Source organism: Novosphingobium sp. CF614 (genome assembly GCF_900113255.1).
GTDB lineage: Bacteria > Pseudomonadota > Alphaproteobacteria > Sphingomonadales > Sphingomonadaceae > Novosphingobium.
Genome location: NZ_FOOR01000003.1, coordinates 57,672 through 173,014, shown reverse-complemented (window position 1 = coordinate 173,014; position 115,343 = coordinate 57,672). Strand labels below are relative to the sequence as shown.

The window sequence follows — 115,343 nt, the reverse complement described above, 5'->3', positions numbered from 1 at the left end:
CGGCATCACCGTGCGGAAGCGGGCGATTGACGCTTGACGAAATCTGGATGTTTGTCCAGATTTGTCCGCACCCATTTCAAGAGGATATCCTTGGCCGATATGATCGTTAAGCGATTTCGGGCCGGCATGCTTGCCGCCGCCGCGTGCTGGGCCATGCCTGCCCATGCCGCCGGTGCGCAGACTTTCGCTTCTCGCTGCGCGATGTGCCATCAGGCGAACGGCGCGGGCCTGCCGGGACAGTTTCCGCGTCTCAAGGGCCGGATGGGGGCAATCGCCGCCAGCAAGGAAGGCCGGGCATACCTCATCAAGGTGGTGCTGTTCGGCATGTTCGGGCCCATCGAAGTCGACGGTAAGCGAATCAGCGGCATGATGCCGGCCTTGGGATCGATGAGCGACCAGGATGTCGCCGATACGCTCAACTTTGCGGTCATGCTGGAAAAGCCGAAAAAGGCCGTGGCGTCCTTCACTGCCGGTGAGGTGAAGGCTGCCCGCGCTGCGGGGTCGTTGACGGCTGCCGGAGTGGCCAAGGCCCGGGCAGCGGCGGCTGCCCGGGGCGCCATTCCATAAGTCGTATCTCCTGCCGGGAGGACAATCTCTAGAAAGGGTCGTACAGGGAAAGCATGGCGATCAACCTGAAGGTGAACCAGAACCGGCACAGCGTTTCGGTGGATCCCGAAAAGCCGCTGCTCTGGGTGCTGCGAGAGGATCTTCACTTGCCCGGCACCAAGTTCGGCTGCGGCGCGGGGCTGTGCGGCGCCTGCACCGTGCTGCTGGACGGTCAGGCGGTGCGCTCGTGCCAGACGCCGGTCGGGTCGGTCGGGGAAGCGGCCGTCACCACGATCGAGGATGTGGCTTCGTTGCCCGCCGGCCGCCATGTCGTGGAGGCCTGGGCGGATCTGGACGTGCCGCAATGCGGATATTGCCAGGCCGGGCAGATCATGTCGGCGACCTGGCTGCTGGGCCAGATGCCGCAACCGAAGGACGATGAAATCGACGCGGCGATGAGCGGAAACATCTGCCGCTGCTTGACTTACCTGCGCATCCGCAAGGCGATCAGGCAGGCGGCGAATGCCCAGGCCAAGGGAAGCGCGGCATGACCGCCCTGGTCGCGGTCAGCCGCCGGTCGTTTCTTTCGGCCTCGTTGGTCGCGGGCGCCGCGCTGTGTTTCCGCGCGCGGCTGACGCTGGCGGACGAAGCAGGGGCCGGCGCCGGTGTCCTCAATGTTTTCGTGCGGATCAATCCGGACAATACCGTGACCATCGGCGCGAAGAACCCCGAGATCGGACAGGGCGTCAAGACCATGCTGCCGATGCTCATCGCCGAGGAACTCGATGTCGATTGGGAACAGGTCCGCATCGAGCAGACTTTGGCCAACGACAAGCTCTACGGGCCGCAGAGTGCGGGCGGCAGTCGCGCGACACCGGTCAACTGGCTGCCGATGCGCCAGGCCGGAGCTACCGCGCGGCAGATGCTGGTCGCCGCCGCGTCGGCGCAATGGGGCGTCGCGGCCGATGCGATCACGACGGGCGGTGGTATGGTTCGCCACGCGCCCAGCGGCCGCTCCGCCACTTATGCGTCGCTGGCCGCCGCCGCGTCGGCGGTCCCGCCGCCGCCGCTCGATTCGGTGCCGCTGAAGCCCGACAGTACCTTCAGGATCATCGGCACGCCCCGACGCGGCGTCGACACTCCGGCCATTCTGCAAGGAAAGCCGTTGTTCGGCATCGATACCGCGCTGCCCGGGATGGTCCATGCTGCGATCGAGGCCTGCCCCGTCTTCCAGGGCACCATCGCATCGTTCGACGGCGACGCGGCACGGGCGGTGAAGGGCGTCCTCGCGGTCGTGCCGATCAACAGCGGCCTCGTGCCCAAGGGCAAGTCCGATGCACTCGCCGTCGTCGCCGACAGTTGGTGGACAGCGCAGCAGGCCCGCAAGCTGCTGAAGATCGACTGGGACACCGCGGCGCAGACCAGGTTCTCCACCCAGGGCTATGCCGCGCAGGCCCTTGCGGCCCAGGGCGGTCCGCCGCAAGGCGACATCCTGAGGAAGGGAGACGTCGCGGCAGCCCTGTCCGGCGCCGCCAGGACGCTGTCCGCGAAGTACGACTATCCGTTCCTGGCGCATGCCACGCTCGAACCGCAGAACTGCACGGGCCTGTTCCAGGACGGAGCGCTGACGCTGTGGGCGCCGGCACAGTCGCCGGCGAACGGGCGCAGGCAGGTCGCCGACATCCTCGGCCTGCCGCCGGAGTCGATCACGATCCACATGACGCGCATCGGCGGCGGTTTCGGTCGCCGGCTGATGAGCGACTACATGGTGCAGGTCGCCCAGATCGCGCGGGCGGTGCCGGGCAAGCCGGTCAAGATGATCTACACGCGCGCGGACGACATCCGCCACGATTACTACCGGCCGGCGGGATGGCACGACTTGACGGCCGGCCTCGACAAGGATGGCCGCCTCGTCGCCTTGTCGGACCATTTCGTGAGCTTCGGCGCCGATGGCGAGCCGGTCCGCGCCGCAGAGATGGAGGAAACCGAATTTCCGGCGCAGATCGTCCCGAACGTCCATTTCGGCGTCACCTATCTGCCGACCAACCTGCCCACCGGCTGGTTGCGCGCGCCGACCTCCAACGCCATGGCCTTCGTCTTCCAGTCCTTTCTGGACGAAGCCGCGGAGGCCGCCGAGGTGGACTTGCCGACGTTCGTCCTGCGCACGCTGGGCGAGGACCGGATGCTGCCGGCGGTGGACCGCGCGCCCCAGTTCAACACCGGCCGCGCCCGCAAGGTGATCGCAGAAGCTTGCGCCTTCGCCGGCTGGGACGGCGGCCGCTCCAAGGGCCGTACCGGCAAGGGCAGGGGGTTCGGCTTCTATTTCAGCCATGCGGGCTATTTCGCCGAAGTCGTGGATGCCACCGTATCGGGGACCGGCGAAATCGGGATCGAGAAGATCTGGGTGGTGGGCGATATCGGAAGCCAGGTCATCAACCCGCTGAATGCCGAGCACCAGGTGCAGGGATCGGTCATCGACGGTCTTTCCCAGGCCATGATCGGGCAGAAGGTGGACCAGGTCGACGGCGCCATCGTGCAGGAGAACTTCGATGGTTTCCCGCTCCTGCGCATCAACGAGGCGCCGCCGGAGGTGGCGGTGAAGTTCGTGACATCGCCGTTCCCGCCGACCGGGCTGGGCGAGCCGGCACTGCCCCCCGTCATTCCGGCGCTCGCGAACGCGATCTACGCGGCGACCGGCAGGCGGATACGCTCGTTGCCCATGCGACTTGACGAGGCTTCGACCTGACAGGTCCATATCGAGCGCATGTCCGGCCGGGCGAAGAGGCATTGTTCAGCCGCCCCGGACGGCATTCCCTGCGCCGGCGAAGGCACCTATCTCGGTATTGACGGCGAGGATAACGGCGAACGCGTCGAAATCGTCAAAGGCGCGCTCGATGCGCGTGGCCGCACGGTGGGGTTCATGGTTGCGAGATCAATGATGCGCCGGGGTCTCGGCGGCATTCTCGCCGAAAGTCCGGTTCTCGATTATTCCTGGCATCGCCGCGTTCACCGTTCCAGCACGTAACGGCCCGGGGCATCCTCGAGCGGCGGAAAGCCGTGACCGGGGGCGCCCATCGATGGGGGCGCGCGATCTTGCGGGCTCGAGCGTTCGGCCAGCCATGCGGTCCAGGCGGGCCACCACGACCCTTCATATGCCGGCGCTTGCTCGCTCCAGGCATCCGGGCTGGCATAGGCTTCGCCGGCCATCCGCGTCGCCATTCGGAATTGGCGATGAGCATGGCCCGGCTCGCTCACGATGCCCGCGTTGTGGCCGCCGGAGGTCAGCACGAAAGTGACTTCGCCCGGATTGAGCAAGTGGATCTTGAAGACCGACCGCCACGGCGCGACGTGATCGGTCTCGGTGCCGACCACGAAGAAGGGCACCCGAATGTCCTCGATCACGACCGGTCGCCCTTCGACCAGATAACGCCCCTCCGAAAGATCGTCGTGAAGGAACATCGCGCGCAGATATTCGGTATGCATCCGTGCCGGCATGCGGGTCGCGTCCTCGTTCCACGCCATCAGATCGTTCGGCGCGTCGGTCTCTCCAAGCCAGTAGCTTTTGAGCAGGCGCGACCAGATCAGATCGCGCGACTGCAACAGCTGAAACGCGCCGCCCATCTGGCGCCCGTCGAGAAAGCCCCGCGTCGCCATGATATCGTCGAGGAACGCGATCTGTGCTTCCGTGGTGAAGAGCTGGAGTTCGCCCGCCTCGGTGAAATCGGTCTGCGCCGCGAACAGCGTGACGCTCGCGAGCCGCTCGTCGCCGTCGCGGGCCATTGCCGCGGCGGCGATCGCCAGCAGCGTGCCGCCCAGGCAATAGCCGCAGGCATGCACCCTCGCGTCGCCGCAGATCGCGCCGACGGCGTCCAGCGCCGCCATGAAGCCGTCGCTGCGATAGGCGTCGAACGGCGTGTCGCGCATTTCGGCACCGGGATTGCGCCATGAAATGCAGAAGACGGTGTGCCCCTGTTCGGTCAGGTAGCGGATCAGTGAATTGTGCGGCGAAAGGTCGAGGATGTAGTATTTCATGATCCAGGCCGGCGCGATCAGCACCGGCTCGGCCCGGACCCTGTCGCTCGCCGGCGCATATTGGATGAGTTCGATCAGATCGTTGCGGAACACCACCTTGCCCGGCGTGATGGCGACCTGCTTGCCCGGGACGAAGGCTTCGCCACCGGCGCTGGCGGGCGACGATCCGATCAGGTGTGCCAGATCGTTGAGATAGTTGCGCGCACCTCTGCCGAGATTCTGGCCCTGCTCGTTCCAGGTCGCCTGGATGACTTCGGGATTGAGCCATGGCAGATTGGAGGGGGAAAACATGTCAAGCCACTGCCGCGCGGTGAAATTGACGATCCGTTCGTTCGCCGGCGTCACGCCGGGTACGCCGCTGGTTGCCCGGTCGGCCCATTGCTCGCAAAGCAGGAATGCCTGCTTGACCAGGCTGAAGGGGAGGTCGCGCCACGCGGGGCTGGTGAATCGGTGGTCTCCCTGGGTGGGCGCGATTTCCTCGCTGCCGAACGCCGCCGCCCCGAGTTTGCCCAATTGCCGCGCGGCATCCATCGCCAGCCCGATCCGCCGGCCGGGCGCGTTGAGCAGGTGGAAGGACCAGTCGAACATCGCCATCCACACCGCCATCGGCGCGACGCCGCCGGTGAGCCTTCCTTCCAAGGCGTGGAAGCGCTGGTCGAGACCGGCCAGCAGGACCGGGCCTTCGCCAGCGGGATCGGCGATACGGCCACCCGGCGGGCCGCCGCCGCGTGCTTCGGCTTCGATGAGGGCGTGCTTCATGACAATCCGACTCCCGGCTCGCGCCATCGGCGTCGGCCCGTGCCGACCCCATCGTTCACGCCGATTCTAAGGCGTCATGCCGCGGTGCAGCATCCGTAGAAGTCCTGAGGCCAACGGATGCTTCGGCCAGCGATCAGGCCATTGCGGAAATCGTCTTGCGAAAGCGGGTGAGCGCAATTCCGAAGAAGACGGCTCCGATCAGGGTGACAGCAACGAACTGCGGCCAGACGACGTCGAAGCCGGCACCGCGGAACAGGATGGCCTGGCCAAGCTCGACGAAATGCGTGGTGGGCGCCGCCAGCATGATGGTTCGCACCAGTTCGGGCATGCTTTCGCGCGGCGTGGTTCCACCCGAAAGCATCTGTAGCGGCAACAGCACCAGGACGGCCAGAATGCCGAACTGCGGCATGTTGCGCGCGATCGTCGCCATGAAGATGCCGAGCGAGGTGGTGGCGAACAGCACCAGCGCCGCGCCGGTGAAGAACAGCGGCAGCGAGCCCGCGACCGGCACGCCCAGAAGCCAGCGCACGACCAAATTGAGGGAAACGGCGGAGGCCACGAGCACCACCAGACCCATCGACCAGATCTTCGACAGCATGATTTCGAGCGGCGTGACGGGCATGACCAGCAAGTGCTCGACGGTGCCATGCTCCCGCTCGCGGATCAGCGCGGCGCCCGTCAGGATGATGGACAGCATCGCGATCTGGTTGATGATCTGGGAAAGACTGCCGAACCACGACTTGTTCAGCGTCGGGTTGAAGCGCGCGCGCATTTCCAGATTTACCGGCGACACGGCCTGGCCGCGATAGTGGTTCGTGAATTCGGTGATCTCCCCCATCACGATCTGCTGGATGTAGCCGCTGCCGGTGAAAGCCTGGGTCATCCGGGTGGCGTCGGTGTTGAGCTGGATCCGGGCCGAGCGTCCGGCCAGCACGTCTCGCTGGAATCCCTCGGGAATATAGAGGGCGAACGTGTAGGAGCCGGAGTCCATGCCGGGATCGATCTGGGCCGGCGCAATCATCACCGGCTTCATGAAGTGCGGGGGATAGAAGGCCGAGACGATGCGCTGCGAAAGCGGGGAATTGTCCTCGTCCACGATCGCGATCGGTGCATTGTGCAACGTTTCGGGCATCGACGACGCCGAGCTGTAGACCGCGAAAGTGAAGGTGAACACGATCAGGAACAGCATGGTCGGGTCGCGCCACAGGCTCCACAGTTCCTTGACCCCCAGGCGATAGATGTTGGCGAGCGTTTGCCGCATGTCAGTGCTCCTGCTTCCTGAGCAGCAGGATCGCGAGGCCGACGATGACCGGCGCCGACAAGGCCAGCGGCCACAGCGAGCCCAGGAGATCGCTAAAGCCCAGCGCCTTGTTGAACACGCCGCGGCTGATCGTGAACATGTAGCTCGCCGGATAGATTTCGCCGATGATGCGGCCGGCGCCGGTCAGCGAGGACACGGGATCTATCATGCCGCCGAACTGCGCGACCGGGATGAGCGTGCCGACCATGGCCAGGAACAGGGCCGCGATCTGGCTCTTGGTGACGGCGGACGCCAGCAGCCCCATGCCTGTGGCGGTGATGCTGAACAGCAGTGCGGAGAGGACCAGCAGGGGAAGGCTGCCGGTGATCGGCACGCCGAACAGGAACACGCCCATCAGGACCATGACGGTGAAGTTGACCATCGCCAGCACCACATAGGGCAGCTGCTTGCCGAGCATGAATTCCGAGCGCGTGACGGGGGTCACGTAAAGGTTGATGATCGAGCCCATTTCCTTCTCGCGAACCACCGCCAGCGCCGCCAGCATCGCCGGCATCATCAGCAGCAGCATCGGGATCACGGCCGGAACCATTGAAGGCAGGCTCGCCACGTCGGGATTGTAGCGGAAGCGGTTCTCCACGGAGATGTCGCTGGTGGAATTCGCGCCGGCGCGCATGCTCGTCTGTTCGTCGAGCCAGTGCTGATGAAGGCCCTGGATATAGCCTTGCACGGTCTCGGCCCTCTGGGGCATCGCCCCATCGAACCAGGCGGCAATGGCTATCTGCCTTCCGCGCAGGAGATCACGTCCGAAACCGGGCGGGATCTCGATCGCGAGCGCCAGCTCGCCGCGTCGCATCCTGCGGTCGAGATCGGCATAGTCGGTGATCGGCCGCTGCTCGGCGAAGTAGCGCGAGCCGGAGATGTCAAGCCGATAGCTCTCGCTGAACGTGCTCTGGTCGCGGTCCAGCACCGCATAGCGCAGCTCGTTGACGTCGGTGCTGATGCCGAAGCCCATCACCAGCATCAGGATCACCGACCCTGCGAGCGCCAGGGTTCCCCTCACCGGATCGCGTTGCAGCTCCAGCGCCTCGCGCCACACATAGCTCAGCATCCGTTGCAGGCTGAACGTTCCGCCGGCGCGTGCGGCTTCATGCGGTGCCGGTATTCCCGCCGGATCCGGCTCGTCGGTCGGATCGGCGCCTTCGGCCTCGACCAGGTAGCCGATGAAAGCCTCCTCCAGCGTCCTCGCCCCGCGCTTCGCGATGAGCCTGGCGGGCTCGTCGCTGTCGAGCACCTTGCCGGCGTGCATCATCGAGATGCGGTCGCAGCGCTCGGCCTCGTTCATGAAATGGGTGGAGATGAAGATCGTCACCCGGTCGCGACGCGAAAGTTCCGCCAGCAGGCGCCAGAAGGCGTCGCGCGCTATCGGATCGACCCCGGAAGTCGGTTCATCGAGGATCAGAAGCTCGGGCTTGTGGATCATCGCGACCGCCAGGCTCAGCCGCTGGCGCTGGCCGAGCGGCAGCGCGTCCGGCAGCGCATCCATGATACCGGCAAGGCCGAAGCGCTCCGCCATTTCCTCGACCCGGCCGGGAATCTGGTCGGGCGCAACATGGAACAGGCGGGCGTGCAGCTCCAGGTTCTGCCGAACCGAAAGCTCGGTATAGAGCGAGAAGGCCTGGCTCATGTAGCCGACCCGGCGGCGTGTCGCGATATCACGCGGATCGACGTCATGGCCGAACAGCCAGGCTTGCCCTTCGCTGGCGGGCAGCAGGCCGGTGAGCATCTTCATCGTGGTGGTCTTGCCGCACCCGTTCGACCCCAGAAACCCGAAGATCTCCCCGCGCTCGATGCGGAAACTGACATGGTCGACCGCCACGAAATCTCCGAAGCGCATCGTGAGATTGTCGGCCGTAATGGCAACGTCGCTTCCGTCCGTCTCCAGCGGCGGGATCACGACCGGCGCATAGCCGCGCCGCTTCTCCTCCGGAAGCAACTGGATGAACGCGGCTTCCAGCGACGCGCTGCCGGTCCGTTCCAGCAGTTGGGCCGGCGCACCGGTGGCCAATACCCGTCCGTCATCCATCGCCACCAGCCAGTCGAAGCGCTGGGCCTCGTCCATGTAAGCGGTGGCGACGATCACGGTCATGCCGGGACGCTGCCGGCGAATGCGGGCGATCAGGTCCCAGAACTGCGCGCGGGCGAGCGGGTCGACGCCGGTGGTGGGCTCGTCGAGGATCAAAAGGTCGGGATCATGGATCAGCGCGCAGCACAGGCCGAGCTTCTGCCGCATGCCGCCCGAAAGCTTGCCCGCCGGTCGCGACAGAAAGGGATGGAGACCCGTGCTTCGCGTAAGCTCGTCGATACGCCGCCGCCGTTCGGCGTTGTCATGGCCGAACAGCCGCGCGAAAAACTGAAGATTCTCCTCGATCGAAAGCGTCGGGTAGAGGTTCTTGCCCAGCCCTTGCGGCATGTAGGCGATGCGCGGGCAGACCGCCTCGCGGTGCCGCCGCGCGGCCATGTCGCCGCCCAGGACATGCACGGTCCCGTCCTGCACGGCGCGGGCGCCCGAGATCAGCGACAACAAGCTGGACTTGCCGACGCCGTCCGGGCCTATCAGGCCGACCATCCGCCCTTCCGGAATGTCGAGATCGACGCCGCATAGTGCCTCGGTCTTTCCGTAGCGCAGATGCAGGCTGGCGACCCGGACAACCGGGCCTGCCCGATCGGCTGCGTGGGGAGTGGCGGCGCTAGTCACGAACGGTGCGCGCGAGTGTCGCCGGCCATTCCGTCCGTGGATCGACACGCACATAGGCCATGCCCGGAAGGCCCGTCTTGACCTGTGTGATGTATTTCCGCAGCAGGGCCGGATCGATACGGGCTTTCACGCGGAACATCAGCTTCTGGCGCTCGCTCTGGGTCTCCACCGTCTTGGGCGTGAACTGGGCTACATCCGAGACGAAGCTGACCTTTGCCGGGATGACAAGGCCGGGCGCCGCATCGAGGACGATCCGTACTTCGCTGCCCAGCCCTACGCGGCCGACCACGGTTTCCGGCAGGAAGAAGGTCATGTAGACGTCGGTGAGGTCGACGAGGTTCAGTACCCGCCCACCGCCGGCGACCACCTCGCCCGGCTGCGCGACACGGAACTGCACGCGGCCGGCGCGGGGCGCGCGCAGGTCGCTGTCCTTGATGTCGGCTTCGATCCGCTCGATGGTGGCGCGGGCGGCATCGACCCTGGACCGGGCACCGATCACCTGGCTGCGGGCCGTCGCTATGGCCGAATCGGCGGACGCGCGCTGCGCGCGGGCCGCCTCGAGCGTCGCGGCCGCGCTCTCGACTTGGGTCTGATCGTCGTCGCGGTCCTGGATCGAGGTTGCGCCCTCGCGCGCGAGCGTTTCGGAACGGCTGAATCGCTTGCGCGCGGCATTCAACTCGGCCTCGCGCTGCCGTACTGTCGCCTGCGCGGCGGCGCGCTCGCTCTGGCGCTGCGAAATATCGGTCTGCGCGATCAGAACCGCGTTCTGTGCCTCGGCGAGCTGGGCCTGGGCCTCGGACTTCTGCGCCTGGAGCACGTCGGTATCCATATGCGCGACGATCTGCCCCGCCCGGACAAATTGGCCCTCGTCCACCAGGATGTCGCGGATCCGGCCCGGCGACTTGGCCGATACGTCGATCTCCACCGCCTCGATGCGGCCATTGCCGCTGGCGATGCCTTCGGGCAGGCCGGAGGGCTTGAGGAGCTGCCAGATGACGATGACGGCAATGACGACGGCGGCCGCGATGCCGCCCCGGATGAACCACGTTTTCAAGGCCCTGTTCATTTCCCCTGGCCTCCGCCTTGGCTTGCATTGATGTCGAACACCGGATCGGCCGCGAAGCCGCCGCCTAGCGACGAATAGAGCGCGATGACGCTCGCCAGTTCGGATCGGCGGAGCTGGACGAGCGTTTGCTCCGCGTCGAACAGGTCGCGCTGGGCGTCCAGCACCTCCAGATAGGTGGACCGGCCATTGTCGAAGCGAAGCTGGGCAAGCCGCGCGCGCTCCCGCTGCGCCTCCAGCAACAGCGCCGTGCTGTCGATCTGGAGCGCGAGTTGGCGCTTGCGCACCAGGGCGTCGGACACGTCACGGAAGGCCGTTTGCACCGCCTGCTCATATTCGGCGACCGCCTTGTCCCGCCGCGCCTCCGCCACCCCCAGATTCCCTTTCAGGCGTCCGGCGTTGAACAGCGGCAAGGTAATCGTCGGCGTGAAGCTCCATACCTTCACGCCGTCCTTGAAGAGATCGTCCAGCGAGGGACTCGCCGCGCCATAGGCGCCCGTCAGGTTGATATTGGGAAAGAAGGCCGCGCGTGCCGCGCCGATATTGGCGTTGGCGGCGATGAGCTGATGCTCAGCGGCGAGAATATCGGGCCGGTTGGCCAGAAGCTCGGAAGGCAGGCCGGCCGGCAATGTCAGATCCGGCCAGGACCCCGCGAGCCCCGCCGATTCCGGCGCCATGTCCACGGTGCGCCCGACCAGCAGGGCGAGCGCGTCGCGGTTGATGCCACGATCCTGGTCGAGCGCCTGCAATGCCGTCTGGGCCTGGGCCAGCAGGGCCTGAGCCTGCATCATGTCGAGCTTGGAGCCCGAGCCCACCTCATAGCGCCGCCGCATGATCCGCAACGATTCCACGCGGGTCTCGATCGAGCGGCGGGCCAGCGCGGCGCGCTCCTCATATTCGCGATCGAGCAGATAGCCGTTCGCGACCTGGGCGATGAGATCGGTCGCGACCGCGCGTCGCGACTCCTCGGATGCCAGATACTGGGCGCGGGCCGCCTGGCGCAGGTTGCGCAGGCGCCCCCAGAAATCGAGCTCCCAGCCCGCGCTGAGCTGCGCGCTGACCTGCTTTTGGTCGATGGGCAGGGTGCCGCTGCCGGGCAGGTTGAAGAGCGAACGCCCGCGCGTGCCCGTGCCCACGGCATCGAGCTGCGGATAGAGCGCAGCGCCCTCGATCCGCCAGGACGCCCGCGCCTCCGCCACGCGCGCGGCGGCGATGCGGATGTCGCGGTTGTTCGCCAGTGCCTGCGTGATGAGAGATTGGAGCTGGGGGTCGCGAAAAAAGTCCCGCCAGCCGATCCGCGCGATCGAATTTCCCGGCGATGCCTGCTCCGCATAGCGATCGGGAACCGGTTGTGGCGGACGGACATAGGCGGGCGCGAAGCCGCAGCCGGCCAGGACTATCGGCATGACGGCACAAGCTCCCGCAATCCCGCGCCTTGCGTGCCGGAGCCTGGTGATCGCTCGAACGGCCATATGCCCCTTCCCTGTCCCTGGTTCGGATTTCATGGAGCCGGTTCCCACTCAACCACGGGCAGCAGGTTTCATAAGTGCCGCGAGGTCCAGGCTGGCCGCGGCGCTTTCGCGACCGGGCTGAACGGGCTGGCGCCGAACTGGGCGCAGTTCACGCCGCACTTCACGCCGCCGGTCCGGGCGACCTGCGCAAGCGCGGCAAACCGATCGAAGGGGTAGCTCATGGCGGGCTCCTTTCCGAATGAAGGTTGTGATGGCGCAGTCTCGCCGACCATGTTGCACTGCGATATGAGGGATAGTCCTTAGCCTCGGCCGGGCGCGGGTGGGCCGGCGGGCTACCGGATTTCACGCCATGTATTGCCCGCCGTTCACCGACAGGGTCGCGCCGGTGATGTAACCTGCCTCCTCGGCGCACAGGAAGGCGACGCAGCGCGCGATCTCTTCCGGCTCGCCGAGCCGGCCCACGGGGATTCTGGCGGCGATCCCGGCAAGGATGTCGGCGGGCACCGCGCGGACCATGTCGGTATCGGTATAGCCCGGCGCGACGGCGTTGACGGTCACGCCGCTGCGTGCGCCTTCGAGCGCGAGTGCCTTGGTGAAGCCGAGTACGCCGGCCTTGGCGGCGGCATAGTTGACCTGCCCGAACTGCCCGGCCTGGCCGTTGATCGAACTGATGCTGACGATCCGGCCCCATTTGCGCGCGCGCATCCCAGCGAAGACGGCATGCGCCATGTTGATGCAGCCGATCAGGTCGACGTCGATCACCTCGCGCCATTGCTCGGGCCGCATCTTGGCGAAGCTCGAATCGCGCGTGATGCCGGCATTGTTCACCAATACGTCGACAGCGCCGAGTGCCGCCTCCACCCGGGCGATGCCATCGGCGCAGGCCTGATAATCGGCGACCGACCATTTGAACGCGGCGATGCCGGTTTCCTGCGTGAAGGCGGCGGCACGGGCGTCATCGTCGGGATAGGTGGCGGCCACGGCAAGGCCCGCCCCCTGGAGCGCGCGGCAGGTCGCGGCGCCGATGCCGGTGGTGCCGCCGGTCACGACGGCGACGCGGCGGGGTTTGGGTGCGGAAGCCATTGCCATGCTCCTGTGCGGCGCTCGCGCGTCTCGGTCGCCAGCGTGCTACCGCAGCGCAGCAAGGCGTGGCATTGGGGATGTTACGGAGATCGCCGCGCGCACCGGCCAGGCCGCGGCAAAGCCGATATCGCGCTAAATCCGCCGGTAACGGAAGTACCACACCACAAGAGCAAATTACAAACAAGATGTTGATTTTAAATCAAAGAATATCTTATATATGGGCAGAGAAATATCTTATATATGGGCAGAGATTCGAGAATGTAATCACCGGGTAATCACCAATTTTGACACAAAATCGCGCTTCTGCGCCCCGTTGGCGGGGATGGAAGTATGAACGCCATGATTTGGCAGACGCCCCGACAGAGAGCGGCACGCCGGTCTGCGCGCTCATGCGAAAATCACTCCATCCATCAGCTTGCGCGCGGTGCGCAACATCGCGGCGCTGGCGACGGCTCCACTTTCATCCACTTCCATGACGCAGCTGGTTTCGCCCGTGGGATGCTCGACCGACATCAACTTGCGCCGGCCCTTCGGCACCGTCGCCACATCGGCTGCAGGAGACCCCTCGATGAGGCAGGCCGTGGCGACGCTGATTGCGCCGAGCACGCCGATCGGGGCATGGGCGCGATGGGGAATAAAGCTGCGCACCGTGACCGCGCCGCCATTCCGGGGCTGGGCGACCACCATCATCTTGGGCATGGGCTTTGACCTGCCCCACTGAGGTGGGCCACCCGTCGAGCGCTTGAGCACGCGGGTGAAATGAAAGCGTCTTGAGCCCGGCTACCGATCCGCAGGCTACCTAACCCATGAGGCTATGTTACGGGAAGGCGGACGACGCATCGGAAGCCGAGATGCGCCGTCGAGGTTTCGACCGTCTCCGGCTGCCGCGCCGCGGGGCGATAACGGCGGCAGTAGTTTTCGGCGCACAGGTGCGATCCACCTTTGATAACCTTGCGCCCAATCCGCGTGCCCGGCTGCTCGGGATCGTAGCTGTGGAAGACCTTGCCGCCCCTCGGATTGTTTATTGCGCAGCACGACGGCTTGCGCCTGTCGCTGCCCGGATGTGACGCTTCTGACCACCAGTCCTGAGTCCATTCCCACACGTTGCCGACCATGTCATACAAACCGAAGCCGTTCGGCGCAAAACTGCGAACGGGAGAGGTACCCTCCCATCCGTCGAGGCTCTGATTGGCAAAGGGGAACAACCCCTGCCAGTAATTTGCCAGCATCGCGCCGCTTGGGGCCAACACGTCGCCCCAGGCATAGTCGCATCCCTCCAGCCCACCGCGCGCGGCATATTCGAACTCAGCCTCGGTTGGCAGCGCTTTGCCGGCCCAGTCTGCAAAGGCCTCGGCGTCGGAATAGGCGATATGGACGACGGGATGGTCGTCAAGATCGGCAATACTACTTCCGGGTCCGGCCGGATGACGCCAGTCCGCACCGGGTATGAAACGCCACCAAGCGGAGGGGTCGCCAATTTCGACGGGCTGGGCAGGTTTGACAAACACGAGCGATCCGGGCGCTGCCAGCGATGCGGGCATGCCGGGATACAGGCTCGGATCGGGTGCGATCTCTGCCATCGTCACATGGCCAGTTTCCGCAACGAAACGTGCGAACTCGCGATTTGTGACGAGCGCATCGTCGATCCAGAAATCGTCAACCTTTACCCGGCGCGGCGGCGCCTCTTCGGGATAGAAGCGGTCTGAACCCATTGTGAATATGCCGCCTGCTACCGGCTTCATGCCGGGCGGAGCAAATGGAACGGTATTGAAATTTCCAACCATCTGGATCCCGATCCTTCCATTCGGTCAGGTAAATTTTGATGAACGCCCTTTTGCGGACAGGCACGCCGCAATATGTAAACGGAGAATTTTAATTAGAAAACGTTTTCATTCGTTGAGGTATCGGCTAATTTGCGGTTGCCGGGATCGCTATGTCGGCGAGGGAAAGGGCGTATGAGCGAGATCGACGAGGCGGCAGCCATTGATGCCGAAGAGCGCGCGTTGACGCTCGACCATTTCGACACGGAGGACGCCTGGTGGCTCGGCTGCCACTTACGTGCCGAAGCGACGCGACGTGCGGCTGCAGTCGCGATCGAGATCCACCGCGGCACGACCCGGCTGTTCACCTCGGTCCTGCCGGGCGCGACCGACGACAACCTGCAATGGATCCGCCGCAAGATCGCGGTCGCGGCGCGGTTCGAGCGATCGACCTACGCCGTCGGCATCATGATGCGGGCTAGTCCGGGCATGTTCGAACGGTTCGGCCTCGATCATCGCAGCCATACCATCGGCGGCGGCGCCGTGCCGATCCGGGTCGCGGGTACGGGCGTGGTCGGGGTGGTCGCCGTCAGCGGGCTGCCGCAGGAGGAGGACCACCGCCTCGTCGTCGAATCGCTGAGCGCACTGCAATCCCGGCAGCGCGGCGGCGACGACCGCGCATCGTGACGCCGTGATCGGGGGGCGGGGGGCGATGACGGTCGTCCGCTGGGGCATCCTCGGACCGGGGGCAGTGGCGCGCGATTTCTTTGCGGGCGCGCGCGGTTCGGCGACAGGCACAATAACCGCGATTGCCACCCGCAACGTCGACAGGCCCGGGTTACGCACCGACTTTCCGGGCGCGCGCGTTCTGCGCGGGTACGATGCGCTGCTGACCGATCCCGATATCGACGCGATCTATATCGCGACTCCGCACACGCTGCACGCCAAATGGGCGGTTGCGGCGGCCCGTGCCAGAAAACACGTGCTGTGCGAGAAACCGATGGGTGTCACGGCCGCTGAGGTTGCAGGGATGTTCAATGCGGCAGCGGCGGCGGGAACGTTCCTTGGTGAGGCGTACATGTATCGGTCCCACCCGCTGACGATGCGCATCATCGACCTCATCCAAGCAGGCGAGATCGGCGATCTGCGACTGATCCGGTCGAGCATGGGTTTCATCGCGCCGTCTGGGGATCCAGCGTCCCGCCTGTTCTCGCCGACGTTGGGCGGAGGAGCAATCCTCGATGTTGGCGGCTATCCGCTGTCAATGGCGCGGCTTCTGGCGGGCTGCCAAATTGGGGCGGAGCCGATCGAACCGACCACGCTGCGGGCGGTGACCCATGTCGGTCCGACCGGGGTCGACGAATGGGCATGTGCCGTACTGGCGTTCCCAAACGACGTGCTAGCCGAGTTGTCCTGCTCCATCTCGCTGCGTCAGGACAATGTCCTTCACTTGATGGGGACCGCTGGGCGGATGGAAATCGATCAGTTCTGGTTCGCCGGAGGGAAAAGCGGGGGCGTCGCGACGATCCGTTCCTTTCGTCACGATGGAAATCGCCAAACCTTCGCGGTTATCGAGCCGCGCAGCCTGTATTCGTTTCAGTTTGAGGCCGCCAACGATGCGATCGGCCGGCGTGCTTCGAGCTTCAGCTATCCGGCAATGACGGTTGCCGACAGTCTGAACAATGCGCGCTCGCTCGACTCCTGGCTAGCGGCACGCAGTCCGGTGGTTTTAACGAGCTAGCGAGACCGGCAGGGCCGGGTGAACGTGCGACCGGCCGATCATCAATGCAAAGCTTTACATTTCGTGCGCCCTGAATTACGAAAGCCAAGATGCCCGGCTGGGTGGCGCTACACACGGAGGATCATACCTCCGGTTGGGGAGAAGGTGGTATGAAGGGAATTGGATTTGACGCGCGCTTGAGGTTGCTGGCTTCTGCGGCGCTGGTTACAGGACTTGCCGGGCTGCCGACGACAGTGCTCGCACAGGCGGGCCAGGCGGCATCTTCGACCGGTGGCGGCCCCCACGCCCAGGGCAGCGCGGTGTTGCTTGATCAATCGCAGCTTGATGCGACGTCCGAGCAAGCAGGTGTTCCTGACGTCGACAATAGCGGGACCAATGATATCGTCGTGACTGCGCAGAAGCGGTCGGAGCGCCTTGTCCAGGTTCCTGTCGCCGTGACCGCGGTCAGCGGCGCGGCGCTTGCGAGCCAGCAGATCAACGACAGCCAGAGCCTGTCGCGCATCGTTCCGTCGCTGACGTTCCAGCAGGGCGCGAACCCCACCAACACCAGCTTCCGTATTCGCGGCGTCGGCACTGCCTTGTTCAGCCAGGGCACCGAATCGGCCGTGTCGGTCGTCGTCGACGGTGTCGTCACTGCGCGCGCCGGGCAGGGGTTCAGCGACCTGGTCGATGTCGAGCGGGTCGAGGTGCTGCGCGGCCCGCAGGGCACGCTGTTCGGCAAGAACGCGACCGCCGGCGTCGTCAACGTCGTCACCGCGCGACCGGGCAAGGATTTTGGCGGACGGATCGACGGCACGATCGCCGAGCATGGCGAATATCGTCTGAAGGGCACCGTCACCGGGCCAATCAGCGACACGCTGCGCGCGCGCCTGACCGGCTTCTACAATGATGTCCGCGGCACGCTCTACAATGTGTCGACCAAGAACTACGACAATTCGAGCAAGAGCTGGGGTGCGCGCGGCAAGCTCGAATGGGATGCGACGCCGAACCTCAACCTGTTGTTGACCGGCGAATATCGCAAGACCGAAACCAATTGCTGCCAGCGCGTCTATGTCCGGATCGACAATCCGATCGTCCAGCAATTCTTGACGCCCATGGTCGCCTCGGTCAGCAATCGCCTGTCGAACAATGACGGCGCCACCTTCGCCAATCCGGTGCAGATCAACGCGGCGCTCGAGGCGAACTGGGATCTGGGCTTCGCGACGGTCACGTCGATCAGCGCCTTCCAGCGCTTCACCCAGACCGACCAATATGAGCCCGACCAGGTCGAAAGCGATCCCGTGCGCTTCAGCGGTGCCGGCGCCTATTCGCAGTGGAACAATAACCTCGTCCACAACGCGTTCAACAACTACTCGGAAGAGCTGCGGCTCGGTTCGAACGGCAATTCCGACCTGACCTATGTCGTTGGCGCATATTATGCGCATTTCGACCTCGATCGGTCGGGTTCGCGCCGCCGCTTCAAATGTCCGTCGGGCGTCATCAATCAGGTCTGCACGGTGCCGACGACGTCGGATTCGGCGTCGTTCAGCGGCACCTATGAGTCGGACAATGTGGCCGGCTTCGGCCAGGTCGATTGGCGCGCGATCGGCGGCCTGCACGTGATCGGCGGGCTGCGCGTGACCTACGAGACGCAGACCGCGACCGGCCGCTCGCAGACCGCGCTGTTCGCCGGCGATACCGCGTTCCCCGGTGTGACGGCGAACAGCGGGACGCGGACGCGTTCCGATACCGCAGTCACGGGCCGCGGCGGCGTCCGCTATGAGTTCGATCGCAACCTTCAGGCCTATGTGACCTACACACGCGGCTACAAGGCGTTCGCGATGGATCTCGATTTCCCGACCAACTATGCGACCAACCCCGGGGTCAACCCGGAGCATGTCAATGCCTATGAGGCCGGCGTGAAATGGTCGGCGCCGGGCGGCGCGTTCAGCATCAGCGCGGCCGTGTTCCGTTCGGACTATAGCGACCTTCAGGTCCAGGCGATCCAGTCCGACGCGGTCACGGGGGTGTTCAATGCGATCCAGGTCAATGCGGGCAAGTCGCGCTCGCAAGGCGTGGAACTCGAGGCGACGGTGCGTCCGTCGCGCGAATTCTCGGTTGCGATGAACTTCAACTATCTCGAGGCGACGATCGACGTCGATGGCCAGACCTGCGCCTTGCAGCAGCAGGCCGCCGCGCAGGTGTACACCGCCAACTTCCCGGTCAACACCTGCTATCTGCGGCGTACGACCACCAACGGAGTGACGACGACTTCCTCGGCGATCATCGACGTGCGCAACGGAAGCCTGCCGCTCGCGCCGAAGATCCGGTTCGGCGTCACCCCGCGTTACGAGCGGGACTTCGACAGCGTCGGCCTCTCGGGCTTCGTTCAGGCGAGCCTGAATTACCAGAGCGCCGTGCAGTTCCAGCTCAACCAGGATCCGCTGACTAAGCAGCCGGGCTATGCGCTGGTCGATCTGTCCGTGGGCGTGTCGGACATCGACAAGCAGTATCAGCTGTCGCTGTTCGTGCGGAACCTGTTCAACGAGAAGTACCTCACCAACCTGCAGCATGCGACGTTCCTCGCGACGGCGGCCAATCCGTTTGATTTGAACGGCTATTATGCGAAGGACGCCGATCGGTATTTCGGCGCGTCGATGTCGGTCAAGTTCTGACCGGAGCAGGGTCGCGAAAGGATCGATGACATTGGGACGCGCGAAGAAATGGATGCGATTGGCGGGTGCCGCTTGTCTGGTGGCGGTGTCGATCGCATCCCCTGCCGCCGCAGCGGGTGCCGCCCAAACCGGCGCGGTGCCCGCGTCCCCCGCGCCGGCGGTGCCCAAAGCGCGGCCGATGAACATGATCTTCGTGCTGGTCGACGATCTGCGCTATGACATGCTCGGGTTCCTGCAGCGCGGCGTGAAGACCCCGAACATCGATTTCCTGGCCAGGAACGGCGTGTATTTCCGCAACGCCGTGGTCACCTCGTCGCTATGTTCACCCAGCCGCGCGACGATCCTGACCGGGCAGTCGGTGCGCAACCACGGCGTGGTCGACAATACCAATTCCACCGAGAAGGGGCTCATATTCTTCCCGAGTTACCTTCAGCAGGCCGGATACCAGACCGCGTTCTTCGGCAAGTGGCACATGGGCTATGACGACGATGCGCCAAGGCCAGGGTTCGACCATTGGGTGAGCTTCAAGGGGCAGGGGACATACCTGCCCACCGACAATCTGTCGCCGGTGCAGGTCGCGGCGGGAATGCGGCAGACGCTGAACGTCGATGGCAAGCGCGTCAACCGGACTGGCTACATCACCGACGAGCTGACCGACTATGCGATGGACTGGCTGCAGAATGGCCGTGACAAGCGCCGTCCGTTCTTCCTCTACCTCAGCCACAAGGCCGTCCATTCGGACGCCGTGCCGGCCGAGCGGCACAAGGCCCAATATACCGACCTGAAGATCGACCTGCCCGCCAGCATGGCGAACACGCCCGAAAACAATGCCGGCAAGCCGCTGTGGGTGCAGAATCAGCGCAACAGCTGGCACGGCGTCGATTATCCGTCCGGCACCGACCGGCCGGTTACCGAGCAGGTCCGCGATATCTATCGCACGCTGTCCGCGGTTGATGAGAGCCTGGGCCGGATCGTCGCCTATCTGAAGAAGAACGGGCTCGAGCGCGAGACGATGGTCGTCTTCTACAGCGACAATGGTTATCTGATCGGCGACCACGGCCTGGTCGATAAGCGCAATGCCTATGAACCCTCGATCCGGGTCCCGATGATCGCCTATGCGCCGGGTAAGTTCGCCAAGGGTGTGACCAACGACGCGCTGGTCCGCAACCTCGATCTCGCGCCCGCCTTCCTCGACGCGGCGGGTGTCGCGAAGCCCGCCCGGATGGAAGGCCGCAGCTGGCTGCCGCTGGCGCGCGGAGATGTCGCCGCCGGGCAGTGGAACGCGGGCGACCTGATCTATGAATATTATTGGGACTGGACCGTCCCGCAGACGCCGACCACCTTCGCAATCGAACGCGATCGCATCAAATATATCCAGTATCAGGGCGTGTGGGACACCGAGGAGATCTATGATCTGCGCAAAGACCCGGACGAGATGCACAACCTGATCGACGATCCGGCCTATTTCGAAACGAAGCGGACGCTGCGTGCCGCCTTGTTCGCGCAGATCGCCGACTCCAATGGCCGACGCGCGGTGCCGCTGACCGAACGATCGAGCTCGGGCTTGGTTTACCGCAACGCCAATGGTCCGCATGCTGCCGATTTTCCGGCGAGTTGGTATCGCGCGCCGAACCTGCCGGGCCGGATGAACGATATGTTCCCCGACACGGCCGCCAAGAATGCGGCCAATGCCGAAGGGCGATCCTATCGGCCGAGTGGCCCGGTGGCGCCGCCGCCGCCGAAGTGATCGGTTGCACGCGTCGGCGGTCATGCTCCGCCGGCGCATTCCGTACCTCGTAGCCAGATGGGTAGATCATGACGCTTCGCCTCGGCTTCAGTCCGTTCCCCTATTACATCACACCTGACGGCCTTCGCCCCGATCTGGCACCCCCGCTCGACGAGATACTGCGGCAGATCGCGGCGGCGGGCTATGCGGGGGTTCCGGCCGAAGTGCCCGCCGGGACATCGCCCGAGGACTATGCCGCGATGCTGGCGACGCATGGGTTGGCGCCGGCGCCGGGCTATTTCCAGGCGGACTTCGCTGAGGCCGATATCGCGCCCGTCGTCGAGGCGGCGCGCGGGATCGCGCGTCAGCACCGCGCGCTTGGGCTCGACCGGATATTTGTCGCGCAGCAGTTTCCCGATCCGGTGCGGATCGCGGCCCCCACGATGGGCGCGGGCGCCGATCCGGCGCGGCTCGACCAGATCGTCACCGGGCTGTCGGCTGTCGCCGATGCGATGTACTCCGAGGGCGTGCTTCCCTGCCTGCACCAGCATGTCGGCACCGCGATCGAAACCGAGGACGAGGCGTGTTTCGTTCTCGACGCGATCGCATCCGATCGACTGCTGTTCGGGCCGGACATCGGCCATCTGAGCTGGGCGGGCGCCGATCCGGTGGGAATGCTGACGCGGTATCGTGATCGCATCGGCGTGGTGCATCTGAAGGACATCCGGCGCGCCGTGGCCGATCGCGGCCGGGCGGAGGGATGGGGATACCGGCAGACCACATGGGGCGGGCTGTGGACCGTCCCCGGCAGCGGCGACATCGACTGTGAAGCGGTGTTAGCGGTGCTGCGCGGGCTGGATATCTGGGCGATCGCCGAAATCGACATCGCCGGCGACGACGGACCGGAGATCGCGGCGCGCCGTTCGTTCGAATGGCTGTCCGCTCGCGTCGCAGGCGAACCGGCGACAACGGTCGGAGCACCATGACCTTGAACGATCAGGCAGCGACGCCGGTACCGCGGCTGGGCATAGGCTTTGTCGGGGCCGGCCCCGTCACCCAGGCGATCCACCTGCCGACGATCGCCCGGCTGGGCGCCATGTACCGCGTCGCCCACGTGATGGACGTGAACGAGGCGACGGCGCGGACCGTCGCCAGCCGCGTCGGGGCACGGCATTCGACCAAGCTCGATGCGCTGCTGGCCGATGAGGCCGTCGATGTCGTCGCGATCAACAGCCCGCCGCCGCTCCACGCCGAGCAGGCCACAGCCGCGATCCGCGCCGGCAAACGCGCGGTGTTCGTCGAGAAGCCGTTCGCGACCACGCGCGAAGAGGCGGAAGCGGTCGCACGCCTGGCCTCGGAGTGTGGCGTTCCCGTCATGGTCGGCGCAATGCACACTTATGATCCGGGCTGGATAGCCGCGCGCACCGCCTGGCCGGAGGCGTTCGCTAACCCACGGCTGATCCGGTCGAGCATCGTCCTGCCGATGAACGCCCGTTTTGAGGACTGGGCAACCGAAGTCGCCGAACGCGGCCCGCCGCCGCCGCCGCGCGACCTGACCAAGCCCGACATGCGCCAAGCCGCGATCGCCGGCGGCACGCTGGGCCTGGCGATCCACAATCTGCCACTGATCCGTTCGATGCTGCCGCAGTGGCGCGACCTGACCGTCGTGTCGGCAACGCCGCTGGCGCCGTTCGGCTATATGATCCACGCCATTGCCGGCGACGTGCCGGTGCAGCTGCTGGCGACGATGCATTGTCATGCGCGGCCGGAATGGACGCTCGAATGCTTTGGCGCATCGTCGGTGGTGCGGGTCGAATTCACCCCGTCCTTCGTCCACGCCGGCTCGGCCGTCGCGACGCTCCATGGCCCAGACGGCGTCGTCGCACTGCCGGCGGCGGATCATAATGGTTATGAGGGCGAGTGGCGGCATCTGCACGCTGTGCTGACCGCAGGCGCCGTGCTGTCGCAGGATCTGTCGAGCCTCACCGACGATCTGGTCTTTGCCGTCGGAATCGCGGAGGCGGCCGGTTCGAAGGCCCGCGAGGAGCACGCCGCATGACCCCGGGCAATTCGATGCATATCCGTCACCCCGCTGACCCGGCGTTGGCGCGATCGGTGGCGCTGGTCGTCGCCAGCCTTCCCACGTCGCTATCGGTCGCCGATGACGGCGAACTTGCGGCGGTGGCGGGCAATGGAGACTGGTGCAAGGCCGCGGCGTGCGCGATCGACCAGGGCGCCAAAGGCATAGTGGTGAACCGTCCCGGCATCGTCGCGCTTGCCGATCTGGAATCGCTGATCGCCCAGGCGGAGAAGGCCGGCGCCAGCGCCGTGCTGCGGTGGCGCTGGTCGTCACATCCCGCCGTCGCCGACGCCGTCGCTGCCTGGTCGCCGGTAGGTGAGGGGCTCGTCCTGGTCGATACGTTGGCGACCGGAGCGATCGACCGGCTCGGCGATGCCGTGCTCGAACAACTCTACCTGCTCGCGCAGGTCGCCGGCCCGGTGCGGGCGCTGCGACTCGATGCGCACAGCGACGATGCCATCATCGCACGGGCGCTCACGGCGGAGGGACGCCCCGTCGCGATCGGCGCGGCCCGCTCCACGCAGCCGGCGAACCTCACGCTGCGGCTGCTCTGCGCGACGCAGGCACTGGAACTGGCGCTGCCCGATACCGATACATGGCGCCCGGCAACCGCGTTCCGCGCCACGATCGACGGGGAGAGCCGCCGCCCCCCGATCTACGAAAGCGCCGATCGGCTGGCATGGCGGCGATTGCGCGATGCGGTGGCGGGACCGGGTTCGCGCGCCGACCTCGATCAATTCGCGCAGGCGTTGCGCACCCTGGATATGATGGGCAATGTAACATGGTGACCGTGCTCCCGACCGTCGATGCCAGCGGGGCGGACGAAAAGCCGGCGGTGTCGAATGGCTTCATCGCGATCTACGTCCTGGCACAGTTCGGCATTTGGCTGGCGTTGCTGACACCCGTCGTCCTGACGATCGCCTTGCAGGTCGGGGAGATCGCGGGCGAAGCGGGCAAGGCGCGCAGTCTCGGCACCGTGCTCGCGATCGGCGCCTTTTTCGCTGTCGTGTCGGCGCCGATCTGGGGGGCGCTGTCCGATCGGACGCGATCCCGGTTCGGACGGCGGCGACCGTGGCTCGTCGGCGGGCTGGTCTGTAGCGGCATTGGCCTGGTCATCCTGGGATCAGCGCAGAGCATTTGGATGGTCGGCATCGGCTGGCTGCTGTGCCAGGCGAGCTTCAACGCCATGCAGGCCGCGATCATGGCGATCCTGCCCGATGTCGTCCCAAGCCGGCAGCAGGGCCGCGTATCGGGCCTGCTTGGCATGACCACCACTGCGGGCGTCTTTGCGGGCACCTGGCTGACGCAATATACCCAGTCGTCGAGCTTGTTGATGTTCCTCGCGCCGTACGGGATCACCGTCGTGACGGTCATGACGCTCGTGATGGTCCTACGCGATGCGCCGCTGGAAGGGCCGCCCCCGCCGATGCACGAACGCGGCGTCGGCCGGTTGCTGGCGTCGATGATGACGCCATTCCGCGACGCCGATTTCAACTGGGCGTTCGTCAGCCGTTTCCTCATCATGCTGGCCTGGTTCTTCCTGCTGACCTACCAGCTCTTCTTCCTCACCGATCGGCTCGGTCTCGATCGCGCCGCAGCTCTCGCGGTGATGGTGAAATCGAGCGCGGTCGTCGCGATCGCCACGGTTTCGATGTCGATCGTGGGCGGCGTGCTGAGCGACCTGATCGGGCGGCGCAAGCCGATCGTCTTTGCTGCGGCGGCGATCGAGGGCGTGGGCTTCCTGCTGATCGCGACGACGGGCACGGTCGATCAGTTCCTCGTCGGCGTGGCGGTCGCCAGCCTCGGCAAGGGGTTGTATTTCGGCGTCGATCTCGCGCTCGTCGCGGAGATCCTGCCGAGCCGCAAGGACGCGGCCAAGGATCTGGGCATTTTCCAGATCGCCAATTCGCTGCCGCAGTCGGTCGCGCCCGGTATCGCGCCGATCCTGCTCGCGATCGGCGCGACCGCCGGCGCGGCCGGGGGCAATTACCCGGTGCTCTATGCCGTGGCTGCTTTGTGTTCGATCATCGGTGCCGCAGCGATCCTGCCGGTGAAGCGGTCGCGCTGATGGCCGACGCCCAGTGGCGGTCGCTGTTCGACGGCGTGACGCTCGACGGCTGGCATCCCGCGCCGCGCGTCTATGGTGCGAAATATCCCGGCGGACCGAGCGTCGCGGAGCTGCTCGCGCAGCGCGGCTTCGGACTGCCGCAGCACCCGGAGCGCAATCTCGCGCGCTGGCACGTGGAGGACGGCTATATCGTCGGCGAGCAGAGCGCGCCGGGCAGCGGCTATGGCGGCTATCTGGTCAGCGACGAGACCTTCGGCGATTTCGAGCTGTCGATCGAGGCGCGCCCGGACTGGCCGGCCGATACCGGCATCATGGTGCGCCGCCTGCTTGATGATTGGGCTGGCTTCCAGATCCTGCTCGACCACCGGGAAAGCGGCGGCATCGGCGGCTTCTTCGGCAATGGCCTCGGCAGCTTTGCCGCATTGCCATTTGCCATCGCGGCGCGCCGGGACGCGACCGGGGCGGTGGTCGGGCTCCGCCCCGACGACCCCGCGACCTCGATCGAGCCGGTGACGCAGGACAAGATCGACCGGCTGTCCTACGCCGCCGATGTCGATGATTTCATCGCCGCGTGGCGCTGGGACGACTGGAACAGCTTCCGCATCCGCTGTGTCGGCGAACTGCCGGTGCTGACGACATGGGTCAACGAGGTGAAGATCGCCGAACTTGACGCCGCGACGATGGTCGCGCCCGATTATGACGCCGAACAGATCCGTGCGCTATTGGGTCCGCGCGGGCACATCGCGCTGGAAGTGCATGACAATGATTCGGTGCTCGGACTGGCGCGGTGGGGCCATGGCGCCAAATGCCGGTGGCGCAACATCCTTGTGTGTGAGCTTTAAGTCGCGGGTTCAGTGTAGCGGCGGATATTCGACATAGGCGAAACGCTCGCTGTCGGGCGACCAACTGTTGACGTTCAGCGTGCCCTGGCCGCCGAATGCGGCGACCACCGTCTTCGCCTCGCCGCCTTCCGTAGGCGCGATGCGCAGCAGCACGTCCATGTCGGCGGGATGGCCCAGCGTGCCGGGCGCATAGCTGATATAGAGCATCCAGCGGCCGTCGGGGGACAAATGCGGCGCCCAGTTGACGCGGTCGTCGAAGGTGAGCTGGGTCGCCTCCGATCCGTCGGGCCGCATGCGGAAGATTTGCGCGTGACCGGGGCGCTGCGCCGCCATTTCCGAGTTGAAATAGATCCACGCGCCGTCCGGACTATATTCGGGGCTGTCCGCAGCGATCGCGCGATCGGTCAGCGCCGCCTCGGTCCCGCCGGCCGCCGGGATCGTCGCGATATAGCGGATGCCGAACGGATTGGCGCCCAGCGGCTCGACCGCGACATAGACCAGCTCCGCGCCGTCCGGCGACACGCCGTGCAGGAAGTAGCGATAGCGCTCAGGCGGGTCGTAGAGGTTGGACACGCGGCGCGGCGCGCCGCCGGTGATCGGCACTTCATATAGCTGGCCGCTGGCGCTGACGAACATGCTGCGTCCGTCGAACGACAGCACATGGTCGTTGTTGCACGTCACCACGTCCTGCGTGTCGATCGGTTCCAGCCCGCCGCTGCCGTCGGCGGGCACACGGTGCATCAACCCGCCTTCGTTGACGATCAGCCATGCGCCGTCGCGCGTCCAGTTCGGCGCCTCGACCAGCCGGTCGCTTTCGAGCACCGTGACGCGGTCCGCGCCCGACCGGTGGACCGTGACGAGCCGCGAGACCTGGCCGGGCTGCAACGCCTGGCGCCCGGGGCTGCGGCCGATTTCGATCCGGTTTCCCATAGCCGGCCTTCCTGCCTCAAAGGCCCAGGATGACGCGGTTGCGCTCGCGATCGTCGCCGACGCTCGCGAAATCGTCGAACGCCCGGTCGGTTACGCGGATGATGTGATCGCGGATGAAGCCGGCGCCTTCGCGTGCGCCGTCCTCGGGATGCTTGAGGCAGCATTCCCATTCCAGCACCGCCCAGCCCGGATAGTCATATTGCGCCAGCTTCGAAAAGATCTGGCGGAAATCGACCTGTCCGTCGCCCGGCGAGCGGAACCGGCCGGGCCGGTCGATCCAGTCCTGATATCCACCGTACACGCCCGAATGCGCGGTCGCGTGAAACTCGGCGTCCTTGACGTGAAACGCGCGGATGCGATCGTGATAATGATCGATGAAGCCCAGATAATCCATCTGCTGGAGCAGCAGGTGGCTGGGATCGTACAGGATGTTGGCGCGGGGATGGCCCTTCACCGTGTCGAGAAAACGGGCGAAGGTCGCGCCGTCGTGCAAATCCTCGCCGGGATGGATTTCGTAGCACAGATCGACCCCGGCGTCCTCGAACCGGTCAAGGATCGGCAGCCAGCGCCGGCCGAGTTCGTCGAACGCCTCCTGCACCAGCCCGGCGGGACGTTGCGGCCAAGGATAGAGAAATCCCCACGCTAGCGCACCCGAAAAGGTGGCATGGGCGGCGAGGCCCAGCTTGCGGCTCGCTTCGGCGGCCAGCATCAACTGCCGCTCCGCCCACGCGCGGCGCGCGGCGGGATTGCCGCGCACCTGCTCGGGCGCGAAGCCGTCGAACAGCGCGTCATAGGCGGGATGGACAGCGATCAGCTGCCCTTGCAGATGGGTGGACAACTCGGTGATGCGCAAGCCCTTGTCGGCCAGCATCCCGGCGACGTCGTCGCAATATCCGTCGCTCGCCGCCGCTGCCTCGAGGTCGAACAGCCGCGGCATGTGGGTGGGGATCTGCAGCCCAACATAGCCAAGTGCCGCCGCCCAGCCGGCCAGCCCTTCGAGCGTGTCGAACGGTGCATTGTCACCCGCGAATTGCGCCAGGAAGAGTCCCGGCCCCTGCAACGTCTTCATTCTGCCCCCATATCCATGGCGACCCAGCCGCCTTGCGCGCCTGACCGCAGCGCGCGGTCGATGAACGTCATGCCCCGCACGCCCTCGTCGATGCCCGGCACCAGCGCGCGCTCGCCCGCATCGCCCGACCGGATCGACGTGGCGAAATCGCGGTAGATATTGGCGAACGCCTCGATCAACCCTTCCGGATGCCCCGTGGGCAGGCGCGTGGCGCGCCGCGCCGCGTCCGACAGGCCGGGCATGCCGGCGTGGATCACGCGCTGGGGCTCGTCGAGCGGCGACAGCGTCAGCCGGTCGGGGTTCTCATGCGACCATTCCAGCCCGGCATTCTCGCCGTAGACCCGCAGGCGGATGCCGTTGCGCGCGCCGGCCGATATCTGCGAGGATATGAGCACCCCGCGCGCGCCACCGGCAAAACGCAGCAGCACGTTGGCGTCGTCGTCCAGCGCCCGGCCCGGCCCGAACCGCGACACTTCGGCGCATAGCTCGATCACGCGCTCGCCCGTCACGAACTCGGCGAGGTTGTGCGCATGGACGCCGATATCGCCGAGGCAGCCGCCGATCCCCGCCGTTGCGGGATCGGTGCGCCATTTCGCCTGGCGATCATCGGCCTGCTCGATCGGGCGGCTGAGCCAGCCCTGCTCATATTCGACCACGATCTTGCGGATCGCGCCCAGCGTGCCGACGCGCACCATCTCGCGTGCGTGCCGGACCATCGCATAGCCGGTATAGGTATAGGTCAGGCCGTAAGGTCGCCCGGTCGCGGCCACGATTTCCGCCAGCGCCAGCGCCTCAGCCAGCGTCGCGGTGGCGGGCTTGTCGCTCAGCACCGCGAAGCCCGCTTCCAGCGCCGCGCGCGCGGCGGGGAAGTGGACGTGGTTGGGGGCGGTGATGGCGACGAAATCGATCGGGTCGGGGCGTTCGCGCTCGGCGGCGAACAGCGCGCGCCAGTCGTCATAGACGCGGGCAGGATCAAGGCCGTAGCGCGCCCCGCCGGCGCGCGAGCTTTCGGCGCTGCTGCCAAATGCGCCGGCGACGAACGCGATCTCGCCGTCGAGCGTCGCTGCCATGCGATGGACCGGTCCGATGAACGAACCGAGCCCACCTCCGACCATCCCCATCCTAACGAGCGAAGGGCTCGACGCCATAGTCTGTAATCCAATCCTAGTTTCAAGCCAGCATCGCACCGAGCTAGGTAAACGTTTACATAGCTGTATCAGCGCAATCACGGAGGTGCAACATCGCACGGGATATTGGCGCCGGTCGCGCTTGCCGCCGGTGTCAGGAGCGCCGGTTTCCGGGTGGTGCGGTCGATCCCCGGATGACGAGCTACGTGCGCAGCACCTGCTTGCGCGCCGGAACGGTCCGGTCCGCGAGCAGCTGCAGCAACATCTCATCGATGTGGTTCCTGTCCGGAAAGGTGATCCCGTCTTTGCCGCGACTGGCCGACCGGCGCGCGCACGCCGCGGATTTTAACCGTTTACAGACTTTACCGGCACATGACAGTCTCTCCCGACGCCGAATTCCGCGCGTGGGAAGAAGACATATTGTCGGCTCCTGCCGAGGAGCGTAGATCGGTACGTAAAGCTTTTCATAAGAACTGGCGACACCCTCATGCATGACGTTACCGATCGCGCAACCCTCGATCCGCTTGCCATCGACGCGGCGGCCCAGGCCTGGGTCACGCGAACCAGCGATGCGATGTCGGTAGAGGACAAGATCGCCCAGCTCTTCATTCTCTACAGCCGCCACGACACCCCCGAGGAAACGGCGGAGCTGACCCGGCTGCGCCCCGGCGGGGTCCACCGCTTCCCGACCCAGGACCTTGCCGCGGTCGTGCGCGAGACGCGCGCGGTGATCGAGCAGGCGGCGGTCCCCCCGATCATCAGCGGCGATATCGAAGGGGGTGCCGTCAACTATCCCTTCGCCAGCCCCGTCCCCAACCAGCTTGGGATCGCCGCCTGCGACGACCTGGAATTGTCGGCGGCGCTGGCCGACGTCATCGCGCGTGAAAGCCGGGCACTCGGCTACGACTGGAGCTTCACGCCGGTCGTCGATCTCAACATCGCCTTCCGCAGCGCCGTGGTGGGCACGCGCTCCTATGGATCGGATCCCGACGCGGTGCTGGCGCAGGCGCGCACCTATGTCCGCGTTCTGCAGGATCATGGCATTGCCGCGACCGCGAAGCACTGGCCGGGCGAGGGCTTTGATCCGCGCGACCAGCATCTGGTCACCACCGTCAACCCGCTGTCGATGGACGCATGGGAGGCGACGTTCGGGCGAATCTACCGCGGGCTGATCGCCGACGGCGTGATGACGGTGATGTCGGCGCACATCGCCTTGCCAGCCTTCGTCCGGGCGATGCGGCCCGATGCCGGCCGGGATGCGTTCACCCCGGCGTCGGTCTCAAGGCTGCTGAACCACGATCTCCTGCGCGAACGGCTGGGTTTTCGCGGCCTGATCGTCTCCGACGCCACCGTGATGGGCGGCCTGACCAGCTGGCTCGACCGGGCGGAGGCGGTTCCTGCGGTGATCGAGAATGGCTGCGACGCCTTCCTGTTCAGCCGCCAGCCGGCGCGCGACATGGCGCTGATGCTTGATGGCCTGCGCGACGGCCGGCTGTCGGAAGAGCGGCTGGAGGAAGCCGTCCGGCGGATGCTGACGCTGAAGGCGCGGCTCGGGCTGCACGAGCGGAGCGCGGAGGCGCGCGTGCCGGAGCTGGGCACGGTCAGCGCGGCGCTGCGTACCGACAAGGCGATGGACCTGAGCCAGCAGGCGGCGGGACGCAGCCTGACGCTGGTAAAAGACACCCAAGCGCTCATCCCGATCGATCCACGGCGCCACCGGCGCGTCGTCGTTGCCGCCGACCCGGGATGGAGCTTCTTCTTCGGCGCGCCGGAGCGCAGTTTCACGCCGCTGGCGGACGCGCTGCGCGCGCGGGGATTCGAGGTGAGGACCTTCGACACCGATGCGCCGCCCTCGGTCGCCGATGCCGATCTGCTGATCTACCTGATCGGGCAGGAAGCGACGCCGGGGCTTGGCGAGATCCACATCGATTTCGCCAAGCTGCACGGCGGCCCACGCGCGGCGATGCAACATCTGAACCGCGAGCTGCCGACTTTGCTGGTGTCGTTCGGCCAGCCATTCTACCTGTACGATGCCCCTAATTACGCGACCTATATCAACGCCTATTCAGGGCAGGATATCAACCAGCACGCGCTGGTCGAACGACTCGTCGGCGAGGCTCCATTCGCTGGGGTCAGCCCGGTCGACGCATTTTGCGGTGAGGAACAACTACAGTGGTAGCGCAACGACTGATCCTGTCCGCAGAGTGCGGCTGAAGTCCGCCAGGACGGTCGCCCGGCCGCTCCGATCATCGTGCGGTGGCTGAGCTTCGATTCCCGCGTCCTGCCCTCCCTTCTATCCAATTCCGGTTCAGCTTATTCGACGTCGGGCTGGTTCTCCGGCGCTGCTCTGACGAACGCGTCGAGCGCCAGACAGGCGCGCTCTATCTCCAGCAACCGCGGCCAGCGGAGCTCGACGCCGAAGCGCCGCGCGTTGACGAGCTGCGGCACCAGGAACAGATCCGCCAGCGTCACCGTTTCACCAAAACAATAAGGGCCGACCTGGCCAGCGACCAGCGCGTCGCAGGCGCTCAGCCCCTCGTCGATCACTTTCGCCGCCCAGGTAGTGACTGCCGTCTCGTTGAGGCCCATTGCACGCAGATTGGCGAGCACCTTCAAATTCTGTACCGGATGCGTGTCGCATGCAATCACCTGGGCAAAGGCACGTATCCTGGCACGGGCGACCGGATCGGCGGGCAACAGCGCAGGCTCCGGCCGTGTCTCCTCCAGATACTCGCAGATCGCCAGGCTTTGGGTCAGCACCGCGTGATCGACCTCCAACGTGGGCAGCAGTCCTTGCGGATTCAGCGCGCGATATGCCGGCGCTTGCTGCTCCCCCTTGCGCAAGTGGTGAAAGACATCGGCATAGGACATGCCCTTCATGTTGAGCGCGATGCGCACGCGGTAGGAAGCGCCCGAACGGAAATAGCCGTGCAGCGTGACCGCGTCAGGCATTCGCCGGCACGCCCACCGTGATCGTGCAGTCGGAAAGCCCGGCGATCGATACCGTCACCACGTCGCCCGCGACCACCGCCCCCACGCCCGCGGGCGTGCCGGTGTAGATCAGGTCACCCGGCTCGAGCCGGTAGAAGCGCGAGACATAGGCGATGACGTCGGGCACATCCCAGATCAACTCGTTGAGGTCCGCGTCCTGCTTCACCGCGCCATTGACGGTCAGCTTGATGCTGCCGCTCTCGAGATGGCCGACCTCGGGCGCGGGATGGATCAGTCCGAGTGGCGAGGACTGCTCGACGTTTTTGCCGGCGTCCCAGGGACGGCCCTTGTCGCGCGCCTCGAACTGAAGGTCGCGGCGCGTCATGTCCAATCCGGTCGCATAGCCATAGACATGGTTGAGCGCGTCTGTCGCAGCGATGGAGCGGCCAGCCTTACCCATCGCAACCACCAGTTCGGCTTCATAATGGAAGTTCGTCGTCTCGCTCGGATAGGCGACGGTAGTGCCGCTTGGTACCACGGTCTCGGCCCATTTGGTGAAGAAGAAGGGCGCCTCGCGATCGGGATCGCGGCCCATTTCGCGCGCATGAGCGGCATAGTTGCGACCGATGCAGAACACACGCCGAACCGGGAACTCGTGCCCGTCGCTCGTCGCGGCAAGGGTCGGCACCTGAGGGGGAAAAAGGGTCGTCACGCGTTCTGCTCCTTGTAGAGGTTGAGCTTTTCCTGCGCCGCCTTGTCCGAATAGCCGAACAGCACGAGTGTGTTCGCGGCCTGAAGGCGCAGCGCGTGCCACGAGGGCACGATGAAGATATCGCGGGGATGGAGCGCAATCTCCTGCCCCTCGATCACAGCCGTGCCACTGCCTTCGACCACGACAAACACGGTGCCGTCGGTGGTGCGTCGCGGCCGGGTCTCAAAGCCAGCGGGCAACAGGCGAACATGCGCGGCGATGGTGGGCATCACCGGGCCGCCATTGGCGGGATTGAGGAACTCCAGCGCGTGTCCCAGATGCGGGTCGATCCCGGCCGAGGCCGCCATCGCGTCGAGCGCGGGTCGCCAGTCGACATAAGGGTAATGGAACAGCGGCTGGTGCGCCGGACGGCGATCCGCCACCGATCCGCGCACCGGGCGCATATTGTTTCCATAGCGCGCCAGCGTATCGCCCGGCGGCACGGTCTCGGGGTGCTCGCTGCTTTCCAGATGCTCGGCGAAGCTCGCGTCGAAATGCCGCACCGTCGGGATGTCGAGCCCGTCGAGCCAGATCATCGGCTTGCTGCTAGGGTTGCCATGATCGTGCCATTGCCAGCCAGGCGTGAGCACCAGGTCAAACGGGCGCATTATTGCCTTCTCGCCGTCGACCGCAGTAAAGGCGCCATCCCCCTCCATCACGAAGCGCAGCGCCGACTGGGTGTGGCGATGGCTGGGCGCCACTTCGCCCGGCAGGATGAGCTGGAGCCCGGCATAGAGGCTCGGCACGATCGCCGATTGCCCCGGCAAACCCGGATTTTCGAGGATCAGCACGCGCCGCTCGGCCTGCTCGGCCGAGATCAGGTCGCCGGCGCGCATCAGATGGTCGCGCACCTCGTCGTAGGACCAACGGTGAACCTTGGCGGGCGACTGGGGCTGCGGCCGCACTAAATCGGCCAGTGACTCCCAGAGCGGGGTCAGGTTCGCCGGGGCCATCTCCTGGTACAGCGCTTCAAGTTGCGCTCGCTGGTCGTTGGCCAGGGTCATGCCGATGCTCGCAGAATTGGGTCGTTCGGCGGGAGAGGATCACCGCAGGATTCTGCACTGCGTAATACATTGGCTGATGTCAAACGATTTCAATTGCTCCAGCCGAGCTTCCGGCTGACGTCGCGACAGGCCGTTGCGAGCTTTTCGAGCACCGCGCCACTGCCGTCGGACTTGAACGCACCGGGCATGAGCGCCGTGGCACTCAGGATCGCGCGACCCTGGAAGTCGAAGATTGGAAAGGCAGCGGCACGGAGCCCAGGGATCACCGTTCCTTCGACACAGGCTCGCCCCTCCGCCCGGACCCGTGCCTTGATCACGTCGACCTCGGATCTGGTCATCCCGCTGTCATAGAGCTCGCGCTCAAGCAGCGGATCTGTTTCCACCTCGGGCACGAAACTCAGGAAAACATGTCCGGTCGCCGAATAGAGCAGCGGGAGCACCGCACCGACACCGAACGACGTCATCACCGCCGGTCGGCCCATATGCCAGCGCACCACCGTCGGCCCCTGCGGTCCCAGGGCAGCGACCTGGACGGTGCGGCCGGTTTCGCGCACAAAGGCCTCGATCGCGGTATCGGCGACCCGGAACGCATCGGTGCGTGCCAGCGCGCTGAGGCCCAGTTTGAGCGCGGCCGGGCCGAGATCATAGCGGCCGCTGGTGCGGTCCTGCTGCGTCATTCCCGCCGCGGTGAGGCTGGCGAGGTAGCGGTGTGTCTGCGACCCGGACAATCCGCTCGCCTGCGCGATCGCGCCGAGCGTCGATGCCTCGCCAAGCGCAGCCAGCGCTTCGAGCACTGCAAAGCCGATTTCGACCGACTGGATACCTCGGCGGCGCCTATCCGCCTCACCTTCTGCTTTTTCCGTCATTTGCTTACCTTAGATCAGAACAGCGCCCGATCAAAAGCTGTCGATTCACGCTCGACCACTTCGAGGGCATCCGGATCGACCGTTCGTCGGTGACATCGGCGCGTCCGGTCACCTTGGCGATCAGTCATTGGGTGGTGCGTTAGCAGATCAAGTCGACGGGCTGACGCACCCTCAAATCCGGCGCGATACGCCGCGATCGACCATGACGCTGAGAGTTTGCACGTCGAGCGAGACGAACTGCCCGGATGTCGAAACGCTCGCCGGTGTTCTGGCGTTGTGTGTTTATGGTTCACGCCGGTATCTAAAGTACCACACCTCATGCCCCAGCCGGCGGGCCTTGGCTTCGTAGCGGGTTTCGGGCCAGCCGCCGGGGCGTTTCTGGAAGTCGGCGGGCTGGTCGCAGAGCCAGGCGAACTGTTCGCCGTGGCGCTGCATGACCATCAGCGCGTGGCGCAGGTAGACGGGGTGATCGGTGCCGAAGCGCAATTCGCCGCCGGGCCTGAGCTTTGCCGCGAACATGTCCACCGGGCCGTCGTTCATCATCCGCCGCTTGGCGTGGCGGGCCTTGGGCCAGGGATCGGGGTGGAGCAGGTAGAGGAACGAGAGCGCTCCGTCCGGCACGCGCGCCAGCACGTCCAGCGCGTCGCCGTGGTGGATGCGCACGTTGCCGATCGGCGGATGCATGCCGTTGTCGCCGGAGACGTGGACAAGCGCCTGGGCGACGCCGTTGACGAAGGGCTCGCAGCCGATGAAGCCATGGTCGGGCAGCATGTCGGCGCGCTGGGCCATGTGCTCGCCGCCGCCGAAACCGATTTCGAAGTGCAGCGGGCAATCGTGCCCGAACAGCCGCTCGGCGGTGATCGGACCTTCGGCGGGCACCGCGATCCGCGGCAGCAGGTTGTCGACCAGCGCCTGCTGCCCGGCGCGCAGGGGTTTGCCCTTGGCGCGGCCGTAGAGGCGGTTGAGCGTGGTGGGATCGCCCGATTTGCCCGATTTGGAAGCCGTCATGGCGCGGCGCGATGGCAGCGATACCGGCAAGGGTCAATGGGGAGCGGAATCCGCGTGGATGCGCCGGGCCGATCCGCGCCGCGCCGATCCTCAATGCGCTTGCGCCGCCGCTCCCGGCCCGAACCGAAGCGCGCTGGCCGGCGGCGCCCCGAACGGGAGCGGCCCGCCCTTTCGGGGCAGGCCGCTGGTACACACTGCAATGCCGTTCCGCGTCAGGCCGCTTCGGCCGCCTCGTCGGGATCGCGCAGCACATAGCCGCGGCCCCATACCGTTTCGATGTAGTTGGCGCCGCCGCAGGCATGCGCCAGTTTCTTGCGCAGCTTGCAGATGAAGACGTCGATGATCTTCAGTTCGGGTTCGTCCATGCCGCCGTAGAGGTGGTTGAGGAACATTTCCTTGGTCAGCGTGGTGCCCTTGCGCAAGCTGAGCAGCTCGAGCATGGCGTATTCCTTGCCGGTCAGGTGCACGCGCGCGCCATCGACCTCGACCGTCTTGGCATCGAGGTTGACGATCAGCTTCCCGGTGCGGATGACCGATTGCGAATGGCCCTTCGAACGGCGCACCACGGCGTGGATCCGCGCGATCAGTTCCTCGCGGTGGAACGGCTTGGTCACATAGTCGTCGGCGCCGAAACCGAACGAGCGGACCTTGCTGTCCATCTCCGAGATCCCCGAAAGGATCAGCACCGGTGTCTGGACCTTGGCGACGCGCAGCTTCTTCAGGACGTCGTAGCCATGCATGTCGGGCAGGTTGAGGTCGAGAAGAATGATGTCGTAGTCGTAGAGCTTGCCCAGATCGAGGCCTTCCTCGCCCAGATCCGTGGAGTAGACATTGAAACCTTCGGCCGTAAGCATGAGCTCGATGGCCCGGGCCGTGGTCGGTTCATCCTCGATCAACAGCACTCGCATGGGTGTCCCCCTTTTGCCCCTTTTGTCCGCAGACGGTAACCTCGTCTAAACGGACATTGCCGCCAATTAACCATAGGACCAATGAAGGTTAAAGGTTAATTTGCCGTAAACGCTGGACTAAGCCCGGGTTTCCCCAAAAAACCCGGGCATCGCGGCGTCGCCTTACCGTGCATTGCGCGCGGCAAATCCTAAAACGGCGGCAAACGAGAAAGGTTAAGGCGCGCGCAACGCTTGGCCGCCTGCCGAAGTCCGGAGCAAATCCAGGGCATCGCGCGGTCAGGCGGTGGAGGCTTCCCGGGCGGGCGGGCTCACCCGCATCCGGCCCGCCGCCTGGCGCGCCTCCGGCACGGGCCGCTCGATCCGCTTGAGATAGCTCCAGAGGCCGCATTGCAGGCTTATCAGCATCAGGATGAACGGCTGGAAAGCGATGCCGACGAACAGCGAGCCGATCAGGTAGACGACCTGGGCAAGCTGCAGGGCATTGGCCAGCGGCGCCGCCCAGGCTTCGTCCGGGCCCTTGCGGTCCTTCCAGCGGCGGCGGATCAGCTCCATCTGCGCCAGGCCTGAAACCTGCAGCAGCAGCCACAGCGCCAGGCCGGGATAACCCTGTTCGCCCAGCATTTCGAAATAGCTGGAATGGAACGCCCGCCCCGCCTCCTCGACCGGGGACGAAGTAATGACCGTGGTGCTGCCGACCGTCTGGGAGACGTAAGTGTCGTATTTCACCTTGGCGCCTTGGTAGGCGTAGAAGCCGCCGCCCATCGGATGGTGCTTGGCGTATTCCCAGGTCCACCTCCACATCGCGACGCGCGTGCCGGCCGATTGGTCCGACTGGTGGTTCTGGATCGTGCCCATGCGTGCCATGAAGGACTGGGGCAGGAACGGCACGGCGATGACCATGGCAAGCGCCATGCCGCCGGCGATGAGGAACCGGTGCCGCGCGGTCCTGAGATAGAGCGCACACAGGATCGCCAGGCAGACCAGGCCGGTGCGCGCCTGCGTGCCGATCGGAATCAGCGAGCAGGCGAAGATCAGCGCGGCGGCGAAGCTCCAGACCCGCCAGTCGCTCGGGAAGATCGTGCCGTATTTCGCCAGCCAGATCACGATCGGGATGATGGCGATGGCGACGCAGGAGATGATCGAGCCTTCGAACAGGCCGTTGTTGCTGTCCACGAAGATGCGCAGCGTGCCATAGCCGCCGCCGCCGGCCACGGTCTTGAGGCCGCCGTCGATGATGAGGGCGCTGGCGGCCAGCACCATCACCAGCGCCACCGCCTCGATCCTCAGGCGCGTGCGCAGGGCCAGCGGCATGAAGATCGCGAAGAGCAGGGCCTTCCACACCCATGCCCATTTCTCAGGCGCGTCCACCGGATAGGCCGCCGCGATCGTGGTGTAGCCGCAATAGAGCAGCAGCAGCACCATCAGGCCCTGGCGGAAGGTGAAGCGCGTATCCTCCTTGTGGTCGAACACCAGCCAGCCGAGGAATGCCATCGCGAAGGCGATCAGCGAGACGGGCAGGCGCGACAGCAAGCCCCACGAGATGATCTGGGGCTGGAGGATGTCTACATAGACATAGCACAGCATCCACACGAAGGGGCGCTTGAACCCGGCGGCGATCAGGCAGAGGAAGAAGCCGGTGAGGGCCAGGTCAATCATCGCGCCCGTTCTCCCGGCGGCGGAGCGGACGGCGCTGGTCCTTGCCTGTCTCGTCGTACAAGTCGTCACGCCACATCAGCCGCCACACGGCGAGCGCAAGCAGCCCGTGGCTGACGGCAAGGGCGAAGATATCGACCATGGGGCTGCGGTAGCACCGCCGAGTTGACGGCACGTTAAGCGTTATGCGGCTAGGACTTCGCCCATCATGACCCGCGACCCGTCCCTGAAGATCCTTCACGTGCTCGATCATTCGCTGCCGATGCACAGCGGCTATACCTTCCGCACCCGCGCCATTCTCAAGGCGCAGTCGGCGATGGGGCTCGACGTGCGCGGGGTCACCGGCCTGCGGCATACGGCGGAAGGTCCGCCGGCCGAGGAAGCCGACGGCCTGCTGTTCCATCGCACCGTGGGCCAGGTGAAAGGCCCGGCGGGCCGCATCGCCGGCCATATCACCGACCGCATCGCCGGCTTGCGCGAGTGGAGCGAGATCGGCGTGTTCGCGCGGGGAATCGAACGCATCGCGCGCGATTGGCGGCCGGACGTCCTGCATGCCCACTCGCCGGCGCTGTGCGGGCAGGCGGCGCTGCGCGTGGCGCGCCGGCTTGGCATCCCCCTGGTCTACGAGATTCGCGCGTTCTGGGAAGATGCCGCGGTGGGCAACGGCGCCGGCAGCGAAGGATCGCTCCGCTATCGGCTGACCCGCAAGCTGGAAAGCCACGTGGTGCGAGAGGCGGATGCGGTGGTGACGATCTGCGAGGGGCTACGCCGCGATCTCCTCGCGCGCGGCACGCCGCGGGACAAGATCACGGTCATGCCCAACGGCGTCGACCTGGCGCTGCTTGGGCAGCCGCTCGATCGCGATCCGGCGCTGGCCCGCGAACTCGGCTTCGAGGCGGAGGGACGGCCTTGTCCGGTTATCGGCTTCATCGGCAGCTTCTATGATTACGAGGGGCTGGACGTACTGATCGAAGCGATGCCCGCGCTGGTCGCACGGCAGCCCGACGCGCGCCTGCTGCTGGTCGGCGGCGGTCCGATGGAAGCGTCGCTGCGCGCCCAGGCGGAAGCCTCGCCGGCGGCGGGGGCGATCCGGTTCATCGGCCGGGTGCCGCATCACGAGGTCGATCGCTACTATGCGCAGTGCGACGTCATGGCCTATCCGCGCAAGCACAGCCGGTTGACCGATCTCGTCACCCCGCTGAAGCCGCTGGAGGCGATGGCCCAGGGCAAGCTGGTCGCCGCCAGCGACGTCGGCGGCCACCGCGAACTGATCGCCGACGGCGTGACCGGAACGCTGTTCGCGCCCGACGATCCCGCCGCCTGCGCGGCGGCGCTGGCGCGCTTGCTGGAACAACGGGGCCTGTGGGATAGTTACCGCCGCGCAGGCCGCGATCATGTGGAAAGCCGGCACGATTGGGCCGCGAACGCCCGCCGTTATCAAGACGTTTACCAAATGCTGTCACGAATGGCGGTTCAAGGAAGAGGCGATGTCGCGGCATGACCGCACGAACGGGTCCCTCCAGGACAAGCACGGGGTAAGTTGAGTGTCCGAACAGATTTCCGAACACAGGCTTTCCGAACACAGGAGGGGCACGCCGGGCGGAAACCAGCCGATCAGCCGCCATCCCCTGTTCCCGGCCATCGTCGCGCTCTGGTTCGCCGCGCTGTCCGGCCTGGGCAGTGTCGCCATCCGCCCCGAACTGATCGAGCGCGCCGTCCTGGCGCTCGGCATCGACGGCGTGATTCCGATGGCGGCGCCGCCGCTCGGCACGACCACGCGGATACTCATTGCGCTGGCCATGACCGGCATCGGCGGGATCGTCGGCGCGGTTGTGGCGCGTCGTCTGACCCGGCTGGATCCGGAGCCGCGCGAACGCCATCGCGGCGGCGCCTCCGTCGCCCCGGAGGATTGTCCGGAATCCGCCCCCGCGAACCCCATCCGCGAGATGCCGGTCGGCAAGCCCGGCGGCCGCCGCCGCGCCCTTGCCCTCCTGTCCGATGCGCCGGTGGATGCGCCGGTGGACGATGGCTCCGGCCGCGCGCCCATGCCGGGCCGGGACGCGGGGCTGCCGGACGCGGGGATATTGAACGTCGCCGAATTCGATCTCGACGGTTTCCAGGAAAGTGCCGCCGCCGGGGACGAACCCGCCTTCGAAAGGCGCGCGCCCTCTTCCGAAGCCGGGAACCCCGGGCTGGGCGGGGATGCCGGCGAAACGATCGGCATGCCGATCGAGCAGGCCTCTGCCTCGTTCATGCGCCGGACTTCCAGCGGCGCCGCGCATTCGGGCGCGCAGGTCTTCCAATCCGCTCGGGATTTCTCGGCGGCGCGGGAAACCGGCGGCGAAGGGGCATCGAGGACGCTCAGCAGCAGCCTGTTCGAGACCTATTCGCAGCGGATCGCGGCCCCCGAAGCTCCGAAGCCCGGCTTCACGCTCCTTCCGCGCTTCAGTCCTGACGAATGGCCCGACGAACGGCCAATCGAGCGGCCAAACGAACGAAACGAGGATGGGCGCGGCCAGGATGCGGCCGGCCATGCCGCCGCCACGGACGAGCACGCGCCGGCGTTCGAGCACGCTTCCACGCTCGCAGCGGCCGATGTCGCCGATGCCGAAGCTGCGGACGCCGTGATGCCGGAGGCTTCCGAGCCCGAACAGGGCCCGTTCGGCGAGCGGCGCTCGGCAGCCGAGCGCATCGTTGCCGCCGAACTCGACCAGCTTTCGCAGATCGAACTGCTCGAACGCCTCGCGCTGGCCATGGCGCACCGCCGCGAGCAGGCAAGGCTTGCCGCCCTCGCGCCCGTCGTGGCCGAACCCGAACCCGAACCCGAACCCGAACCCGAACCCGAAGTCTCGCCGGAACCCGAAGTTCTGCCGGAACCCCGGGCCGAGCCCCGGTTCGATCCGGCCGCGTCCGCGCCGCTGGCGTTCGAACGGCTCTCCTCGGAAGCGCCCCGCTTCGATGCGGCGCCGGTCGAACCCGCCGCGATCGCGCCGCCGCCGCGCATTCCCGCCGCGCTGCGCCCGGTCGGTTTCGAAGCCTTCGCTTCCGATGCCGAGGACGATTCACTGCCCGGATACATTCCGCCCCGGCATATCGGGCTGGCGCCGGGCGGTGCCGCGGATCTGGCTTTCGCCGCGAGCGAGCCGGCCGGCGATCTCGCCCACGGCTCTGCCGGCGAGGATGCCGAAGAGGAGGACGAGGAGGAGAGCCAGGCTCTCGAACAGGGCTATTCCTCGCTGCTCGATTTGTCGCGGCCCGCCGGAAACCGCCAGCCGCCGGCGGCCTTCCCCGGCGAGGACGCCGCGCCGCCGCCTGCCGCTTCGATCGAGCAGGTGCGGCCCGCCGAGCGGCTGTTCGACGCGCCCGGCAAGCCCGCTCCGGAGGAGACCGAACGGGCCCTGCGTGCCGCGCTCGCCACGCTTCAACGCATGAGCGGCGCCGCCTGACACCCCCTCTTGACCCCCCTTGTACCCCCTTTGGCCCCCCCTTGACCGGTCGTCGCAAGGCCGGCCGGGATCGGCTTGCGATAATAAAATGCCGCATTTCCCGCCGTCCACGCGCGCAATCCTGCGCCGCCGCCGCCTTCGCGGTTGCAAAACTCCCGTCTAATCGTCATGGGGACCTTGGGGCCCCTATGTCGCGCGAAGCCGATGCACGATTCGTGCGCGCCAGTTGCGACGTGTAGGGTGCATCCCGGTAAATGACAGGACGGATTACTATCGATGGGATTTCCTAAGCCCCAGGGCCTTTACGATGCGCATAACGAACATGATTCCTGCGGTGTGGGCTTTGTCGCCCATATCAAGGGTGAGAAAAGCCATGCGATCATTACCCAGGCACTGGAAATCCTCAAGAATATCGACCATCGCGGCGCGGTGGGCGCGGACCCGCTGCTGGGTGACGGCGCCGGGATCCTGACGCAGCTTCCCGACCGGCTGTTTCGCAAGTGGGCGCAAGGGGCGGGTGTCGAACTGCCGCAGCCGGGCGACTACGCCGTTGCCATGTGCTTCCTGCCGCAGGACGAGCCGGCACGCGATTTCGTGGTCTCCAAGTTCGAGAAGTTCATCAAGAAGGAAGGCCAGGAGCTGATCGGCTGGCGCGACGTGCCGGTTACGCTCGATGGCCTGGGCAAGACCGTCATCGAATCGATGCCGGTGGTCCGCCAGTGCTTCGTCGGCCGGGGTGAGAACTGCGCCGACCAGGACGCGTTCGAGCGCAAGCTGCTGGCGATCCGCAAGCAGACGCAGAACCCGCTGGAGGCGATGGCGATCAAGCACGGCCTGCCGGGGCTGACCGAGCTCTACATGCCGAGCTTCTCCAGCCGCACGATCGTCTACAAGGGCCTGCTGCTGGCGACCCAGGTCGGCTCGTTCTACGACGATCTCAGGAACCCGGACTTCGTCTCGGCGCTCGGCCTCGTGCACCAGCGCTTCTCGACCAACACCTTCCCGAGCTGGAAGCTGGCGCATCCCTATCGCTTCATGGCGCACAACGGTGAAATCAACACCGTGCGCGGCAACGTGAACTGGATGAACGCGCGCCGCCGGACGATGGAATCGGAGCTGCTCGGCGCCGATCTCGACAAGATGTGGCCGCTGATCCCGCACGGCCAGTCCGATACCGCGTGCCTCGACAATGCCTTCGAGCTGCTGCTCGCGGGGGGGTACTCGCTGGCCCACGCGATGATGATGCTGATCCCGGAGGCCTGGGCCGGCAATCCGCTGATGGATCCCAAGCGCCGCGCCTTCTACGAATACCATGCCGCGCTGATGGAGCCGTGGGACGGCCCGGCCGCCGTCGCGTTCACCGACGGCCGGCAAATCGGCGCCACGCTGGACCGCAACGGCCTTCGCCCCGCGCGTTTCCTCGTCACCGACAACGACTTGTGCGTAATGGCGTCGGAAAGCGGCGTGCTTCCGATCAAGGAAGACAACATCGTGCGCAAGTGGCGCCTCCAGCCGGGCCGCATGCTGCTGATCGACTTCGAGGAAGGCCGCATCATCGAGGACGAGGAGATCAAGGCCAAGCTGGCCGATGCCGAACCCTACCAGAAGTGGCTTGACCAGGCGCAGTACATTCTCAAGGACCTCGACGTGATCGAGGAAGTGCTGGAGGAAATCCCGGCCGAGACGACCACGCTGCTCGATCGCCAGCAGGCCTTCGGCTACACGCAGGAAGACGTCTCGCGCTTCCTGGAGCCGATGGCGCTCGAAGGCGACGATCCGATCGGCTCGATGGGCACCGACACGCCGATCCCGGTGCTGTCGCACAAGTCGCGCCTGCTTTACGACTATTTCAAGCAGAACTTCGCGCAAGTCACCAACCCGCCGATCGATCCGATTCGCGAGGAACTGGTGATGAGCCTGGTCTCGATGATCGGTCCGCGCCCGAACCTGCTCGGTCATGACGCGGGCACCCACAAGCGCCTGGAAGTCAGCCAGCCGATCCTCACCGACCAGGGCCTGGCCAAGATCCGCTCGGTGGAGGCCGCGCTCGACGGGGCCTTCCGCACCGAGACGATCGACATCACCTGGGATGCCGCGACGGGTGCCGAAGGCCTGGAACTGGCGATCAAGGAGATGTGCTGGGCCGCAACCGAGGCGGTGCTGGCGGACAAGAACATCCTGATCCTGTCCGACCGCGCCCAGGGCTCGAATCGCATCCCGATGCCGGCGCTGCTGGCGACCGCGGCGGTGCACCACCACCTCGTGCGCCAGGGCCTGCGCATGCAGACCGGGCTCGTGGTGGAAACCGGAGAGGCGCGTGAGGTCCATCACTTCTGCGTGCTCGCGGGATACGGCGCCGAAGCCATCAATCCCTATCTCGCCTTCGAGACGATCGAGGATATCCGCACCCGCAAGAACCTGCCGGTGAGCGCCGAGCAGGCGTGCAAGAACTATATCTACGCGATCGGCAAGGGCATCCGCAAGGTGATGTCCAAGATGGGCATCTCGACCTACCAGTCCTACTGCGGCGCGCAGATCTTCGACGCGGTCGGCCTGTCGAGCGCGTTCGTGGACAAGTACTTCACCGGCACCGCCACCACCATCGAGGGCGCGGGCTTGCTGGAGATCGCGGAAGAGGCGGTGCGCCGCCATGCCGCGGCCTATGGCGACAACCCGATCTACGCGAAGATGCTGGATGTGGGCGGCATGTATGGCCTGCGCGTGCGCGGCGAGGAACACGCCTGGACTTCGGCCAACATCGGCGCGCTGCAGCACGCCGTGCGCGGCAATATTCCTGAAAAGTACAAGGAATTCGCGCAGACCATCAACGACCAGTCGACCCGCATGCTCACGATCCGCGGGCTGATGGATTTCGTTCCGGCCGAAACCGCGATTCCGATCGAGGAAGTCGAGCCGGCCAGCGAGATCGTGAAGCGCTTCGCCACCGGTGCGATGAGCTTCGGTTCGATCAGCCGCGAAGCGCATACCACGCTGGCAATGGCGATGAACCGGATCGGCGGCAAGTCCAACACCGGCGAAGGCGGCGAGGAGCCCGATCGCTTCGTGCCGCTGCCCAACGGCGATTCGATGCGTTCGGCGATCAAGCAGGTCGCCTCGGGCCGCTTCGGCGTGACCACCGAATACCTCGTCAATGCCGATGACATCCAGATCAAGATGGCGCAGGGCGCGAAGCCCGGCGAAGGCGGTCAGCTGCCGGGCCACAAGGTCGACAAGACCATCGGCAAGGTGCGTCACTCGACTCCGGGCGTGGGCCTGATCTCGCCGCCGCCGCACCACGACATCTACTCGATCGAGGATCTCGCCCAGCTCATTCACGATCTCAAGAACGTGAACCCGCGTGCGCGCATCTCGGTCAAGCTGGTGTCGGAAGTGGGTGTCGGCACGGTGGCGGCGGGCGTCTCCAAGGCGCGCGCAGATCATGTGACGATCTCCGGCTACGAAGGCGGCACCGGCGCTTCGCCGCTGACTTCGCTGACCCACGCCGGCTCGCCATGGGAAATCGGCCTTGCCGAAACCCAGCAGACGCTGCTGCTCAACAACTTGCGCAGCCGTATCGCGGTGCAGGCCGACGGCGGCATCCGCACCGGCCGCGACGTCGCGATCGCCCTGCTGCTCGGCGCCGACGAGATCGGCTTCGCCACCGCGCCGCTGATCGCGGCGGGTTGCATCATGATGCGCAAGTGCCACCTCAACACCTGCCCGGTCGGCGTCGCCACCCAGGACCCGGTCCTGCGGGCCCGCTTCACCGGCCAGCCCGAGCACGTGGTCAACTACTTCTTCTTCGTCGCCGAGGAACTGCGCGCGATCATGGCCGAACTCGGCTTCCGCACGGTTGCCGAAATGGTCGGCCGGGTCGACCGGCTGAACATGAAGAAGGCCATCGCGCACTGGAAGGCCAAGGGCATCGATCTCTCGAAGATCCTCTACCAGGCCCCGCTGGGTGACAGCCCCTCGCTCAACTGGACCCGCAGGCAGGACCACGGCCTTGAGAACGCGCTCGACAACGCGCTGATCGCGGCTTCCGCCGATGCGCTCGAAAAGCGCGAGGCGGTGCGCATCGAAAAGCCGATCATCAACGTCAACCGCACGGTCGGCGCGATGCTCTCGGGCGAAGTGGCCAAGCGCTATGGGCATGAAGGCCTGCCGGACAACACGATCCACGTGAAGCTCACCGGGGTTGCCGGCCAGAGCTTCGGCGCCTGGCTTGCCCACGGCGTCACGCTGGACCTGACCGGCGATGCCAACGACTATGTCGGCAAGGGCCTGTCGGGCGGCCGCGTGATCGTGCGCCAGCCGGTCCATGTCGACCGCGATCCGCTGCAGAACATCATCGTCGGCAACACCGTGCTCTACGGCGCGATTTCCGGCGAGGCGTTCTTCAACGGCGTCGCCGGCGAGCGCTTCGCGGTCCGCAATTCGGGCGCGATCGCCGTCGTCGAAGGCTGCGGCGATCATGGCTGCGAATACATGACCGGCGGCGTCGTGATGGTGCTCGGGCGCACCGGCCGCAACTTCGCGGCGGGAATGTCCGGCGGCGTTGCCTATGTCTTCGACGAGGACGGCGTGTTCGACAAGCTGTGCAACACGGCGATGGTCGATCTCGTGAAGATCTCGCCCGAGGCCGATGAGGATGGAGGCGCCGAGGCTTCCTGGGGTCGCCCGCAGCAGCGCACCGCCGGGGTCAACGACCTGGGCATGGGCGACATGCTGCGCCATGATGCCGAGCGCGTCCGCATTCTGCTTGAACGTCACCACTTGCACACCGGCTCCAGGCGGGCCCGTGCGCTGCTTGACGACTGGTCGAACACCATCGGCAAGTTCGTCAAGGTGATGCCGCGCGACTATGCGCGCGCGCTCAGGCAACTTGAGGCCGAACGGCTGGAAGCCGCTTCGGTGGCCGCAGAATAAGACTTTGGACTCCCGTCCTTCGTCATTGCGAGCGAAGCGAGGCAATCCGGTCGGGCGCGGCAACGCGCTGGATTGCCCCGCCGCTCCGCGATGACGAAACGATCTGAGCATTGGGATTAAAGAAGATGGGCAAGGAAACCGGCTTCCTCGAACTGGGCCGCCAGGATCGCACTTACGGCGACGTCACGGCGCGCTTGCACAATTACAAGGAATTCGTCGTCCCCCTGACCGCGGAAGCGCTCAAGGGGCAGGCGTCGCGCTGCATGAACTGCGGTATTCCGCACTGCCACACGGGCTGCCCGGTCAACAACATCATCCCGGACTGGAACCACCTGGTCTACGAGGATGATTTCCGCAACGCGCTGGAAGTCCTCCACTCGACCAACAACTTCCCCGAATTCACCGGCCGCATCTGCCCCGCCCCGTGCGAGGCGGCCTGCACGCTCAACATCATCGACCAGCCCGTCACCATCAAGTCGATCGAATGCGCGATCGTCGACAAGGGATGGCAGGAAGGCTGGATCACGCCGAAGGCCCCGGAAAAGCGCAGCGGCAAGTCGGTCGCGGTGGTCGGTTCGGGTCCGGCGGGCCTTGCCTGCGCGCAGCAGCTTGCCCGTGCCGGCCACTCCGTCACCGTGTTCGAGAAGAACGACCGTGTCGGCGGGCTGATGCGCTACGGCATCCCCGACTTCAAGATGGAGAAGCACCTCATCAACCGCCGGGCGGCGCAGATGGAAGCCGAAGGCGTGGTGTTCAAGACTTCGGTCGAAGTCGGCGTTTCGGTGTCGGTGAATTCGCTGAAGGAAAACTACGACGCGATCGTCTTCGCCGGCGGCGCCGAGGCGGCTCGCCGGCTTGATATCCCGGGGGCCGAATTGCCCGGCGTGCGCCTGGCGATGGAATTCCTCACCCAGCAGAACAAGCGCAACGCTGGCGACGACGAGCTTCGCGCCGCCCCGCGCGGTTCGCTGACCGCGACCGGCAAGCACGTCATCGTCATCGGCGGCGGCGATACCGGTTCGGACTGCGTCGGCACCTCGAATCGCCAGGGCGCGCTTTCGGTCACCCAGCTCGAGATCATGCCCAAGCCGCCCGAGCATGAGGACAAGGCGCTTTCCTGGCCGAACTGGCCGCTCAAGCTGCGCACCTCCTCCAGCCACGAGGAAGGTTGTCAGCGCGATTGGGCGGTGCTGACCAAGCGTGTGATCGGCGACAATGACGTCAGGGCGCTTGAATGCGTGCGCGTCGAGTGGAAGGACGGCCGGATGCAGGAGATGCCCGGCAGCGAATTCACGCTCCAGGCCGACCTCATCCTGCTTGCCATGGGCTTCACCGGTCCGCGCAAGGCCGGCCTGCTCGACCAGGCGGCGGTCGAGCTGGACCCGCGCGGCAACGTCAAGGCCGACACCGAGAAGTACCAGACCAGCGACGACAGGATTTTCGCCTGCGGCGACATGCGCCGGGGCCAGTCGCTGGTCGTCTGGGCGATCCGCGAGGGCCGCCAGTGCGCCCGCTCCGTCGACGAAATGCTGATGGGCGCCAGCGATCTGCCGCGCTGAGACGCGCTGGGCTCATTGGCCGAAATCCGATCGCAGGGCGTGCACTTCGAAGCGCACGCCCTGCTGCGTCGCGGCTGGAGCGGGCCGCGGCTTCGGGCGGAATGCTTTTCACGCTCTCCCGGTTACGCTATCGGGGCCTTGTCAGATGATTTTCCTCCGATGATTTCTGGGCGCAGGTATCCGTCAACTATGTCCAACTGTGACCTTTGCGTCGTTCGCAACCGCGCGATTTGCGCTTCGCTCGATGCGAAGGAGCTTGAAGTCCTCAATTCGATCGGACGGACCCGCAAGGTCGGCCCGGGTGAATCGCTGATCTGGGAAGGCGAGGATTCGGTGCTCGTCGCGAACGTCATCGAAGGCGTGCTCAAGCTTTCCACCAATACCGAGGACGGGCGGGAGCAGATCGTCGGGGTGGTCTATCCATCCGATTTCATCGGCCGGCCGTTCGGCGGCAAATCCGGCCACGGCGTGACGGCGCTGACCGACGCCAAGGTCTGCGTCTTCTCGCGCCGCGACTTCGACGCCTTCGCGCGCGAACACCCCAAGCTTGAGCACAAGCTGCTGGAACGGACCCTGGGCGAGCTTGATCGCACGCGGCGCTGGATGCTGCTGCTGGGCCGCAAGTCCGCGCCGGAGAAGCTGGCGAGCTTCCTGGTCGAAACGGTCGAGCGGTTGGGTGGGTCGGGCTGCGGGGCCGATGGCGACAAGCCCGGCCAGCACCAGTTGATACTGCCGTTCTCGCGCCAGCAGATTGCCGATGTGCTGGGCCTGACGATCGAGACGGTAAGCCGCCAGTTCACCCGGCTCAAGAACGAAGGCGTGATCGACCTGCCTTCGCGCCGCGTGGTGACGATCCTTGATTTCGAGGCGCTGGTCGCCGAGGCGGGCTGAGGTCCCGCCCTTCCCCTACCCGAACAGCCAATGCCCCAGCAGCCGCTCGAACGGAAAGGTGAAGAACCCGGCGATCAGCAGCGCGCCGATAATCAATCCCCGCACCGTCCGGCGGTGCCGCGCCACGTTGTGGCTGCGTGCGGCGAGGACCAGCGACGGCACCAGCACGATCGTCAGCACCGAAAGCGCGTGAATCGGGCTGAACTGGCCGGGGTTGATGGTCCGCACGAACAGGCTGTCGATCGCGGTCAGCAGCATCGAACCGGCCCAGGCATAGCCCAGCGCGCGGTGGTCGCGCGTGCCGCGCCGGCGCCACAGCAGGATCGGCGTGAGCGCCAGTGCCGTGACGATCGTCGTCAGATGCAGCCAGATTACCAAGGGAATGCGCGGCCATTCGTCCATGCCGCGCAGGACCGCCGCGACGACGAAGCCGAGCATCAGCAGCGCCAGCGCGCCCAGCAGCTTCTCAAGCCGATCGGGCGAGGTCGAGGGATAAGGTGTCGTCATCGGAATCCTGCTCCATCGGGCCAGGCCGGCGCGGCGAGGCCCATGACCTTGAACAATCCCCCCATCTGCTCCGCCGCGATCAGCCGCTCCTTGGCCGCGTGGATCGCGGCGGCATGTTGCGGCGCGAAGCCGGCCAGGTTCCCGGCCCGCGTCTCGATCCCCAGTTCCCGCAGCCAATGTCCCTGCGTCACCGTGCCGAGATGGCGCGCGCCGCGCGCGAGCGCGGTATCGGCCATGGCGGCGAAATCGACGTGGCAGGTAAGGTCGGCCTCGCCCGGCAGCGCGAAGGGGTCGACCTTGGCATGCGCCTTGAGCGCCTGCAAGGTAGAGCCGGTCCGCCTTCGATCGTGCCCGTAATCGATCAGCAACGCGGCGCCTCCCTGGTCGACCAGGCGCCCAGAGATCTCGTCGACGATGGCCGCCGCGCCTGGGCAGGTCTCGACAAGGGTGCCATCGGGAGCCTCCTTCATGTCCTGCGGCACCGCCGCGTCCATCGGCTTGTCGCCGGCGACGGGCAGGAAGCGGTGGTCCTGGAAATCGACCATGCGTTCGCGCCAGCCTTGCGGTGTCTTCACCAGCTGGCGAACCGGCAGCGCATCCAGGAATTCGTTGCCGACCACCAGCACCGGCCCGGTCATCGGCAGGTCGGAAAGGTCATGATGCCACTGCGCCTGCGGCACGGCGGTGCGCTGGATGTCCCTGAGCGCGGCCGAGCTTTCGACGAAATGCACGGCGGGTTCCAGCCCATAGCGCTTCATCGCCCGCAGGGCGTCGCGCGCCAGGGTGCCGCGCCCCGGCCCCAGCTCGACGTAGTGTGCGCCCTCCTGGCGCCCGGCGCGAATCCAGATGTCCGCGAGCCACAGGCCGATCAGTTCGCCGAACATCTGGCTGATCTCGGGCGCGGTGATGAAATCGCCCTCGCTGCCGAGGGGGTCCCTGTCGGCATAATAGCGGGCGTTCGATTCGCCCATGTAGTGCTGCAGCGTGATCGGCCCGTAGCCGGCGATCAACCTTCGGAAGATGACCGCCAGCGATTCCGTGCCCGGCGCCATCAGGCGGCGGCGGGATTTGCGGGGCGACCGCTCGCCAGCGCCGGTTTCGCCAGCGCGCGGGCGACCAGGACCAGGCCCAGCACGATCAGCGGGATCGTCAGCCACTGGCCCATCGACAGCCCGGTTTCGCGCGCGAAAGTTTGCAGCTGCGCGTCGGGCTCGCGGAAGAACTCGACCGTGAAGCGCGCGGCGGCGATGCCGGCGGTGAAGACGCCGACCATCAGCCCCGGACGGAAACGCGCGCGCGTCTTCCAGAACAGGGCGAGCATGATGACGATCATCAGCAGGCCTTCGAGCCCGGCTTCGTAGAGCTGGCTGGGATGGCGCGGCAGCGGCCCGGCGTCGGGAAATATCATCGCCCAGGGCAGGTTCGGATCGCCGACGACGCGGCCCCACAACTCTCCGTTGACGAAGTTGGCGAGCCGCCCGAACATCATCCCGAACGGCACGCAGACCGCGATGTAATCCGCCACGCGCAGGAAGTTCAGGCCGCCGCGCCATGAAACCCAGGCAAGCGCGAGCAGCACGCCGATCAGCCCGCCGTGAAAGCTCATGCCCCCGTGCCACAGCGAAGCGAGATCGGCGGGATGCAGCCAGAGGCTGGGAAGGCCGGTATTGCCGCCGGTGTAGAAGGTCGCATAGCCGAGCCTGCCGCCCAGGATGATGCCCAGGGTGCAATAGAAGAACAGGTCGTCGGCGTGGCGCTGCGCCAGCGGCGCGCCGGGCGCCCGGATCATGCGAATGAGGTGCCAGTAGCCCAGCACGATGCCGGCCAGGTAGGCCAGCGAATACCAGCGCAGCTCGAAGCTTCCGATCCTGAACAGGTAGTTCTTGAGGCCCAGGTCCACCCAGTGAATCGGCTCGTGCACAGGGGCGGCGGCCGCGAGGGCCAGGGTTATCAGGGACAAGTCTTCGACCTCGCTCGCTGCGTCATTCGGTCCACGGGCCTGACGGCTCGGTTACCGCCGCCTTCTGGCATAGCCCGTCCCTTGATGGTAGCTGCGTTTTCATCCTCGCGCGGCATAATCCGATCGCATGGAAGGCGAAGGGGAGTGATCGCAGCGATCGCTTCCTGCCGCCTTTCAATGCGCTTCCCCAACGTCTAGAAGCCGCACTTCATGAGCAGCGTCATTCGCATTCCCTCTCCCCGTTCCGTCGTCGACAGGCGCGCGCTTGTCGAGCGCATCGACGCGCTGGTCGCCGAGCATGGCGCGGCCAAGGGCCGCAAGGCGATCGTCGAGCTGATGCGCGCGGCGCTTGACGATGGACGCACGGAAATCGCCCGTCGCCTCGTCGAAAAGCCTTCCGCCGGTCACGAAGTGGCGGAAGCGCAAGCTTTCCTGGTGGACCAGCTGATCCGGGTGATTCACGATCACGTGGTCCAGCACGTCTACCCCGCCAGCAACCGCTCCAAGGGGGAGCGGCTGACGATCATGGCGGTCGGCGGCTACGGACGCGGCGAAATGGCGCCGCACTCGGACGTCGACATCGCCTTCCTCACCCCGATCAAGCAGACGGCCTGGTGCGAGCAGGTGATCGAGGCGATGCTCTATTTCATGTGGGACCTCTCGCTCAAGGTCGGCCACTCCAGCCGGTCGCTCGACGAGATGGTGAAGATGTCGCGATCGGACCTGACGATCCGCACCGCCATGCTCGAGGGGCGCTACGTCTGGGGCGACCAGGACCTCTACGAGGAAGCGCGCGTGCGGTTCTGGAAGGATGTGGTCTCGGGCACCGAGCGCCAGTTCGTGGTCGAGAAGCTGGCCGAGCGCGAGGAGCGCCACAAGCGCATGGGCGACAGCCGGTATGTCGTCGAACCCAACGTCAAGGAGGGCAAGGGTTCGCTGCGCGATCTCCACACGCTCTACTGGATCGGCAAGTATATCCACCAGGTGCGCGATCCCAGCGAACTCGTGGGCGTCGGCCTGCTGACCAAGAAGGAATACCTGGCCTTCCGCCGCGCGGAGAACTTCTTCTGGGCGGTGCGCTGCCACCTGCACGCGATCACCCGCCGCGCCGAGGACCGGCTGACCTTCGACCTCCAGCGCGAGGTGGCGTCGCGGATGAACTACTCGGACCGGCCCGGCAAGAGCGCGGTGGAGCGGTTCATGCAGATGTTCTTCCTGCAAGCCAAGATGGTGGGCAACCTCACCGGCGTGTTCCTGGCCCAGCTTGACGAGCAGTTCGCCCGCAAGACGCCGCGCGGCCTGCTCGCCGGCTTCCGCGCCAAGCCGCGCGTGCTCAAGGGCTACAGGGTGTTCGGCGGGCGCATCAAGGCTCCCTCGGAGGACTGGTTTGCGGCCGATCCGGTGCGAATGATCGAAATCTTCGTGCTGGCCGACAAGGAGGGTTTTGAAATCCATCCCGAGACCATGCGGCTGATCTCTCGCGATGCGGTGCTGATTAAGGACGAAGTCCGCCGCGACAAGCGCGCCAATGAACTGTTCATGGAACTGCTGACCAGCCGCAACAACCCCGAAGTGGCATTGCGCAGCTTCAACGAAGCCGGCGTGTTCGGCCGCTTCGTCACCGAATTCGGCCGCGTCAACGCGCAGATGCAGTTCGACATGTATCACCACTACACGGTGGACGAGCACACCATCCGCGCCGTCGGCCTGCTGGCCCGCATCGAGAAGGGCGAACTCAAGCAGGATCACCCGCTGGCGCATGACATCATCCACAAGGTGCGCTCGCGCCGCGCGCTCTACGTTTCGGTGCTGCTGCACGATATCGCCAAGGGGCGCGGCGGAGACCATTCGGACCTCGGCGCCGACATCGCGCTCAGGCTGTGCCCGCGCTTCGGGCTCGACGAGGAGGAGGTGGAACTGGTCGCCTGGCTGGTACGCCAGCACCTGCTGCTTTCGGCCACCGCCTTCAAGCGCGACTTGTCCGACGGCAAGACCATCGCCGATTTCGTGGAGGTGGTGCAGTCCATCGACCGGCTGCGCCAGCTCACCCTGCTGACCATCGTCGATATCCGCGCGGTGGGGCCGGGAACCTGGAATTCCTGGAAGCGTCAGCTGATCGGCGAACTCTATGGCGCCGCCGAAGAGCGGCTGCGCCTGGGTCATGCCGAGTTCGGGCGCGAGAAACGGGTGGCGGCCAGGAAGGCGGCGGTCGCGGCGCTGACGCCGGGCAACACGGCGCTGATCGAGCAGATCGGCGGCATGCTGGGCGATGCCTACTGGATCGCCGAGCCCGAGGACGTGATCGCCAAGAACCTCGTCCAGCTGGAGGCGGCCGGGAACGATCCGCTGTCGATCCTCACCGAATACTATCCGGCGCGCGGGGCCACGCTGGTGACGGTGATCGCGTCCGACCATCCGGGGCTGTTCTACCGCATCGCCGGCGGCATTCACCTTGCCGGCGGCAACATCATCGACGCGCGCATCCACACCACCCGCACCGGCCGCGCGGTCGACAACTTCCTGGTGCAGGATCCGCTTTGCCGCCCGTTCCAGGAAGCGAGCCAGCTCGACAGGCTCCGCGCCTCGATCGGGAACGCGCTGGCCAATCGCATCAAGATCCTGCCGCAGCTGGTCGCCAAGCCCGATGCGCGGCCGCGCGCCGATGCTTTCGAAGTGCGGCCCCGGGTGGTCTTCGACAACAAGGCCTCCAACCGCTTCACCGTGGTCGAGGTCAACTCGCGCGATCGGCCCGCCCTGCTCAACCGGCTTGCCCACGCGCTGTTCGAAGCCAGGCTGATGGTCCACTCTGCCCATATCGCGACTTACGGGGAGCGCGCGGCCGATACGTTCTATGTCACCGACCTGCTGGGCGAAAAACTGACGGCACCCGGCCGCCTCAAGGCGCTCGAACGGCGATTGCTGGAAGCGGCGAGCGAAAATACCGCGGAGAACGTGGCGGCCTGAGCGGTTCGGCCTGAGCGGTTCGGCCCGACCTGTACGGGTTGGCCGGTCTTCCGCCTGGCCTCCCGCCGGGATGGCGGCATGCGGGGTGATGCCTCCGTGCACTCTGTTACAAGTCCCGCCGTTGCAAGACGCCGCGCCGGGCCCTACCTGTTGCGTTGCAACATTTCCCTGTGCCATGCCCCCCATGCCGCCTCCCCAACGCTGCCCATCGTGCCCCGCTTACCGTGCAGGACTGCCATGAACGCCCATGACAACCGCCGCCGTCGAGATTCGCAGCGCGTGCTGGTCCTCCAGGGCGGCGGTGCGCTTGGCGCCTACCAGGCAGGCGTCTACGAGGCGCTGGCCGAGAAGGGCATCGCGCCCGACTGGGTGGCGGGCATCTCGATCGGAGCGATCAATGCGGCGCTCATCGCCGGCAATGCGCCTGAAGACCGCCTCCCCGCGCTGCGCCGGTTCTGGGACATGGTTTCCTCCGAACTGCCCTATCGCCTCGACGAGCGGATCGGCTTCGTGCGACGCGCCTTCAACGAAGCTTCGGCGCAGTTCGTCGCGTTCTTCGGCATTCCCGGCTTCTTCAATCCCCGCCTGCCCATGCCATTGCCCGAATGGCCGACGGAGTTTGGCCGGCTGAGCTATTACGACACCGCGCCGCTGCGTTCGACCCTGCTGGAACTGGTCGATTTCGATCGCATCAACCATGCCGAGACCCGTTTCGCGGTCGGCGCGGTCAACGTGCTCAACGGCAACTTCGCCTATTTCGACAATCGCCACCGCAAGATCGGCCCCGAACATGTCATGGCGAGCGGCGCCTTGCCCCCGGGCTTCCCGCCCGTCCAGATCGACGGGGAGTGGTACTGGGACGGCGGCCTGGTCTCCAACACCCCGCTGCAATACGTGCTCGACAATCGCCCGGAATGCGAGATGACCATATTCCAGGTGGACTTGTTCTCTTCACGCGGGAGCGTGCCCCGCACCATGGCCGACGTCGCCCAGCGCGAGAAGGACATCCGCTTCTCCAGCCGCACGCGCCTGGGCACCGACATGTCGAAGCAGCTGCAGAAGATGCAGGCCGCCGCCGGGCGGCTCGCGAAGAAGCTGCCCCCGGAGCTGAAGGATGATCCGGACCTGGCGAAACTGCTGGCCTGCACGCCCGATGGCGCGGTGGCGGTGATGCACCTCATCAATCGCGGCGAGACCTACGAAACCAATTCGAAGGACTACGAGTTCTCGCGCATGACCATTACCGAGCACTGGGCCGCCGGCAAGGCCGACGCGCTCTATTCGCTCGATCATCCCGACTGGACCGGCCGCGCCCTCAAGCCGGACGAGATCATCACTTTTGACCTGGCCGGCGATCGACTTTCGAAGCCGCTGACCCCACCTACCGGAGAACCCGCATGAAACTGAAGGACAAGGTCTGCATCGTCACCGGCGCCGCCAGCGGCATCGGCAATGCGATCGCGCATCGCTACGCCTCGGAAGGCGGCAAGGTCGCCATCGCCGACCTCAACCTCGAAGCCTCCCGCAAGGCCGCCGACGACATCAAGGCCAGGTACGGGACCGAGGCCATGGCGGTAGCCATGGACGTGACCAGCGAAGAGCAGGTGAACGCCGGCGTGCGGGCGGTTGTCGACGCCTGGGGCACGGTCGACGTGCTGGTCTCCAACGCGGGCATCCAGATCGTCAACCCGGTCGAGCAGTTCGCCTTTTCCGACTGGAAGAAGATGCTCGCGATCCATCTCGACGGGGCCTTCCTCACTTCCAAGGCCTGCCTGCCGCACATGTACGCGCAAGGATCGGGCTCGATCATCTTCATGGGATCGGTCCACTCGAAGGAGGCCAGCCCGCTCAAGAGCGCTTATGTCACCGCCAAGCACGGGCTGCTCGGCCTCTCGCGGGTCATCGCCAAGGAGGGCGGCCGGAAGGGGGTGCGCACCAATGTGATCTGCCCCGGTTTCGTGCGCACGCCGCTGGTCGACAAGCAGATTCCCGAGCAGGCGAAGGAACTCGACATTTCCGAGGCGGAAGTGGTCAGCCGCGTCATGCTGGGCCAGACCGTCGACGCCGAATTCACCACGGTGGAGGACATCGCCGAAGTCGCGCTGTTTTTCGCCGCTTTCGAAACCAATGCGCTCACCGGCCAGTCGCTGGTGGCAAGCCACGGCTGGTTCATGGAGTAAGGCCGGCCGCGGCAGGCCGGCCCCACAGGTTGATGCCGGGTCGCGCCCCCCGACGCGACCCGGCCTGCCCCCGTTTGCCCCCCTTGCGGAAACGGCCGGGCTCCAGGGAAAGCCCCCTGCATGACCCTGAAGCCCGGCAGAAGCAAAACTAGGACGATTCGCGGCCGAGTCCTTTGATCGGAGTCAACGGCTCGATCGCGAAATCAGTCCGCCGGGATCCGCAGCCGCGCCAGCGCCGCGTCGCGCCCGATCAGCGGGAGCAGCGCGGCCATGTCCGGGCCGTGGTCCATGCCGGTGAGCGCGGCGCGCAGCGGCAGGAACAGCGTCTTGCCCTTGCGCCCGGTCTCCGCCTTGAGCGCTTCGGTCAGCGTTTTCCACACCCCCTCGCTCCAATCGAGCGCGGAGAGCACTTGCGCCGCCCGCGCCAGATAGGCGCGGTCCTCTTCCGGGAAGGCGCAGGTCGCGACCGGGCCGGTCACCACCCGCCACCAGTCCGCCGCCTCGTGGACATGCGCAAGGTTGGGCCGCACCGCTTCCCAGGCGGCGGCGTCCATCCCCTCCGGCAGGCGATCGGCCACCGCCGTGAAGGGCAGCGCATGGACGACCGCGGCATTGACCCGTTGCAGCTCAGCCTCGTCGAAGCGAGCCGGCGCGCGGCCGAAATGCGATAGGTCGAACGTGGCCGCCAGCTGCTCCAGCCCCAGCGCGGGATCGACCGGATCGGAGGTTCCCAGCCGCGCCAGCAGCGCCGTCAGCGCCTGCGGTTCGATCCCCGCCTGGCGAAAGTGCGCGGCGCCCAGGGAGCCCAGCCGTTTGGACAGCTTGCCCTCGGTGCCCACCAGCAGCGCCTCGTGCGCGAAGCGGGGCACCGGCGCGTCCAGCGCGGTGAACATCTGCACTTGCGTGGCGGTGTTGGAGACGTGGTCCTCGCCGCGCAGAATGTCGGTCACGCCCATGGCGATATCGTCGATCACCGAAGGCAGCATGTAGAGCCACGATCCATCGGCGCGGCGGATGACGGGATCGGACATTTGCGCCGGGTCGAAATGCTGCGGCCCGCGAACGCCGTCGAGCCATGCGATCGCGCTTTCGCGGTCGAGCAGGAAGCGCCAGTGCGGCATGTCGCCGGCCGCGATCTTCGCCGCCTTCTCCTCTTCGGAAAGGCCGAGCGCCGCGCGGTCGTAGATCGGCGGCAGGCCCCGTCCGAGCAGGACCTTGCGCCTGAGCTCCAGTTCCTGCGGCGTTTCCCAGCACGGATAGATCCGCCCCGCTGCCCGCAACCGCTCGAACGCGCGCTCGTAGATGTCGAAGCGCGCCGACTGGCGCTCCTCGCCTTCGGGATGAATGCCCAGCCAGGCCAGATCCGCGCGTATCCCCTCGACGTATTCCTCCCGGGAGCGCGCCGCGTCGGTATCGTCGATCCGCAGCAGGAACCGCCCGCCCGCCTGTTTCGCAAGCAGGCAGTTGTGCAGCGCCGTGCGGATATTGCCGACATGCAGGTGCCCGGTGGGCGAGGGAGCGAAGCGGGTGGTGACGGTCATGGGCGCGGCGATTACGGCGCAACGGGGCCCCGCGTCAAATCCCGGCGTACCAGGCGTAGGCGCCGTTATCCTCCCAGTAGCCGCCCTTGCCGCCGTGAATGCCGCCAAGCGTGGCGACTGCCTCTACGCGGGTGACGAACTTGGCGTGCTTGTAGCCCAGCTGCTTTTCCACCCTGAGGCGCAGCGGGGCGCCGTGAGCTTCTTCGAGCGGCTTGCCGTTCATGCCCCAGGCAAGGATCGTCTGGGGATGGAAAGCATCGATGAGGTCGATCGATTCGTAGTAAGGCCGCCCATGGTAGAGATCGGCGCAGTGAAAGACGATGTACCTGGCCTGCGGGCGGAGCCCGGCGAGATCGAGGATGGGGCCCAGGCGCGGCCCGGTCCACTGGCCGATCGCGCTCCAGCCCTCGACGCAGTCGTGGCGGGTGATCTGGGTGCGCTGCGGGAAGGCCTTGAGCGCGGTGAACGGCAGGGTAAGCGGCTTGTCGACAAGCCCGTCTACCCGCAGCGACCACTCCGCGAACCCTTGCGCGAAGTGCCGGCGATAGGCGGGATCGGCCACCTCGCGGCTGCCATTGGCGCGGAACGCCGGCGACATGTCGGACGCGGCGAATTCGCGCGCCAGGGCATCGCGGCCGAGCGCGCGCTGGGCGGCCTGGTGCAGATCCTCGGCGCTTTCCAGCGTCCCGCGAAAGGTCGGGTTCTCGAAAAGCTTGTCGCAGCCGGACAGCAGCAGGCTCCCCGCCCCGGCCGCGCCGGCGCGGATCAGGGTGCGGCGCGAGAGGATCAGGCGGCTCATTGGCCTGTTTCCTTCGGGGCGGACCTTTCGGGCGGGAGGCGATAGCGGCCGGTTATCATCGATCGCACTTCGTTGAAGGGCCCGGCCAGCACGACCATGGCGATGTGGACAAGGAAGAACAGCACCAGCAGGAACGCGCAGATGAAATGCACCGATCGTGCCGACTGGCGTCCTCCGAACAGCTCGCTCGCCGCCGGCAGCCAGGCATCGGTGCCGGGAGACATCGCCAGCCCGGTCAGGATCATCAGCGGCAGCAGCACGAACAGTACGCCGGCATAGGCGATCTTCTGCAACACGTTGTACTTCAGCGCCGCCGCCCCGGTGGGGAAACGCAGGCGGGCGTGCTCCTTGATATCGTGCCAGATATGCGTGGGCCGCCACTCGGCACGCGTGATGTGGATGTCGCGCTGGAGGTGCCGGGTGACCAGCGACCACAGGAGATAGAACAGCAGGCCCAGCGCCAGCACCCAGGCGAAGGCGAGGTGCCAGATCCGCGCCCCGGCAAGGCTGTAGCGCGAGGGGATGGTCGCCCAGTACGGGAAGGCGCGGCGTTGCAGGTTGCCGTCCTGGTCCGTCCAGATGCCGAGAACACCCGTGGTCTCGATTCGCGCGCCGCCGAGCTGGAGATAGCCGGACTCGCCCGGCCCGGTCCGCGCGGAGCCGATCTTCAGCCAGGGGGTATCGGGATTGGCGCCGTATTCGCCCCAGTAGAGGCGGGGGTGGGCATTGAAGATCATGAGGCCGCTCAACAACATCACGAACAGCGTCACCGCGTTGACCCAGTGCCAGATCCGCGTCGAGAGCCGGTGGCGCTTCAACAGTTCTCCACCCCGGGGGAACGTGCCGGCTACGACCGATTCGCTCATGCGATGAGGTTCCCAAGCTCAGGCATAGACATCCTCCCCGGCCTTCCCGATGCTGGCGGCATGGTCCATTGCATCAGGCCGCGAATGGTGCTGCAAGGCGCGGCGGCGGGCAAGACAAATTCCCTGCGGGGTTTCATCGTCGCGCATAAAGAAGGGGGGCCTCGCGGCCCCCCTTATGCGTCCCGGTCAGGAAAACGCGGAAGCGATCAGAAACGATATGTCACGCCCGCGCTCAGCACCCAGGGATCGAGGTTGTGCTTGGTTTCGAGCACCTTGGTATCGGAGACGTAGAACTTCGCGGTCGGCTTCATGAAATACTTCTTGGCATCAAGCGAGAGGCCCATGCCGCTGTTGCCCAGCGCGATATCGACGCCGCCCTGCAACGCGGCGCCCAGCGAATTCGACATCTTGACCTTGTCCACCCCCAGCGCCCGGGCGGTGGAACCCGGCTTCTCGCCGAACACGAGGAACAGCGCCGGGCCGGCGCCGACATAGGGCTTGATCGGACCGCCGGTGTCGAGGTGGAACTTCGCGGTGACCGTGGCGGGCAGGATCAGCACGTGGTTGACGAGGTTGGTGCCGGCCAGGTCCGCCGCGCCGTCGACGTGATGCTGCGTGAAGCAGCAGATCGTTTCGACCGAGATGGCCTTGCTGAAGAAGTATTCGACCGCCAGCGTGGGCACGACATTGTCGTTCGCCTTGGCGTCGACATCGCTGACGCCGAGTTCGCCCAGCGTTCCGGCGAGGCCCGAATCGATATACTTGATCTTGTCGATTCCGCCGTCGGGAAGGACCGCGGTTCCCAGGACCTTGACCTGGATCTTGCCATCGGGGCTGCCGGCCATGGCCGGGGTGGCAAGCGCGGTAGCCGCGCCGAGCGCGGCGAGCATCATGATCTTGCGCATAGTCTTGTCTTTCATCGCCGCCGGGGCCGCACCGTGCGGTCCCCCCTCTTGAACGGCTGCGATCCGGCCTATCCTCCAGTTGTCGCCAAGTTGAATTGATCGCGCGCAAATCGGCGGAATTCAGAGGGAAATTACGGATACTGGGGCGTTTTGATTCCCGTCAATGTGATCCGTGCCGTTTGCTTCCAAGGCACCGGACAGGTTCAGCAACAATCTCGAAAGAGAAGTATATGGTAACGGTCCTCGCGCGGGCAGGCTTGTGGCTTGCCGTGCTATTCCTTGCCGTCATCGGGGTCGCGCTCGCGGCGGATGGGGGCTTCGCGATCCACATGGGCATCGTTGCCCTGGCGGCGCTGATCGCCCTGTGGTTCACCATCGGTGGCGCCGACTATTCGGCGATCGCCCGCGGCGTTCTCAAGATGCCCGACGAAGGCAAGTACGATGACGATCCGGTGCGCTGGGGCGTGATCGCCACGGTGTTCTGGGGCATGGCGGGTTTCGCCGCCGGCCTGTTCATCGCCTTGCAACTGACCTGGCCGGTGCTGGACCTTGAGCCGTACCTGAACTTCGGGCGGCTGCGCCCGCTGCACACTTCGGCGGTGATCTTCGCGTTCGGCGGCAACGCCCTGATCGCGACGAGCTTCTACGTCGTCCAGCGCACCTGCCGTGCGCGGCTCGCGTTTCCCGGCCTCGCGCGTTTCGTGTTCTGGGGCTATCAGCTGTTCATCGTGCTGGCCGCCACCGGCTACCTGCTGGGCGTCACCCAGAGCAAGGAATACGCCGAGCCCGAATGGTACGTGGACTGGTGGCTGACGATCGTCTGGGTCTGCTACCTGGTCGTTTTCGCCGGCACCATCATCAAGCGCTCCGAACCGCACATCTACGTCGCCAACTGGTTCTACCTGGCGTTCATCCTCACCGTCGCCATGCTGCACGTGGTCAACAACCTCGACGTGCCGGTAAGCTTCTTCGGTTCGAAGAGCTATCCGCTGTTCGGCGGCGTGCAGGGTGCGCTGGTGCAGTGGTGGTACGGCCACAACGCGGTCGGCTTCTTCCTGACCGCCGGCTTCCTGGCGATGATGTACTATTTCGTGCCCAAGCAGGCAGAGCGCCCGATCTACAGCTATCGCCTGTCGATCATCCACTTCTGGTCGCTGATCTTCCTCTACATCTGGGCCGGGCCGCATCACCTCCACTACACCGCGCTGCCCGACTGGGCGCAGACGCTGGGCATGGTCTTCTCGGTCATGCTGTGGATGCCGAGCTGGGGCGGCATGATAAACGGGCTGATGACGCTGAACGGCGCCTGGGACAAAGTCCGCACCGACCCGATCATCCGCATGATGGTGATGGCGCTCGCCTTCTACGGCATGAGCACCTTCGAGGGCCCGCTGATGAGCGTGAAGAGCGTCAACTCGCTCTCGCACTACACCGACTGGACCATCGGCCACGTCCATTCCGGCGCGCTGGGCTGGAACGGCATGATTACCTTCGGCGCGATCTACTACCTGGTGCCGCGCCTGTGGGGCCGCCAGCGGCTCTATTCGCTGCGCATGGTCAACTGGCACTTCTGGCTGGCGACGGTGGGCATCGTCTTCTACGCGGCCAGCATGTGGGTGGCCGGCATCATGCAAGGCCTGATGTGGCGCGAATACGGCCCGGACGGCTATCTGGTGAACGCCTTCGCCGATACCGTCGCCGCGCTTCACCCGATGTACGCGCTGCGCGCCTTTGGCGGCCTGCTCTACCTTTCGGGCGCGGTGATCCTGGTGGTCAACGTCTGGGCGACGATCCTCGGCAAGCTGCGCGAGGAAGCGCCGATGCGCGATGCCGCCTACGACCCCGCGGCCGACAAGCCCATCCTTGCAACCGCCTGATGCGCGCGACGAACAGGGAACACGAACAATGACCACCATGGCCGAACGGCACAAGACGCTTGAAAAGAACGTCACGCTCATGGGACTCGCCGCGCTCGTCACCGTCGCCATCGGCGGCATCGTCGAGATCGCGCCGCTGTTCTGGATCGACAACACCATCGAGAAGGTGAAGGGCATGCGCCCCTACACCCCGCTCGAACAGGCTGGCCGCGACATCTACGTGCGCGAGGGTTGCTACGTCTGCCACAGCCAGATGATCCGTCCCTTCCGCGACGAGGTCGAGCGTTACGGGCATTACAGCCTGGCCGCCGAATCGATGTACGACCACCCCTTCCAGTGGGGCTCCAAGCGCACCGGGCCGGACCTGGCGCGGGTGGGCAACCGCTATTCCGACGAGTGGCACGTGCAGCACCTCAGGAACCCGCAGTCGGTGGTGCCCGAAAGCGTGATGCCCAAGTACGGCTTCCTGGCCGAGAACGACCTGAACGTTCCCGACGCCGCCGCCGGCCTCACCGCGCTGCGCCGGGTGGGCGTGTCCTATACCGACAAGGACATCGAGATGGCCATGGCGGACCTCAAGGCGCAGGCCGATCCAGAGGCCGATGCCGGGGACCTGGAGAAGCGCTATCCGAAGGCGCAGCTCCGCGATTTCGACGGTGATCCATCCCGCGTCACCGAGATGGACGCGCTGGTCGCCTACTTGCAGATGCTGGGCACCCTGGTCGACGTGAACGGGGCCGCCGCGCAGGAAGAGCTGGCATCGGAGCGGGGCCGATGAGCGCGCATTCCACTTACGACACGCTGCGGCACCTGGCCGACAGCTGGGGCCTGCTGGCGATGTTGCTGGTCTTTCTGGTGCTGGTCGCCTGGCCCTTCCGGCCCGGCGCGCGCGCCAAGAACCACCAGGCCGCCACCATGATCTTCAAGGACGAGAACGATGGCTAACAAGCGCGTCGATGAAGCCACCAACACCGAAACCGTCGGCCACGAGTGGGACGGGATCGAGGAACTCAACACCCCGCTGCCGCGCTGGTGGCTCTGGACTTTCTATGCGACGATCGTCTTCGCGATCGGCTATGTGATCGCCTATCCGGCCCTTCCCGGAATCCACAAGGCGACCGCGGGCTTGCTCGGATGGTCCAGCCGCGGTCAGCTCGACAATGAGCTGGCGTCCGCCGCCGCCGATCGCGCCAGGACCGTGGCGGCGCTGCGGGACATGCCGATCGAGGAACTGCCCCGGCATCCGGAACTGATGCACGCGGCGGTCGCCGGCGGCGCGGCCGCTTTCAAGGTCAACTGCGTCCAGTGCCACGGCGCCGGTGCGGCGGGCTCCAACGGCTTTCCCAATCTCAACGACGACGACTGGCTCTGGGGTGGCGATCTCAAGACCATCGAGGCCACGCTGACCAACGGTGTCCGCCAGCCTGGCGATGCCGCGACGCGGATGAGCCAGATGCCGGTCTTCGGCCCAAGCGCCGGCGGGGACGGCCTGCTTGCCCCGAACCAGATTCAGGACGTGACCAGCTTCGTCCTGAGCCTGTCGGGCAAGGAGAAGGCCAGCGCCGCATCGCGCCGCGGCATGGCGGTCTTCGAGGCCAATTGCGCGGTCTGTCACGGGCCGGGTGGCACGGGCGGCCGTCAGTTCGGCGCGCCCAACCTTTCCGACGCGATCTGGCTCTACGCCGGCACCCGCGCCGCGGTCGGCGCGCAGATCGCCAATCCGCGCCACGGCGTGATGCCGGCCTGGGGCAACCGCCTCGATCCGGTGACGATCAAGATGCTGGCAGCCTACGTCCACTCGCTGGGCGGCGGCGAGGAATTCACCGCGCCGGCGGCTCCAGCGCAAATGGGCATGAAACCGGAGGCTGAAGCCACCGCGGCGCGGTAGCCCGCGGTCAGCCCCGGAAGGGTCGCACTTCCCCGGGCCGCTCAGCCCCCCAACGAACATACGGGCGGACAACGGACATGAACAGACCTGAAGCCATCAAGACCGAGGACCGGCCGCTTTCGCTCTATGCCAAGCGCGAGCCGGTCTTCAATCGGCGCATCGACGGCAGGTTCCGCCGCATCAAGTGGGCGATCATGGTGATCTGCCTGGCGATCTACTGGGGCACGCCGTGGATCCGCTGGGATCGCGGCCCCTATTCGCCCGACCAGGCCGTGCTGATCGACCTTGCCCACCGCCGTTTCTACATGTTCAGCATCGAGATCTGGCCGCAGGAGTTCTACTTCGTGGCCGGCCTGCTCATCATGGCGGGAATCGGGCTGTTCCTCGTCACCAGCGCGGTGGGGCGCGCCTGGTGCGGCTATGCTTGTCCGCAGACGGTCTGGACCGACCTGTTCCAGCACGTCGATCGCTTCTTCGATGGCGACCGCAATGCCCGGTTCCGCCTCTACAAGGCACCCTGGGGCCCTGCCAAGATCGCGCGCCGGCTGGCCAAGTGGACCGTCTACCTGGCGATCAGCTTCGCCACCGGCGGCGCCTGGATCTTCTACTTCGCCGATGCGCCCACGCTCCAGCATGCGTTCTGGACCGGCACTGCCGCGCCGGTTGCCTATGGGACGACCTTCGTGCTGACGATGACCACTTTCGTGCTCGGCGGCTTCATGCGCGAGCAGGTGTGCATCTACATGTGCCCCTGGCCGCGCATCCAGACCGCGATGCTGGACGAGAAGAGCCTGATCGTCACGTACAAGGACTGGCGCGGCGAACCGCGCGGTTCGGTCAAGAAGGCGGAGAAGAATCCCGGCCAGTTCGGCGATTGCATCGACTGCAACCAGTGCGTCGCGGTCTGCCCTACCGGCATCGACATCCGCGAAGGGCCGCAGATCGGCTGCATCACCTGCGGCTTGTGCATCGACGCCTGCGACCGGGTGATGGACGAGACGGGCCGGCCACGCGGCCTTATCGATTACGCCACGCTCGAGGATGCCGAGCGCGAGAAGGCGGGCCAGCCGCCGACGCGCCACCTCAAGCTGATCTGGCGGCCGCGCACGATCCTGTACTTCGGCGTGTGGTCGGCGATCGGTCTGGGCCTGCTGTTCCTGCTCGGCATCCGCGTCCACACCGATCTGACGGTGGCCAAGGATCGCAGTCCGCCGTATATCCTGATGAGCGACGGTTCGGTCCGCAATGCCTACACGCTGCGCCTGCGCAACATGGAGGGGCGGCCGCGCCGGATGGAGATCGCGATCCAGGGCCTGCCTGGCGCCGCGATGTGGACCGAGGACATGGCCAGGGATCAGGCGCGCCGCAGCCTGATCCGCACGGTGCCGGCCGACGAAACGCAAGGCGTGCGCGTCTACGTCGTCGCTCCGGCGGGCAGCGCCGCCCAGGAATTCGCCTTCACCCTGCAGGCGGTGGGCGAACCGCGCGAGGCGGACAGATCCGAAGTGCAGTTCGACAGCCCGGAAGGCGAACGATGAGCCCGAGTCGCGATCATGGCCATTTATCTCCCCTCCCTTTGCGGGGCTGGAGGCTTTCGTCCAGGCGCGGCGTTGGCGGAAAGACCCCGACCATTCCCTTGAAGCGGAGGGCAGAACAGTCGCAATCCAGGCATATCGGCATAGGCATCCGAAACCTGAACCAAGATCCGCTCACCCTGAACCCGTCGAAGAGTGCCGGTCACGGCTTGGTGCCCGAACGCAAAGGTATTTTCGCATGAACGCCCAGCACACCTCGAAGCCCTTCACCGGCAAACACATGGCGGCCATCCTCATCGCCGGTTTCGGCGTGGTGATCGCGGTGAATTTCACGATGGCGGGGCTGGCAAGCTCGACCTTCGGGGGGATCGTCGTCGAGAACTCCTATGTCGCCAGCCAGGAATTCAATCGCTGGCTGGATGAGGCGGACCGGGAAAAGGCGCTCGGCTGGAAGCTGGCCGCCAGCCGCCGCGCGGACGGCCGCGTCGCCGCGCGGCTTGGCGGGGTCCCCCGCTATGCGACGATCACCGCCGAAGCGCGCCATCCGCTCGGCCGCGTGGGCGACGTTCGCTTGGTCTTCGTGCGCGACGCCGCCGGCGCCTATGTCAGCGACAAGCCGCTTCCGGCCGGCCGCTGGACCTTGCGCTTCGATATCGAGGCCGAAGGAAAGACCTGGCGCGGCGAGCGGGCGATCTCATGAACGCGCCTGCATCCGGACTGGCCGCTTCCGCCGCCTGCGTCGACAGCCGCTTCACCGTGCCGGGCATGCGCTGCGCCGGCTGCATCGGCAAGGTGGAGCGCGGCCTGGCCGGCGTGCCCGGCGTGGCCGCCGCGCGCGTCAATTTCTCGGCCAAGCGAGTGGCGGTCAGCCATGCGCCGGAACTGACCGACGACGCAATCATCGAGGAACTGCGCAAGCTCGGCTTCGAGGCCGAACGCGCGGCCGACAACCCGCTTGGCCGCGACGATGCCGAGGCCAGGCGGCTGCTGCGTTCGCTCGCGGTGGCGGGCTTCGGCATGATGAACATCATGCTGCTCTCGGTTTCGGTCTGGTCGGGCGCGGATGCGATCACGCGCGAGATGTTCCACTGGCTGAGCGCGCTGATCGCGGTTCCGGTGGTCGCCTATGCCGGGCGCCCGTTCTTCGCCTCGGCGCTGATGGCGCTGCGCTATCGCCGCACCAACATGGACGTGCCGATCTCGATCGGCGTGCTGCTGGCCACCGGCATGAGCCTCTACGAGACCATGATCGGCGGGGCGCACGCCTATTTCGACGGCGCGGTCATGCTGCTGTTCTTCCTGCTCGCCGGGCGCGTGCTCGACGCGATGATGCGCAACCGCGCACGCTCGGGCATTGCATCGCTGCTCGGCCGCATGGGCCGGGGCGCGCATGTCCTCCAGGCCGACGGCACGGCGCTGTATATGGAGGCCGAGCGGCTGGCCCCGGGCATGGTCGTGCTGGTGGCCGCGGGAGAGGCGCTGGCCGCCGATGGCGAGATCATCGAAGGGCGCACCGCCATCGATTCCTCGATGCTCACCGGCGAAAGTGCGCCGCGCCCGGCGGGTCCCGGCGACCTGATCCATGCCGGCATGATTAATCTGGGCAACCCGGTGCGGCTGAAAGTCACGGCGGCGGCGCAGGACACCGCCCTTGCCGACATCGCACGGCTGATGGACGAGGCCGGCCAATCGCGTTCGCGCTACGTGCGCATCGCCGACAAGGCCGCCAGGCTCTATGCCCCCGCCGTCCACACGCTCGCCTTTCTCAGCTTCTGCGGCTGGATGATCGCGGGGGCCGGGGTCCACTATTCGCTGACGGTCGCGGTCGCGGTGCTCATCATCACTTGCCCTTGCGCGCTCGGCCTCGCGGTGCCGGCGGCGCAAGTGGTCGCGGCAAGCACGCTGATGAAGCGCGGCCTGCTCATCAAGGACGGCTCCGCGCTGGAACGGCTGGCCGAAGTCGACGAGGTGCTGTTCGACAAGACCGGCACGCTGACGCTGGGCGAGCCGCGCCCGGTCGGCCTCGACGCGCTCGATCCGCGCGCGCGCTCGGTGGCGCTGGCGCTGGCGCAGGGAAGCCGGCATCCGCTCAGCCGCGGGCTTGCCCGGGCGCTGCGCGAAGCCGGGACCGAGCCCGCCGTGCTCGGCGATCTGGCCGAAGCCGCAGGCACCGGCATGAGCGCCCGGTTCGAGAAGCGGGACGTCGCGCTGGTGCGGCCGGAGGCGGAAACGGCCGGGCTGGCGGTCGACCTGCTGATGGACGGCGCGCGCCGCCGCATCGCCTTTGCCGATCCGCTGCGCCCGGACGTGCGCGAGACGATCGCCGCGCTGGAAAGGCAGGGGATTCGCTGCGGCATCGCTTCCGGCGATCGCGTCCAGACGGTGGCGTCGGTCGGCGCCCAACTGGGCATCGCGGCGCGCGGCGGCATGAAGCCGGCGGAGAAGCTGGACCTGCTCGGCGAACGGGCGGCGCAAGGCCACAAGGTCCTGATGGTGGGCGATGGCCTCAATGACGGTCCGGCGCTGGCCGGCGCCCATGTCTCGATCGCGCCGGGCGGGGCGAGCGACGTCAGCCAGCAGGCGGCGGACGCGGTCTTCGTGGGCGAACGGCTGATGTCGGTGGCGCTGGCGGTGCGGGTCGCCCGCGCGGCGATGCGGATCGTGCGGGAGAACTTCGCGCTGGCGGTGGTCTACAACATGCTGGCGGTGCCGCTGGCGATCATGGGCTACGTGACGCCGCTGATCGCCGCGCTGGCGATGTCGGCCAGTTCGCTGCTGGTCGTGGGCAATTCGCTGCGGCTGGCGCGGGCGGCGGGGCGGGAAAACGCGGCATGACCATTCTCGGCTTCCTCATCCCGCTTGCCCTGCTGATGGGCCTGGCCGGCCTGGCGGCGTTCTTCTGGGCGATGAAGAGCGGCCAGTTCGAGGATCTCGACGGTGCCGCCAACCGCATCCTGATCGACGAGGAGGACGAGGCGTGAGGCGCGAACTGGCCTTGCTCGGCACCCTGGCGCTGCTGCCGGCGATGATCGGCCCGCTGGAGGCGGAGGCACGAAGTCTTGTCGCGCCGCTGTGCGGCGGCGGCATGCTGGTCATTCCGGCCGGCCCCATGGAAGGTCCGCCGGGCCCGCCGCAAGGCCCCTGCTGCGCCAAGGGCTGCCATGCGGGCTCCATCCGCAAGCGGCTTGATCGATCGCAATGACCGTTCACGTCGCCTGGGCAATTGTCCGGGCATGTGGACCTATCACCCCGAACTGCTGGCGCTTCCCGTGCCGCGCTACACCAGCTTCCCGACCGCGGTGGAATTCGCCGCAGGCGTCGGCGCGGCGGAACTGGCCACCGCGCTGGAAAGCCAGGGCGGGGAAATCTCGCTCTACGTACATATCCCGTTCTGCGAGAAGATCTGCTGGTACTGCGGCTGCAACACCAGCGTTGCCAACCGCACCGATCGCGTTGCCAGCTATCTCGATGCGCTGCACCGCGAGATCGGCCTCGTTGCCGAGCGCCTGCCCGATGCCGGGTCCCATGCCGCGAAAGTGACGCGCATCGCCTTCGGCGGCGGCAGTCCCAACGGCATATCGCCAGTCGATTTCGTGCGGATCGTCGATGCGCTGACGTTGCAGTTCGCCGCGTCCCGCCCGGCCATCTCGATGGAACTGGACCCGCGCGGGCTGGGCCCCGAATGGGGCGCCGTTCTGGGGGCGGTGGGGATAGAGCGGGCGAGCCTTGGCGTGCAGACTTTCGCGCCCGATCTGCAGCAGGCGATCGGCCGCGTCCAGCCGGCGCGGATGATAGAGAATGCCACCGCGCTGCTGCGCGGCGCGGGCGTGGGCTCGCTCAATTTCGACCTGATGTATGGTCTGCCCGGGCAGACCTTGGCCCATCTCCGGGATACGCTGGAGCAGACCGTCGCGCTCGGCGCCGACCGCGTGGCGCTGTTCGGCTATGCCCATGTGCCGCACCTGATCGCCCGCCAGCGAAAGATCGACGCCGCCGCCTTGCCCGATGCCGAAGCCCGTTTCCGCATGGCCGCCTTCGGTCATGAATTCCTGGTCGACCAGGGCTACCTGCCGGTCGGTTTCGATCATTTCGCGCTTCCTGGCGATTCCCTGGCGCAGGCCGCGCTGAACGGCACGCTGCGGCGCAATTTCCAGGGCTTTACCGAGGATCGGACGCAGGCCCTGGTCGGCCTCGGCGCTTCGGCGATCAGCAGCTTTCCCGAACTGCTGGTCCAGAACGAGAAGAACACCGGGCGCTATCGCATGATGCTTTCGCAAGGCCGGCTCACTGCCAGTCGCGGGGTGGTGCGCACGGGTGAGGACCGGCGGCGCGGCGCGGTGATCGAAGGCCTCCTGTGCCAGGGCCGCGCCCGGATCGAGCCGGATTTGCGGGTTGAGGCCTTTCCGATGCTGCAAGCCTATTTCGACGCGGGCCTGTGCGAAGCGAACGGCGAGGATCTGGTCATCCGGCCGGGCGGCCTGCCTTACGCCCGCTCGATCGCGGCGCGCTTCGATCCCTATCGCAAGGATTCGCTGCGGCGCTTCAGTTCCGCGGTGTAATGCGGGTCCGCTCGTTCCGGGCGAGTCCGTGCCGACCTGGGTTCAGACGCGGGTGTCGAATTCGACGCCGAACAGGTTGCCCTCGCTCCAGCGCACCAGACCCCAGAGTTCGCGCCCGTCCTCCAGCTGCGCCCGCACGACTTCGTTGAGGGCGGGCGGCGTTCCCAGCGCGGCGGCGCTCAGGCCCTTCGACGAAATATCCCGGACCATGACCGCGATCTCCTCGCCGCGCGAATCGATGAGGGCGAAGCGCGCGCACTTGTTGTGCCGGCGTTCGCGCAGGATCGGGGTGGGCTTGAAGCGGCTCTTGTTCATCCGTCCGTAGGACGGCTGGACGGGGCCCTGGGTTAAGGCCCCCTCTCCGCCGCGCGCCGAACCTGCGAAAACGCGCACGGCGCGGATCAGTTGACCGGGATCAATGATGAAAATCACGGGATTTGCGAAATACGAGCTGCCGGTCTCGCATCGTGGTCGTCCTGACGGCCCGGCGCGAACCGCTTCTCCCCACCTTGGGCGGCCCCGCCTCGTGACGGGCCGCCCCATTTTTTTCGGGCAACGGCCGGGTCAGGCCTTGGCCGCCGAGCGCGGGATCAGAAGGGCCGGGATCAGAAGGGCAGTGCGGCCTTGGCGAGGATCAGCGTGAGCGCGCAGCCGGTGACCACGGCCATGCGCAGCAGGTCGGCGCGCGGAAGATCGTGAAGATGGGCGACGACTCGAGCCATGTGTGCGACGATGTGCGCGTATCGGTTGCCAAAGGGTTAAACGGCGCAATCAAAGTGAAGCAGCGTGCCGCGCCCTCGATGGCATCTGCTGGCTGGAGCAATGGAATGAGCCGCCGCCCGCCAGCACCGCGTCGGCCATGATGCCGATGGTCTCGCGGCCGGGAAACAGCGCGGCGATGGCGGCGACGCCTTCCGCGTCGTGCGGGGTGCCGTAAGTCGGGACCACCACCAGCTTCGAAGTCACCGCGAAGTTCATGTAGCTTGCCGGCTCGATCCGTCCGTTCGTTTCGACCCGGCCCGGCGAGGGCACTTCGCGCACCGCGACGCCAGCTGCTTCGGCCCGCGCCCTGGCGTCGGCATAGATCGCGGCGTTCGGATCGTCCCCGCCGGTCGCGCGGGGCAGCGCCAGCACGTTCGGGGCGACGAACCGGGCAAGGTTGTCCACGTGCCCGTCGGTGTGGTCGTTGACCAGGCCCTCGCCCAGCCACAGCACGCGGTCATGGCCAAGGTCCCGCCGCAGCCGCGCCTCGATCTCGGCGCGGGTGAGGTGGGGGTTGCGGTTGGGGTTGAGCAGGCATTGCTCGGTGGTGGCGACCAGCCCGGTGCCGTCTCCATCCAGCGCGCCGCCCTCCAGGATCCAGTCCGCCTTCCGTACCTCCAGACCTGCGCTCCGTGCCAGTTCGGTGCCGATCTCCTGGTCGCCGTCCATCAGGTATTTGCCGCCCCAGCCGTTGAAGCCGAAGCGCATGGCCTTGCGGTTCCCGGCCTCGTCCATGACCACCAGCGGCCCGGTATCGCGCAGCCAGACATCGCCGTAGCGGCGCGTTTCCAGCCTGACCCTGGCGGAAACCAGCGCGGCCGCCCGCGCGCGGTTCGCCTCATCGCGCACGATCAGCCGTACCTCCTGCCCGCTTTCGGCCACCGCGCTGGCGAAAGCCGCGATCTGGATCTGGGCGGCGTCCAGGAAACCCGGCCATTCGACCGGATCATGCGGGAAGCCGATCCAGATCCAGTCCTGCGGGTGCCATTCGGGGGGTAGAGTGAACGTCACTTGTGGCAGCCACCGCTCGCGGCGGCGCAGGACTTGTCGCGGATGGCGCGGAACTCGTCGCCCTCGTGCCAGTTTGGCCAGGCGTCCGAATCGGCCAGCGCGCGGCCGAGCCGGTAGTAGAGGTTCACGTCCTCCACGATCCCGTCCCAGTTCCAGCTTTCGGAATATTCGTCGCTGGGGGCGTGATAGCGGTTGTCGGTATAATCCTGCGCGATCTTCTCGCCCGCTTCCTTCCCGCCTTCGAACACGTCGGTGCTGCGGCTGATGTCGAACATCGGCACGCCGCGCTTGGCCATCGAGAAGTGGTCGGAGCGGTAGTAGTGCCCGCGCTCGCTGTGCTCCTCGGGCACTTCGGCAAGCCCTTCCCCGGCCAGCGCCTCGCGGAAGATCGCGGTGAGGTCCGACTTGTCGCCGCCGGTCATCGCGTAGGAGCGTGATCGCGCCGCCGGCAGCAGCGCATCCATGTTGACCCCGCCCACGGTATGGTCGAGCGGATAGATCGGGTTGGCGGCGTAGTATTCGGAGCCGAGCAGCCCCGATTCCTCCAGCGTCAGCGCGATGAAGACCTGGCTGCGTTCGGCCGGTCCTGCCTGGGTTTCGGCCTTGGCGATGGCGGTCAGCGCGGCGACGCCGGTGGCATTGTCCACCGCGCCGTTGCAGATGTCGTCCCCGGTCGCGTCGGGCGTGCAGCGGCCCAGGTGGTCCCAGTGCGCCGAGTAGAGCACGTATTCGTCGGGCCGGATCTTGCCGGGCAGCACGCCGACGACATTGTGCGATGCCGACTTGCGGATGGCATTGTCGAAACCGAAGCTGGCCTTGAGCCCGAGCGGAACCGGCTTGAAGCCCTTCTGCTTGGCGGCGGCGGTCAGCGCGGCAAGATCCTTGCCGGCGGCGGCGAGGATCGCCTCGGCGACGGGCTTCTGCACCCAGCCGTTGGCGGCGGTCTGGTCCATGCCGTCATTGGCTTTCTGCACGTAGTACTGCGCGCCGGTCCAGCTTGAGTTGACGACGTTCCAGCCATAGGCGGCGGGGAAGGTATCGTGCACGATCAGCGCGGCGGTCGCGCCCTGGCGGGCGGCTTCCTCGAACTTGTAGGTCCAGCGGCCGTAGTAGGTCATGCGCCGGCCCTTGAACGGTCCTTCCTGGGTTTCGTTGGCATAGTCCGGGTCGTTGACCAGGATGACGGCGGTTTTCCCGTGCATGTCGACCCCGGCATAGTCGTTCCAGCCCAGCTCGGGCGCGTCGATGCCATAGCCGACGAAGACCAGCTCGCTGTCCTTGATCCGCGTCTGCGGCGCGACGCGGTAGCTGGCGGCGACATACTGGTCGCCGAAGCCGAACGAGAGCGGCTTGGCGCCGCCGGCCACGGTGAGCGGGGTGTAGCCGCCGCCGGTGATCTCCACCGTGGGCACCGTCTGCAGCCACTCGCCGTGGTTGCCCGGCTGCAGGCCGGCCGCCTTGAATTGCGCGACGATGTAGTCGAGCACTTTGGGTTCGACCGCGGTGCTGGGCGCGCGGCCTTCGAAATCGTCGGCGGAAAGGCGCTGGGTCATCTGCTTCATGAGGTCGACCGAGATATCCGGCGCGGCGGACGCGGTGCTTTCGGGCGGCGGCAGCGCCGTTCCCTTGGGCAGCGCATCCGGCTGCGAGGCGGAGGCGCAGGCCGTCAGCGCCAGGGCGGCGAGCAGCGTCATGGCATGGGGAGGGAAGCGGTATCTCATGGAGCGACCTGTCGAATGGCTTGGGGGAAACGCACTGGTGCCAGAGCCTTGGAAGGCGCGCAACCCGGGGCGCTGCGGCTCGCTCGCCCTTGCCCTGCGGCGGCGGGGAAGGCAGGGATGGTGCATGAACGCCGACTGGACTGGAGCGATCGCCCGCGCCCGCGCCCATGCGCCCTACCTTGCCGTCGCGCTGGATCGCCTGCCGGCGCTTGGCGCATTGCTCGCGGGTGGCGACGGCGAGGGCGCGCTGGCCTGGGCGAAGAGCGCCGGCGTGGCGGCGCCCGATGTCGGTGCCGCCTTGCGCCGCGAGAAGCGGGCGCTGGCGCTGGTGCTGGCTATCGGCGACCTTGCCGGCGCCTTCCCGCTGTCGCGCGTGACCGGCGAGCTGTCCGCTTTCGCCGACCGCGCGCTTGATGCCGCGATTGCCGAGGGGATCCGCCGCCGCGCTCCCGAAAGCGAGCCGGCGGGCTTCCTGGCCCTGGCGCTCGGCAAGCATGGGGCGGGCGAGCTCAACTACAGCTCGGACATCGATCCGATCCTGCTGTTCGATCCCGCGCTGCTCCCCCGGCGCGCGCGCGATGAACCCGGCGAGGCGGCGCAACGGGTGGCCCGCGCCGTGGTGGAGACGCTCTCGCGCGTGACCGAGGAGGGCTATGTCTTCCGGGTCGACTTGCGCCTGCGGCCGGCCTCGGAAGTCAGCCCGCTGGCGATTTCGATCGACGCGGCGCTGACCCATTACGAATCCTCCGCCCTCGCCTGGGAGCGCGCTGCCTTCATCCGCGCCCGCGCCTGCGCGGGGGACGTGGCCGCCGGCGAGGCCTTCCTGGCCGCGATCCGTCCCTTCGTCTGGCGCAAGAGCCTCGATTTCGGCGCCATCGCAGAGATCGGGCGGCTCACCGCCCAGATCCGCGCCAACGCGCGCGGCAGTTCCGTGGTCGGCCCCCTGGTCGGCCCCGGGTTCGACCTCAAGAAGGGGCGCGGCGGCATTCGGGAGATCGAATTCTACGCGCAGACCCACCAGCTTATCCACGGCGGACGCCAGCCCGCGCTGCGCCTGCGCGGCACCCGCGCCACGCTGGACGCGCTGGCCGGGGCCGGGCTGATCCTTCCCGACGAGGCCCGCCTGCTCGGCGAAAGCTACGATCGCCTGCGCACGATCGAGCACCGGCTGCAGATGATCCAGGACCAGCAGACCCACAGCCTGCCCCGCACGCCTGAGGCGATCGATGCCGTCGCCCGGCTGGACGGGCTTCCCGATGGCCAGGCCCTGCTGGCGGAGCTGCGCGCGATCACCGAAGCGGTCGGTGAGCGCTATGACGCGCTGATAATGGCCAATGCGCCCGGCGGTCCCTCGATCAGTGTCGCCGTACCCGACCAGTCCTCGCTGCTCGAAGACCTCGAGAAGCTGGGTTTCGCCGATCCCCCGGCGGTGGCGGAACGGATCGAGGGCTGGCAGTCCGGCCGCACCCGGGCGCTGCGTTCGGATGCGGCACGCTCGGCGTTCGACGCGATTCGCCGCGACCTGCTCGCGGCGCTGGCTTCCGCGCCCGAGCCCGAACGCGCGCTGGCCCGCTGGGAACAGCTGCTCAACAACCTGCCCAGCGCGATCAACCTGTTCCGGCTGCTGGAGGCGCGCCCGGCGCTGCTGGAGACGCTGGCGCGCATCCTCAGCCTGGCGCCGCCGCTCGCCGACGCGCTGGCGCGGCGCGCCGACCTGCTCGATCCGCTGATAGATGCGAGCGCTTTCGAACTGCCCGGCAATGTCGCCTGCCTCATCGCCGCGTTTTCCCGCGTCGAGCCGGGCGACGACTACGAACGCAAGCTCGACGCGGTGCGCCGCAAGGTGGGCGAGCTTCGCTTCATGCTGGGTGTCCAGCTGATCGAGGGCGCCAGCGATCCGGTCGCCATCGGCCGTGCGCTGGCCCGCATCGCCGAAGCCGCGCTGGCGGTGCTGACCGATGCGGCCCTGGAGGAGTTCCGGAGCGTTCATGGCCGGGTGCCCGGCAGCGAACTGCTCGTGCTCGGGCTCGGGCGGATGGGCGGCGGCGTGCTGACCCACGCCTCGGACCTGGACCTCGTCTATCTGTTCACCGGCGATTTCCGGGCCGAATCCGACGGGCGGCGACCGCTGGGGGGCACGCATTACTACAACCGCCTGTCGCAGCGCGCGATCTCGGCGCTTTCGGTGCCGACGGCGGAAGGGGCGCTCTACGAAGTGGATACGCGCCTGCGGCCCTCGGGCGCGCAGGGGCCGCCGGCCGCCAGCCTCGACAGTTTCGAACGCTACCAGCGCGAACAGGCCTGGACCTGGGAACACATGGCGCTGTGCCGCGCGCGCGCGCTTTATGGCTCGCCGGAAGCGCGCCAGGCCTTGTCTGAAGTGATCGGCAAAGTGCTGGGGCATCCGCGCGACCCGCGCAAGCTGCGCGCGGACGTGCTGGAAATGCGCGGCACGATGGCCGCCCACAAGCCGCCCAAGGGCCCGCTCGACGTCAAGCTCGCGCGCGGGGGGCTGGTCGATCTGGAATTCATCGTGCACTTCGCGCAGCTGCGGCATGCCGGCGGGACCAGGGGCAGGGGGCTGGAGCCGGACCTTGCCGAGGCGATCCGGCGGCTGGCGGCGGACGGCCTGCTGCCGGCATCGCTGGGCGCCGCGCATGACGTGCTGACGCGGTTCCTGGTCGCCGCGCGGCTGCTCGCGCCCGATTCGCAGGTTCCGGAAGCGGCGGCGCGCATGGCGCTCGTGCGCGCATGCGGCTATGGGGCCTGGGACGAACTCGAAGCCGGGCTCGCCGGCGCGCGCGCGCAAGTCGCCGCCGCGTGGGATGATGCCTTCGGCGAAACACTGGAGACCGAATGATGAGCACCAACAAGCCCGGCGTCGGCGATTCGTTTCCCGACATCGCCCTTGAAACCCCCGATGGCGGCAGCGTCAAGGCATCGGACTTCGCCGGCAGGAAGCTGGTGGTGTTCTTCTATCCCAAGGACAACACGCCGGGTTGCACCACCGAGAACATCGATTTTTCCGCGCTTAAGGACCAGTTCGACGCGGCCGGCGTGGCGTTGCTGGGCGTCAGCAAGGATTCGGCGAAGAAGCACCTCAATTTCATCGAGAAGCATGCGCTCAAGGCCCCGCTCGCGACCGATGCCGAGGAGAACGGCCTGTCCGACGCGCTCGGCATCTGGGCCGAGAAGCAGAACTACGGTCGCACGTACATGGGCATGGTGCGCACCACCTATCTGATCGGCCCGGACGGCCGCATCGCGCGAGTCTGGGACAAAGTGAAAGTGAACGGACACGCGGCGGCGGTGCTGGAGGCGGCGAAGGCGCTTTGAATGGTCGGGATGGCGGGGGACGTGGGATGAAGCTCGCCCAGCCGGTTTCGGTGCCCGTTTCGGTGTCCGCAGCGATTCGTGCCGCGCTGCTCGAATGCGATCCCCAGGCCAAGGCGATGGCCGCGCGCAAGGTTGCCCGGGACTGGCGGCTGGGGCGGCTGGACTTCGCGTTCGAGGCCGAAATGCCGGAGCAACCCGGCCGGCCCGAAGCGCCCGAGCTGCTTCCTCCCGGCCGCCTGCCCAGGCGCGGCAAGGGCGGATCCGAGCGCGGCCGCATCGCCCTGTGGCATGCGCTTGGCCATATCGAGTTCGTCGCCATCGATCTCGCGCTCGACATGGCCGGGCGATTCGGCGCCGAGATGGGGGAGGCCTTCGTGGGAGACTTCCTTTCGGTCGCGGCGGACGAAGCGATGCATTTCGTGCTGATCGACCGGCACTTGCGGTCGCTGGGCAGCCACTATGGCGCGTTGCCGGCGCATGCCGGCCTGTGGAGCGCCGCGCACGACACCCGGCATGATGTCGCGGCGCGGCTGGCGGTGGTGCCGATGGTGCTGGAAGCACGCGGCCTCGACGTGACGCCGACGACGCTCGAACGGGTCCGCGCGGCGGGGGACGAACGCGGCGCGCGAATCCTCGAGCGAATCCTTGACGATGAAATCCGGCACGTTCGTTTCGGCGCAAATCATTTCGCCGACGTGGCCAAACGTTTCGACGTGGTAACCGGCGACTTGTGGAAATCCCTGGTTTCCCGCCACTTTCGGGGGACCCTCAAACCACCGTTCAACGACTCAGCGCGCCTTGCAGCCGGTTTATCGCGGGAACTCTACGCCGGGGTTGCCTGAACCAAAGATGACAGCATAAGTCATAACCCGTGAGACGGCGGGGGGTTTCCGACCATCTCCAAAAACCAGATTCATGCGGTCTCGCATGGGGTCGCAGAACGAAAACAAACGTCGTGTCCTGGCGGATTCCGGCGGATAACAAGGTATTGCGAGTGGTCGTAACGAATTTTTTCGCCAAGTTCCGCGCAGTGACCGGTGTCTGTGTCGCCGTGGTCCTCACCATCGCCGCACATCCCGCGATGGCCAATAGCAGCGCTGCCGCTGCCGATATTTCCGCCCCGCTGCGCGCCGCCCAGGCCGCGAACCAGTCAGTGACCGGCGGCGAGGACGAACAGTTCCGCAAACTCTTCAGCTCATGGCAGAACTTCGAGGAAACCGGCTTCGCCGTCTCGAAAGTGAAGCCGGCCGTTTCCGGCGGCATCGCTTCGGTCTCCATCCCCTCGCGCAATCCGCTCGATAGGGATATCATGACCAGCGGTTTCGGCATGCGCGAGCATCCGGTGCTCGGCGGCCGTCGCCAGCACAAGGGCGTCGATCTCGCCGCGCCAATGGGCACGCCGGTCTATGCCCCGGCCGACGGCATGGTCAGCCGCGCTTCCTGGTTCAGCAGCTATGGCCTTTACGTCGCGCTCGAACACGGCGGCGAAATGCAGACCCGCTACGGCCATCTTTCGCGCCTCAACGTTGCCGAGGGCCAGATGGTCCGCAAGGGTGACGTGATCGGCTTCGTCGGCAGCACCGGCCGCTCGACCGGCTCGCACCTCCACTACGAAGTCCGCGTCGATGGCCAGGCGGTCAACCCCATTCCCTACATGCAGGCCGGCATCGCCACCGCAACCGATAGCACCGGGACCGAGGACGGCGCGAAGGGCGGCTGACACCGGTTTCGGCCGGGAGGTTCCAGACAGACAGGTTTCAAACCGGAGGCGAAAGGCCGCGCGATACGACGGGGCCCGCCACAAGCGTTTGGAGAGGAGGGGGAAGGCGGCCGGCATCGGCCGCCTTTTCTTGTTGGGGCACCGCACCGGCGATCGGTGTCCCGCCCGGGCTTGTCCCCCCGGGCTCAGGCCATCGAAGCGAACCAGATCACGTGCTTGGCGCCCTTGCCGTTGCTGCGGGCGCTGACCTTCACTTCCTCCACCGCGAAGCGTGCCTTCTGCAGCCGCCGGGTGAAGGCCGGGTCCGCTCCGGCCGACCAGATCGCCAGCACGCCGCCGGACGTCAGCGCCGCCTTTGCCGCGCGCAGGCCGGTGGGGGAGTAGAGCACGTCGTTCCCTTCGCGCACGAGGCCGTCGGGGCCGTTGTCGACGTCGAGGAGGATGGCGTCGTATTCGTTCTCGGACCCGGCGATGATCGGGGCAACGTCGGCCTGGATGAGGTTCACGCGCGGATCGTCGAGGCATCCGGCCGCGACTTCGGCCATCGGGCCGCGCGCCCATGCGATGATCTCGGGGACCAGTTCGACCACGGTCACGCGCGCGTCGCCGGGCAAGGCCCTGAGCGCGGCGCGCAGCGTGAAGCCCATGCCGTAGCCGCCGATCAGGAGGTGCGGGCGCTTCGCATGCCTGATGCGTTCGATCGAAAGCGCCGCCAGCGCTTCTTCCGAGCCCCACTTGCGTGTCGACATCAGCTCGTTGTGGCCAAGCACGATCATGAAGTCGCGGTCGTGCCGGTAGAGGCGCAGTTCCTCCCCGCCCGGGACTTGCGCGGCGGCGATGAGTTCGCGCTGGATCATGGTCTGTCCTGTGACGAACGCCGCGATTCGGGATCCATCGTCACCGCAGATCCGGCGGCGCGGCTTCGGCCTTGAGCATGGCGATGGCCTCGTCCAGTCCCATCACCTTCTGGTGCTCGGCGCCCAGCGTGCGCACGGCGACGGTGCTTTCCTCCGCCTCGCGCTTGCCGACCACCAGCAGGTGCGGGACTTTCTTCAGCGAATGTTCGCGCACCTTGTAGTTGATCTTCTCGTTGCGCAGGTCCGTCTCGACGCGGATGCCCGCGCTCTTGAGCCGGGCGGCGACTTCGCCGGCATAGGCATCGGCGTCGGACACGATCGTGGCCACCACCGCCTGGACCGGGGCCAGCCACACCGGCAGCCGGCCGGCGAAGTGCTCGATCAGGATGCCGATGAAACGTTCGTAGGAACCGAAGATCGCGCGGTGCAGCATGACCGGGCGGTGCTTCTCGCCATCCTCGCCGATATAGCTGGCATCGAGGCGCTCGGGCAGCACGCGGTCGGACTGGATGGTGCCGACCTGCCAGGTGCGGCCGATCGCGTCGGTGAGGTGCCATTCCAGCTTGGGGGCGTAGAACGCGCCTTCGCCGGGCAGTTCCTCCCAGCCGTATTCCCGCGTGGCCAGGCCGGCGCGCGCCACCGCGTCGCGCAGCTCGGCCTCGGCCTGGTCCCACATCGCGTCGGTGCCGAAGCGCTTTTCCGGGCGTAGTGCCAGCTTGATCGCGTAAGTGAAGCCGAAGTCCTTGTAGATGCGATCGGCCAGCTGGCAGAAGGCCTGCACTTCGGCGACGATCTGGTCCTCGCGGCAGAAGATATGCGCGTCGTCCTGCGTGAACTGGCGCACGCGCATCAAGCCGTGGAGCGCGCCGTGCGGCTCGTTGCGGTGGCAGCAGCCGTTCTCGTAGATGCGCAAGGGCAGGTCGCGGTAGGACTTGATGCCCTGGCGGAAGATCAGCACGTGCGCCGGGCAGTTCATCGGCTTGAGCGCCATCCAGTCCGCGTCGTCGGAGACCAGCGGGCCCTCGTCCTCGGTGTTGGGAGCCTCGTCGGGGATGACGAACATGTTCTCGCGGTACTTGCCCCAGTGGCCGGACTGCTCCCACTGGCGCGCGTCCATCACCTGCGGGGTCTTGACCTCGCGGTAGCCGCCATCGTCGATGGCGCGGCGCATGTAGGATTCGAGCGCGCGCCAGATCAGATAGCCCTTGGGGTGCCAGAACACCGATCCATGCGCCTCGGGCTGGAGGTGGAACAGATCCATCTCGCCGCCCAGCTTGCGGTGATCGCGTTTCGCGGCCTCTTCCAGGCGGGTCAGGTGCGCGCCCAGCTGCTTCCTGTTGAGCCAGCCGGTGCCGTAGATGCGGCTGAGCATCGCGTTTTTCTGGTCGCCGCGCCAGTAGGCGCCGGAAACCCGGGTCAGCTTGAAGGCCTGCGGATCGAGCTTGCCGGTCGAGGGAAGGTGCGGGCCCCGGCACATGTCGAGCCAGTCCTCACCCGACCAATAGACCGTCAGATCCTCGTCCCCGGGAAGTTCGGCGGCCCATTCGGCCTTGAAGCTCTCGCCCTGCCGCTGCCAGCGGCCGACGAGCTGTTCGCGGCTCCAGACCTCGCGGCGCAGCGGTTTGTCGGCGGCGATGATCGCGCGCATCTTCTCCTCGATCGCGGGCAGATCCTCCTCGGTAAAGGGGCCGCGTTCGGGGCTGGGCGCGAAATCATAGTAGAAGCCGTCGTCGGTCGATGGCCCGAACGTGATCTGGGTGCCGGGAAACAGCGCCTGCACCGCCTCGGCCAGGACATGGGCATAGTCGTGCCGGGCAAGCTGGAGCGCTTCGGCCTCGTCGCGCGCGGTGACCAGCGCCAGCTCGGCATCGGCCGTGAAGGGCCGGGACAGGTCGACCAGTTCGCCGTCGATCCTGGCGGCGAGCGCGGCCTTGGCAAGGCCGGGGCCGATGGCGGCGGCGACGTCGGCCGGGGTTGAGCCTTCGGGCACTTCGCGCACCGAGCCGTCGGGCAGGCTGATCTTGAACATCTGCGACATCGAAACTCGTCTTTCTGTTTCCAGCTTTCCGGGCCTTGCGCGCGCCATGGCACAGCCGCGCGATCGGGTGAAGCTCTGGCGTCGGGAATTCGTTTCGGTTCGGGAGGATGACGCCGCGCCGCCCGGACCCCGGGCCGACGGTGGCCGCGCGATCAGGCCGCGGCCAACCGTGCCCGGGCGTGCCGGGTAGTCGGGATGGTCGTGGCGGTGCGCTGCGTCATGCTGGGCGATGTAGCGAGGAGCGGGCGGAATGTCACCCGGTATATGCAACGAAGACAAGGACACGCGATGAAATGTAAAATAAACTTGACAGCGTCCGCACGATATGACAAGGATACTTTACAATATGGGCGACCTTCCAGGCAAAGGGCACGACGATGAACGCCAAGGCAAAATCCCCGCGCGGCCGATGAGAAACCGTCTCAAGGTGCTGCGTGCCGAACGGGACTGGAGCCAGCAGGATCTTGCCGATCGGCTCGAAGTATCGCGCCAGAGCGTCAATGCGATAGAAACCGGCAAGTACGACCCCTCGCTGCCGCTCGCCTTTCGCATCGCCGACTTGTTTGATATGGCGATAGAAGAGATCTTCCTGAGGGGGGAATGAGCATGTCAGGGCAGCGCCAGCGGCGCAGGACGGGAATGTGGATCGCGATCGCCATCGCCCTGGTGGCGGCGTTCGGCCTGTTCAAGGGCGTTTCCTCCGGTTCCGACCAGCCCCGTGCCCGTGAGGCCGAGGCGGCGGGCGGCCGGGGCGGCACGATCGTGATAAGAGTGCTCGGCCCCGTTCTCTACTGAGGTTTGCGGCGAGGTTTCCGGATCAGTGCAGCGTCGGCGCGGGCGGCCTGCCGCGCTCGGCCAGGACGTTCCAGGCCATCACCACCAGCCAGCCGGCGCTCATGCACACGAAGGGCATCACCGGGTAGTGGAAGCGCGACTGGCCGGAAAAGACCAGGCAGATCAGCGTCGGGTAGAGCGCGATCCCGTAAGGCAGCAGCCACCAGCCGATCCAGCGCTGGCCGTCGCGGCGGCGCTTTACCAGCATTACGAAGAACGCGGCGGCGAAGGCCAGCATCAGCGCCGCGTAGTAGGCCTGATTGGCATAGCGCACCGCGCGGTAGAGCATTTCGAAGCGCGGATAGCCGGGGGCACCGCCCTGGTAGGCCCATTCCGCCTCGCCGTCGGGCAGCCACAGGCGCATCAGCTTCTTCGGCGCGAGGGCGAGGAACTTGTCGGGATTGCCCTTGATCCATTCCAGGCCCAGCCGCTTGGCCTCGGCATCGCGCTCGACCTCGTCCAGGCCGGGCCGGTCCATCAGCGCCTTCACCACCGGCGCGTCCGGCGTGTAATCGCCGGTGGCGCTATCGTGGTTGCCGGTGAGCAGGGTGTAGCCCCCGTTGGTCGAGACCGCGACCCAATGGCCGATCCGCGCGTGGTTGCGGATCGTCCACGGCAATACCGTGAGCGCGGCGATGGCGAGCACCAGCAGGCCTTCGCCGAACAGGCGCGGGAAGCGGCACCATACGTTCCTTTCGCGCAGCCACTCGATCGCGAAAAGCAGGGGGATGACGACCATGGTCTGCGCCTTGACCAAGGTCGCGAAGCCGAAGATCAGCCCGGCGGTGACAAGCTGCCAGCGGTTGGTGCGAGTCAGGATCACCCAGCATCCGGCCATCAGCAGCGCGGTGTAGAACACCTCGGTCAATGCCAGCGGGACGTAGCCGATCGCGTTGGGATAGACCGCCAGCAGCAGCAGCCCGGCGCGCGCGCTGGCCTCGGAGCCGAACAGGCGGCGGCCGATCGCCAGCGTCAGCAGGCCGGTCAGCATCGCGCTGGCAAGGTTGAACAGGCCGAGCGCGACGAGCGAGGTGCCGAACTGGCCGAACACCAGCGACAGGGCCAGCGGCCAGCCCGGCGGCCAGAACGCCGTCGGCTGTCCGGCATTGTCGAGATAGCCGTGGCCGGCCGCCAGGCTCGCCGCGCGGACATAGTACCATTCGCCGTCGGAAGTGGGCGCGACGTCGATCAGCAGCACCGCGACGCGCAGCGCGAAATAGAGCGCCCAGATCATCAAAAGCACCGACTGGTCGGTGCCGAACCACTCCAGCCGCAGCGCGAGCCGCGAAGGGCGGTACGGGAAATGAATGACCTTGGCGCTCATGACGGCCTCTCGCTTAGCGATCAGCGCTTTAAGATCGGATTACGCGCCCACAAGCAACTCTTTCTCAGCGCCCTTCTCCGCGCCGCTTGCTCTTGGCCCTGGACCTTCCCACTATCCCGGCCATGATCGAGATCCCCTTTCACTCCATGCCCGATGGGCGCCGCATCGCCTATCGCTTCACGCCAGGGCGGGGCCCGGCGGTGGTCTTCCTGCCCGGCTACATGTCGGACATGGCCGGCGGCAAGGCCGCGGCGGTGTTCGGCTGGGCGCGCGGGAACGGGCGCGCGTGCCTGCTGCTTGACTATTCCGGGTGCGGCGAGAGCCCCGGCGACTTCGCGGACGGCACGCTTTCGCGCTGGAAGGACGAAGTGCTGGCGCTGATCGATGCTTTGGCTCTCGATCGGGTTGTGCTGGTCGGCTCGTCGATGGGCGGCTGGCTGATGCTGCTTGCCGGCCTCGCGCTGGGCGACCGGCTGGGCGGTCTGGTCGGCATCGCGCCGGCGCCCGACTTCACCGAATGGGGTGTGCCGCAGATGGACAAGGCATTGCTTGCTGATGGACAGACGATCTGGGAGGATAATCCCTACGGCGTCGAGCCGACCCCCACCCATCCCGGCTTCTGGGCGGATGGGCAGGCCAACTTGCTGCTCGGCGGCGAAATCGCGCTCGATTGTCCGGTGCGCCTGCTCCACGGCCAGCGCGATCCCGACGTGCCCTGGGAACTCTCGCTGCAGCTCGCTGGAAAGCTTCGTTCAGCCGATGTGCAGGTCACGCTCATCAAGGACGGCGATCACCGCCTCTCGCGCGAATCCGACATCGCCCTGCTGCTGCGCACGGTCGCGGACTTCGTCCCCGCTCCCGACAGCGCGGCAGACTGACCGGAGACCGTCCCCGCATGTCCTTTCCCCTGTTGCTCCCGCTGCTGCTTTCGACGACCGATGCCGCCGGTATCGCCAGCCCCTACGCCTCCGCCCTCCCGCGCGAGATCGTCGAGAAGAAGGCCGAGGAGGATCGCCGTCGCCGCGAGGCGGCGGCGCAGGACGTGGCGCTTCCCGCCGCGCCGCGCACTGGCGGCTGCCTTGGCGCGGTGGAAGCCGATCCCGAACGCTCGGCGCAAGTCGCGCGCGATGCCATGGCCGATGTAGTCGGCCGGGAGCGGGTGCGCGCCGGGCTGTGCCTGGGCGCGGCGTTGAGCGAGCTGGGGCGCTGGGACGAAGCGCGCCAGGCTTTTGCCGATGCGCGCGACGCTGCGGCCGAAGACGATCATGCGAGCCGCGCGCGGCTGGGTGCGATGGCGGGCAATGCGGCGCTGGCGGGGGGCCAGCCTGGACAGGCGCTGAGCCTGCTGGCTCCCGCGGCCGCCGAAGCCCGGACGGCGGGTGACACCGCGCTGACCGCGTCGATCGCGCTCGACCGTGCCCGCGCGCTGGTCGCGGTGAACCAACCGGAAGAGGCCGCCACCGCGCTGGCGCAGGCGCGCGAGGCCGAACCGGACAATGCGCAGGCCTGGCTGCTCTCGGCCACGCTCTCGCGCCGGCAGAACAAGCTGATCGAAGCGCAGGCGCAGATCGAGAAAGCGGCGCAGATCGCCCCCCGGGACCCCGAGATCGGGCTTGAAGCGGGCGTGATCGCGGTGCTCGCGGGCAAGGACGACGCGGCGCGGCGCAGCTGGAACGCGGTGCTGGCGATGGCGCCGGAAAGCGACACCGCGGCCACCGCCAGGCAATATATCGCCCAGCTTGGCCAGGCCCCGGTTGGGCTTGAAGGCGGGGCCAGGCCGTGATCCCGCTTTCGGTCCTCGATCTCGTCGCCGTGCGCGAGGGCGGCACTGTCGCCCAGGCGCTGGCGATCAGCGCCGAGACCGCGCGGGTCGCCGAACGCGCCGGCTACAAGCGCTACTGGGTGGCCGAGCATCATGGCATGGAGGGCATTGCCGGCGGCGCGACCTCGGTCGTGCTCGCGCACATCGGCAACGCGACCTCGACGATCCGCGTCGGCGCGGGCGGGATCATGCTGCCCAACCATACGCCCTATGTGATCGCCGAGCAGTTCGGGACTCTCGCCGCGCTGTTCCCGGGCCGCGTCGACCTCGGCCTCGGGCGCGCCGCCGGGGCCGACGGAAGGCTTGCCCAGGCCTTGCGCAAGGATCTCGTCGCCGCCGCCGAACGCTTTCCCAACGATGTCGTCGAGCTGCGGGCGCGTTTTGCCGGGCAGGCCGCCGGCGGGGTGGCGGCGCCGCAGGCGGCGGGAGCGGACGTGGAGATGTGGATTCTCGGCTCCAGCCTGTACGGAGCGCAGCTCGCCGCCGTGCTGGGGCTGCCCTATGCTTTCGCCTCGCATTTCGCGCCCGCGCTGCTCGACGAGGCGGCGCGCCTTTATCGCGAGCGCTTCCAGCCGTCCGAAACGCTCGACCGTCCCCGCTTCATGGCCGCGATCAACGTGCTGGCGGCCGATTCGGACGAGGATGCGATCTATCTTTCGTCTTCGACCGACCAGGGCTTCGTCGCGCTGCGCGGGGGCAACCCGGTCAGGCTCCAGCCCCCGCTGCGCAGCTATCGCGAAAGCCTGCCCGCCGCCGCGCGCGCCATGCTCGAACAGGTTCGCGCGGTCAGTGCGGTCGGAACGCCCCAGCGGGTGCGCCAGGAGATCGAGGCCTTCGCCGCGCGCACCCGGGCGGATGAACTCATAGTGGCGGTGGCGACGTTCGATCCGGCGGCGCAGCAACGCTCGCTCGAGCTGACGATGGAGGCCCTTGGGGGTGTCTAGGGGGCGTCTTGGGGGTGCCTTGAGGGGGGTTGGGGGTGGCCTCGCCCGGCTGGTCGGCGGCGATCGGTGAAAGACAATTGCTCAAGAGGCATTGACCGCGCGCCAAAATTGCGGAAACGGGAGCGCCCATGAGCAAAGCAGACGTCGTCATCGTGGGAGCAGGGCATGGCGGGGCGCAATGCGCCATCGCGCTTCGCCAGAACGGCTTCGAGGGAACCATCACCGTGATCGGCCGCGAGCCGGAATATCCTTATGAGCGTCCGCCGCTCTCGAAGGAATACTTCGCGCGCGAGAAGACGTTCGACCGGCTCTACATCCGCCCGCCGACGTTCTGGGCCGAAAAGGAAGTGACTTTCAAGCTCGCCACCGAAGTGACCAAGGTCGATCCCAAGGCGCATGAACTGACGCTCTCCAACGGCGAAACCTTCGGCTATGGCAAGCTGGTCTGGGCGACGGGGGGCGATCCGCGCCGGCTCTCGTGCTCGGGCGCGGAGCTGGCGGGAATCCACGCCGTGCGCACGCGCGAGGACTGCGACACGCTGATGGCGGAAGTGGACGCCGGCACCCGGAACATCGTTGTCATCGGCGGCGGCTACATCGGCCTGGAAGCGGCGGCGGTGCTTTCGAAGATGGGCCTGAACGTCACCCTTCTGGAAGCCCTGCCGCGGGTGCTGGCGCGCGTCGCCGGGGAAGAGCTTTCCGCCTTCTACCAGAAGGAGCACGCGGACCACGGCGTCGACTTGCGTACCGGCGTCATGGTCGATTGTCTCGTGGGTGACGGCCATCGCGTCACCGGCGTGCAGCTGGCCGGCGGTGAGGTGATTCCCGCCGAGGCGGTGATCGTGGGCATCGGCATCGTCCCGGCGGTCGGCCCGCTGATCGCGGCCGGGGCGGCGGGGGCGAACGGCGTCGATGTCGACGAATATTGCCGCACCGCGCTGCCCGACATCTACGCCATCGGCGATTGCGCGGCCTTTGCCTGCGACTATGCGGGCGGCACCGTCATGCGCGTCGAATCGGTCCAGAACGCCAACGACATGGCCACTTGCGTCGCCAAGGCGATCTGCGGGGACGAGAAGCCTTACAAGGCCTTCCCGTGGTTCTGGTCCAACCAGTATGACCTGCGCCTGCAGACCGCCGGCATCAACCTTGGCTTCGACAAGACCGTCGTTCGCGGCAACCCGGACGAACGCGCGTTCTCGGTCGTCTACCTGAAGCAGGGCAAGGTCGTGGCGCTGGACTGCGTGAATGCGGTCAAGGACTACGTCCAGGGCCGCAAGCTGGTGGAAACCGGTGCGAACCCCGATCTTGAGCGGTTGGGGGACAAGGATGTGCCGCTCAAGGACCTGATTTAGGAGTCGTCCCGGCGAGGTCGCCCACGGATACTCGACAAGGATACTCGTGGGGGAGGGTGAACGCCGCCGGCGTCGCGCGGAGCCAGCCCGGCCGTGCTGCACCGGGTTCCAACGGTTCGTTTAGAAGCCCTTAAGTAATCGGACTTAGTGTTCGAGAATCGGTATCGGCTGCGAATCCATCGCGAACGAGATTGGGGCCAAGGCACGTCGAACCAGACGCCTCGGGGAGGTTGCGGCAGTGCGGGCATCTGATGTGCCTCATGCACAGGATCTGGACGCGGCGTCCGTGCCGTCGCTCTACTACGTCACGGCCATGTCGAAGCTGGTCGAGGTGGTGCAGCAGTTATCGCTTGCCCGAAACCTCGGCCAGATCATGGAGATCGTCCGGTGCGCGGCCCGCGATCTGACAGGAGCCGACGGCGCCACGTTCGTCCTGCAGGAAAACGGCGAGTGTTACTACGCGGAGGAGTACGCCATTGCTCCCCTGTGGAAGGGGCGGCGCTTTCCGATGGACATTTGCCTGAGCGGGTGGGTGATGCAGCATCGGCAATCGACCGTGGTCGAGGACGTCTACAACGATCCGCGCATTCCCGTGGAGGCTTATCGTCCGACGTTCGTGCGCAGCCTCGCGATGGTCCCGATCCGAACGGTCGATCCGTTGGGTGCGATCGGCAACTACTGGGCCAGAACCTATCGCCCCTCCGACGAGCAGCTTTCCATTTTGCAGGCGCTGGCCGATACGACGGCGGTGGCGATGGAGCATGTCCAACTGTTCAACGAGCTTGAAACGCGCGTTGAACAGCGCACGTCGGAGCTGGCCGAGGCGAACCGGAAATTGCTTTACGAAGTGGCGGAGCGCCAAAAGGCCGAAGAAGAGATCCGCCGCCTGTCGCTGACCGACGAATTGACCGGACTCTATAACCGTCGAGGTTTTTCGATGTTGGGGAAGCATGATTTCGCGCTTGCGGAACGGTCCCGGGCCAAGGTCCTGATGATGGCCGTCGATCTCGACGGGTTGAAGCGGGTGAACGACACGATGGGGCACGATGCCGGTGATCGGCTGATTAGAGGTGCTGCCAGGGCCCTCCAGGCTACGTTTCGCAAGACTGACACCGTTGCCCGTCTGGGGGGCGACGAATTTGCAGTCCTCTGCGTCAATTACCCTGACGACGACACGGATCGTCTGCGGGGTCGCCTTGCATCCAACATAGCTCTGGTCGCCGCCGAAGAGGGTATCGACCTCGCCATGAGCATCGGTTTCGTCTGGTATGACTGGACGAGCACGGTGTCCTTCGAACAGTTGTTACGTACAGCCGATGAAATCATGTACGATGACAAACGTGCCAAGCGTTGGAACCAGGCGCGTACCTAGAGTATCCGTGAAGTCGCGTGGGATCACCCGACGACGCGCAAAATGCGGACCATCCCGCAGTTCCTGGGGCGAGCCCGGGATCACGGCGGATATCAGGCCATCAGCTTACGGGCCGCCCACTCCGCCGCCTCCGCCACCGTGGCATCGGCGTCGCCGCGCAACGCCTCGGCTTGCGTCAGCAGTTCCCGCCGTCCGCTGTTGCCCGCCGCGTAGAGGCAGTTCCTGACGAACCGGTCGCGGCCGATGCGCTTGATCGGGCTGCCGGAGAACAGCGCGCGGAAACCCGCGTCGTCCAGCGTCAGCAGGTCCGCCAGGTCCGGCGCCGCCAGCTCGCCGCGCGGGAGGAAGGCTTTCATCGTGTGGGCGACCTTGGCGAATTTGTTCCAGGGGCACACCGCGAGGCAATCGTCGCAGCCATAGATGCGGTTGCCCAGTCCCTCGCGCAGGTCTTCCGGGACCGGGCCCTTGTGCTCGATGGTAAGATAGCTCACGCAGCGCCGGGCATCGAGGCGGTAGGGCGCCGGGAAGGCCTGGGTCGGGCACGCGTCCTGGCAGGCGCGGCACGATCCGCAGCGGTCGCGGCCCGGGGTGGAGGGCGGCAGTTCCAGCGTCGTGTAGATCTCGCCCAGGAACAGCCAGGAGCCATGGTCGCGGCTGACCAGGTTGGTGTGCTTGCCCTGCCAGCCCAGCCCGGCCGCCTGGCCCAGCGGCTTTTCCATGACCGGGGCGGTATCGGTGAAGACCTTGACCTCCGCCGGCCCGATCCCGCGCTGGTCGGCCTCGCCGACGATCCAACGGGCCAGGTGCTTGAGCGCCTTTTTCACCGTGTCGTGATAGTCCGCCCCTTGCGCGTAGACCGAAATGCGCCCCACTTGCGGCGCGGCGGCAAGGCGCAGCGGATCGGCGGCCGGAGCGTAGCTCATCCCCAGTGCGATCACGCTCCTGGCCTGCGGCCACAATCCCTGCGGCGCGCGGCGATGGTGGGCGCGCGTTTCCATCCACGCCATGGTGCCGTGCATCCCGGCATCGAGCCACGCTTGAAGCCGTGCGGCGCGCGCGCCGTCCTCGGCGGCGGGCGCCACGCCGAAGGCGCAGAATCCCACGTCCCGGGCCTGCGCCTCGAGGTCCTGCGCGAAGGTGATTAGTGCGGTATTAACCAAACTCGCGGATGCTCCGGTTCACGTGGCGCGGCTAGAGGGCCTGATGAAGACTGCACTAGGAGATTGGCCAGTGGCGGGCAACGCGGCGGGCAACGTGGCGGGCGGCGCAAGCGGAGGCGGGGCGCAGCTAGCGATCGAGGCGCGCGGGCTGGTCAAGCGCTTCGACGGGTTTACCGCCGTCGACGGCGTCGACCTGGCGGTGCCCGAAGGAGCGGTCTATGGCATCCTTGGTCCCAACGGCGCCGGCAAGACCACCACGCTGCGCATGCTGCTGGGGATCATCGATCCCGACGCGGGCTATCGCCGCGTGCTCGGCGCCGAGCGGCCGCACGATGTCGCCCATGCCATCGGCTACCTGCCCGAGGAGCGCGGCCTCTACCCGGCGATGAAGGCGAGCGAGGCGATCGCTTTCGTCGGCGCGCTGCGCGGACTGCCGCTGAAGGAAGGCCGCCGCCGCGCGCGCGAACTGCTTGAGGCGCATGGCCTGGGCTACGCCGCGGATCGCCAGATCCGCCAGCTTTCCAAGGGCATGGCGCAGCAGGTGCAGATCCTCGGCACTCTGGTTCACCGGCCCAGGCTGGCGGTGTTCGACGAGCCCTTCTCCGGCCTCGACGCGCTCAACCAGGGCAAGCTCGAGAAGATGATGCGCGGCCTGGCCGAACAGGGCACCACCGTGATCTTCTCCACCCACGTCATCGCCCATGCCGAGCGGCTGTGCGACGACATCGCGATCATCGCCGGAGGCAAAGTCCCGTTCGCCGGCCCGGTCGACCTCGCGCGGGATCGCATTCCGGCGCAGGTCCGGCTGGAGACGCGCAGCGGCGACGGGCCGTGGCGCGCCGCGCTACCCGCCGGCGCCCGCCGTGACGGCAAGGCCGACGGCGGGGCGTTCTGGCACTTCCCGCTGCCCGGAACCGGTGTCGAGCCGCTGCTGCGCGCGCTGATCGAGGGGGAGGCCGGCATCCTTTCGCTCTCGATCGAGCGCGCCGGCCTGCATGATGCCTTCGTTGCCATTGCCGGCGAGGCGGCGGCGCGGGCGCTGGAAGAAGACCGGCCCGAGGAGCCGCGCCGATGAACGACAAAATCCGTGCTGGCCGCCTGTCGGTCCTCGCCGCCGCCTGGGTCGTCGCCCGCCGCGATTTCGTGGCGATCCTGTTTTCGCGCACGTTCTTCTTCTTCCTGCTCGGGCCCTTGTTCCCGGTCATCATCGGCGTGCTTGCCGGCAGTGTCGGCGAGAGCGCGCAACGAACCGCCGAGAATCCGCAAGTGGGCGTGGTCATGCTGGGGCAGGATGCCGACGCCGTGGTCCATGCCCGCGACACGCTTGCCGATCGACTGGGCAATGGCCTGCCGGACTTCGTGGTGGTCAAGCGGCTTCGGCCCGGCGAGGCCTATGATCCCGCCGCCGCCCTGGCCGGACGCCAGGCCACTATCGCCGCGATCCTTTCCGGTTCGCCCGGGGCTCCGGTGCTGACCGGCCCGGGGGAACAGATCCACGCCTGGAGCGGCGCCGTGTCGATGGTGGCGGCGCAGGCCGTGGCGGGGCCGCTTGGCCCATGGCCCGAGGTCACGTTCAGGACGACAGCCACCAGCAACGCCAATGAACACGCGGGCCGCCTCAAGACCGCGCAGTCGGCGCAGATGCTGCTGTTCCTGCTGACGATGATGCTGGCCGGCATGGTGCTGTCCAATCTGGTTGAGGAAAAGGGCAACAAGATCATCGAAGTACTGGCCGCCGCGATCCCTATGGAAGCGGTGTTTTTCGGCAAGCTCTTCGCGATGCTGGGGGTCTCGCTGGTCGGCATCGCCGCCTGGGGCGGCGTGGGCGGCGCGCTTTACCTGGCGGCCGGCTCGGCCGTTCCGCATCTGACCAGTCCGGCGGTGGGCTGGCCGATGCTGGCCATGCTGGGCGTCATCTACTTCTCCATGGCCTACCTGCTGCTCGGCTCCGTGTTCCTTTCGATCGGCTCGATGGCGACCACCGTGCGCGAAGTGCAGACGCTCTCGATGCCGGTGACGATGATGCAGCTCATGGTCTTCTTCCTGGCCAGTTACGCGATGACGCAGCCGGATAGCGCAGTGGAGATCTTCGCGGTGCTCTTTCCCTTCAGTTCGCCTTTCGCGATGCTGGCGCGGGCGGCGCAGGACCCGGCGTTGCTGCCGCACCTGGCGGCGGTGCTGGGCGAGGCCGTCTGCGTGCTGCTGCTGGTGCGGACGGGCTCGCGCCTGTTCCGTACCCGGGTGATGAAATCGGGCCCGGTGCGGCGGCAGGAAAAGGCGCGGCGCACGTAGACGTGTCTTCCGGCGCGGGCCGTGGTATCGACTGGGGGTGTCCACTGGGCGCGGGCGGGCTTTCCCGGGCCTGTCGAGCGGGAGAGAGGAGAACCCATGTCCTTCAAGGCCACCCGTCGCCAGATCCTTGGCTGGCTCGGCGCCGGTGCCGCGCTTCCCGTGCTGGCGGCCTGCGGCGGCGGCGATGCCGAGGCGAAGGTCTTTCCGGTCCGGTACAGCGAGGCCGAGTGGCGCCAGCGGTTGACGCCCGCGCAGTTCCATATCCTGCGCGAGGCCGGCACCGAGCGGCCCTTTTCCTCGCCGCTCAACGATGAACACCGCGCCGGCACCTTCCTGTGCGCGGCTGACGGCAATCCGCTCTATTCCTCCAAAACCAAGTTCGACAGCGGCACCGGTTGGCCCAGCTTCTGGAAACCGCTGCCCGGTGCGGTAGGCACATCGACCGACTTCAAGCTGGGCTACCCGCGCACCGAAGTCCACTGCGCGCGCTGCGGCGGGCACCTGGGCCACGTCTTCGACGACGGCCCGCCACCCACGGGCCAGCGCTATTGCATGAACGGCGCCGCCATGATTTTCCGGCCCGGCTGATGCGCGATCACGCTACCGGGTTCGGCTTTCAGTAGATCTCGCGGGTCGCGATGGCGGCATCGCCGTGCGCCGCTACCGGCTCGCGGGCGATCGCCACCGCTATGGCGAGATCGCCGACGACGTTGACCAGTGTCCGGAACATGTCGAGCAGGCGATCGACGCCGATCACCAGGCCTATGCCTTCCGGGGGCAAGCCCGTCAGGGCCAGCATGGTCGCGACGGTGGGGAGCGCGCCGGCGGGAACGCCCATCGTGCCCATCCCGGCCAGCGTCGCCACGACAAACACGAGCGCCTGCTGGTCCAGCGAGAGATCCATGCCGAAGAACTGCCCGACGAACAGCACCGTCACGGCCGTATAGATCGCGGTGCCGCTCTGGTTGGCGACCGTGCCGATGCCGAGCACCGGCCTCACGACGCGGTCGGGCAGTCCGAGATCGGCTTCGGCAACCTTGAGCGCCGTGGGCAAGGTGGCATTGGAAGAGGATGTGCAGAACGCAATCAGCGCGGCTTCCTGCACGCTGCGCAGGAACTTCACCGGCGAGACTTCGCCCCGCATCCAGACGACGATGGAGAAAGTGACCGCGATCTGCAGCGCCAGCGCGGCCAGCACGACGCCGACATAGGCGCTCAGGTAGAACAACAGGTGCCAGCCGAACATGACGGTCATGTCGAACATGAAGCAGGCCACCGCGATCGGCGCGAATCGCGTCACCAGCGAGAGCACTTTCATGCCTGCTTCGAACAGCCATTCGCAGCCCGCCAGGAGGCGGCGGCCGCCTTGCTTGCGGAAAAAGGGCAGTGCCAGGGCGATCGAGAGCGAGACGATCACCATGCCCAGCACCCAGCCGTTCGCCGGCCGGTAGCCCTGCGCGATGCTCATCAGGCTTTCGGGAAGCGGCGGCGCGCGCGCGTCGAGCAGGTGCTGGCCGACCTCCGGCGGGATGCCGTCGCCGGGACGGAAAAGATTGGCCATGGCCAGTCCGATCAACACCGCCGAGGCGGAGACCGCCGCCATGTAGGCAAAGGTCGTGACCAGCAATCCCTGCATCCCGGCGTTGCCGCGAAGCCGCGAGAGGCCACTGATGATGGCGGAAAACAGCAGCGGTACGATCAGCAGGAACAACACGCTCAGGAAGGTCCGTTCGACCGGCCGAATGAAGCAAGTCAGCAGCAGCGACGTGAAGGCGCGGTCCGTGCCCAGGAATTCGACGAGAGTGCCCGCGCCCGTGCCGATGGCGAAACCGGCGAACAGGAGAATGTGCGGTTGCGGCCGAAGCCAGCGACCGATCGAAGGTGTTCGTGTTATGGGCGTCACTTATACCAAATCTCATTGATCGGAACGCTTGTTCCCCTTTCCTTCGTCTTTGCGAGCGGCCGAAGGGAGAAGATGAGCCTCGTTTCAAGAGACTTGGCATTGGCCGGGCTCGACCGGAAGTCTGGGTGCATCATTTCGCGGATGTCATCCTGTTGGTTCCGTCATACTGCGTGCACGCGGTTGCCGGAGTCTAAGCAGTCGACTCTTCTGGAAGTCTGCTTGCCTTGGAAACCCTGTCAGCAAGCTGTCATCTACGCGATTGACGCGTGATAAGTATCGGAAAAAGTATCAGACCTTGATTCCGCCCGCCGGAACGCGACGATCGCCAATACGCCTCGTCCGTCGCGCCCCTCGGCCAAGGTGACTCTGGCGCCCATCCGCTCGCCGAGCGCCTTGACGATCGGAAGCCCGAGCCCGCTGCCCGGCGGGGCATCGGCCGTGGGCGCGCGATAGAAACGCTCCCAGACCTTCTCGCGATCGTCCGGCGCGATGCCGGGACCGTCATCCTCGATCTCTATGCTCGGCTCTCCGTTGCGGCGCAGGACGCGCACGGTGACCGCGCCCTCGGGACGATTGTAGCGGATCGCATTGTCGAGCAGGTTGCCGATCATTTCCGTCGCCAGCACGGCATGGCCGAGCGCCATGACGGGGTTTCCGCTCGCCTCGAAGCCGATATCCATCTTCGCGGTGTCGGCCTGGGCGACCCGGGTCGCGACGAGATTCGATGTGACTCCGGTCAGGTCGAAGGCCTCCAAGGGGTCGATCGCGTGTTCCTGTTCATCCATCCGGGCAAGCGAGATGAGCTGCGACAGCAATCTTTCGAGCGCGGTCACCGCGGCGCCGATGTCGGCGAGCGCGACGGCGCCTTGGGGGGAGGAGGGGCCGTAACGTTCCAGGACGTCGACATGGACGCGCACGATGGCAAGCGGGGTTCGAAGCTGGTGCGAGGCATTCGCCGTGAACTGGCTGAGCGAATCGACCGCCCGCTCGGTGCGCATCATGAGTTCGTTGAAAGCCCGGACCAGCAGATGCGCTTCCTTCGGGGCATCGCCCGCCAGGGCAAGGCGGAAATGCGATGACGTCAACTTGCGTGCCTTTTCGATCTGCGCTGTCAGCGATGCGAAAGGACGCAGTCCCCAGGTGATCGCCCCGTAAAACAGCAGCACCGCGATCATGACGATCAATATTCCGGCCCCCACGACGCGCAGGAAATAGGTCTGCTCATAGGCAGTGCGATCGTCGAGGAAGTCCGCGACCTGGATCGCCACGGGCCTCCCGGAGTGTTGCAGCACGCGAATCTCGGTGGCGATACGCACCGGCCGGCCCTCCAGGACCGCGTCGCGCAGGTAAGCCGGCTGGATGACGCCTTCGGCATCACGTGCGTCGACATAGCCGCTGACAAGCCGCGTATTCCGGTAGCTGCTGGGAAAGCCGGCCGGTGCGTGATGAGGCATTTTCGCGCCGGGCCGCGGGTCGTAATCGTCCGGCGGCACCAGCCAGGGCGTGCCGGCAACGAGGCGGTTTCCATCATGGACGCTGTAGTGGGGCACCGGCGTGGCCCGGCTTTGCAGCAGATGGACCGCGAGCGGCAGAATCTGGTCACGCACCGAAACCCGGGTATCGATCGCCCGGCCGATGATCGTGACGGACCCCACCAGCGCGCGGTCCGAAGCGGTGGAAACCGTGGTGTGGATCATCCAGCATGTGATTCCGCCGAACGTCATGGCAAGGGCGAGCAGCGGCATCATGACCGCCGCGGTCAGCCGGGAGCGCAACGACCCCATCGAGCGTGTTTCAGCTGCCTTCGAGCATGTACCCCAGGCCCCTGATCGTTCGGATCACCGGGCCGTCCGGCATCAGCTTGCGCCGGAGCCGTCCGACATAGACATCCAGCGCATTGGGGGCGACCGCATCGGCGAAATTGAACACTTCGGCCGTCAGGCATTCGCGGGTCACGACCCTGCCCGGGCGGCCCATCAGGGTCTCCAGCACGGCGAGTTCGCGCCGCCGCAATTCGACGACGGAGCGGTTGAGCTGGACCGTGCGGGTCGAGCGATCGAAGCTGAGCCGGCCGATGCGCAGCACCGGATCCGCGGTGCCGAGGCTGCGGCGGATAAGCGCGCGCACCCGCGATTCCAGCTCGCGCGGGTGGAAAGGTTTTGAAAGGTAATCGTCCGCGCCGCGATCGAGCCCCTCGATACGATCGCTCACGGCGTCGCGCGCGGTCAGGATCAGGATGGGAATCTGCAGTTCGCGGCGGCGCAGGTGGCTCAGCACTTCCAGGCCGTCCATATCGGGCAATCCGAGATCGAGGATCGCGAGATTGTAAGGCTCGGTGAACAGCACCTCGATCGCCTCTTCACCGGTCGATACGAAATCCATGGCGAAACCGGCGGCGGCCATCGAAGCTTCCATCCCGCGCGCAAGGCTGCGGTCATCTTCCACGATCAGAATACGCAACAACTCACTCCCTGTAGAAGAGTTGTGGCATCCTCCCCATCCATAGCGGGAGCGAAACCGCCCTGCGGAATCGACGTACTTCCTTATCTTTCTCGATTCGGCACTGTTTGGCGGAAACCTGTCATCAAGCTGTCGCCGACCCGAAAATTCTTTTTCCGTTGTGTCCGGGAGGGTGACAGCTTGGTGACAGGTCGTCCAGCCTAACTTCGCCGTGCGTGGACGAAAATTCGCACCTCCACGCAAGCTGAGGCCGTTGCCGGGGTCGCAACCAGCAAGGTTACGGGCGCGACACAGGCCTACGCGGTTGAAAGGGGCTCAATGGTCAACCAGTTCGGTCGCGCGGCCTCGCTGCATCCGGGTTTCGCGCTTCACTTCCGCCTCGGTGAGCGCGGCTTCGGCGCCGGGCGCCAGGCCGCGCTTGTTCCCGTCGAAGCGGTGGCATGACTTTGCCCGCGGCCGCAGGAACTGGCCCGCGCCGCCGCAACGAGACGAAATGCGAAAGGCCGGTCGCGCCTCCCGGTGGAGCGCCGGCGAAAGCGATTGGCCGCGCCCGGGCTTGGCGGCGCCGAACTTCCGCACCAGCCGCGGCGAGCCGCCCATGACCTGCAAAAGAATCTCCTTTTTTCAGATAATAAGCAGAATTTGGAATCTCTGGGAGAGGCCAACCCAAGAAACTTCGTCCAGCAGATGAGGGGCCGATCCAGATGAAATACAGGGACACAGCATCGATTGCCGCGCTCGCGGCGGGCCTTTGCACCTTCGCGCAGCCCGTTCTTGCCCAGACCGCCGCCGCCATGGCGACCACAGGCTCCGAGGCCGAGGCGGCAGCCGCTGCCGCCACGGCCGATCAGACCGGCGAGGCGATCATCGTAACGGGTACGCGCGTCACCGGCATGCGCGCCGTGGACAGCCCGGCGCCAGTCCAGATCCTCGGTGTCGAAGCCATCAAGAGCACGGGCCAGCCAGACCTCATCCAGAGCCTTGCACAGGTCCTGCCCTCGGTCCAGGCGCAGGCTTTCGGCGGCGATCTCCAGGCGCATAACCTGCAGATGAAGCTGCGCGGGCTCAGCCCCAACCACACGCTCATCCTCATCAACGGCAAGCGCCGGCACGGCACCGCCAATGTCTCGGTCGCCGGCGGCCCATACGGCGGCAGCGCCGCGCCGGACATGAGCTTCATCCTGACCGATTCGATCGATCATATCGAAGTCCTGCAGGACGGTGCAGCCGCGCAATATGGCACCGACGCCATCGCCGGCGTCATCAACATCATCCAGAAGACGGCCGATCACGGCGGCACCGTCAATGTCACCGGCGGGCAATATTACGACGGCGGCGGCAAGAGCTACGCCATCTCCGGCAATGTCGGCTTCGCGCCGGTCGAGAATTCCTATTTCAACATCACCGCCGAAAAGAAGCACAAGGGCTTCAGCTTCCGCGGCGATATCAACCCGAACGTCTACGGCAGCAGCGCGGCCGCGTTGAAAAACCTGGCGGCCTATCCGGATATCGTCGACGCGCCATTCTATCCTTATGTCAACCGGATCGAGGGCGATCCCGAGATCGACCAGACCTCGGTCATGTACAATGCCGGCTACGAGTTCGGCGACTTCGAAATATACAGCTTCGGCAGCTATGGTCACAAGTATGCCCATGCCTACGAGAACTACCGCACGCCGTCGGTGATCGTCGACGGCGATGGCACGCCGTTCTATCCCAGCGGCTTCCAGCCACTCGAAGCGGTGCATGAAACCGACTACTCCATCACCGGCGGCTTCAAGGGCGCGCTGGGCGATACCACCTTCGATTTCGCGTCGACCTACGGCAAGGATTTCGTTGGCGTCTACGTCGAGAATTCGGGCAACGCCCAGCTTTACGCCGACACCGGATTCACTCCCACCGAGTTCCACAACGGCGACTTCAAGGCTTCCCAGTGGACCAATACGCTTGACCTGACCCATGCTTTCGACGTCGGCCTTTCCCAGCCGGTCAATGTCGCGGCGGGCCTCGAATGGCGCCGCGAGACTTATGGCATCGTCGATGGGGATCCGGCGTCCTACTATGGCGGCGGCGCCCAGTCGTTCTTCGGCTACAGTCCGAACGACGCGAGCGACAATAGCCGCACCAACTTCTCGCAATATCTCGATGTCAGCCTGAAACCGACACCGGACTGGCTCGTCGACGGCGCGGTCCGCCACGAGCATTACAGCGACTTTGGCGATACCACGGTGTTCAAGCTGACCAGCCGCTATGACTTTTCGGCCACCTTCGCCATTCGCGGCACCGTATCGACCGGCTTTCGCGCGCCGACCCTGGCGGAAGGGTTCTATTCGGGCATCAACGTGGCGCCAAGCGGTGTCTTCGGCGTGCTGCCGGCCAACTCCGCCGCGGGCGCCGCGCTCGGCTTCGGCGGCCTGAAGCCTGAGAAATCCACCAACTTCAGCGCCGGCATCGTCTTCACGCCAAGCTCGCGCATCAGCGTCACGCTGGATGCCTACTGGATCGAGATCCGCGATCGCATCCTCATCTCAAGCTCGTTCTACGGCTTCAACGGCAAGTACTGCCCGGAAGGCTATTCCGGTTCCAACGCCTCGCAGTGCGTCGCCTACAGTGCGGACAACTACTTCACCTATAACCAGCAGGCCGTCTTCGATGCCGTCGCTTCGGCGCTTGGCGGCACCATTCCCAGCTATGTGCTCACCGATACCCTCACCGGTGATCGCAACATCGATGGCCAGGTCGCGGTGCAGACTTTCGTCAACGGCGCCGACATGCGCACGCGGGGTATCGACTTCGTGGCGAACTACCAGATGCCGACCAGCTTCGCGACGATCGACTGGACTTTCTCCGCCAACTACAATGAGAACAAGGTCAAGAAGATCGCCGCCTTGCCATCGGCTCTCTACGTCAACCAGACCGATCCCAGCGCCACCGCGATCATCGACAAATACCGGGTCGTCGAACTGGAGCACAGCACGCCCAAGTTCCGCGCCAGCCTGTCCGCATACCTCGAATCGGGATGGTTCAGCATGAACCTGCGCGAGAATTTCTACTCGCAGGTCTATGCGCTTGAATCGACCCCGGGCAACAGCTCGCTGGCAGGTGCCGATCTCAAGGTCCCGGTGAATTCGGCCTTCATCACCAACCTTGAACTGAGCGCGAAGCTGACCGAATCGCTCAAGCTTTCGGTCGGTGCGAACAACCTGTTCAACACTTATCCGACCAAGCGCTCGTACCAATACATTCGCAGTGCCCAGCTTGCGAGCGGTTCGCGTGGCTATTCGTCCAACGTCTACCCCTCCATTTCACCCTATGGTATCAATGGTGGCTATTACTATGGCAGAATAAGCTTTAACTTCTGAAGAGATCCACCCCTGGCGGACGCCGTTGGCAGTGTTTCCTGCATGGCGTCCGCACTTTTCGCGTCGAAACCAGGTCCAGGCGAGTTCCATATAGTGGAAATATCTTCAATGAGTTGGCTCTTTCCCACGGTGGGACTGCTGGGGGCGGGCCTGGCCGCCGGTTTTGCCGGTGGCGTCTTCGGCATCGGCGGCGGCTTCGTGGTCGTGCCCGCGCTGCTGATGATGTTGCACCTGCTGGGCGGCGACAGCGCGCAATATGCGCATGTCGCGGTCGGGACCTCGGCCGCCACGATCATCGTCACTTCGATCCGCTCGGTCACCAGCCACGCCAAGCGCGGCGCGGTCGATTTCGAAATCCTGAAGAGCTGGGCGCCGTGGATCGTCATGGGTGACGGGCTTGGCGTGCTGCTGGCCAGCCATGTCGACGGCCGCGTGCTGACGCTGATCTTCGCGACCGGCGTGCTGCTGATGTCGCTCAATTTCCTCGTGCCGCGCCTGGGTGACAAGGTGCTGAGCGATCAGATGCCCTCGGGCGCCCTGCGTGTCGGGCTCGCGGGGGGGCTCGGTGCCTTCTCCTCGCTGCTGGGTATCGGCGGCGGTACGATCGCCATCATGATTATGACATTGTGCGGCCGTTCGATTCACCGGGCGGTGGGGACGGCCTCGGGCGTGGGCACGCTGATCGCGATCCCGAGCGCGATCGGTTTCGCGATCATCGGCCTGCAGGAAAAGGGCTTGCCGTGGGGCTCGGTGGGTTACGTCAACCTGCCGGCCACGATCGCCATCGCCTCGACTTCGATCCTGACGGCCCCGCTTGGCGTGGCAGTGGCCCATTCGTTGCAGCCGGCCATGCTCAAGCGCATATTCGGGGTCTATCTTATCGTCATCGCGCTCGTCATGTTTCGCAAATCGCTGCAACTCTGAAGGCGGCCATGGCCCGTCATCGAACTGGAGGTAGGAAGATGTCCGTGAGAGAAGCAACCATCGCCGATTGCATGGAACGCGAAGAGATCAGGAACGATCTGCTGTCGCGCGGCTATGACCGGCGCAATTTCGGAAAGATCGCGGCCCTGCTGGGCGGAGCCGTGACGGCCGCGCAGGCGGCGCCCGCGTTTGCCCAGCAGTCCGCCAAGGCCGTGGTGGGCGCGGTTCGCATCGGGTCGAACGAATGCTGGACCGGACCGCTCCCGGCAGGGGTCGCCGCGGCCATGACGATCATTGCGGAGGGCAATCGCTATGAACCCAACGATAACCATGCCAAGCTGTTCGCGGCCGTCGCCGAAGCGGAGGGCGTGCCGGTCGAACGCGTCACCGCGTGGCCCGGATCGAGCGATCCGCTCAATCGCACCGCCATCACGTTCGCCTCGCCGACCCGGGGCATCGTCACCGCCGATCCCACCTACGAACAGATCTGGCGCACCGCCGACTGGATCGGCGCCAAGGTGACCAAGGCGCCGCTGACCTCCGACTATCGGCATGACGTCAAGGCGATGCTGGCGGCGGATCCCAACGCGGGCCTGTACTATGTCTGCTCGCCCAACAACCCGACCGGCACCCTGACGCCGATCGAGGACATCATGTGGCTGGCGGACAACAAGCCGAAGGACGCGATCCTGCTGGTAGACGAAGCCTATATCCATTTCGCCGGCACGCCCAACGCGGCGAAGCTGGCGGCCGCGCGCGATGACGTGATCGTCATGCGCACGTTCTCGAAGCTGTTCGGCATGGCAGGCATGCGCCTGGGGCTCACCATTGCCTCCAAGGACTTGCACGGCAGGATGATGCGCTACGACGGCCAGCAGGTGACCAACATGCTGCCGATGACCGCCGTCGCCTGCGGCACCGCTTCGCTCCCGCTGGCGGACGAGATCAAGGCGCGGCGCGAACAGATGATCGCGGTGAGGGAGAAGGCCATCGCGCATATCCGGAGCCGGGGGCTGAATGTAATTCCCGGTAGCCACGCGAACATGTTCATGGTGGAATGGAAGGGCAAGACGCCCGCCGAAATGATGGCCGCCTTCCTTGAGCATGGCGTGCAGATCGGCCGTTCCTGGACCGCCTATCCGCAGATGTCGCGCGTGACCGTGGGATCGGCCGAGGAGATGCAGAAATTCTGCCTCGCCCTCGACAAGATCCTGATGGCATGAGGAATGGTGCGGGCGGCCGGACTTGAACCGGCACGGGCAAAGCCCTACGGATTTTCTTACCAGCTACGGCTTTCGCCGCCGCCCCGGATGGGGCGTTTGTGGTCTGGACTATCCCTTCACCATGCCCCGAAGGGATTAGGTGCTGCCCGTCTAGTCTCTACACCTTCCGCGAGGCACTGCCTCGCGGCTTGGCTCGGGATCGCCATGTGAAAGGGTTCCCCGAATTTGAGCAGTTCTGCATCGCGGGTTTCCCCGCGAGCACTCAAGAATTGGCCTAAGTCCGTTGCGTCTACCGATTTCGCCACGCCCGCATGACCATGGGCGCTATAGAAGGTCGCTGATTCCGAGCCAAGCGCGAAGTGCGGGTTCTCCCTACCTGCGTTTCGGCCCCGGTCTGGTGAAGGCCCTCTGGCGAAGGCCCTCTGGCGCAGGCTCGGGCAGATGCCTGTTTCAGGTCATGTTGAGGCGGGCGCGCATTTCCTTGCCGGGCTTGAAGTAGGGGACGCGCTTTTCCGGGACTTCCACGGTTTCGCCGGTGCGCGGGTTGCGGCCCTTGCGCTCTTCGCGGTGACGAGTCGAAAAGGCGCCGAAGCCGCGCAGTTCCACGCGCCCGCCGCCGGCGAGTCGCTCGCTGATCTCGTCGAAGAAGGTATCGAGCGCGCGCTCCACCTCTTCCGCCCGCAGTTCCGGATTGTCTTTCGCAAGAGCCTGCAGAAGTTCCGATCTAATCATTGCGCCACCCCCGAAAAAAACGACAAATCCCCGCGAATCATAAAATTACGCGGGCACGGCCGAAAAGCTGTCGCAAAAATGCCATCGCGGCGCCCTTCGCGCAATGCCCTAGCTGGAACGATGCCGAAACGGTGCGTGGCCTGCGGCGCCGCGGCGATCGCGGCGGCAGCGCCCCATTTACAGCGCCGTTTTGGTTGCTAACCTCGCCTTCCTTCGGACCTTCCCGAAACGGACCCGTTTCGGGATCAATAAGGATAACAAGGCGTCGCATGAAGGACATCGCAAGCTGGACCGAGGGTGACTGGATCGCGGCGATCGCCGCCATCGCCCTTTTCGCCGTCCTCGCCATCGGCGGCATCATCGCCACCCGCAAGAGCGAGGAGTTCGTCGGCCATCCCCGCGGCCTCTTCGTGCTGTTCTATGCCGAAATGTGGGAGCGTTTTTCCTACTACGGCATGCGCGCGCTGCTGATCCTTTACCTGACAAAGTTCTGGCTGTTCACTGACGGCAATTCGAACCTGATCTACGGCGCCTATACCAGCCTGGTCTACATCACCCCGGTGCTGGGCGGCTATTTGGCCGACCGCTGGCTGGGGCAGAGGAAAGCGGTGCTGTTCGGGGGCGTCGTGCTGGCGCTCGGCCATTTGTTCATGGCCTACGAAGGCATGCAGGGGGTGACCGACCCGGCCCTTAAGCAGGCGGACCCGGCGATCAACGTGTTCTGGCTGGCACTCTCGCTCATCATCGTCGGCGCGGGGTTCCTCAAGGCCAACATCTCGGTGATCGTCGGGCAGCTCTACGGCATGCGCGATATCCGCCGCGACGCGGCCTACACGATATTCTACATGGGCATCAACACCGGTGCCGCGCTCGGCACGCTCCTGGTCGGCTACCTGGGCGAGACGATCGGCTGGTCCTGGGGCTTCGGCCTGGCCGGGATCGGCATGGCGCTGGGCCTTGTCATCTTCGTTGCCGGCCGGCCCGCACTCAAGGGCAGGGGCGAGCCGCCCGCACCGCTTTCGAGGAACGGGGAAGCGATTCTCTACGGCACCGGCATCGCCGCCGTCGCGGTGATCTGGTTCCTGATCCAGTTCGTCACCGTGATCCAGAACCTGCTGATCGTCGCCGGCGTGGCGATGCTGCTCTACACGCTCTATGAAGCCTTCAAGCTGCCCAAGGAACCGCGTCAGCGGATCTTCGCGATGCTGTTCCTGATCGCGCTCAATCCGGTATTCTGGGGCCTGTTCGAGCAGGCCGGCGGCTCTTTGAGCCTCTTCACCGACAAGTACGTGGATCGCGGTGGGGTTCCCACCAGCCTGTTCCAATCGATCAACCCGATCTATATCGTGCTGTTCGGCCCAGTGTTCGCGGGGCTTTGGCAGTTCCTCGGCAAGCGCGGGTTGGAGCCTTCCGCCCCGGCCAAGTTCGGCCTTGCGCTGGTCCAGGTGGGCCTGGGCTTCCTGGTCTTCGTCTGGGGTGCGGGAACCGGCGATTCGGCGGTGATGACCTCGGTGTTCTTCGTCTTCCTGATCTACCTGCTGCACACCACCGGCGAATTGTGCCTGTCGCCCGTCGGCCTTTCGGCGATGACTCGCCTGGCGCCGCTGCACCTGGGCAGCTTCATCATGGGGGCCTGGTTCTACATGACGGCGGTGGGCAACTTCGTCGCCGGCAGGATCGGCGAGGCGACGGGCGGCGAAAGCGGTGCGATGTCGAAGGCGCTGACGCTGCAAATCTACAGCAGGATCGGGTGGGTGACGATCGGCATCGCCGTCGTCGTCCTGCTCCTTTCGCCGATCGTCAAGCGCTGGATGCATCTCGATACGCTCGAAGACCGCGTGTCCGATGATGACCTGCTCGGCCAGGAGGCGATCGGGCTGGAGCCGCAGGAGGCCGGCATGCATCCGGAGCTCAAACCGAATTGATTGTCAAACGCCGGCTCGTTCGCGACCGGGCGGCCAACAGGGGAAACGTGATGAGGGTATCGTCCGCGATGCGGCGGCGGTCATGGAGCATGATGCTGTGTCTCACGCTCGGGCTGGCGCTGTCGCTCACGGCGCAGAGCGCCGACGCCAAGAAGAAGAAGGACAAAGGCGATCAGGCCACCACGGCCATGCCTTACCCTTCCACCTACAAGCCCTATCCGGGCCGGCCCACCGCGTTGGTGGGGGCCACCATCTATGACGGGCGCGGCGGGCGGATCGATCGCGGGACGGTATTGTTCGCGGACGGCAAGCTGGTCGCGGTCGGCGGCGCCGACCTTGCGATTCCCGACGGTTACGATCGTATCGACGCGGCGGGCAAGTTCGTCACCCCCGGGGTGATCGACATCCACTCGCACCTGGGCGATTATCCCTCGCCTGCGGTCGATGCCAGTTCCGACGGTAACGAGGCGACCAGCCCGACCACGCCCGATGTCTGGGCCGAGCACTCGGTCTGGCCGCAGGATCCCGGTTTCACCCGGGCGCTCGCCAATGGCGGGATCACCGCGCTGCAGGTCCTGCCCGGTTCGGCGAACCTGATGGGCGGCCGCTCGATCACGCTCAAGAACGTGCCGAGCCTGACCGTGCAGGGCATGAAGTTTCCCGGTGCGCCCTATTCGCTCAAGATGGCCTGCGGCGAGAACCCCAAGCGCGTCTATGGGGAAAAGAACCAGAAGCCCTCCACCCGGATGGGCAACTTCGCGGTCAATCGCCAGACCTGGCTCGACGCGAAGAAGTACATGAACGATCCCGATGCCGACCGCGACCTGGGCAAGGACACGCTGGTGGGCGTGCTCAAGGGTGAAATCCTGGTTCAGAACCACTGCTACCGCGCGGACGAGATGGCGCTGGTGATCGATATGGCCAAGGAGATGGGCTACAAGGTCACCGCCTTCCACCACGCGGTGGAAAGCTACAAGATCGCGGATCTCCTGCGGGAGAACGACATCTGCTCGGCGGTCTGGGCGGACTGGTACGGCTTCAAGATGGAAGCCTATGACGGTATTCCGGAAAACGCCGCGCTGATCGCCCATGCCGGCGCCTGCGTGGTGATCCATTCGGACGACGAGAACGGCATCCAGCGGCTCAACCAGGAGGCTGCCAAGGCGCAGGCGGACGGGCGGCGCATCGGCATCGATATTCCCGACGCGCAAGCGATCGGCTGGTTCACGTACAATCCCGCCAGGGCGATGGGTATCGCGGGCCAGACCGGCAGTCTGGAGAAAGGCAAGATGGCCGACGTGGTGCTGTGGAACGGCAATCCGCTTTCGGTCTATACCCGGCCCGAGAAAGTCTGGATCGACGGAGCCTTGCTGTTCGACGCGCTCGATCGCAAGCGGCGCCCGGTGAGCGACTTCGAACTCGGCCAGCCCGGCGAAGGAGACGTGAAATGAGCCGCCGCGCCCTGTTCATCGCCGCCCTGGCGGCCTTCAGCATACCCCAGGCGGCCCTCGCGCAGGACATCGCCGTGACCAACGCCACCCTGGCCCTCGGCGACGGCGGCGCGCCGATCGAGCATGGCACCGTGGTCGTGCGCGGCGGCAAGGTGGTCGCCGCGGGGGCCGGTGTGGCGGTGCCGGCGGGCGTGCCCGTCGTCGATGGCACCGGCAAATGGGTGACCCCGGGGCTGTTCTCGGCCGTCACCGACCTTGGCCTCTGGGATGTCGAGGCGGTCGACGAGAGCAACGATCTGGAGGCCGGCGATTCGCCTTTCAACGCCGCGCTCGATGTCATGCCGGCGCTCAATCCTTCCAGCCAGCACGTCGCCATCAGCCGCGCCGGCGGGGTGACCCGGGCCAGCGTGGCCGCGTTCAACGGCCATTCGATCTTCGCCGGGCAAGGCGCGGTGATAGATCTTGCCGCCGACGGCGCCATGGTGATGAAGCCGCGCGTCTTCCAGTTCGTCGAACTGGGAGAGGCCGGGGCGAAGCTGGCAGGCGGCAGCCGTGTGGCCGCCCACGTGGCGCTGCGCAATGCCTTGCGAGAGGCCCGGGAACTGGCCGCGCTTCCCGCCGGGGCCGCGCGCCAGAGCGACGCCATGCTGACGCGCGTCGATGCCATGGCGCTGGCCGGGGTGGTGGACGGCCGCCAGCCGCTCTACGTCGGGGTCGAGCGCGCGGCGGACATCCGTGCGGTGCTGGCGCTCAAGGGCGAATTCCCGAAGCTGAACCTGGTGCTGGTCGGCGCGGCCGAGGGCTGGCTGGTGGCGGGCGAGATCGCCGCCGCGCAGGTGCCGGTGATAACCATGCCGCTGCGCGACCTGCCCGAACAGTTCGAGACGCTGGCCGCCACCCAATCCAACGTCGGACGGATGAAGCGGGCGGGCGTCAAGGTTGCGATCGGCATGTTCACCGGCGGCAACCAGCCGCGTTACGCCCCGCAGCAGGCGGGCAACCTCGTCGCACTGGGCAAGCTGCCCGGCGCTGCCGGCCTGTCCTGGGGCGATGCCTTCGCCGCGATCACTTCGATCCCGGCCGAGATCAGCGGCTATGGCGGTCAAAGCGGCAATATTCGGGCCGGGGTCCTGGCGCCCGGCGCGGTGGGCGACGTGGTGCTGTGGGACGGCGATCCGCTCGAACTCTCCTCCGCCCCGCTGGAAGTCTGGATCGACGGCGTGAAGCAACCGCTCGAAAACCACCAAAGCCGGTTGAAGGACCGCTACAAGGACCTGGACAAGTCGGAACTGCCCAAGGCTTACGACTGGTAGCTTTGGGGGCGTTCAGGTGCGGCCGATGGACGAGTAGACGAAACCGGCCGCGCGCAACGTTTCAGGCTTGTAGATGTTGCGCAGGTCCACCAGTACCGGCGCCTTGGCAAGCGCTTTCACCCGGTCCAGGTCGAGCGCGCGGAAGGCGTCCCACTCGGTCACGATCACGATGGCGTCGGCGCCCTCGATCGCGGCATAGGGATCGGTGGCCATCACCACTTCGGGCATCAGCGGCCGGGCCTGCTCCATGCCTTCGGGATCGTAGGCGGCCGTGGTGACGCCGGCATCGGCCAGGGTCTGGGCGATGGCGATGGCGGGCGAATCGCGCATGTCGTCGGTATTGGGCTTGAACGTCAGCCCCAGCATCGCCACGCGCTTGCCCCGCGCGGCTTCGCTGCCGCCCAGCGCCTCGATGACCTTGCGGCCCATCGCGCGCTTGCGCAGGTCGTTGACCTTGACCACCGCCTCGACGATGCGGACCGGGCTCTCATAGTCCTCGGCGGTCTTGAGCAGCGCCAGCGTGTCCTTGGGGAAGCACGAGCCGCCATAGCCCGGGCCGGCGTGGAGGAACTTGCCGCCGATGCGCCCGTCCAGCCCGATGCCGCGCGCCACGTCCTGGACATTGCCGCCCACCTTCTCGCACAAGTCCGCCATCTCGTTCATGAACGTGATCTTGGTCGCGAGGAAGGCGTTGGCCGCGTACTTGATAAGCTCGGAGGAGCGGCGCGAGGTGAACAGGATCGGCGATTCGTTGAGGAACAACGGACGATAGACCTCGCGCATAACCTCGCGGCCGAAATCGTCCTCGGCGCCGATGACGATGCGATCCGGGCGTTTGAAGTCGCCGATCGCCGCGCCCTCGCGCAGGAATTCGGGATTGGAGACCACCGATATCCGGTGCCCCTTTTCCCGAAATGCGCGGCTTTCGCGCAGGATCCGCTCCACCTCGTCGCCGGTGCCGACCGGGACCGTCGACTTGGTGACGACGACGGCGTCGTTGGACAGGCTTTCGCCCACTTCATGGGCGACCGCACGGACATAGGAAAGGTCCGCATGCCCATCCCCCCGGCGCGACGGGGTGCCCACCGCGATGAAGATCGCGCGCGCGCCCTCGATGCCCTCGGCAAGGTCGGTGGTGAAGGAAAGGCGGCCGGTCTTGACGTTGCTGGTCACCAGCGCGTCCAGGCCCGGCTCGTAGATCGGCATGACCCCTTCATGCAGCCGGTCGATCTTCGACTGGTCCTTGTCGATGCACACCACGTCATGACCGAAATCGGCAAAGCACGCGCCGGAAACCAGGCCGACATAGCCCGAACCCACCATTGCAATTTTCATGGAAACCTCATCCGGTCGAAATCCGCCCAGCCCTTAGAGTGATTTCGAGCCGGATGGAATCACCTGGCGGCCCGGAAATCACGAAAAACCAACCAGACCCGGCAAAATCCAACCCCGTCCGCCTAGCGGCGCGCCATAGAGGATAACCGCCCAGCGGCAAAGTGCGGGGTCGATCCGATCGAAAAGGCTGCGGCATCGCTCGGGACGGACGGCCTGATGGGGTTTTCGATATCTTGCGCCAGGTCAGAACGACTTGCGCAGCGAGATGCCGGCCGAGGTCGTGTTCCCTGCCAGCATGCCGAAGCCGCGCGTCGCGAACAGGTCCAGGTGCAGGCTGGCGGTCAGTTCCATGTTGGCGGTCGCGCTCGCTTCGAACCAGCCATCGGCATAATGCTTGCTGTCGAGGCTGCCGCCAAGTTCGTCCGGCTCCACCGTGAAGTCGGGCGCGACCAGGGCCGAAACGGCATTGCCGGTCCAGTTGCGCGAGATGGCGAGCCCCGCGTAGTGGCGCCTGCGGGCGCCGAAGGCATGGTCGAGGCGGATCGCGGCATTGGCCGACCAGCTTGGCTCCTCGGTTTCCAGGTCGGTCTGGCTGGTGCCCGTGGGGGCCGGGCGCAGGAGCCTGCCATGGGCGTAGGACCCGGCGACGGTGGGTGTCAGATACCAGCTCTCGCCCAGCCGCAGCACGCGGCCGAAATCGCCGCCGAGCGCATAATAGTCGCTGCCGGAGGCGCCGGTGCTGGGCCTGCTGCCGGCCGAAGTGCTGATCCTTCCATAGTCCTGCCGACCATAGCTGGCCCACCCGTCTACCACCCAGTCGGCGAAGTTGCCGCCCGCCGCCAGGGTGCCTACCAGATATTCGGAAGGCAGCGCGGTATCCGCCTGGAGCAGCGTGCCGTGATAGCGCATCACCGCGCCGCGCAAATAGCCACGCCCTACCGCGCGCGTGAGCGCCAGCGCCTGCCAGGTCCCGTCCGGCCCGCCGTCGCGGGTGCCGATCCCGGCCGACGCGGTGGCGGTCCATGGCGGTGCGGGCGGCACTTCCTCGTCGGCCTGGGCAACGATGGGCACGGCGGCGGCATCGGCATCCTGTGCGTGCGCCGGGATCGATCCCGCCGCCAGCGCGGCGATCAGCATCGGCGCCAGGGGCCGCGACGCGCCGGCTCGCGCGAGGGTGGTCATGCCGCCTTGCGCAGTGCCGGATCGAAAGCCGCCGGCACGGTGACGCGGGCGACGAAACCCTCGCGGGCATGGGTGAAGGACACGTCGCCGCCATGGGCGCGGGCGATCGAGCGGCATACGGCGAGTCCGAGGCCGCTGCCCTTCTGGCCGGATTTCCTTGCCGATTCGCTGCGGTAGAACGGCTCGAACGCCCGGTCGAACTCGTCTTCCGGGATGCCGGGGCCGCCGTCGACGATCTCTGCCACCGCCTCGCCATCGGCAAGCGACACGCGCACGCGGGCGTGCGCGCCATACTTGATCGCGTTTTCCAGCAGGTTGCCGAGCAGGCGGCGGATGCCGACCGGGTCGACGTCGACCGGGATATGGGCGTTGCGCTCGATCTCGACGTCGGCGCCCACCAGCCGGGCATCGGCGACGCTGCCGGCGACGAGATCGGCGAAATCGATGCGTTCGCGCGGGCCCGGCGTGGAGGCGTCGCGGATGAAGGCGATGACCTCGCTAATCATCGCTTCCATCTCCGTCACTTCCTTCAGCAGGCCATCGCGCTGTTCGTCGGGCACGTCCTCGATGCGGAAGCGCAGGCGGGTGAGCGGGGTGCGCAAGTCATGGCTGATGGCGCCGACCATCGCCGTGCGATCATCGACGAAGGCGCGCAGGCGGTTGCGCATCTGGTTGAAGGCATTGGCGGCGCGGCCGATCTCCGCCGGTCCCGACAAGGGCAGGATCGTCGCCGAAGGATCGCGGCCGAGCTGCTCGGCGGCCTGCGCGAAATCCCTGAGCGGCAGCACGATGCGCCGCGCAAAGAGCCAGGCGAGCGGGCTGACCACCGCCAGCGAAAGCGCGAACCACAGCATGACGCGTTTCTGCCAGGCGTTGGGGAACGGTTCCGCGCGCGGCGCCACGGCAAGCCAGCGCCCGTCGTCCTGGCGCGCGGCGGCGACGAAATCACCCTCGATGAACGGCGGCGAGGCAAGATCGAACACCGAATCCTGGACCCGGCGGAACGGGATGGGCTGCGGTTTGCCCGGCACGGCGGGCTCGGCCTGCGGCGCGGCGGCGCTCGCGGTGGCCGGCGCTGCGGTCGCGGCCGCCGGCGCGGGGGCGCTCGCGAGCGGCAATGGGATCGACGCAATGGCGGCGCTGGGGGTGGGGGAGGGGGCGACGGCTTCGGCGGCGCGGGGCGGCGCGGCCGGCGGCCGTTCGGTCAGGCGGGGAAGGAGGATGCCGCCGGGTGCGCCGCCTGGCGCGCCGGCCGGCATGCCACCTGGCGCGCTTCCGCCGACCATGGCCGGCCCGCCCGGGGCTGCACCTGGGGCTCCGCTTGCCACCCCGCCGCTTCCCGGCTGCGCCGGTCCGCCGGTTCCGGGAACGGTGGCCGGGGTCGACGGGGAAGGCGCGCTTCCGCCGCCCGGCTGGCCCGCTCCGCCGGGCATCCCTGTAGGCGTGCGCGGACCTCCCGCCGGAATACCCGCACGCGGTCCCGCGCCCGGTACGCTGCCGCCGGGCATCGAAGGCATGCGCGGAACGGAGCCGCCGGGCGGCATGCCTCCGGGGAAGCCGCCGCCAGGCATGCCGCCCGGTCCGGCGGCGCCTCCCGGTGGCGGGCCGCCGGGTATCGACTGGGCACGGGCGGTTTCGATCAGGAGCGATTCGAGACCAGGTGATTCGGGTCCAGCTGACGGCTCGGCGCGCACGGCCAGCGGCGAGCGGCTGTTGGCCGGCACCGCCACGCCGCCGACAGGGAGCTGGGTGTAGAAAGCAAGAACCACGTCCCGGGGCTGGCGGCCGAGACGCGCGGCCAGCGCTTCGCGGGAGGATTCGGAAACCAGCCAGCCCTGGCCGCTGACGTCGGGCGGACCGCTCATCTCGCGGCGTTCGAGGCGCTCGGGCAAGTCGCGCGATACCAGCGCGGCGGCGACTTCGTCCATGTCCCATCGCGCCGTTGGGCTGGGCGGCAGCAGCACGGTGAGTGCGAGTGTCACCAGTTGCGCGGCCAGCAGCGCGCATACGAGGATGGCGATCATCTGCATCGCCAGGGGGAGGCCGATTCGGTGGGGAATGCCAGGCAGCGTCATGGCGCCGGAATTGCCACGATCTCGCGGCGATTGCGAGGCGGGCGTTCGCCGCCGCGCGGGGAAGATTGCGGAGCGGGTACAGGAGAGAGGGACACGTCCCTCCTGTTCCCGCTCCGTGTTCCCGTTGCCGGCCCGAAGGTTCGGCAGCGGGAACGGTCACCTCGGACGGTTCCGGACGCGTGCGGTTTCGCGCACCGCGCCCGGGCGGAATCTGGTTGGCCCATGCGGCGCGCGGCTTCGGAGGGCCGACGGCGGGGCGGGCAGCAAGCGCCTGTGTCACCTTTCGGCCGTCGCGCCAAGCGGGGAATCGTTCGAACGATGGTTCCGGAACCGTCGCCGGGCCGGGCGGGTGCGACTTCGTTTCCAGCCCGACGAACGGTTCCGGCACCGCCCGGCACCGTGGCGGTGGTGCGGCGGACGGTGGCTTTGAACGTTCCGGACAGTGCGGGCTTCGCGAAGCGGGAAGGCGGGGGCGCCGTGCAGTTCGCGAAGCCGGCTGCCCGAAACGGTTCCAAGCGCGTTCGACTTTTCATGACCGAAGATTTGGGCCGTGTAGATTGCCGGGGAATTTCACCGATTTTGCAGCGGCATTTCACCGGTGCCCGCACCCCGCGCCGGCTTTGAAATGCGCGAGGAACACTGGCTTCCTATTGATCGGCGATGCTACTAGAAACATCTTCGATGGACTTGCAGACCCGCATCCTCATTGTCGACGACGACGAGGGCATTCGCTCGCTGATTAGCGAATTTCTCGCCAAGCACGGATACGAGACCGCGGTCGCCGCCGATCCGCCGGCCATGCGCGAGCTGCTGGGGCGCGAACATTTCGATCTCATCGTGCTGGACGTGATGATGCCGCGCGAGGATGGTCTGACGGCGCTGCGCCAGCTTGGCCCCGGCGCGCCGCCGGTCATCATGCTCTCGGCGGTGGGGACCGATGTGGACCGCATCGTCGGGCTTGAGATGGGTGCCGACGATTATCTCGCGAAGCCGTGCAACCCGCGCGAACTGCTCGCCCGTATCCGCACGGTGCTGCGGCGGCGGGGCGGGACCGCGAAGGCGGAAGGCGAAGGCGAGCAGCCCGCGAGCCCGACCGGGGGCATCGCGCAATTCGATTCCGGCGAGGGCCTGCGCTTCGCCGGCTGGCGCATGGATCTGGGGCTCAGGTTGCTGTTCGATCCGGCGAACCGGCTGATTACGCTTTCCGATGGCGAATTCCGGCTGCTGCGCGCCTTTGCCGAACACCCGCGCCGCGTGCTCACGCGCGACCAGTTGCTCGACTGGTCGCGCGGCGAGGACAGCGAACACTATGACCGCGCCATCGACGTCCAGCTCTCGCGCCTGCGCCGGAAGCTGGCCGAGGGAGACGGCGGGCAGGATATCATCCGCACCGTGCGCAACGAGGGATACCTGTTCGTTCCTTCGGTGACGGCGGAACAATCGGCAAACTAGCCGCAATTCTTCTGAAATCTCCCGGCAAAGGCCGGCCCGCAATTCTCCCTCCCGTTCCGGTGGCGGCGTCTTCCTGCCTCCGCCCCGGAACCGCAATACAAGGGAGAACTTGATGAACGACGACCATGACAGGGGCCTGGCGCATGACCTGGCCACGCTCGGTGAGCGGATGATCGGGCGCCGCCGCGCGCTTGCCTTCTTCGCCAGTGCCGGCACCGCGGCGGCGGTCGCCGCCTGTGGAGGCGACGATTCGAGCAGCGGGTCCGGTTCCTCCTCCTCGTCAAGCTCCAGCTCGTCGAGCAGCTCGTCATCGTCGAGCAGCTCGTCCTCCTCCTCTTCATCGAGCAGTTCGTCGGCAAGCAGCTGCATCGCCGATCCCACCGAGACCAACGGCCCCTACCCCGCCGACGGCACCAACACTTCGAGCGGCGCCACTTCGAACGTACTGACCCAGAGCGGCATCGTGCGTTCCGATATCCGTTCCAGCTTCATCGGTTCCTCGACGACGGCCAGCGGCGTGCAGCTCGACCTCGTGTTGCAGCTGGTCGACGTCAACAGTGGCTGCGCGGCGATCGAAGGCGCGGCGATCTACATATGGCACTGCGACGCGGCGGGGAAATATTCGCTCTACTCCAGCGGGGTTACCACCGAGAGCTACCTGCGCGGGGTGCAAGTGACCGACAGCAGCGGCAAGGTCACCTTCACCACGATCTATCCGGCCTGCTATTCCGGCCGCTGGCCGCACATCCACTTCGAGGTCTTCACCGGCGGCCTCACCTCCGCCAGCACGGGGCGCACCGCGAGCCTGATCTCGCAGCTGGCGATGCCGGCGGCGACCAACACCGCCGTGTTCACCGGCGATTCGCGCTACACCGCGAGCATCGCCAACTACAACGCGATCTCGCTTTCGTCCGACAATGTCTTTGGCGACAACACCGCGGCCCAGCTCGCGCAGATGACCCC

Annotated in this window: 95 protein-coding genes and 1 pseudogene (1 of these 96 only partly in view); 54 read left to right on the top strand and 42 right to left on the bottom strand. The window is 66.6% G+C overall.

The features are described from left to right. Nucleotides 1-126 precede the first annotated feature (126 nt). Genes BM052_RS05625 through BM052_RS05610 form a run of 4 tightly spaced genes read left to right on the top strand, consistent with a single transcriptional unit; the run spans nt 127 to nt 3,571 of the window. The gene (locus tag BM052_RS05625) at nt 127-567 is read left to right on the top strand and encodes a c-type cytochrome (RefSeq protein ID WP_255405984.1); all 441 of its coding nucleotides are present in this window, start codon (nt 127-129) and stop codon (nt 565-567) included. Nucleotides 568-620: 53 nt separating this feature from the next. Continuing rightward, the gene (locus tag BM052_RS05620; RefSeq protein ID WP_091144255.1) at nt 621-1,097 is read left to right on the top strand and encodes a (2Fe-2S)-binding protein; all 477 of its coding nucleotides are present in this window, start codon (nt 621-623) and stop codon (nt 1,095-1,097) included. Then, nucleotides 1,094-3,292 (top strand): xanthine dehydrogenase family protein molybdopterin-binding subunit, encoded by a 2,199-nt coding sequence (locus BM052_RS05615; protein ID WP_091144253.1) that lies wholly within the window; start codon nt 1,094-1,096, stop codon nt 3,290-3,292. The genes BM052_RS05620 and BM052_RS05615 overlap by 4 nt, the downstream gene beginning before the upstream one ends. 18 nt (nt 3,293-3,310) lie before the next feature. After that, nucleotides 3,311-3,571, top strand: coding sequence for a hypothetical protein (locus tag BM052_RS05610; RefSeq protein WP_091144251.1), 261 nt, complete (start codon nt 3,311-3,313; stop codon nt 3,569-3,571). Here BM052_RS05610 and BM052_RS05605 read toward each other — a convergent pair. The 9 genes and pseudogenes from BM052_RS05605 to BM052_RS05570 all read right to left on the bottom strand — a co-directional run bounded on the left by BM052_RS05605 (nt 3,553) and on the right by BM052_RS05570 (nt 14,755). After that, nucleotides 3,553-5,337 carry a PHA/PHB synthase family protein gene (locus tag BM052_RS05605; protein WP_091144248.1) on the bottom strand — a complete coding sequence of 595 codons (1,785 nt, stop codon included), beginning with the start codon at nt 5,335-5,337 and terminating at the stop codon, nt 3,553-3,555. The two genes, BM052_RS05610 and BM052_RS05605, sit on opposite strands and share 19 nt — an antisense overlap. Before the next feature lie 133 nt (nt 5,338-5,470). Next, nucleotides 5,471-6,598, bottom strand: coding sequence for an ABC transporter permease (locus BM052_RS05600; protein ID WP_091144246.1), 1,128 nt, complete (start codon nt 6,596-6,598; stop codon nt 5,471-5,473). A gap of 1 nt (nt 6,599) precedes the next feature. Then, nucleotides 6,600-9,353, bottom strand: a complete 2,754-nt coding sequence (rbbA, locus tag BM052_RS05595) for a ribosome-associated ATPase/putative transporter RbbA (protein WP_255405983.1) — start codon at nt 9,351-9,353, stop codon at nt 6,600-6,602. Then, nucleotides 9,346-10,419, bottom strand: coding sequence for an HlyD family secretion protein (locus BM052_RS05590; RefSeq protein ID WP_091144468.1), 1,074 nt, complete (start codon nt 10,417-10,419; stop codon nt 9,346-9,348). Before BM052_RS05590 ends, rbbA begins: the two co-directional genes overlap by 8 nt. Then, entirely contained in the window at nt 10,416-11,822 is a 1,407-nt protein-coding gene (locus BM052_RS05585; protein ID WP_091144241.1) for an efflux transporter outer membrane subunit, read from the bottom strand. Before BM052_RS05585 ends, BM052_RS05590 begins: the two co-directional genes overlap by 4 nt. Nucleotides 11,823-11,956: 134 nt before the next feature. Beyond that, entirely contained in the window at nt 11,957-12,109 is a 153-nt protein-coding gene (locus tag BM052_RS19835) for a hypothetical protein (protein ID WP_177198344.1), read from the bottom strand. Nucleotides 12,110-12,230: 121 nt separating this feature from the next. Further along, nucleotides 12,231-12,971 carry an acetoacetyl-CoA reductase gene (phbB, locus tag BM052_RS05580; RefSeq protein ID WP_091144239.1) on the bottom strand — a complete coding sequence of 247 codons (741 nt, stop codon included), beginning with the start codon at nt 12,969-12,971 and terminating at the stop codon, nt 12,231-12,233. Nucleotides 12,972-13,358: 387 nt separating this feature from the next. Then, nucleotides 13,359-13,682 (bottom strand): annotated as a pseudogene (locus BM052_RS05575) (PrpF domain-containing protein); the annotation flags it as partial. A 101-nt stretch (nt 13,683-13,783) separates the two neighbouring features. Beyond that, nucleotides 13,784-14,755, bottom strand: a complete 972-nt coding sequence (locus tag BM052_RS05570) for a formylglycine-generating enzyme family protein (RefSeq protein WP_369821495.1) — start codon at nt 14,753-14,755, stop codon at nt 13,784-13,786. Nucleotides 14,756-14,926: 171 nt separating this feature from the next. On the opposite strand from BM052_RS05570, the gene BM052_RS05565 reads away from it, so the two are divergent. From BM052_RS05565 to BM052_RS05530, 9 genes are all read left to right on the top strand, one after another. Beyond that, nucleotides 14,927-15,418, top strand: coding sequence for a heme-degrading domain-containing protein (locus BM052_RS05565; protein WP_091144232.1), 492 nt, complete (start codon nt 14,927-14,929; stop codon nt 15,416-15,418). Between the two features lie 25 nt (nt 15,419-15,443). Continuing rightward, complete coding sequence (locus tag BM052_RS05560) at nt 15,444-16,472, top strand: Gfo/Idh/MocA family protein (RefSeq protein WP_091144231.1); 1,029 nt, start codon at nt 15,444-15,446, stop codon at nt 16,470-16,472. A 149-nt stretch (nt 16,473-16,621) separates the two neighbouring features. After that, on the top strand, nt 16,622-19,126 hold the full coding sequence (locus tag BM052_RS05555) for a TonB-dependent receptor (protein ID WP_177198343.1): 2,505 nt from the start codon (nt 16,622-16,624) through the stop codon (nt 19,124-19,126). Nucleotides 19,127-19,151: 25 nt separating this feature from the next. After that, the gene (locus BM052_RS05550) at nt 19,152-20,873 is read left to right on the top strand and encodes a sulfatase family protein (RefSeq protein WP_255405982.1); all 1,722 of its coding nucleotides are present in this window, start codon (nt 19,152-19,154) and stop codon (nt 20,871-20,873) included. Between the two features lie 68 nt (nt 20,874-20,941). Next, nucleotides 20,942-21,838 (top strand): sugar phosphate isomerase/epimerase family protein, encoded by an 897-nt coding sequence (locus tag BM052_RS05545; RefSeq protein WP_091144223.1) that lies wholly within the window; start codon nt 20,942-20,944, stop codon nt 21,836-21,838. Then, on the top strand, nt 21,835-22,911 hold the full coding sequence (locus BM052_RS05540; RefSeq protein ID WP_218151522.1) for a Gfo/Idh/MocA family protein: 1,077 nt from the start codon (nt 21,835-21,837) through the stop codon (nt 22,909-22,911). Before BM052_RS05545 ends, BM052_RS05540 begins: the two co-directional genes overlap by 4 nt. After that, nucleotides 22,908-23,720 carry a hypothetical protein gene (locus BM052_RS19830; RefSeq protein WP_177198342.1) on the top strand — a complete coding sequence of 271 codons (813 nt, stop codon included), beginning with the start codon at nt 22,908-22,910 and terminating at the stop codon, nt 23,718-23,720. The genes BM052_RS05540 and BM052_RS19830 overlap by 4 nt, the downstream gene beginning before the upstream one ends. Then, nucleotides 23,714-25,000, top strand: a complete 1,287-nt coding sequence (locus tag BM052_RS05535; RefSeq protein ID WP_177198341.1) for an MFS transporter — start codon at nt 23,714-23,716, stop codon at nt 24,998-25,000. Before BM052_RS19830 ends, BM052_RS05535 begins: the two co-directional genes overlap by 7 nt. Then, nucleotides 25,000-25,842 (top strand): 3-keto-disaccharide hydrolase, encoded by an 843-nt coding sequence (locus tag BM052_RS05530; protein ID WP_091144463.1) that lies wholly within the window; start codon nt 25,000-25,002, stop codon nt 25,840-25,842. Before BM052_RS05535 ends, BM052_RS05530 begins: the two co-directional genes overlap by 1 nt. Nucleotides 25,843-25,851: 9 nt before the next feature. Here the strand turns inward: BM052_RS05530 and BM052_RS05525 are convergent, their stop codons facing one another. The 3 genes from BM052_RS05525 to BM052_RS05515 are packed head-to-tail and all read right to left on the bottom strand — an operon-like array spanning nt 25,852 to nt 28,956. After that, a complete protein-coding gene (locus tag BM052_RS05525) occupies nt 25,852-26,772 on the bottom strand; it encodes a TolB family protein (RefSeq protein WP_091144218.1) in 921 nt (306 codons plus the stop codon). A 16-nt stretch (nt 26,773-26,788) separates the two neighbouring features. Beyond that, entirely contained in the window at nt 26,789-27,841 is a 1,053-nt protein-coding gene (locus BM052_RS05520) for a sugar phosphate isomerase/epimerase family protein (protein WP_091144216.1), read from the bottom strand. Further along, nucleotides 27,838-28,956, bottom strand: a complete 1,119-nt coding sequence (locus BM052_RS05515; protein ID WP_369821494.1) for a Gfo/Idh/MocA family protein — start codon at nt 28,954-28,956, stop codon at nt 27,838-27,840. The genes BM052_RS05520 and BM052_RS05515 overlap by 4 nt, the downstream gene beginning before the upstream one ends. Nucleotides 28,957-29,455: 499 nt before the next feature. Between BM052_RS05515 and BM052_RS05510 the strand changes: the two genes are divergently transcribed. Beyond that, complete coding sequence (locus BM052_RS05510) at nt 29,456-31,147, top strand: glycoside hydrolase family 3 protein (protein ID WP_091144211.1); 1,692 nt, start codon at nt 29,456-29,458, stop codon at nt 31,145-31,147. Nucleotides 31,148-31,281: 134 nt separating this feature from the next. Here the strand turns inward: BM052_RS05510 and maiA are convergent, their stop codons facing one another. From maiA to BM052_RS19825, 8 genes are all read right to left on the bottom strand, one after another. Then, nucleotides 31,282-31,920 (bottom strand): maleylacetoacetate isomerase, encoded by a 639-nt coding sequence (maiA, locus tag BM052_RS05505; RefSeq protein ID WP_091144209.1) that lies wholly within the window; start codon nt 31,918-31,920, stop codon nt 31,282-31,284. After that, nucleotides 31,913-32,611: a fumarylacetoacetate hydrolase family protein gene (locus tag BM052_RS05500; protein ID WP_091144207.1), complete on the bottom strand. Its 699-nt coding sequence runs from the start codon at nt 32,609-32,611 to the stop codon at nt 31,913-31,915. Before BM052_RS05500 ends, maiA begins: the two co-directional genes overlap by 8 nt. After that, nucleotides 32,608-33,654: a gentisate 1,2-dioxygenase gene (gtdA, locus tag BM052_RS05495; protein WP_091144204.1), complete on the bottom strand. Its 1,047-nt coding sequence runs from the start codon at nt 33,652-33,654 to the stop codon at nt 32,608-32,610. Before gtdA ends, BM052_RS05500 begins: the two co-directional genes overlap by 4 nt. Before the next feature lie 89 nt (nt 33,655-33,743). After that, on the bottom strand, nt 33,744-34,520 hold the full coding sequence (locus tag BM052_RS05490) for an IclR family transcriptional regulator (RefSeq protein WP_091144203.1): 777 nt from the start codon (nt 34,518-34,520) through the stop codon (nt 33,744-33,746). A gap of 282 nt (nt 34,521-34,802) precedes the next feature. Next, nucleotides 34,803-35,528: a tRNA (guanine(46)-N(7))-methyltransferase TrmB gene (locus tag BM052_RS05485; RefSeq protein ID WP_091144201.1), complete on the bottom strand. Its 726-nt coding sequence runs from the start codon at nt 35,526-35,528 to the stop codon at nt 34,803-34,805. 212 nt (nt 35,529-35,740) lie between these two features. Further along, nucleotides 35,741-36,436 (bottom strand): response regulator transcription factor CtrA, encoded by a 696-nt coding sequence (ctrA, locus tag BM052_RS05480; RefSeq protein ID WP_091144199.1) that lies wholly within the window; start codon nt 36,434-36,436, stop codon nt 35,741-35,743. A 276-nt stretch (nt 36,437-36,712) separates the two neighbouring features. Then, nucleotides 36,713-38,092, bottom strand: coding sequence for a putative O-glycosylation ligase, exosortase A system-associated (locus tag BM052_RS05475; protein WP_091144198.1), 1,380 nt, complete (start codon nt 38,090-38,092; stop codon nt 36,713-36,715). After that, on the bottom strand, nt 38,085-38,231 hold the full coding sequence (locus BM052_RS19825) for a hypothetical protein (RefSeq protein WP_177198340.1): 147 nt from the start codon (nt 38,229-38,231) through the stop codon (nt 38,085-38,087). Before BM052_RS19825 ends, BM052_RS05475 begins: the two co-directional genes overlap by 8 nt. Before the next feature lie 66 nt (nt 38,232-38,297). On the opposite strand from BM052_RS19825, the gene BM052_RS05470 reads away from it, so the two are divergent. From BM052_RS05470 to BM052_RS05450, 5 genes are all read left to right on the top strand, one after another. Next, nucleotides 38,298-39,590 (top strand): TIGR04063 family PEP-CTERM/XrtA system glycosyltransferase, encoded by a 1,293-nt coding sequence (locus tag BM052_RS05470; protein ID WP_091144195.1) that lies wholly within the window; start codon nt 38,298-38,300, stop codon nt 39,588-39,590. Nucleotides 39,591-39,633: 43 nt separating this feature from the next. Then, entirely contained in the window at nt 39,634-41,535 is a 1,902-nt protein-coding gene (locus BM052_RS05465; RefSeq protein WP_091144193.1) for a hypothetical protein, read from the top strand. Nucleotides 41,536-41,811: 276 nt separating this feature from the next. Beyond that, entirely contained in the window at nt 41,812-46,464 is a 4,653-nt protein-coding gene (gene gltB, locus BM052_RS05460) for a glutamate synthase large subunit (protein ID WP_091144191.1), read from the top strand. A gap of 125 nt (nt 46,465-46,589) precedes the next feature. Beyond that, nucleotides 46,590-48,023, top strand: coding sequence for a glutamate synthase subunit beta (locus BM052_RS05455; protein WP_091144187.1), 1,434 nt, complete (start codon nt 46,590-46,592; stop codon nt 48,021-48,023). A gap of 189 nt (nt 48,024-48,212) precedes the next feature. Then, complete coding sequence (locus tag BM052_RS05450; RefSeq protein WP_091144185.1) at nt 48,213-48,914, top strand: Crp/Fnr family transcriptional regulator; 702 nt, start codon at nt 48,213-48,215, stop codon at nt 48,912-48,914. 15 nt (nt 48,915-48,929) lie between these two features. Here BM052_RS05450 and BM052_RS05445 read toward each other — a convergent pair whose 3' ends face one another. The 3 genes from BM052_RS05445 to lgt are packed head-to-tail and all read right to left on the bottom strand — an operon-like array spanning nt 48,930 to nt 51,381. Then, the gene (locus BM052_RS05445; RefSeq protein ID WP_091144183.1) at nt 48,930-49,421 is read right to left on the bottom strand and encodes a DUF2306 domain-containing protein; all 492 of its coding nucleotides are present in this window, start codon (nt 49,419-49,421) and stop codon (nt 48,930-48,932) included. Further along, nucleotides 49,418-50,473, bottom strand: a complete 1,056-nt coding sequence (locus BM052_RS05440; protein ID WP_091144181.1) for a class I SAM-dependent methyltransferase — start codon at nt 50,471-50,473, stop codon at nt 49,418-49,420. The genes BM052_RS05445 and BM052_RS05440 overlap by 4 nt, the downstream gene beginning before the upstream one ends. Beyond that, nucleotides 50,473-51,381 (bottom strand): prolipoprotein diacylglyceryl transferase, encoded by a 909-nt coding sequence (lgt, locus tag BM052_RS05435; RefSeq protein ID WP_091144180.1) that lies wholly within the window; start codon nt 51,379-51,381, stop codon nt 50,473-50,475. The genes BM052_RS05440 and lgt overlap by 1 nt, the downstream gene beginning before the upstream one ends. A gap of 210 nt (nt 51,382-51,591) precedes the next feature. On the opposite strand from lgt, the gene BM052_RS05430 reads away from it, so the two are divergent. The 3 genes from BM052_RS05430 (at nt 51,592) to BM052_RS05420 (ending at nt 56,525) form a co-directional block, all read left to right on the top strand. After that, entirely contained in the window at nt 51,592-54,345 is a 2,754-nt protein-coding gene (locus tag BM052_RS05430) for a [protein-PII] uridylyltransferase (RefSeq protein WP_091144177.1), read from the top strand. A gap of 237 nt (nt 54,346-54,582) precedes the next feature. After that, nucleotides 54,583-55,746, top strand: a complete 1,164-nt coding sequence (locus BM052_RS05425) for a patatin-like phospholipase family protein (protein WP_091144175.1) — start codon at nt 54,583-54,585, stop codon at nt 55,744-55,746. Beyond that, nucleotides 55,743-56,525, top strand: a complete 783-nt coding sequence (locus tag BM052_RS05420; RefSeq protein ID WP_091144173.1) for a 3-hydroxybutyrate dehydrogenase — start codon at nt 55,743-55,745, stop codon at nt 56,523-56,525. Before BM052_RS05425 ends, BM052_RS05420 begins: the two co-directional genes overlap by 4 nt. A 203-nt stretch (nt 56,526-56,728) precedes the next feature. On the opposite strand, the gene gltX is transcribed toward BM052_RS05420, so the two are convergent. The 4 genes from gltX to BM052_RS05400 all read right to left on the bottom strand — a co-directional run bounded on the left by gltX (nt 56,729) and on the right by BM052_RS05400 (nt 60,636). Then, complete coding sequence (gene gltX, locus BM052_RS05415; RefSeq protein ID WP_091144170.1) at nt 56,729-58,066, bottom strand: glutamate--tRNA ligase; 1,338 nt, start codon at nt 58,064-58,066, stop codon at nt 56,729-56,731. A 34-nt stretch (nt 58,067-58,100) separates the two neighbouring features. Continuing rightward, a complete protein-coding gene (locus BM052_RS05410) occupies nt 58,101-58,865 on the bottom strand; it encodes a molybdopterin-dependent oxidoreductase (RefSeq protein WP_091144169.1) in 765 nt (254 codons plus the stop codon). Further along, complete coding sequence (locus tag BM052_RS05405; RefSeq protein WP_091144166.1) at nt 58,862-59,731, bottom strand: cytochrome b/b6 domain-containing protein; 870 nt, start codon at nt 59,729-59,731, stop codon at nt 58,862-58,864. Before BM052_RS05405 ends, BM052_RS05410 begins: the two co-directional genes overlap by 4 nt. Before the next feature lie 206 nt (nt 59,732-59,937). Further along, a complete protein-coding gene (locus BM052_RS05400; protein ID WP_091144460.1) occupies nt 59,938-60,636 on the bottom strand; it encodes an OmpW/AlkL family protein in 699 nt (232 codons plus the stop codon). Nucleotides 60,637-60,866: 230 nt separating this feature from the next. On the opposite strand from BM052_RS05400, the gene ccoN reads away from it, so the two are divergent. The 10 genes from ccoN to hemN all read left to right on the top strand — a co-directional run bounded on the left by ccoN (nt 60,867) and on the right by hemN (nt 70,495). Beyond that, nucleotides 60,867-62,513, top strand: coding sequence for a cytochrome-c oxidase, cbb3-type subunit I (gene ccoN, locus BM052_RS05395; RefSeq protein ID WP_091144163.1), 1,647 nt, complete (start codon nt 60,867-60,869; stop codon nt 62,511-62,513). A 28-nt stretch (nt 62,514-62,541) separates the two neighbouring features. After that, on the top strand, nt 62,542-63,291 hold the full coding sequence (ccoO, locus tag BM052_RS05390; protein WP_091144160.1) for a cytochrome-c oxidase, cbb3-type subunit II: 750 nt from the start codon (nt 62,542-62,544) through the stop codon (nt 63,289-63,291). Then, a complete protein-coding gene (locus tag BM052_RS05385) occupies nt 63,288-63,458 on the top strand; it encodes a cbb3-type cytochrome c oxidase subunit 3 (protein ID WP_091144158.1) in 171 nt (56 codons plus the stop codon). The genes ccoO and BM052_RS05385 overlap by 4 nt, the downstream gene beginning before the upstream one ends. After that, entirely contained in the window at nt 63,451-64,401 is a 951-nt protein-coding gene (gene ccoP / locus BM052_RS05380; RefSeq protein ID WP_091144155.1) for a cytochrome-c oxidase, cbb3-type subunit III, read from the top strand. The genes BM052_RS05385 and ccoP overlap by 8 nt, the downstream gene beginning before the upstream one ends. A 77-nt stretch (nt 64,402-64,478) precedes the next feature. Continuing rightward, complete coding sequence (ccoG, locus tag BM052_RS05375; RefSeq protein ID WP_091144153.1) at nt 64,479-65,939, top strand: cytochrome c oxidase accessory protein CcoG; 1,461 nt, start codon at nt 64,479-64,481, stop codon at nt 65,937-65,939. Between the two features lie 235 nt (nt 65,940-66,174). Next, nucleotides 66,175-66,636 (top strand): FixH family protein, encoded by a 462-nt coding sequence (locus BM052_RS05370; RefSeq protein ID WP_091144151.1) that lies wholly within the window; start codon nt 66,175-66,177, stop codon nt 66,634-66,636. Beyond that, nucleotides 66,633-68,771 carry a heavy metal translocating P-type ATPase gene (locus BM052_RS05365; RefSeq protein ID WP_091144149.1) on the top strand — a complete coding sequence of 713 codons (2,139 nt, stop codon included), beginning with the start codon at nt 66,633-66,635 and terminating at the stop codon, nt 68,769-68,771. Before BM052_RS05370 ends, BM052_RS05365 begins: the two co-directional genes overlap by 4 nt. Next, the gene (gene ccoS / locus BM052_RS05360) at nt 68,768-68,917 is read left to right on the top strand and encodes a cbb3-type cytochrome oxidase assembly protein CcoS (protein ID WP_091144147.1); all 150 of its coding nucleotides are present in this window, start codon (nt 68,768-68,770) and stop codon (nt 68,915-68,917) included. The genes BM052_RS05365 and ccoS overlap by 4 nt, the downstream gene beginning before the upstream one ends. Next, a complete protein-coding gene (locus tag BM052_RS05355; RefSeq protein WP_091144145.1) occupies nt 68,914-69,138 on the top strand; it encodes a hypothetical protein in 225 nt (74 codons plus the stop codon). Before ccoS ends, BM052_RS05355 begins: the two co-directional genes overlap by 4 nt. A gap of 31 nt (nt 69,139-69,169) precedes the next feature. Further along, nucleotides 69,170-70,495, top strand: coding sequence for an oxygen-independent coproporphyrinogen III oxidase (gene hemN, locus BM052_RS05350; RefSeq protein ID WP_091144143.1), 1,326 nt, complete (start codon nt 69,170-69,172; stop codon nt 70,493-70,495). A 42-nt stretch (nt 70,496-70,537) separates the two neighbouring features. Here the strand turns inward: hemN and BM052_RS05345 are convergent, their stop codons facing one another. The 3 genes from BM052_RS05345 to BM052_RS05335 form a co-directional block, all read right to left on the bottom strand. After that, the gene (locus BM052_RS05345) at nt 70,538-70,927 is read right to left on the bottom strand and encodes a PilZ domain-containing protein (protein WP_255405980.1); all 390 of its coding nucleotides are present in this window, start codon (nt 70,925-70,927) and stop codon (nt 70,538-70,540) included. Nucleotides 70,928-71,266: 339 nt separating this feature from the next. Next, nucleotides 71,267-72,268 carry an agmatine deiminase family protein gene (locus BM052_RS05340; protein ID WP_091144141.1) on the bottom strand — a complete coding sequence of 334 codons (1,002 nt, stop codon included), beginning with the start codon at nt 72,266-72,268 and terminating at the stop codon, nt 71,267-71,269. Further along, nucleotides 72,265-73,989, bottom strand: a complete 1,725-nt coding sequence (locus BM052_RS05335) for a M28 family metallopeptidase (protein ID WP_255405979.1) — start codon at nt 73,987-73,989, stop codon at nt 72,265-72,267. The genes BM052_RS05340 and BM052_RS05335 overlap by 4 nt, the downstream gene beginning before the upstream one ends. 124 nt (nt 73,990-74,113) lie before the next feature. Here BM052_RS05335 and BM052_RS05330 point away from each other — a divergent pair, with 124 nt between their 5' ends. The 4 genes from BM052_RS05330 to BM052_RS05315 all read left to right on the top strand — a co-directional run bounded on the left by BM052_RS05330 (nt 74,114) and on the right by BM052_RS05315 (nt 79,045). After that, on the top strand, nt 74,114-76,849 hold the full coding sequence (locus BM052_RS05330) for a bifunctional [glutamine synthetase] adenylyltransferase/[glutamine synthetase]-adenylyl-L-tyrosine phosphorylase (protein ID WP_091144136.1): 2,736 nt from the start codon (nt 74,114-74,116) through the stop codon (nt 76,847-76,849). Beyond that, nucleotides 76,849-77,325: a peroxiredoxin gene (locus BM052_RS05325; RefSeq protein ID WP_091144134.1), complete on the top strand. Its 477-nt coding sequence runs from the start codon at nt 76,849-76,851 to the stop codon at nt 77,323-77,325. Before BM052_RS05330 ends, BM052_RS05325 begins: the two co-directional genes overlap by 1 nt. Nucleotides 77,326-77,351: 26 nt before the next feature. Then, nucleotides 77,352-78,167: a ferritin-like domain-containing protein gene (locus BM052_RS05320; RefSeq protein ID WP_177198339.1), complete on the top strand. Its 816-nt coding sequence runs from the start codon at nt 77,352-77,354 to the stop codon at nt 78,165-78,167. A 152-nt stretch (nt 78,168-78,319) separates the two neighbouring features. Next, complete coding sequence (locus BM052_RS05315; RefSeq protein WP_255405978.1) at nt 78,320-79,045, top strand: M23 family metallopeptidase; 726 nt, start codon at nt 78,320-78,322, stop codon at nt 79,043-79,045. A 185-nt stretch (nt 79,046-79,230) separates the two neighbouring features. Here BM052_RS05315 and BM052_RS05310 read toward each other — a convergent pair whose 3' ends face one another. Both BM052_RS05310 and thrS read right to left on the bottom strand, forming a co-directional pair. After that, nucleotides 79,231-79,902, bottom strand: a complete 672-nt coding sequence (locus BM052_RS05310; RefSeq protein WP_091144131.1) for a spermidine synthase — start codon at nt 79,900-79,902, stop codon at nt 79,231-79,233. Between the two features lie 40 nt (nt 79,903-79,942). Further along, entirely contained in the window at nt 79,943-81,940 is a 1,998-nt protein-coding gene (gene thrS / locus BM052_RS05305; RefSeq protein WP_091144129.1) for a threonine--tRNA ligase, read from the bottom strand. Nucleotides 81,941-82,349: 409 nt separating this feature from the next. Here thrS and BM052_RS05300 point away from each other — a divergent pair, with 409 nt between their 5' ends. Next, the gene (locus BM052_RS05300) at nt 82,350-82,544 is read left to right on the top strand and encodes a helix-turn-helix transcriptional regulator (protein ID WP_091144451.1); all 195 of its coding nucleotides are present in this window, start codon (nt 82,350-82,352) and stop codon (nt 82,542-82,544) included. Between the two features lie 2 nt (nt 82,545-82,546). Beyond that, nucleotides 82,547-82,735, top strand: coding sequence for a hypothetical protein (locus tag BM052_RS19365; RefSeq protein ID WP_177198338.1), 189 nt, complete (start codon nt 82,547-82,549; stop codon nt 82,733-82,735). A gap of 22 nt (nt 82,736-82,757) precedes the next feature. Here the strand turns inward: BM052_RS19365 and BM052_RS05295 are convergent, their stop codons facing one another. Then, entirely contained in the window at nt 82,758-84,098 is a 1,341-nt protein-coding gene (locus BM052_RS05295) for an ArnT family glycosyltransferase (RefSeq protein WP_091144126.1), read from the bottom strand. A 122-nt stretch (nt 84,099-84,220) separates the two neighbouring features. Here BM052_RS05295 and BM052_RS05290 point away from each other — a divergent pair, with 122 nt between their 5' ends. From BM052_RS05290 to BM052_RS05270, 5 genes are all read left to right on the top strand, one after another. After that, entirely contained in the window at nt 84,221-84,976 is a 756-nt protein-coding gene (locus tag BM052_RS05290) for an alpha/beta hydrolase (RefSeq protein WP_091144125.1), read from the top strand. Between the two features lie 17 nt (nt 84,977-84,993). Further along, complete coding sequence (locus BM052_RS05285; protein ID WP_091144122.1) at nt 84,994-85,881, top strand: tetratricopeptide repeat protein; 888 nt, start codon at nt 84,994-84,996, stop codon at nt 85,879-85,881. Beyond that, complete coding sequence (locus tag BM052_RS05280; protein WP_091144119.1) at nt 85,878-86,864, top strand: LLM class flavin-dependent oxidoreductase; 987 nt, start codon at nt 85,878-85,880, stop codon at nt 86,862-86,864. Before BM052_RS05285 ends, BM052_RS05280 begins: the two co-directional genes overlap by 4 nt. 128 nt (nt 86,865-86,992) lie before the next feature. Next, the gene (locus BM052_RS05275; protein ID WP_091144118.1) at nt 86,993-88,219 is read left to right on the top strand and encodes an NAD(P)/FAD-dependent oxidoreductase; all 1,227 of its coding nucleotides are present in this window, start codon (nt 86,993-86,995) and stop codon (nt 88,217-88,219) included. Between the two features lie 253 nt (nt 88,220-88,472). Beyond that, nucleotides 88,473-89,591 (top strand): sensor domain-containing diguanylate cyclase, encoded by a 1,119-nt coding sequence (locus BM052_RS05270; RefSeq protein WP_218151520.1) that lies wholly within the window; start codon nt 88,473-88,475, stop codon nt 89,589-89,591. Nucleotides 89,592-89,683: 92 nt separating this feature from the next. Here the strand turns inward: BM052_RS05270 and queG are convergent, their stop codons facing one another. Then, entirely contained in the window at nt 89,684-90,751 is a 1,068-nt protein-coding gene (gene queG, locus BM052_RS05265; RefSeq protein WP_091144115.1) for a tRNA epoxyqueuosine(34) reductase QueG, read from the bottom strand. A gap of 43 nt (nt 90,752-90,794) precedes the next feature. Here queG and BM052_RS05260 point away from each other — a divergent pair, with 43 nt between their 5' ends. The 3 genes from BM052_RS05260 (at nt 90,795) to msrB (ending at nt 93,631) form a co-directional block, all read left to right on the top strand. Continuing rightward, the gene (locus tag BM052_RS05260; protein WP_091144113.1) at nt 90,795-91,826 is read left to right on the top strand and encodes an ABC transporter ATP-binding protein; all 1,032 of its coding nucleotides are present in this window, start codon (nt 90,795-90,797) and stop codon (nt 91,824-91,826) included. Beyond that, entirely contained in the window at nt 91,823-93,043 is a 1,221-nt protein-coding gene (locus BM052_RS05255) for an ABC transporter permease (protein ID WP_091144111.1), read from the top strand. The genes BM052_RS05260 and BM052_RS05255 overlap by 4 nt, the downstream gene beginning before the upstream one ends. Nucleotides 93,044-93,139: 96 nt before the next feature. Next, the gene (gene msrB / locus BM052_RS05250) at nt 93,140-93,631 is read left to right on the top strand and encodes a peptide-methionine (R)-S-oxide reductase MsrB (protein WP_091144109.1); all 492 of its coding nucleotides are present in this window, start codon (nt 93,140-93,142) and stop codon (nt 93,629-93,631) included. Between the two features lie 28 nt (nt 93,632-93,659). Here msrB and BM052_RS05245 read toward each other — a convergent pair whose 3' ends face one another. The 4 genes from BM052_RS05245 to BM052_RS05230 all read right to left on the bottom strand — a co-directional run bounded on the left by BM052_RS05245 (nt 93,660) and on the right by BM052_RS05230 (nt 98,015). Then, nucleotides 93,660-94,946 carry a dicarboxylate/amino acid:cation symporter gene (locus tag BM052_RS05245; protein ID WP_091144106.1) on the bottom strand — a complete coding sequence of 429 codons (1,287 nt, stop codon included), beginning with the start codon at nt 94,944-94,946 and terminating at the stop codon, nt 93,660-93,662. Nucleotides 94,947-95,197: 251 nt separating this feature from the next. Continuing rightward, nucleotides 95,198-96,730, bottom strand: coding sequence for a sensor histidine kinase (locus BM052_RS05240; protein WP_091144104.1), 1,533 nt, complete (start codon nt 96,728-96,730; stop codon nt 95,198-95,200). Between the two features lie 10 nt (nt 96,731-96,740). After that, nucleotides 96,741-97,406, bottom strand: a complete 666-nt coding sequence (locus BM052_RS05235; RefSeq protein WP_091144447.1) for a response regulator — start codon at nt 97,404-97,406, stop codon at nt 96,741-96,743. A gap of 315 nt (nt 97,407-97,721) precedes the next feature. Then, the gene (locus BM052_RS05230; protein WP_143084745.1) at nt 97,722-98,015 is read right to left on the bottom strand and encodes a hypothetical protein; all 294 of its coding nucleotides are present in this window, start codon (nt 98,013-98,015) and stop codon (nt 97,722-97,724) included. A 95-nt stretch (nt 98,016-98,110) separates the two neighbouring features. Between BM052_RS05230 and BM052_RS05225 the strand changes: the two genes are divergently transcribed. From BM052_RS05225 to BM052_RS05215, 3 genes are all read left to right on the top strand, one after another. Further along, a complete protein-coding gene (locus BM052_RS05225) occupies nt 98,111-100,768 on the top strand; it encodes a TonB-dependent receptor plug domain-containing protein (protein ID WP_091144100.1) in 2,658 nt (885 codons plus the stop codon). A 108-nt stretch (nt 100,769-100,876) separates the two neighbouring features. Next, nucleotides 100,877-101,692, top strand: coding sequence for a sulfite exporter TauE/SafE family protein (locus BM052_RS05220; protein ID WP_091144097.1), 816 nt, complete (start codon nt 100,877-100,879; stop codon nt 101,690-101,692). Nucleotides 101,693-101,730: 38 nt separating this feature from the next. Then, a complete protein-coding gene (locus tag BM052_RS05215; RefSeq protein ID WP_091144096.1) occupies nt 101,731-102,915 on the top strand; it encodes a pyridoxal phosphate-dependent aminotransferase in 1,185 nt (394 codons plus the stop codon). Between the two features lie 450 nt (nt 102,916-103,365). Here the strand turns inward: BM052_RS05215 and BM052_RS05210 are convergent, their stop codons facing one another. Further along, nucleotides 103,366-103,647 (bottom strand): integration host factor subunit beta, encoded by a 282-nt coding sequence (locus tag BM052_RS05210; RefSeq protein WP_091144093.1) that lies wholly within the window; start codon nt 103,645-103,647, stop codon nt 103,366-103,368. 269 nt (nt 103,648-103,916) lie between these two features. On the opposite strand from BM052_RS05210, the gene BM052_RS05205 reads away from it, so the two are divergent. From BM052_RS05205 to BM052_RS05195, 3 genes are read left to right on the top strand one after another with little or no spacing between them, the layout of a single operon-like run. Next, the gene (locus BM052_RS05205; protein WP_091144090.1) at nt 103,917-105,572 is read left to right on the top strand and encodes a peptide MFS transporter; all 1,656 of its coding nucleotides are present in this window, start codon (nt 103,917-103,919) and stop codon (nt 105,570-105,572) included. 50 nt (nt 105,573-105,622) lie between these two features. Next, nucleotides 105,623-107,023, top strand: a complete 1,401-nt coding sequence (locus tag BM052_RS05200) for an amidohydrolase (protein ID WP_091144088.1) — start codon at nt 105,623-105,625, stop codon at nt 107,021-107,023. Next, nucleotides 107,020-108,336, top strand: coding sequence for an amidohydrolase family protein (locus BM052_RS05195; RefSeq protein ID WP_091144085.1), 1,317 nt, complete (start codon nt 107,020-107,022; stop codon nt 108,334-108,336). Before BM052_RS05200 ends, BM052_RS05195 begins: the two co-directional genes overlap by 4 nt. A gap of 12 nt (nt 108,337-108,348) precedes the next feature. Here BM052_RS05195 and BM052_RS05190 read toward each other — a convergent pair whose 3' ends face one another. The 3 genes from BM052_RS05190 to BM052_RS05180 form a co-directional block, all read right to left on the bottom strand. Then, a complete protein-coding gene (locus BM052_RS05190; protein WP_091144083.1) occupies nt 108,349-109,671 on the bottom strand; it encodes a UDP-glucose dehydrogenase family protein in 1,323 nt (440 codons plus the stop codon). Between the two features lie 243 nt (nt 109,672-109,914). Then, complete coding sequence (locus tag BM052_RS05185; protein WP_091144081.1) at nt 109,915-110,853, bottom strand: autotransporter domain-containing protein; 939 nt, start codon at nt 110,851-110,853, stop codon at nt 109,915-109,917. After that, nucleotides 110,850-112,928, bottom strand: a complete 2,079-nt coding sequence (locus tag BM052_RS05180) for an ATP-binding protein (RefSeq protein WP_091144079.1) — start codon at nt 112,926-112,928, stop codon at nt 110,850-110,852. Before BM052_RS05180 ends, BM052_RS05185 begins: the two co-directional genes overlap by 4 nt. A 681-nt stretch (nt 112,929-113,609) precedes the next feature. Here BM052_RS05180 and BM052_RS05175 point away from each other — a divergent pair. Both BM052_RS05175 and BM052_RS05170 read left to right on the top strand, forming a co-directional pair. Next, nucleotides 113,610-114,380, top strand: coding sequence for a response regulator (locus BM052_RS05175; protein WP_091144077.1), 771 nt, complete (start codon nt 113,610-113,612; stop codon nt 114,378-114,380). Between the two features lie 112 nt (nt 114,381-114,492). Further along, on the top strand, nt 114,493-115,343 hold the 5' portion of the coding sequence (locus BM052_RS05170; RefSeq protein ID WP_091144075.1) for a dioxygenase family protein. 64 nt of this gene lie beyond the right edge of the window; the window shows 851 of its 915 coding nt (coding positions 1-851); the start codon lies at nt 114,493-114,495; its stop codon lies off the right edge, out of view.

Excerpts from the sequence above, each read along its gene's own strand:
- BM052_RS05625 (WP_255405984.1), top strand. The coding sequence starts at position 127 with ATGCTTGCCGCCGCCGCGTGCTGGGCCATGCCTGCCCATGCCGCCGGT.
- BM052_RS05620 (WP_091144255.1), top strand. The coding sequence starts at position 621 with ATGGCGATCAACCTGAAGGTGAACCAGAACCGGCACAGCGTTTCGGTG.
- BM052_RS05615 (WP_091144253.1), top strand. The coding sequence starts at position 1,094 with ATGACCGCCCTGGTCGCGGTCAGCCGCCGGTCGTTTCTTTCGGCCTCG.
- BM052_RS05610 (WP_091144251.1), top strand. The coding sequence starts at position 3,311 with ATGTCCGGCCGGGCGAAGAGGCATTGTTCAGCCGCCCCGGACGGCATT.
- BM052_RS05605 (WP_091144248.1), bottom strand. The coding sequence starts at position 5,337 with ATGAAGCACGCCCTCATCGAAGCCGAAGCACGCGGCGGCGGCCCGCCG.
- BM052_RS05600 (WP_091144246.1), bottom strand. The coding sequence starts at position 6,598 with ATGCGGCAAACGCTCGCCAACATCTATCGCCTGGGGGTCAAGGAACTG.
- BM052_RS05590 (WP_091144468.1), bottom strand. The coding sequence starts at position 10,419 with ATGAACAGGGCCTTGAAAACGTGGTTCATCCGGGGCGGCATCGCGGCC.
- BM052_RS05585 (WP_091144241.1), bottom strand. The coding sequence starts at position 11,822 with ATGCCGATAGTCCTGGCCGGCTGCGGCTTCGCGCCCGCCTATGTCCGT.
- BM052_RS19835 (WP_177198344.1), bottom strand. The coding sequence starts at position 12,109 with ATGAGCTACCCCTTCGATCGGTTTGCCGCGCTTGCGCAGGTCGCCCGG.
- phbB (WP_091144239.1), bottom strand. The coding sequence starts at position 12,971 with ATGGCTTCCGCACCCAAACCCCGCCGCGTCGCCGTCGTGACCGGCGGC.
- BM052_RS05570 (WP_369821495.1), bottom strand. The coding sequence starts at position 14,755 with ATGGTTGGAAATTTCAATACCGTTCCATTTGCTCCGCCCGGCATGAAG.
- BM052_RS05565 (WP_091144232.1), top strand. The coding sequence starts at position 14,927 with ATGAGCGAGATCGACGAGGCGGCAGCCATTGATGCCGAAGAGCGCGCG.
- BM052_RS05560 (WP_091144231.1), top strand. The coding sequence starts at position 15,444 with ATGACGGTCGTCCGCTGGGGCATCCTCGGACCGGGGGCAGTGGCGCGC.
- BM052_RS05555 (WP_177198343.1), top strand. The coding sequence starts at position 16,622 with ATGAAGGGAATTGGATTTGACGCGCGCTTGAGGTTGCTGGCTTCTGCG.
- BM052_RS05550 (WP_255405982.1), top strand. The coding sequence starts at position 19,152 with ATGACATTGGGACGCGCGAAGAAATGGATGCGATTGGCGGGTGCCGCT.
- BM052_RS05545 (WP_091144223.1), top strand. The coding sequence starts at position 20,942 with ATGACGCTTCGCCTCGGCTTCAGTCCGTTCCCCTATTACATCACACCT.
- BM052_RS05540 (WP_218151522.1), top strand. The coding sequence starts at position 21,835 with ATGACCTTGAACGATCAGGCAGCGACGCCGGTACCGCGGCTGGGCATA.
- BM052_RS19830 (WP_177198342.1), top strand. The coding sequence starts at position 22,908 with ATGACCCCGGGCAATTCGATGCATATCCGTCACCCCGCTGACCCGGCG.
- BM052_RS05535 (WP_177198341.1), top strand. The coding sequence starts at position 23,714 with ATGGTGACCGTGCTCCCGACCGTCGATGCCAGCGGGGCGGACGAAAAG.
- BM052_RS05530 (WP_091144463.1), top strand. The coding sequence starts at position 25,000 with ATGGCCGACGCCCAGTGGCGGTCGCTGTTCGACGGCGTGACGCTCGAC.
- BM052_RS05525 (WP_091144218.1), bottom strand. The coding sequence starts at position 26,772 with ATGGGAAACCGGATCGAAATCGGCCGCAGCCCCGGGCGCCAGGCGTTG.
- BM052_RS05520 (WP_091144216.1), bottom strand. The coding sequence starts at position 27,841 with ATGAAGACGTTGCAGGGGCCGGGACTCTTCCTGGCGCAATTCGCGGGT.
- BM052_RS05515 (WP_369821494.1), bottom strand. The coding sequence starts at position 28,956 with ATGGTCGGAGGTGGGCTCGGTTCGTTCATCGGACCGGTCCATCGCATG.
- BM052_RS05510 (WP_091144211.1), top strand. The coding sequence starts at position 29,456 with ATGCATGACGTTACCGATCGCGCAACCCTCGATCCGCTTGCCATCGAC.
- maiA (WP_091144209.1), bottom strand. The coding sequence starts at position 31,920 with ATGCCTGACGCGGTCACGCTGCACGGCTATTTCCGTTCGGGCGCTTCC.
- gtdA (WP_091144204.1), bottom strand. The coding sequence starts at position 33,654 with ATGACCCTGGCCAACGACCAGCGAGCGCAACTTGAAGCGCTGTACCAG.
- BM052_RS05490 (WP_091144203.1), bottom strand. The coding sequence starts at position 34,520 with ATGACGGAAAAAGCAGAAGGTGAGGCGGATAGGCGCCGCCGAGGTATC.
- BM052_RS05485 (WP_091144201.1), bottom strand. The coding sequence starts at position 35,528 with ATGACGGCTTCCAAATCGGGCAAATCGGGCGATCCCACCACGCTCAAC.
- ctrA (WP_091144199.1), bottom strand. The coding sequence starts at position 36,436 with ATGCGAGTGCTGTTGATCGAGGATGAACCGACCACGGCCCGGGCCATC.
- BM052_RS05475 (WP_091144198.1), bottom strand. The coding sequence starts at position 38,092 with ATGATTGACCTGGCCCTCACCGGCTTCTTCCTCTGCCTGATCGCCGCC.
- BM052_RS19825 (WP_177198340.1), bottom strand. The coding sequence starts at position 38,231 with ATGGTCGATATCTTCGCCCTTGCCGTCAGCCACGGGCTGCTTGCGCTC.
- BM052_RS05470 (WP_091144195.1), top strand. The coding sequence starts at position 38,298 with ATGACCCGCGACCCGTCCCTGAAGATCCTTCACGTGCTCGATCATTCG.
- gltB (WP_091144191.1), top strand. The coding sequence starts at position 41,812 with ATGGGATTTCCTAAGCCCCAGGGCCTTTACGATGCGCATAACGAACAT.
- BM052_RS05455 (WP_091144187.1), top strand. The coding sequence starts at position 46,590 with ATGGGCAAGGAAACCGGCTTCCTCGAACTGGGCCGCCAGGATCGCACT.
- BM052_RS05450 (WP_091144185.1), top strand. The coding sequence starts at position 48,213 with ATGTCCAACTGTGACCTTTGCGTCGTTCGCAACCGCGCGATTTGCGCT.
- BM052_RS05445 (WP_091144183.1), bottom strand. The coding sequence starts at position 49,421 with ATGACGACACCTTATCCCTCGACCTCGCCCGATCGGCTTGAGAAGCTG.
- BM052_RS05440 (WP_091144181.1), bottom strand. The coding sequence starts at position 50,473 with ATGGCGCCGGGCACGGAATCGCTGGCGGTCATCTTCCGAAGGTTGATC.
- BM052_RS05430 (WP_091144177.1), top strand. The coding sequence starts at position 51,592 with ATGAGCAGCGTCATTCGCATTCCCTCTCCCCGTTCCGTCGTCGACAGG.
- BM052_RS05425 (WP_091144175.1), top strand. The coding sequence starts at position 54,583 with ATGAACGCCCATGACAACCGCCGCCGTCGAGATTCGCAGCGCGTGCTG.
- BM052_RS05420 (WP_091144173.1), top strand. The coding sequence starts at position 55,743 with ATGAAACTGAAGGACAAGGTCTGCATCGTCACCGGCGCCGCCAGCGGC.
- gltX (WP_091144170.1), bottom strand. The coding sequence starts at position 58,066 with ATGACCGTCACCACCCGCTTCGCTCCCTCGCCCACCGGGCACCTGCAT.
- BM052_RS05410 (WP_091144169.1), bottom strand. The coding sequence starts at position 58,865 with ATGAGCCGCCTGATCCTCTCGCGCCGCACCCTGATCCGCGCCGGCGCG.
- BM052_RS05405 (WP_091144166.1), bottom strand. The coding sequence starts at position 59,731 with ATGAGCGAATCGGTCGTAGCCGGCACGTTCCCCCGGGGTGGAGAACTG.
- BM052_RS05400 (WP_091144460.1), bottom strand. The coding sequence starts at position 60,636 with ATGCGCAAGATCATGATGCTCGCCGCGCTCGGCGCGGCTACCGCGCTT.
- ccoN (WP_091144163.1), top strand. The coding sequence starts at position 60,867 with ATGGTAACGGTCCTCGCGCGGGCAGGCTTGTGGCTTGCCGTGCTATTC.
- ccoO (WP_091144160.1), top strand. The coding sequence starts at position 62,542 with ATGACCACCATGGCCGAACGGCACAAGACGCTTGAAAAGAACGTCACG.
- BM052_RS05385 (WP_091144158.1), top strand. The coding sequence starts at position 63,288 with ATGAGCGCGCATTCCACTTACGACACGCTGCGGCACCTGGCCGACAGC.
- ccoP (WP_091144155.1), top strand. The coding sequence starts at position 63,451 with ATGGCTAACAAGCGCGTCGATGAAGCCACCAACACCGAAACCGTCGGC.
- ccoG (WP_091144153.1), top strand. The coding sequence starts at position 64,479 with ATGAACAGACCTGAAGCCATCAAGACCGAGGACCGGCCGCTTTCGCTC.
- BM052_RS05370 (WP_091144151.1), top strand. The coding sequence starts at position 66,175 with ATGAACGCCCAGCACACCTCGAAGCCCTTCACCGGCAAACACATGGCG.
- BM052_RS05365 (WP_091144149.1), top strand. The coding sequence starts at position 66,633 with ATGAACGCGCCTGCATCCGGACTGGCCGCTTCCGCCGCCTGCGTCGAC.
- ccoS (WP_091144147.1), top strand. The coding sequence starts at position 68,768 with ATGACCATTCTCGGCTTCCTCATCCCGCTTGCCCTGCTGATGGGCCTG.
- hemN (WP_091144143.1), top strand. The coding sequence starts at position 69,170 with ATGTGGACCTATCACCCCGAACTGCTGGCGCTTCCCGTGCCGCGCTAC.
- BM052_RS05335 (WP_255405979.1), bottom strand. The coding sequence starts at position 73,989 with ATGAGATACCGCTTCCCTCCCCATGCCATGACGCTGCTCGCCGCCCTG.
- BM052_RS05330 (WP_091144136.1), top strand. The coding sequence starts at position 74,114 with ATGAACGCCGACTGGACTGGAGCGATCGCCCGCGCCCGCGCCCATGCG.
- BM052_RS05325 (WP_091144134.1), top strand. The coding sequence starts at position 76,849 with ATGAGCACCAACAAGCCCGGCGTCGGCGATTCGTTTCCCGACATCGCC.
- BM052_RS05320 (WP_177198339.1), top strand. The coding sequence starts at position 77,352 with ATGAAGCTCGCCCAGCCGGTTTCGGTGCCCGTTTCGGTGTCCGCAGCG.
- BM052_RS05310 (WP_091144131.1), bottom strand. The coding sequence starts at position 79,902 with ATGATCCAGCGCGAACTCATCGCCGCCGCGCAAGTCCCGGGCGGGGAG.
- thrS (WP_091144129.1), bottom strand. The coding sequence starts at position 81,940 with ATGTCGCAGATGTTCAAGATCAGCCTGCCCGACGGCTCGGTGCGCGAA.
- BM052_RS05300 (WP_091144451.1), top strand. The coding sequence starts at position 82,350 with ATGAGAAACCGTCTCAAGGTGCTGCGTGCCGAACGGGACTGGAGCCAG.
- BM052_RS19365 (WP_177198338.1), top strand. The coding sequence starts at position 82,547 with ATGTCAGGGCAGCGCCAGCGGCGCAGGACGGGAATGTGGATCGCGATC.
- BM052_RS05295 (WP_091144126.1), bottom strand. The coding sequence starts at position 84,098 with ATGAGCGCCAAGGTCATTCATTTCCCGTACCGCCCTTCGCGGCTCGCG.
- BM052_RS05290 (WP_091144125.1), top strand. The coding sequence starts at position 84,221 with ATGATCGAGATCCCCTTTCACTCCATGCCCGATGGGCGCCGCATCGCC.
- BM052_RS05285 (WP_091144122.1), top strand. The coding sequence starts at position 84,994 with ATGTCCTTTCCCCTGTTGCTCCCGCTGCTGCTTTCGACGACCGATGCC.
- BM052_RS05275 (WP_091144118.1), top strand. The coding sequence starts at position 86,993 with ATGAGCAAAGCAGACGTCGTCATCGTGGGAGCAGGGCATGGCGGGGCG.
- BM052_RS05260 (WP_091144113.1), top strand. The coding sequence starts at position 90,795 with ATGAAGACTGCACTAGGAGATTGGCCAGTGGCGGGCAACGCGGCGGGC.
- BM052_RS05255 (WP_091144111.1), top strand. The coding sequence starts at position 91,823 with ATGAACGACAAAATCCGTGCTGGCCGCCTGTCGGTCCTCGCCGCCGCC.
- msrB (WP_091144109.1), top strand. The coding sequence starts at position 93,140 with ATGTCCTTCAAGGCCACCCGTCGCCAGATCCTTGGCTGGCTCGGCGCC.
- BM052_RS05240 (WP_091144104.1), bottom strand. The coding sequence starts at position 96,730 with ATGGGGTCGTTGCGCTCCCGGCTGACCGCGGCGGTCATGATGCCGCTG.
- BM052_RS05225 (WP_091144100.1), top strand. The coding sequence starts at position 98,111 with ATGAAATACAGGGACACAGCATCGATTGCCGCGCTCGCGGCGGGCCTT.
- BM052_RS05220 (WP_091144097.1), top strand. The coding sequence starts at position 100,877 with ATGAGTTGGCTCTTTCCCACGGTGGGACTGCTGGGGGCGGGCCTGGCC.
- BM052_RS05215 (WP_091144096.1), top strand. The coding sequence starts at position 101,731 with ATGTCCGTGAGAGAAGCAACCATCGCCGATTGCATGGAACGCGAAGAG.
- BM052_RS05210 (WP_091144093.1), bottom strand. The coding sequence starts at position 103,647 with ATGATTAGATCGGAACTTCTGCAGGCTCTTGCGAAAGACAATCCGGAA.
- BM052_RS05205 (WP_091144090.1), top strand. The coding sequence starts at position 103,917 with ATGAAGGACATCGCAAGCTGGACCGAGGGTGACTGGATCGCGGCGATC.
- BM052_RS05200 (WP_091144088.1), top strand. The coding sequence starts at position 105,623 with ATGAGGGTATCGTCCGCGATGCGGCGGCGGTCATGGAGCATGATGCTG.
- BM052_RS05195 (WP_091144085.1), top strand. The coding sequence starts at position 107,020 with ATGAGCCGCCGCGCCCTGTTCATCGCCGCCCTGGCGGCCTTCAGCATA.
- BM052_RS05190 (WP_091144083.1), bottom strand. The coding sequence starts at position 109,671 with ATGAAAATTGCAATGGTGGGTTCGGGCTATGTCGGCCTGGTTTCCGGC.
- BM052_RS05185 (WP_091144081.1), bottom strand. The coding sequence starts at position 110,853 with ATGACCACCCTCGCGCGAGCCGGCGCGTCGCGGCCCCTGGCGCCGATG.
- BM052_RS05180 (WP_091144079.1), bottom strand. The coding sequence starts at position 112,928 with ATGACGCTGCCTGGCATTCCCCACCGAATCGGCCTCCCCCTGGCGATG.
- BM052_RS05175 (WP_091144077.1), top strand. The coding sequence starts at position 113,610 with ATGGACTTGCAGACCCGCATCCTCATTGTCGACGACGACGAGGGCATT.